Source organism: Halobacillus alkaliphilus, assembly GCF_900113125.1.
GTDB classification, from domain to species: domain Bacteria; phylum Bacillota; class Bacilli; order Bacillales; family Halobacillaceae; genus Halobacillus; species Halobacillus alkaliphilus.
On record NZ_FOOG01000008.1, the window covers coordinates 1 to 115,343 of the forward strand.

At 42.5% G+C, this 115,343-nt stretch carries 117 protein-coding genes and 1 pseudogene (1 of these 118 running past the window's edge); 98 read left to right on the forward strand and 20 right to left on the reverse strand.

Annotated features, from left to right (window positions below; genetic code table 11):
• Nucleotides 1-256, forward strand: a pseudogene (locus BMZ06_RS06530) (hypothetical protein); the annotation flags it as partial.
• Nucleotides 257-351: 95 nt separating this feature from the next.
• Here the strand turns inward: BMZ06_RS06530 and BMZ06_RS06535 are convergent.
• A complete protein-coding gene (locus BMZ06_RS06535) occupies nt 352-1,707 on the reverse strand; it encodes a YjiH family protein (RefSeq protein WP_089751256.1) in 1,356 nt (451 codons plus the stop codon).
• Nucleotides 1,708-2,054: 347 nt separating this feature from the next.
• Between BMZ06_RS06535 and BMZ06_RS06540 the strand changes: the two genes are divergently transcribed.
• A complete protein-coding gene (locus BMZ06_RS06540) occupies nt 2,055-2,570 on the forward strand; it encodes a DUF1722 domain-containing protein (protein WP_089751257.1) in 516 nt (171 codons plus the stop codon).
• 24 nt (nt 2,571-2,594) lie between these two features.
• Here the strand turns inward: BMZ06_RS06540 and BMZ06_RS06545 are convergent, their stop codons facing one another.
• Both BMZ06_RS06545 and BMZ06_RS06550 read right to left on the reverse strand, forming a co-directional pair.
• Nucleotides 2,595-3,461, reverse strand: coding sequence for a fructosamine kinase family protein (locus tag BMZ06_RS06545; protein ID WP_089751258.1), 867 nt, complete (start codon nt 3,459-3,461; stop codon nt 2,595-2,597).
• A gap of 35 nt (nt 3,462-3,496) precedes the next feature.
• The gene (locus BMZ06_RS06550) at nt 3,497-4,399 is read right to left on the reverse strand and encodes a GNAT family N-acetyltransferase (RefSeq protein ID WP_089751259.1); all 903 of its coding nucleotides are present in this window, start codon (nt 4,397-4,399) and stop codon (nt 3,497-3,499) included.
• A 177-nt stretch (nt 4,400-4,576) separates the two neighbouring features.
• On the opposite strand from BMZ06_RS06550, the gene BMZ06_RS06555 reads away from it, so the two are divergent.
• Together BMZ06_RS06555 and BMZ06_RS06560 are read left to right on the forward strand one after the other, a co-directional pair.
• Nucleotides 4,577-6,241 (forward strand): ABC1 kinase family protein, encoded by a 1,665-nt coding sequence (locus tag BMZ06_RS06555; protein WP_089751260.1) that lies wholly within the window; start codon nt 4,577-4,579, stop codon nt 6,239-6,241.
• On the forward strand, nt 6,238-6,537 hold the full coding sequence (locus tag BMZ06_RS06560; protein ID WP_014644890.1) for a phasin family protein: 300 nt from the start codon (nt 6,238-6,240) through the stop codon (nt 6,535-6,537). Before BMZ06_RS06555 ends, BMZ06_RS06560 begins: the two co-directional genes overlap by 4 nt.
• 876 nt (nt 6,538-7,413) lie before the next feature.
• On the opposite strand, the gene BMZ06_RS06565 is transcribed toward BMZ06_RS06560, so the two are convergent.
• Entirely contained in the window at nt 7,414-8,136 is a 723-nt protein-coding gene (locus tag BMZ06_RS06565) for a YwaF family protein (protein WP_089751261.1), read from the reverse strand.
• Nucleotides 8,137-8,217: 81 nt separating this feature from the next.
• Here BMZ06_RS06565 and BMZ06_RS06570 point away from each other — a divergent pair, with 81 nt between their 5' ends.
• From BMZ06_RS06570 to BMZ06_RS06585, 4 genes are all read left to right on the forward strand, one after another.
• Nucleotides 8,218-8,439, forward strand: coding sequence for a hypothetical protein (locus BMZ06_RS06570; protein WP_089751262.1), 222 nt, complete (start codon nt 8,218-8,220; stop codon nt 8,437-8,439).
• Nucleotides 8,440-8,580: 141 nt separating this feature from the next.
• On the forward strand, nt 8,581-9,921 hold the full coding sequence (locus tag BMZ06_RS06575; RefSeq protein ID WP_089751263.1) for a sodium-dependent transporter: 1,341 nt from the start codon (nt 8,581-8,583) through the stop codon (nt 9,919-9,921).
• 200 nt (nt 9,922-10,121) lie between these two features.
• Complete coding sequence (locus BMZ06_RS06580) at nt 10,122-10,433, forward strand: YwdI family protein (protein ID WP_089751264.1); 312 nt, start codon at nt 10,122-10,124, stop codon at nt 10,431-10,433.
• Nucleotides 10,434-10,446: 13 nt separating this feature from the next.
• Nucleotides 10,447-10,815 carry a DUF423 domain-containing protein gene (locus BMZ06_RS06585; protein ID WP_089751265.1) on the forward strand — a complete coding sequence of 123 codons (369 nt, stop codon included), beginning with the start codon at nt 10,447-10,449 and terminating at the stop codon, nt 10,813-10,815.
• Here BMZ06_RS06585 and BMZ06_RS06590 read toward each other — a convergent pair.
• The 4 genes from BMZ06_RS06590 to hemQ all read right to left on the reverse strand — a co-directional run bounded on the left by BMZ06_RS06590 (nt 10,812) and on the right by hemQ (nt 13,079).
• Nucleotides 10,812-11,060 (reverse strand): hypothetical protein, encoded by a 249-nt coding sequence (locus BMZ06_RS06590; RefSeq protein WP_089751266.1) that lies wholly within the window; start codon nt 11,058-11,060, stop codon nt 10,812-10,814. The two genes, BMZ06_RS06585 and BMZ06_RS06590, sit on opposite strands and share 4 nt — an antisense overlap.
• Before the next feature lie 76 nt (nt 11,061-11,136).
• Nucleotides 11,137-11,649: a spore coat protein GerQ gene (gerQ, locus tag BMZ06_RS06595; RefSeq protein WP_089751267.1), complete on the reverse strand. Its 513-nt coding sequence runs from the start codon at nt 11,647-11,649 to the stop codon at nt 11,137-11,139.
• 21 nt (nt 11,650-11,670) lie between these two features.
• The gene (locus BMZ06_RS06600; RefSeq protein WP_014644883.1) at nt 11,671-12,093 is read right to left on the reverse strand and encodes a cell wall hydrolase; all 423 of its coding nucleotides are present in this window, start codon (nt 12,091-12,093) and stop codon (nt 11,671-11,673) included.
• Nucleotides 12,094-12,341: 248 nt separating this feature from the next.
• On the reverse strand, nt 12,342-13,079 hold the full coding sequence (gene hemQ / locus BMZ06_RS06605) for a hydrogen peroxide-dependent heme synthase (RefSeq protein ID WP_089751268.1): 738 nt from the start codon (nt 13,077-13,079) through the stop codon (nt 12,342-12,344).
• A gap of 279 nt (nt 13,080-13,358) precedes the next feature.
• Between hemQ and pta the strand changes: the two genes are divergently transcribed.
• A complete protein-coding gene (pta, locus tag BMZ06_RS06610) occupies nt 13,359-14,330 on the forward strand; it encodes a phosphate acetyltransferase (RefSeq protein WP_089751269.1) in 972 nt (323 codons plus the stop codon).
• Nucleotides 14,331-14,628: 298 nt separating this feature from the next.
• Here pta and lipL read toward each other — a convergent pair whose 3' ends face one another.
• The gene (lipL, locus tag BMZ06_RS06615; RefSeq protein WP_089751270.1) at nt 14,629-15,471 is read right to left on the reverse strand and encodes an octanoyl-[GcvH]:protein N-octanoyltransferase; all 843 of its coding nucleotides are present in this window, start codon (nt 15,469-15,471) and stop codon (nt 14,629-14,631) included.
• 261 nt (nt 15,472-15,732) lie between these two features.
• On the opposite strand from lipL, the gene BMZ06_RS06620 reads away from it, so the two are divergent.
• From BMZ06_RS06620 to BMZ06_RS06645, 6 genes are all read left to right on the forward strand, one after another.
• Complete coding sequence (locus tag BMZ06_RS06620; RefSeq protein WP_089751271.1) at nt 15,733-17,028, forward strand: HD domain-containing protein; 1,296 nt, start codon at nt 15,733-15,735, stop codon at nt 17,026-17,028.
• A 13-nt stretch (nt 17,029-17,041) separates the two neighbouring features.
• Nucleotides 17,042-17,542, forward strand: coding sequence for a YwgA family protein (locus BMZ06_RS06625; RefSeq protein ID WP_089751272.1), 501 nt, complete (start codon nt 17,042-17,044; stop codon nt 17,540-17,542).
• Between the two features lie 112 nt (nt 17,543-17,654).
• Entirely contained in the window at nt 17,655-19,676 is a 2,022-nt protein-coding gene (locus BMZ06_RS06630; RefSeq protein ID WP_089751273.1) for an ABC transporter permease subunit, read from the forward strand.
• Between the two features lie 69 nt (nt 19,677-19,745).
• Nucleotides 19,746-20,231: an HIT family protein gene (locus tag BMZ06_RS06635; protein ID WP_089751274.1), complete on the forward strand. Its 486-nt coding sequence runs from the start codon at nt 19,746-19,748 to the stop codon at nt 20,229-20,231.
• A gap of 111 nt (nt 20,232-20,342) precedes the next feature.
• Entirely contained in the window at nt 20,343-20,885 is a 543-nt protein-coding gene (locus tag BMZ06_RS06640; RefSeq protein ID WP_089751275.1) for a YwhD family protein, read from the forward strand.
• A 648-nt stretch (nt 20,886-21,533) separates the two neighbouring features.
• A complete protein-coding gene (locus tag BMZ06_RS06645; RefSeq protein WP_089751276.1) occupies nt 21,534-21,875 on the forward strand; it encodes a YolD-like family protein in 342 nt (113 codons plus the stop codon).
• A 191-nt stretch (nt 21,876-22,066) separates the two neighbouring features.
• Here the strand turns inward: BMZ06_RS06645 and BMZ06_RS06650 are convergent, their stop codons facing one another.
• A complete protein-coding gene (locus BMZ06_RS06650; RefSeq protein WP_089751277.1) occupies nt 22,067-24,124 on the reverse strand; it encodes a transglycosylase domain-containing protein in 2,058 nt (685 codons plus the stop codon).
• 129 nt (nt 24,125-24,253) lie between these two features.
• Here BMZ06_RS06650 and speE point away from each other — a divergent pair, with 129 nt between their 5' ends.
• The 6 genes from speE (at nt 24,254) to BMZ06_RS06680 (ending at nt 29,048) form a co-directional block, all read left to right on the forward strand.
• Nucleotides 24,254-25,084 (forward strand): spermidine synthase, encoded by an 831-nt coding sequence (speE, locus tag BMZ06_RS06655; RefSeq protein WP_089751278.1) that lies wholly within the window; start codon nt 24,254-24,256, stop codon nt 25,082-25,084.
• Nucleotides 25,085-25,089: 5 nt separating this feature from the next.
• Nucleotides 25,090-25,962, forward strand: a complete 873-nt coding sequence (gene speB, locus BMZ06_RS06660; protein ID WP_089751279.1) for an agmatinase — start codon at nt 25,090-25,092, stop codon at nt 25,960-25,962.
• Nucleotides 25,963-26,036: 74 nt separating this feature from the next.
• Nucleotides 26,037-26,486 carry a hypothetical protein gene (locus BMZ06_RS06665; protein ID WP_089751280.1) on the forward strand — a complete coding sequence of 150 codons (450 nt, stop codon included), beginning with the start codon at nt 26,037-26,039 and terminating at the stop codon, nt 26,484-26,486.
• 93 nt (nt 26,487-26,579) lie between these two features.
• Nucleotides 26,580-27,020 (forward strand): YwiB family protein, encoded by a 441-nt coding sequence (locus BMZ06_RS06670; RefSeq protein WP_089751281.1) that lies wholly within the window; start codon nt 26,580-26,582, stop codon nt 27,018-27,020.
• On the forward strand, nt 27,017-28,684 hold the full coding sequence (gene argS / locus BMZ06_RS06675; protein ID WP_089751282.1) for an arginine--tRNA ligase: 1,668 nt from the start codon (nt 27,017-27,019) through the stop codon (nt 28,682-28,684). The genes BMZ06_RS06670 and argS overlap by 4 nt, the downstream gene beginning before the upstream one ends.
• A 184-nt stretch (nt 28,685-28,868) precedes the next feature.
• Complete coding sequence (locus tag BMZ06_RS06680) at nt 28,869-29,048, forward strand: XapX domain-containing protein (RefSeq protein WP_089751283.1); 180 nt, start codon at nt 28,869-28,871, stop codon at nt 29,046-29,048.
• Between the two features lie 681 nt (nt 29,049-29,729).
• Here the strand turns inward: BMZ06_RS06680 and cls are convergent.
• Nucleotides 29,730-30,917: a cardiolipin synthase gene (cls, locus tag BMZ06_RS06685; RefSeq protein ID WP_089751284.1), complete on the reverse strand. Its 1,188-nt coding sequence runs from the start codon at nt 30,915-30,917 to the stop codon at nt 29,730-29,732.
• A gap of 197 nt (nt 30,918-31,114) precedes the next feature.
• On the opposite strand from cls, the gene BMZ06_RS06690 reads away from it, so the two are divergent.
• The 8 genes from BMZ06_RS06690 to icmF all read left to right on the forward strand — a co-directional run bounded on the left by BMZ06_RS06690 (nt 31,115) and on the right by icmF (nt 42,644).
• Nucleotides 31,115-33,247, forward strand: coding sequence for a heterodisulfide reductase-related iron-sulfur binding cluster (locus BMZ06_RS06690; RefSeq protein ID WP_089751285.1), 2,133 nt, complete (start codon nt 31,115-31,117; stop codon nt 33,245-33,247).
• A 152-nt stretch (nt 33,248-33,399) separates the two neighbouring features.
• On the forward strand, nt 33,400-34,587 hold the full coding sequence (locus tag BMZ06_RS06695) for an acetyl-CoA C-acetyltransferase (RefSeq protein ID WP_089751286.1): 1,188 nt from the start codon (nt 33,400-33,402) through the stop codon (nt 34,585-34,587).
• A gap of 15 nt (nt 34,588-34,602) precedes the next feature.
• Nucleotides 34,603-35,454: a 3-hydroxybutyryl-CoA dehydrogenase gene (locus BMZ06_RS06700; protein ID WP_089751287.1), complete on the forward strand. Its 852-nt coding sequence runs from the start codon at nt 34,603-34,605 to the stop codon at nt 35,452-35,454.
• Between the two features lie 21 nt (nt 35,455-35,475).
• Entirely contained in the window at nt 35,476-36,621 is a 1,146-nt protein-coding gene (locus BMZ06_RS06705; RefSeq protein ID WP_089751288.1) for an acyl-CoA dehydrogenase, read from the forward strand.
• Nucleotides 36,622-36,634: 13 nt separating this feature from the next.
• Nucleotides 36,635-37,774: an acyl-CoA dehydrogenase gene (locus BMZ06_RS06710; protein ID WP_014644862.1), complete on the forward strand. Its 1,140-nt coding sequence runs from the start codon at nt 36,635-36,637 to the stop codon at nt 37,772-37,774.
• Nucleotides 37,775-37,808: 34 nt separating this feature from the next.
• Entirely contained in the window at nt 37,809-38,747 is a 939-nt protein-coding gene (gene meaB / locus BMZ06_RS06715; protein WP_089751289.1) for a methylmalonyl Co-A mutase-associated GTPase MeaB, read from the forward strand.
• A 2-nt stretch (nt 38,748-38,749) separates the two neighbouring features.
• On the forward strand, nt 38,750-39,379 hold the full coding sequence (locus BMZ06_RS06720; protein ID WP_089751290.1) for a TetR/AcrR family transcriptional regulator: 630 nt from the start codon (nt 38,750-38,752) through the stop codon (nt 39,377-39,379).
• Nucleotides 39,380-39,398: 19 nt separating this feature from the next.
• On the forward strand, nt 39,399-42,644 hold the full coding sequence (gene icmF / locus BMZ06_RS06725) for a fused isobutyryl-CoA mutase/GTPase IcmF (RefSeq protein WP_089751291.1): 3,246 nt from the start codon (nt 39,399-39,401) through the stop codon (nt 42,642-42,644).
• A gap of 48 nt (nt 42,645-42,692) precedes the next feature.
• On the opposite strand, the gene BMZ06_RS06730 is transcribed toward icmF, so the two are convergent.
• Nucleotides 42,693-43,010: a hypothetical protein gene (locus BMZ06_RS06730; RefSeq protein WP_089751292.1), complete on the reverse strand. Its 318-nt coding sequence runs from the start codon at nt 43,008-43,010 to the stop codon at nt 42,693-42,695.
• Between the two features lie 465 nt (nt 43,011-43,475).
• Between BMZ06_RS06730 and rpoE the strand changes: the two genes are divergently transcribed.
• From rpoE to BMZ06_RS06985, 51 genes are all read left to right on the forward strand, one after another.
• On the forward strand, nt 43,476-44,012 hold the full coding sequence (rpoE, locus tag BMZ06_RS06735) for a DNA-directed RNA polymerase subunit delta (RefSeq protein ID WP_089751293.1): 537 nt from the start codon (nt 43,476-43,478) through the stop codon (nt 44,010-44,012).
• Nucleotides 44,013-44,195: 183 nt separating this feature from the next.
• Nucleotides 44,196-45,830: a CTP synthase gene (locus BMZ06_RS06740; protein ID WP_089751294.1), complete on the forward strand. Its 1,635-nt coding sequence runs from the start codon at nt 44,196-44,198 to the stop codon at nt 45,828-45,830.
• 1,031 nt (nt 45,831-46,861) lie between these two features.
• Nucleotides 46,862-47,230 (forward strand): response regulator, encoded by a 369-nt coding sequence (locus BMZ06_RS06745; protein ID WP_089751295.1) that lies wholly within the window; start codon nt 46,862-46,864, stop codon nt 47,228-47,230.
• Nucleotides 47,231-47,389: 159 nt separating this feature from the next.
• Nucleotides 47,390-48,253, forward strand: coding sequence for a class II fructose-1,6-bisphosphate aldolase (gene fba, locus BMZ06_RS06750; protein ID WP_089751296.1), 864 nt, complete (start codon nt 47,390-47,392; stop codon nt 48,251-48,253).
• Nucleotides 48,254-48,367: 114 nt separating this feature from the next.
• Nucleotides 48,368-49,009, forward strand: a complete 642-nt coding sequence (gene fsa / locus BMZ06_RS06755; protein ID WP_089751297.1) for a fructose-6-phosphate aldolase — start codon at nt 48,368-48,370, stop codon at nt 49,007-49,009.
• A gap of 68 nt (nt 49,010-49,077) precedes the next feature.
• Nucleotides 49,078-50,364 carry a UDP-N-acetylglucosamine 1-carboxyvinyltransferase gene (locus tag BMZ06_RS06760; protein ID WP_089751298.1) on the forward strand — a complete coding sequence of 429 codons (1,287 nt, stop codon included), beginning with the start codon at nt 49,078-49,080 and terminating at the stop codon, nt 50,362-50,364.
• A 628-nt stretch (nt 50,365-50,992) separates the two neighbouring features.
• Nucleotides 50,993-52,282 carry a transcription termination factor Rho gene (gene rho / locus BMZ06_RS06770; RefSeq protein WP_089751300.1) on the forward strand — a complete coding sequence of 430 codons (1,290 nt, stop codon included), beginning with the start codon at nt 50,993-50,995 and terminating at the stop codon, nt 52,280-52,282.
• A gap of 174 nt (nt 52,283-52,456) precedes the next feature.
• Nucleotides 52,457-52,702, forward strand: a complete 246-nt coding sequence (locus BMZ06_RS06775) for a type B 50S ribosomal protein L31 (protein WP_089751301.1) — start codon at nt 52,457-52,459, stop codon at nt 52,700-52,702.
• Between the two features lie 371 nt (nt 52,703-53,073).
• On the forward strand, nt 53,074-53,694 hold the full coding sequence (locus BMZ06_RS06780; protein ID WP_089751365.1) for a thymidine kinase: 621 nt from the start codon (nt 53,074-53,076) through the stop codon (nt 53,692-53,694).
• Between the two features lie 413 nt (nt 53,695-54,107).
• Nucleotides 54,108-54,797: a Na-translocating system protein MpsC family protein gene (locus tag BMZ06_RS06785; RefSeq protein WP_089751302.1), complete on the forward strand. Its 690-nt coding sequence runs from the start codon at nt 54,108-54,110 to the stop codon at nt 54,795-54,797.
• A 64-nt stretch (nt 54,798-54,861) separates the two neighbouring features.
• On the forward strand, nt 54,862-55,155 hold the full coding sequence (locus BMZ06_RS06790) for a four-helix bundle copper-binding protein (RefSeq protein WP_089751303.1): 294 nt from the start codon (nt 54,862-54,864) through the stop codon (nt 55,153-55,155).
• A gap of 252 nt (nt 55,156-55,407) precedes the next feature.
• Nucleotides 55,408-55,575, forward strand: a complete 168-nt coding sequence (locus tag BMZ06_RS20605) for a hypothetical protein (RefSeq protein WP_175477817.1) — start codon at nt 55,408-55,410, stop codon at nt 55,573-55,575.
• Nucleotides 55,576-55,686: 111 nt separating this feature from the next.
• Nucleotides 55,687-56,088 carry a hypothetical protein gene (locus BMZ06_RS06795; RefSeq protein ID WP_089751304.1) on the forward strand — a complete coding sequence of 134 codons (402 nt, stop codon included), beginning with the start codon at nt 55,687-55,689 and terminating at the stop codon, nt 56,086-56,088.
• Nucleotides 56,089-56,238: 150 nt separating this feature from the next.
• Nucleotides 56,239-57,309, forward strand: a complete 1,071-nt coding sequence (gene prfA / locus BMZ06_RS06800) for a peptide chain release factor 1 (RefSeq protein WP_089751305.1) — start codon at nt 56,239-56,241, stop codon at nt 57,307-57,309.
• 1 nt (nt 57,310) lies between these two features.
• On the forward strand, nt 57,311-58,177 hold the full coding sequence (prmC, locus tag BMZ06_RS06805; protein WP_089751306.1) for a peptide chain release factor N(5)-glutamine methyltransferase: 867 nt from the start codon (nt 57,311-57,313) through the stop codon (nt 58,175-58,177).
• Between the two features lie 261 nt (nt 58,178-58,438).
• Nucleotides 58,439-59,047: a stage II sporulation protein R gene (gene spoIIR, locus BMZ06_RS06810; protein ID WP_089751307.1), complete on the forward strand. Its 609-nt coding sequence runs from the start codon at nt 58,439-58,441 to the stop codon at nt 59,045-59,047.
• Between the two features lie 54 nt (nt 59,048-59,101).
• On the forward strand, nt 59,102-59,413 hold the full coding sequence (locus BMZ06_RS06815) for a hypothetical protein (RefSeq protein WP_089751308.1): 312 nt from the start codon (nt 59,102-59,104) through the stop codon (nt 59,411-59,413).
• A gap of 226 nt (nt 59,414-59,639) precedes the next feature.
• Nucleotides 59,640-60,674, forward strand: a complete 1,035-nt coding sequence (locus tag BMZ06_RS06820; protein WP_425431753.1) for an L-threonylcarbamoyladenylate synthase — start codon at nt 59,640-59,642, stop codon at nt 60,672-60,674.
• A gap of 57 nt (nt 60,675-60,731) precedes the next feature.
• Nucleotides 60,732-61,268 carry a manganese efflux pump MntP gene (locus BMZ06_RS06825; RefSeq protein WP_089751310.1) on the forward strand — a complete coding sequence of 179 codons (537 nt, stop codon included), beginning with the start codon at nt 60,732-60,734 and terminating at the stop codon, nt 61,266-61,268.
• Between the two features lie 71 nt (nt 61,269-61,339).
• The gene (locus BMZ06_RS06830) at nt 61,340-61,948 is read left to right on the forward strand and encodes a low molecular weight protein arginine phosphatase (RefSeq protein WP_089751311.1); all 609 of its coding nucleotides are present in this window, start codon (nt 61,340-61,342) and stop codon (nt 61,946-61,948) included.
• A gap of 287 nt (nt 61,949-62,235) precedes the next feature.
• Nucleotides 62,236-62,676: a ribose 5-phosphate isomerase B gene (gene rpiB / locus BMZ06_RS06835; RefSeq protein ID WP_089751312.1), complete on the forward strand. Its 441-nt coding sequence runs from the start codon at nt 62,236-62,238 to the stop codon at nt 62,674-62,676.
• 109 nt (nt 62,677-62,785) lie between these two features.
• Nucleotides 62,786-63,358 (forward strand): TIGR01440 family protein, encoded by a 573-nt coding sequence (locus BMZ06_RS06840; RefSeq protein WP_089751313.1) that lies wholly within the window; start codon nt 62,786-62,788, stop codon nt 63,356-63,358.
• Between the two features lie 24 nt (nt 63,359-63,382).
• Nucleotides 63,383-64,639 carry a serine hydroxymethyltransferase gene (locus BMZ06_RS06845; protein WP_089751314.1) on the forward strand — a complete coding sequence of 419 codons (1,257 nt, stop codon included), beginning with the start codon at nt 63,383-63,385 and terminating at the stop codon, nt 64,637-64,639.
• A 166-nt stretch (nt 64,640-64,805) separates the two neighbouring features.
• Nucleotides 64,806-65,438 carry a uracil phosphoribosyltransferase gene (upp, locus tag BMZ06_RS06850; RefSeq protein WP_089751315.1) on the forward strand — a complete coding sequence of 211 codons (633 nt, stop codon included), beginning with the start codon at nt 64,806-64,808 and terminating at the stop codon, nt 65,436-65,438.
• Nucleotides 65,439-65,475: 37 nt separating this feature from the next.
• On the forward strand, nt 65,476-66,624 hold the full coding sequence (gene wecB / locus BMZ06_RS06855; RefSeq protein ID WP_089751316.1) for a non-hydrolyzing UDP-N-acetylglucosamine 2-epimerase: 1,149 nt from the start codon (nt 65,476-65,478) through the stop codon (nt 66,622-66,624).
• Between the two features lie 116 nt (nt 66,625-66,740).
• Entirely contained in the window at nt 66,741-68,885 is a 2,145-nt protein-coding gene (locus tag BMZ06_RS21110) for a S8 family serine peptidase (RefSeq protein WP_089751317.1), read from the forward strand.
• A gap of 306 nt (nt 68,886-69,191) precedes the next feature.
• Nucleotides 69,192-69,410 carry an AtpZ/AtpI family protein gene (locus tag BMZ06_RS06865; RefSeq protein ID WP_089751318.1) on the forward strand — a complete coding sequence of 73 codons (219 nt, stop codon included), beginning with the start codon at nt 69,192-69,194 and terminating at the stop codon, nt 69,408-69,410.
• A 1-nt stretch (nt 69,411) separates the two neighbouring features.
• Nucleotides 69,412-69,780 carry an ATP synthase subunit I gene (locus tag BMZ06_RS06870; protein WP_089751319.1) on the forward strand — a complete coding sequence of 123 codons (369 nt, stop codon included), beginning with the start codon at nt 69,412-69,414 and terminating at the stop codon, nt 69,778-69,780.
• A gap of 24 nt (nt 69,781-69,804) precedes the next feature.
• On the forward strand, nt 69,805-70,527 hold the full coding sequence (gene atpB, locus BMZ06_RS06875; RefSeq protein ID WP_089751320.1) for a F0F1 ATP synthase subunit A: 723 nt from the start codon (nt 69,805-69,807) through the stop codon (nt 70,525-70,527).
• 50 nt (nt 70,528-70,577) lie between these two features.
• The gene (gene atpE, locus BMZ06_RS06880) at nt 70,578-70,790 is read left to right on the forward strand and encodes a F0F1 ATP synthase subunit C (RefSeq protein WP_014644824.1); all 213 of its coding nucleotides are present in this window, start codon (nt 70,578-70,580) and stop codon (nt 70,788-70,790) included.
• Nucleotides 70,791-71,022: 232 nt separating this feature from the next.
• Nucleotides 71,023-71,544, forward strand: coding sequence for a F0F1 ATP synthase subunit B (gene atpF, locus BMZ06_RS06885; RefSeq protein WP_089751321.1), 522 nt, complete (start codon nt 71,023-71,025; stop codon nt 71,542-71,544).
• Nucleotides 71,541-72,089 (forward strand): F0F1 ATP synthase subunit delta, encoded by a 549-nt coding sequence (locus BMZ06_RS06890; protein ID WP_089751322.1) that lies wholly within the window; start codon nt 71,541-71,543, stop codon nt 72,087-72,089. The genes atpF and BMZ06_RS06890 overlap by 4 nt, the downstream gene beginning before the upstream one ends.
• Nucleotides 72,090-72,104: 15 nt before the next feature.
• Nucleotides 72,105-73,613, forward strand: coding sequence for a F0F1 ATP synthase subunit alpha (atpA, locus tag BMZ06_RS06895; protein WP_089751323.1), 1,509 nt, complete (start codon nt 72,105-72,107; stop codon nt 73,611-73,613).
• A 33-nt stretch (nt 73,614-73,646) separates the two neighbouring features.
• Nucleotides 73,647-74,510, forward strand: coding sequence for an ATP synthase F1 subunit gamma (gene atpG / locus BMZ06_RS06900; RefSeq protein ID WP_014644820.1), 864 nt, complete (start codon nt 73,647-73,649; stop codon nt 74,508-74,510).
• A 41-nt stretch (nt 74,511-74,551) separates the two neighbouring features.
• A complete protein-coding gene (gene atpD / locus BMZ06_RS06905) occupies nt 74,552-75,964 on the forward strand; it encodes a F0F1 ATP synthase subunit beta (RefSeq protein WP_089751324.1) in 1,413 nt (470 codons plus the stop codon).
• Nucleotides 75,965-76,041: 77 nt separating this feature from the next.
• Entirely contained in the window at nt 76,042-76,446 is a 405-nt protein-coding gene (locus tag BMZ06_RS06910; RefSeq protein ID WP_089751325.1) for a F0F1 ATP synthase subunit epsilon, read from the forward strand.
• 269 nt (nt 76,447-76,715) lie between these two features.
• The gene (locus BMZ06_RS06915) at nt 76,716-76,949 is read left to right on the forward strand and encodes a DUF1146 family protein (protein ID WP_089751326.1); all 234 of its coding nucleotides are present in this window, start codon (nt 76,716-76,718) and stop codon (nt 76,947-76,949) included.
• A 115-nt stretch (nt 76,950-77,064) separates the two neighbouring features.
• Entirely contained in the window at nt 77,065-77,769 is a 705-nt protein-coding gene (locus tag BMZ06_RS06920; protein ID WP_089751327.1) for a YwmB family TATA-box binding protein, read from the forward strand.
• A 34-nt stretch (nt 77,770-77,803) separates the two neighbouring features.
• Nucleotides 77,804-79,114 carry a UDP-N-acetylglucosamine 1-carboxyvinyltransferase gene (murA, locus tag BMZ06_RS06925; RefSeq protein ID WP_089751328.1) on the forward strand — a complete coding sequence of 437 codons (1,311 nt, stop codon included), beginning with the start codon at nt 77,804-77,806 and terminating at the stop codon, nt 79,112-79,114.
• Between the two features lie 127 nt (nt 79,115-79,241).
• Complete coding sequence (gene spoIID, locus BMZ06_RS06930; protein WP_089751329.1) at nt 79,242-80,276, forward strand: stage II sporulation protein D; 1,035 nt, start codon at nt 79,242-79,244, stop codon at nt 80,274-80,276.
• Between the two features lie 225 nt (nt 80,277-80,501).
• Entirely contained in the window at nt 80,502-81,374 is an 873-nt protein-coding gene (spoIIQ, locus tag BMZ06_RS06935; RefSeq protein ID WP_245755965.1) for a stage II sporulation protein SpoIIQ, read from the forward strand.
• Between the two features lie 269 nt (nt 81,375-81,643).
• On the forward strand, nt 81,644-81,925 hold the full coding sequence (spoIIID, locus tag BMZ06_RS06940) for a sporulation transcriptional regulator SpoIIID (protein ID WP_014644812.1): 282 nt from the start codon (nt 81,644-81,646) through the stop codon (nt 81,923-81,925).
• A 287-nt stretch (nt 81,926-82,212) separates the two neighbouring features.
• Entirely contained in the window at nt 82,213-83,211 is a 999-nt protein-coding gene (gene mreB, locus BMZ06_RS06945; protein WP_089751330.1) for a rod shape-determining protein, read from the forward strand.
• A gap of 33 nt (nt 83,212-83,244) precedes the next feature.
• On the forward strand, nt 83,245-84,072 hold the full coding sequence (locus tag BMZ06_RS06950) for a flagellar hook-basal body protein (protein WP_089751331.1): 828 nt from the start codon (nt 83,245-83,247) through the stop codon (nt 84,070-84,072).
• Nucleotides 84,073-84,086: 14 nt separating this feature from the next.
• The gene (locus BMZ06_RS06955; RefSeq protein WP_175477818.1) at nt 84,087-84,911 is read left to right on the forward strand and encodes a flagellar hook-basal body protein; all 825 of its coding nucleotides are present in this window, start codon (nt 84,087-84,089) and stop codon (nt 84,909-84,911) included.
• Nucleotides 84,912-84,931: 20 nt separating this feature from the next.
• On the forward strand, nt 84,932-85,273 hold the full coding sequence (locus BMZ06_RS06960) for a DNA-directed RNA polymerase subunit beta (RefSeq protein WP_089751332.1): 342 nt from the start codon (nt 84,932-84,934) through the stop codon (nt 85,271-85,273).
• Between the two features lie 151 nt (nt 85,274-85,424).
• Nucleotides 85,425-86,741 (forward strand): FAD-dependent oxidoreductase, encoded by a 1,317-nt coding sequence (locus BMZ06_RS06965; protein ID WP_089751333.1) that lies wholly within the window; start codon nt 85,425-85,427, stop codon nt 86,739-86,741.
• 15 nt (nt 86,742-86,756) lie between these two features.
• The gene (locus BMZ06_RS06970; RefSeq protein WP_089751334.1) at nt 86,757-87,851 is read left to right on the forward strand and encodes a class I SAM-dependent methyltransferase; all 1,095 of its coding nucleotides are present in this window, start codon (nt 86,757-86,759) and stop codon (nt 87,849-87,851) included.
• A gap of 953 nt (nt 87,852-88,804) precedes the next feature.
• Nucleotides 88,805-89,227 (forward strand): 3-hydroxyacyl-ACP dehydratase FabZ, encoded by a 423-nt coding sequence (gene fabZ / locus BMZ06_RS06975; RefSeq protein ID WP_089751335.1) that lies wholly within the window; start codon nt 88,805-88,807, stop codon nt 89,225-89,227.
• 167 nt (nt 89,228-89,394) lie between these two features.
• Nucleotides 89,395-90,828, forward strand: coding sequence for an S-layer homology domain-containing protein (locus BMZ06_RS06980; RefSeq protein ID WP_245755966.1), 1,434 nt, complete (start codon nt 89,395-89,397; stop codon nt 90,826-90,828).
• A gap of 112 nt (nt 90,829-90,940) precedes the next feature.
• On the forward strand, nt 90,941-91,240 hold the full coding sequence (locus BMZ06_RS06985) for a hypothetical protein (RefSeq protein ID WP_089751337.1): 300 nt from the start codon (nt 90,941-90,943) through the stop codon (nt 91,238-91,240).
• A 17-nt stretch (nt 91,241-91,257) separates the two neighbouring features.
• On the opposite strand, the gene BMZ06_RS20355 is transcribed toward BMZ06_RS06985, so the two are convergent.
• The gene (locus tag BMZ06_RS20355) at nt 91,258-91,443 is read right to left on the reverse strand and encodes a hypothetical protein (protein ID WP_139205805.1); all 186 of its coding nucleotides are present in this window, start codon (nt 91,441-91,443) and stop codon (nt 91,258-91,260) included.
• Nucleotides 91,444-91,765: 322 nt separating this feature from the next.
• Here BMZ06_RS20355 and BMZ06_RS06990 point away from each other — a divergent pair, with 322 nt between their 5' ends.
• From BMZ06_RS06990 to BMZ06_RS07010, 5 genes are all read left to right on the forward strand, one after another.
• Nucleotides 91,766-92,386 (forward strand): hypothetical protein, encoded by a 621-nt coding sequence (locus tag BMZ06_RS06990; RefSeq protein ID WP_089751338.1) that lies wholly within the window; start codon nt 91,766-91,768, stop codon nt 92,384-92,386.
• A 321-nt stretch (nt 92,387-92,707) separates the two neighbouring features.
• Entirely contained in the window at nt 92,708-94,051 is a 1,344-nt protein-coding gene (locus BMZ06_RS06995; RefSeq protein WP_089751339.1) for an efflux RND transporter periplasmic adaptor subunit, read from the forward strand.
• Nucleotides 94,038-97,124 carry an efflux RND transporter permease subunit gene (locus tag BMZ06_RS07000; RefSeq protein ID WP_089751340.1) on the forward strand — a complete coding sequence of 1,029 codons (3,087 nt, stop codon included), beginning with the start codon at nt 94,038-94,040 and terminating at the stop codon, nt 97,122-97,124. Before BMZ06_RS06995 ends, BMZ06_RS07000 begins: the two co-directional genes overlap by 14 nt.
• A gap of 187 nt (nt 97,125-97,311) precedes the next feature.
• On the forward strand, nt 97,312-98,655 hold the full coding sequence (locus BMZ06_RS07005) for a copper amine oxidase (RefSeq protein WP_089751341.1): 1,344 nt from the start codon (nt 97,312-97,314) through the stop codon (nt 98,653-98,655).
• A gap of 106 nt (nt 98,656-98,761) precedes the next feature.
• Nucleotides 98,762-99,748, forward strand: coding sequence for a class F sortase (locus BMZ06_RS07010; RefSeq protein WP_089751342.1), 987 nt, complete (start codon nt 98,762-98,764; stop codon nt 99,746-99,748).
• Nucleotides 99,749-99,871: 123 nt separating this feature from the next.
• Here the strand turns inward: BMZ06_RS07010 and BMZ06_RS07015 are convergent, their stop codons facing one another.
• The 3 genes from BMZ06_RS07015 to BMZ06_RS07025 all read right to left on the reverse strand — a co-directional run bounded on the left by BMZ06_RS07015 (nt 99,872) and on the right by BMZ06_RS07025 (nt 102,776).
• Nucleotides 99,872-100,228: a PilZ domain-containing protein gene (locus tag BMZ06_RS07015; RefSeq protein ID WP_089751343.1), complete on the reverse strand. Its 357-nt coding sequence runs from the start codon at nt 100,226-100,228 to the stop codon at nt 99,872-99,874.
• 111 nt (nt 100,229-100,339) lie between these two features.
• Nucleotides 100,340-102,064 (reverse strand): ABC transporter ATP-binding protein, encoded by a 1,725-nt coding sequence (locus BMZ06_RS07020; RefSeq protein WP_089751344.1) that lies wholly within the window; start codon nt 102,062-102,064, stop codon nt 100,340-100,342.
• A complete protein-coding gene (locus tag BMZ06_RS07025; RefSeq protein ID WP_089751345.1) occupies nt 102,057-102,776 on the reverse strand; it encodes a CBS domain-containing protein in 720 nt (239 codons plus the stop codon). Before BMZ06_RS07025 ends, BMZ06_RS07020 begins: the two co-directional genes overlap by 8 nt.
• A 289-nt stretch (nt 102,777-103,065) precedes the next feature.
• Here BMZ06_RS07025 and BMZ06_RS07030 point away from each other — a divergent pair, with 289 nt between their 5' ends.
• Nucleotides 103,066-103,395, forward strand: a complete 330-nt coding sequence (locus BMZ06_RS07030) for a helix-turn-helix domain-containing protein (protein ID WP_089751346.1) — start codon at nt 103,066-103,068, stop codon at nt 103,393-103,395.
• A gap of 84 nt (nt 103,396-103,479) precedes the next feature.
• Here BMZ06_RS07030 and BMZ06_RS07035 read toward each other — a convergent pair whose 3' ends face one another.
• The gene (locus BMZ06_RS07035) at nt 103,480-104,229 is read right to left on the reverse strand and encodes a sugar phosphate isomerase/epimerase family protein (protein WP_089751347.1); all 750 of its coding nucleotides are present in this window, start codon (nt 104,227-104,229) and stop codon (nt 103,480-103,482) included.
• Between the two features lie 291 nt (nt 104,230-104,520).
• Here BMZ06_RS07035 and BMZ06_RS07040 point away from each other — a divergent pair, with 291 nt between their 5' ends.
• The 3 genes from BMZ06_RS07040 to BMZ06_RS07050 are packed head-to-tail and all read left to right on the forward strand — an operon-like array spanning nt 104,521 to nt 105,300.
• Complete coding sequence (locus BMZ06_RS07040; RefSeq protein WP_089751348.1) at nt 104,521-104,733, forward strand: hypothetical protein; 213 nt, start codon at nt 104,521-104,523, stop codon at nt 104,731-104,733.
• 60 nt (nt 104,734-104,793) lie between these two features.
• A complete protein-coding gene (locus BMZ06_RS07045; protein ID WP_089751349.1) occupies nt 104,794-105,039 on the forward strand; it encodes a hypothetical protein in 246 nt (81 codons plus the stop codon).
• Nucleotides 105,040-105,051: 12 nt separating this feature from the next.
• Nucleotides 105,052-105,300 carry a hypothetical protein gene (locus tag BMZ06_RS07050; RefSeq protein WP_089751350.1) on the forward strand — a complete coding sequence of 83 codons (249 nt, stop codon included), beginning with the start codon at nt 105,052-105,054 and terminating at the stop codon, nt 105,298-105,300.
• Here BMZ06_RS07050 and BMZ06_RS07055 read toward each other — a convergent pair.
• Both BMZ06_RS07055 and BMZ06_RS07060 read right to left on the reverse strand, forming a co-directional pair.
• Nucleotides 105,285-105,581 (reverse strand): hypothetical protein, encoded by a 297-nt coding sequence (locus BMZ06_RS07055; RefSeq protein ID WP_089751351.1) that lies wholly within the window; start codon nt 105,579-105,581, stop codon nt 105,285-105,287. The genes BMZ06_RS07050 and BMZ06_RS07055 overlap by 16 nt on opposite strands.
• Nucleotide 105,582: 1 nt before the next feature.
• Nucleotides 105,583-105,903, reverse strand: a complete 321-nt coding sequence (locus BMZ06_RS07060) for a hypothetical protein (protein WP_089751368.1) — start codon at nt 105,901-105,903, stop codon at nt 105,583-105,585.
• A gap of 250 nt (nt 105,904-106,153) precedes the next feature.
• On the opposite strand from BMZ06_RS07060, the gene BMZ06_RS07070 reads away from it, so the two are divergent.
• Nucleotides 106,154-106,618, forward strand: a complete 465-nt coding sequence (locus BMZ06_RS07070) for a hypothetical protein (protein WP_089751352.1) — start codon at nt 106,154-106,156, stop codon at nt 106,616-106,618.
• Here BMZ06_RS07070 and BMZ06_RS07075 read toward each other — a convergent pair.
• Complete coding sequence (locus BMZ06_RS07075) at nt 106,615-107,040, reverse strand: Hsp20/alpha crystallin family protein (protein WP_089751353.1); 426 nt, start codon at nt 107,038-107,040, stop codon at nt 106,615-106,617. The genes BMZ06_RS07070 and BMZ06_RS07075 overlap by 4 nt on opposite strands.
• A gap of 560 nt (nt 107,041-107,600) precedes the next feature.
• Here BMZ06_RS07075 and BMZ06_RS07080 point away from each other — a divergent pair.
• The 8 genes from BMZ06_RS07080 to BMZ06_RS07115 all read left to right on the forward strand — a co-directional run.
• The gene (locus BMZ06_RS07080) at nt 107,601-108,914 is read left to right on the forward strand and encodes an ABC transporter substrate-binding protein (protein WP_089751354.1); all 1,314 of its coding nucleotides are present in this window, start codon (nt 107,601-107,603) and stop codon (nt 108,912-108,914) included.
• A gap of 203 nt (nt 108,915-109,117) precedes the next feature.
• The gene (locus BMZ06_RS07085) at nt 109,118-109,978 is read left to right on the forward strand and encodes a carbohydrate ABC transporter permease (RefSeq protein ID WP_014644783.1); all 861 of its coding nucleotides are present in this window, start codon (nt 109,118-109,120) and stop codon (nt 109,976-109,978) included.
• Entirely contained in the window at nt 109,978-110,802 is an 825-nt protein-coding gene (locus tag BMZ06_RS07090) for a carbohydrate ABC transporter permease (RefSeq protein WP_089751355.1), read from the forward strand. Before BMZ06_RS07085 ends, BMZ06_RS07090 begins: the two co-directional genes overlap by 1 nt.
• Nucleotides 110,803-110,822: 20 nt before the next feature.
• The gene (locus BMZ06_RS07095; RefSeq protein ID WP_089751356.1) at nt 110,823-111,884 is read left to right on the forward strand and encodes a LacI family DNA-binding transcriptional regulator; all 1,062 of its coding nucleotides are present in this window, start codon (nt 110,823-110,825) and stop codon (nt 111,882-111,884) included.
• A gap of 30 nt (nt 111,885-111,914) precedes the next feature.
• Nucleotides 111,915-112,634, forward strand: a complete 720-nt coding sequence (locus BMZ06_RS07100) for a ThuA domain-containing protein (RefSeq protein ID WP_089751357.1) — start codon at nt 111,915-111,917, stop codon at nt 112,632-112,634.
• Nucleotides 112,635-112,649: 15 nt separating this feature from the next.
• Nucleotides 112,650-113,690, forward strand: a complete 1,041-nt coding sequence (locus tag BMZ06_RS07105) for a Gfo/Idh/MocA family protein (protein ID WP_089751358.1) — start codon at nt 112,650-112,652, stop codon at nt 113,688-113,690.
• Complete coding sequence (locus BMZ06_RS07110) at nt 113,687-114,727, forward strand: Gfo/Idh/MocA family protein (RefSeq protein WP_175477819.1); 1,041 nt, start codon at nt 113,687-113,689, stop codon at nt 114,725-114,727. Before BMZ06_RS07105 ends, BMZ06_RS07110 begins: the two co-directional genes overlap by 4 nt.
• A 24-nt stretch (nt 114,728-114,751) precedes the next feature.
• Nucleotides 114,752-115,343 carry the 5' portion of a sugar phosphate isomerase/epimerase family protein gene (locus tag BMZ06_RS07115; RefSeq protein WP_089751359.1) on the forward strand. The gene runs 377 nt beyond the window's last position, so 592 of the gene's 969 nt are visible here — the first part of the coding sequence; the start codon lies at nt 114,752-114,754; its stop codon lies beyond the right edge, outside the window.

Below are 115,343 nucleotides of genomic sequence, written 5' to 3' on the forward strand. Positions count from 1 at the left end.
GGAAACGCCATCGATCTTCAAAAGAATGATGGAATGGTTGAGGAGAAGGCTCCGGATGATTCGATGGAAAGAATGGAAATTGCCTAAGACAAAAGTGAATAATTTAATAGCATTGGGAGTGACAAAGGCGAAAGCCTTCGAATGGGGAAATACAAGAAAAGGCTACTGGCGTATAGCCAGTAGCCCAATTCTCCATCGCACACTCAATGACCATTATTGGCAACGTATGGGTTTGAAATCATTGAATGCACGTTGAATTTTATGAAACCGCCGTATACGGAACCGTACGTACGGTGGTGTGAGAGGACGGAGGTTAGTCACCTCCTCCTACTCGATTGGGATGCCACTTAATTAAAAAAGAAGGTGAGCGACAAGTGTAATAATAGGAAGTGTAATAATTGTACGCTCTAGAAAAATGATGAACAGGTCTGTTAAGTTAACGGGCACTTTTGAACCTAACAACAGCCCGCCGACTTCTGACATATAAATTAACTGAGTGACCGATAGACAAGCAATAATAAATCGAGTCATCTCGCTTTCAATGGAAGCTCCAATAATTGCAGGTAAGAACATATCAGCAAAGCCTACAAGAATCGTTTCAGAAGCTGCTTGAGCTGATGGAATCTGCATAAGTTCCAATAACGGAATAAAAGGCATTCCAAGCCATGTGAAGAACGGAGTGAATTCTGCAATCACAAGAGCGATAGTTCCAAGCGCCATTACAATTGGAGCTACACCCATCCACATATCCAGAATGTTTTGCCCGCCCTGTTTAAAGAAGTCGGTTAATCCTTTAGCTTTACTTCCACGCTTAACAGCTTGAGTATATCCGTAGGTGAAAATGTTGTGCTCATCAGGAACTTCTTCGCTGATGTCACCCGCTTCCTCTGTCACATAGGTATTCATTTTGCGTGAAAGAGGCGGAATTCTCGGCATAATTAGAGCTGCAATGAAACCAGCTAAAGCAACGGTTAAATAAAAGGGAATGAACATATCAGCTAAACCGACTTGTTCGATGACTACCAGACTGAAGGTAATGGAAACAACAGAGAATGTGGTACCAATAACTGCTGCTTCCCTTTTCGTGTAATAGCCTTCTTCGTATTGTTTACTGGTAAGCAGAACTCCAATAGTTCCGTCACCAAGCCAGGAAGCAAGGGAATCTATGGAAGAACGACCAGGTAATCGGAATAAAGGACGCATGATTTTAGTTAATAATGTACCGAATAATTCCAATAGTCCATAATTTAATAAAAGGGGTAAAAATAAGCCCGCAAATAAGAAGACGGCGAATAATACATGCAATAATGAGTCCAGCAGCAGCCCGCCTGTATCTTCAGAAATGATTGCCTGCGGCCCGATTTGAAAGTAGACCATAATAGCAAATATCATTCCCAGCACTCTTGTTACTACCCAAACGGGAGGTACATGGAATAATGATTTGAAAAAAGGATATTTATCCAATGAATTTGGCCCTGCTATTTTTGCCAGTACGGTGGCAATAGCTGTAATTGAAATAATTATCATCATAATGAGGGATAAATAGCTTCCGAGGAGCTCCTGCAGCCATGTAGCCAAAACGGCAATCGGAATAGTAACGGCTCCATCCTCAATATCCACGATCGGGTACATGAATAGAAAAATACCGATCAGAGAAGGAATGATGAAAAGTAAATGTGATGATGGTTTGAAATTTCTTGCTTTCATCCAATGTCTCTCCTGTCGTTCATTAGTTTTAACTCTGAAAATGTGACGGTTTATTGCTGGCAGGAATTCACCGCTATTCCAACGAAAGTGGGGAGTACCCTGAATCTCTTTCTGATTCTGTAGGTGTTTAAATACAGGTGATTTCATCCTATGTAACCATTCTTAACTTAACAGAGCTTTATTTTATAACGGGTAATCAGAATAAATATACAGCATTTTATATTTTAATACGGATAGCGATAAAAACCAATAGGCAATCAGAGGGAGGATTAGTTCCTTATATATGTTAATTCGACAATTTAGAGGTGGAATCCTTGTGAGGGATAGAAAGATTTAGGAGGGATATTGTGATTGGGTCGGATCCATGTATTCAACTGGTGAGAGAGAGAAGTTCGGCTATTCACCGGGGCTATGATGAACGATTGTTTACTACAATCTTTATCTTAGATGATTACCAAAAAGTGAAAATGGGGAGATACTCGCTCCAGACTTTTCACGCACGTCAAAAATATGTATTGATGGCTTTTCAACCTGAGCTGTTAAAGGAATTGGGGAGAATAGCGGCCAATCATACGCATGAATCAAAAGCTCGATTGCTGGAAGACTATGAGTTTAATTTGAGAAAAATTCTGAATGATAAACCGAATCGTGGATCCCATGTCAATGTTTGTCAGCATATCGCCGGTTATTTCAAAAACGATTGGTCTTCATCAGAAAAAGAAATATTTAATAAGCAGCTTGTCCTTTACAAGGAAGGGAAAGTGGGGCTGTCAGTGTTGAAAAAACGACTGGCCTTTTGGGCCAGTCGTTTGGATAAGAAATATTTATTGCAACAAACGTATCTTTCATCTTTTTTAAGTTAGGCTAACGTGAAATCAAAGCTTGTTTTAGTCTGTATAACGGTTTAGGATTCGATCAACGCTGCTACCGTAACTTTCCCCGAACATATTAAGATGAACGAGCAAATAAAAGAGTTGATAAAGCGGTTTGACCTCTTCGTAGTTGGAAGGGAGCGGAAATGTCTGCTCGTAAGCCTTGTAAAAGGAGGAAGGAAAGCCTCCAAATAATTCTGTAAAGGCGAGTTCGAATGCATGATCTCCATACAGGGCGGAAGGATCAATAAGGTAAGGGCGGCCCTCTGCATCTGACATCCAGTTCCCGCCCCAAAGATCTCCGTGAAGGAGCGAGGACTCAGGTTTTTCTGGTATCCACTGATCGAGTTTCTCTAACAACGCTTCGAGTTTCGAACGTCGTTTTGCGGAAGCTCGTCCATTTTGGATGGCTAATTGAAGCTGAGGAGCCAGCCTGTAGTCCCTGTAATATTCAAGCCAGGACGTTTTCCAATCATTAGGCTGGTCCAGTTCCCCTACAAAAGTGGAATGCCCGAGTCCGTATTGCTCAGCCGTTTCTTTATGCATTAAGGCCAGGTTCCTGCCCAACTCTTCAGGGGATGCTTGACCGCCTTGCTGGATCCAATCCATAATGAGCACACCTTTTTCACCATTTTCCGGCTCATCATAGTAATGAACTTGCGGAACTTGGATGGTACGAGTTTTTTGGATTCGCTCGAGCCCATCAGCTTCTACTTTGAAAAAGTGAGAAGGAACCCCTTCGTTTCCTTTAATAAAGTAAGGTTGTTTGTTCGTCCTAATGTAATACGACTGATTGATATCGCCACCGCTCACTTGCTTCATGGATTCAATCGGAGTCTGATCTCCAATTGAATGTAAAGCGTTTCTAATGACTTTCTCCATGACAGTTTCCCCTCCTTAAAGAATATAGAAAATATTTAGTGGAAAATGTTAAGTACCGGCGGTTTTTGTTTTTCGATGGTCTTTTGATAGGCGTGAATGGTATTGATTTCTCTAAATCCAAAGCGTCTATAAAGGTTTTCCGCCTGTTCATTCTGTGTGCGAACGGAAAGGGTGACTACATCTAAATGGAGAGCGTGAAAAGCATATTGAAGTGCGTGTTCAATCAACTCTGTTCCGATTCCGCTGCCCTGTTCATGTTTATTGACGTTCACAAAACATATTTCGCCTTCATGACCATCAAGAATCGTTTCAAAATATAAGTAACCTGCTATTTCACCATCTAATTGGTAACCCCAAAGTTGGTTCCCCGAATGCCTGGATAACTGAATCATTTCTTCTGTCGTATAATACGATGCTTTGGGGTGCAGCTTATCAAGAGCCTCAAAATCATCTTGATGCATCTCTGTAATGGAACGACTTTCCTTATGTGAAGGGTCGAAGTTCGTTCGATGGACAGCCAGCGTCTTTTCAACATTGTATAATTCAAAAGCGTGACGTTTTGTAAAAGCCAGCAGATGATGATTAGCTTCAAAGCAGGCAACCTTCACCACATCGAAGTGTAGCTGCATAGTGACCGAAGCCTTCTCCCACATGCTTTCAATTACTGCCTGGTGTTCTTTTGTAGCGAATGGACCGAGCAAACGGCAAAGTTTTTGTTCAAAAAACGGCAGGATTCCTAGAAATCCAATGATTTCTTCCCCTTCCCATGCCACGTAAGCCAAAGGTTCCTTGAACTGAGTGAGCGTCCAGATTTGTTCGAAGATTTCGTTAGGATCCGATGCCAGCCAGGCGACATAGTGGTGGTCTATTTCGTTCATATGATAAAGCCAATTGGCAACTTTATGTAGATTCTTGACTTCAAGTTCGCTGATATTCATAGAATCACCTTTTCTTTTTAAACAAAGCATGACACAACCGTTAATCAAAATTCAAGCCTGAGGGAGGGGGGCAGTTAGAGTATGAAGAGTGGACAGATCTTCCTGTCATTTACATGATTGACATGGGTGAGACAGGGGAAATGGAAGATTAGGACTGTTGAAAAGGGAGACAGAAGGATGAAAAATCGTTTAAAATACATATCGATTTATAGAATTTCCATTATTGTTTGGATGTCTATAAAGTTCCTTGTTCAAATTTTCTGGTTTCAAAAGAAACACCGCATTTGGGATCAGGATACCAAAAGAAAATGGGAAGACATGCTGGAAAAGCAGGCAGGCGAATACCGTAAAAAGGCCATCGCGCTTGGCGGACTTCTTATTAAGTTTGGACAGTTTTTAAGTTCACGAGGTGACTTGCTTCCGCGGGCTTTTATTAAAGAATTAGAAGGGCTTGTGGACCGCGTAGAACCTATGCCTTTTTACAGATCAAAAGAAATTATGGAAGAAGACTGGAATGCGCCTCTGGAAGAGCATTTATCCAACATTCACGAAGATCCAGTGGCATCAGCTTCCATTGGTGAAGTCTATAAAGCTTCTTTAAAAGATGGAACTGCTGTCGCGGTTAAAGTTCAGCGATACCGTGTGAAGGATATTTTTAAAATGGATTTCAAAGCTTTGAAAATTGTTTTCTGGCTGGTCGACCGTTTTACATCTTATGGGAAGAAAGCTGATTTACCAGCCTTGTACCGTGAGGTCGTCAGGGTGATTAGCAATGAACTGGACTTTACGATGGAACTTGAGAACGGAAATCAATTCAAAAAGAAATTCAGCCATTTTCCTTCCGTTTATATTCCGGATTACTACACGGATTTGTCTACTAAACGTGTGCTTGTTATGGAGTGGATTGAAGGAACCAAAATTACAGATTTATCTTTTATAAAGAAACATCAAATCAGCCGGGAGCACATTGCAAAAACATTATTTGATTTAAGCGTTGAACAGTTCCTCGATGCGGGAATGTTCCATTCGGACCCTCATCCAGGAAATCTAATGCTTCAATCAGACGGGACAATTGTTGTGATTGATTTTGGGATGGTAGGGGAGATACGGCAGGAGGACACCAATTCCATCCGGGCTATGGTTCAAGGCTTTATTTTGGAAGACTACGATAGGGTAGTCGCCGCTTTACAGGACATGGATTTTTTATTGGAAAACGCAGATACGGAACGTGTGAAGAAACTGATCAAGCAAACGACCAATATGTATCTAGAAGGGAACTTTGACAAGCTGGATGCGAATATGATGAATGATGTGATGACAGATATTCAGCAATTTGTTAAAGACCAGCCTATCCAGCTTCCTGCTGATTATGCTTTTCTGGGCAGAGCTACCTCGATTATCGTCGGAGTTCTAAGCAGCGTGTACCCTCAAGTGGATCTGATTCAATGGGGGCGTCCGGTAATCAAGGAATGGGTGTCAGGAGAAGACTCGAATTACTCTATTTTTAAAGAAGTGGCTAAAGAAACCGCCCGTCCGCTTTTATCCTTACCAAGAGCGCTTGTCGAATATTTGGAAGATGGTGACAAGGAGCGAGAGTGGAAGAGTTATCACCAGAGAAACCATTTATTTCATCAATTTTACTTATTTTATGCCTGTTTATCACTCGTTTTCATCAGTTCTGGTGCTGCAGCATTGTATCTTACAGTAATCCAAACGGTGCTGCCATCCATTTGGGTAGGAGTTTCACTGCTTTGCTTAGGTCTTATAGGATTCATAAGCTGTGTCATGAGTCATTTCAAAATGATTAAACGAATACATCATAATAGGAGGAATGAAGTATGAGCGATTTACTGAAGAAAGGATTTCATTTAGGGCTGGGAGCGGCTATCAGCGGAAAAGAAAAATTCGAGAAAATGGTAAATGAAATGGTGAAACATGGGGATGTGAGTCCGGCGCAGGCGAAAACGATGATCAACTCCTGGATCAGTAAAGGCGAGAACGTGGATAAAGAATGGTCTGACCACTCAAAAGCGAAGTTTCAGGATCGTATGAAAGAACTTGGCTTTGTATCAAAAGAAGAATATGAACTTCTTGAAGCAAGAATTCAAAGACTTGAAAATTTATATAATCAACGGTAATAACCGGCGTCTCTTCTAATAGAAGGGACGCTGTTTTTTTATTTTAAATGTGGGAGCAAATTTGTCATATGAGAGGCGGAGGCACTCCAACCTTCTGAGAAAACGAAGTAAATATAAATTCGTCTTTCACTTTGTGGATGTCATTTGGGTAATGATTATCCTTATTGTTTATGCGCCTTAGTTGTTTTAATTAGGCTCGGTTAAACTCCGTTGTTGATTTCTCATAAAAGGTTTATTAAACAAACGGGCCGAATAGTTGAAGACTCAGTTTCGAGATATTGTGTGGAGAAAGGGGCGGAAGGGAACGACTCGCTTTCCGCGGGCATGTGGTGAGCTTCCTCAGGCTTCGCCTTCCGGGATCTCACCGATCATGTTCATCCCGCAGGAGTCTTCGCCGTTCCCTTCCGCCCCTTTGCGATCATGGAGAGCTCGAAATTCCCTGCATCAACGCCTTCGAATGAACCAGTCTCATCTATGATCCAAACTGGTTTTTACGTGTGTTTACGTGTAGGAACCCTGTACTATAAGCATATGAGGCAGATGCAGCATGGTTCCTTTTTGCTATAGCAGGGTCCGTTCGCAGCATTATAGTTGGGTTGGTGGGGAAATGGCGAGACTCCCATGGGAGAAGGGACTAGGTGAGATCCCGCAGGGAGTGAAACGAGCGAGGAAGCTCACCGTTCCCCCATAGGAAAGCGAGTTATTTCCCCACCAGCCCTTATCCATCTAACGTAACGGACCCAATTTATCTCGAAACTGAGTCTTCAAGTAATGGGAGCTTTTCTTTAAAATCAACACGGGTAGTTAACAGAGATTGAGCCATGCTGGTAGAAACTCATACCGGCTAGGAAGGTCTGCTGCAGAACACTATATTTTTTAGAGAAGTTTAATTCTTATTCCCAATTTATAAAATCCGTACATAAAAGCAAATGCAATGAACGCAGTTGCAGATAAATTAAGATAATAGATCATTCCTTCTCCCATAAGGCTGAGGGGAGTAAAGACAGTGGGGGGGTGTTCCAAATATAAATAATTTGCATCCATAAGAGGGTTAAGAAAGCTTATAATTAAGGCATAGCCCACTAATAGTAGATAACTAGTGGTCATATCCTTCCAAGTAATACGGACAGAAGAGGTCACCACAAGAAACAAGCTTGCCCAAGGAATAGCCATATGGTGCAGGAAGAACTTCCAGAAACGATAATGTTGAAAGTCAAAGGGTACATCAGGGGTGATCAGTGCAATAAGAGCAGGAAGAATGCCTATGAAAAAATTGATTTTGATTAGCGTCGGTTGATAGGTAATAAGAGTATAGATCCCTATCAAAGAAGCGATTCCGCATAAGTGCAGGGGCACATGACCACTCAGACTCCAGACCCCATTTACATAAGCCCATAACTGATAGCTGATCTCGGAAAGCAGGAGAAGAACCAGTAAAGAATACCTCATAACCTGACGAAACCGTTCATGTGTATGAAACCATTTAGAAGCCAGAGCAATACTGAAAAGAACAAACGTGAAGATAAAAAGCATGGTTATGTGACTGGCCCCCAGTATTTCAAAGGGATAACGGCTTCCTGTTCCGAACCAATCTTTCATTAGGTACACATCCTAGTGAAGCAGATTTCGCTGTGCTATGATGATTTTACCATACGTTTGCCGGGTGAAAGGAGGCAGGAGATGAAGAGACAGGTTAATTGCTTTCAGTGTAAACATTTTCACATTACTTGGAATCCAGCTTTTCCTAGAGCTTGCGATGCCTATGGTTTTAAAGCTAAGGAGATGCCTTCACAGCTGGTGTTTCATGTGACTGGAATTGAATGCATGGAATTTGAGCCGAAACAATCTGAGAAAAGGGAGAAAAAGCCATTTATCTCCTCAACCTTTGATGTACGACTGTAAATAATATGAAATTTTCAGAATTCATATGGAAATCCTTTTATTCTATGGTATGCTGATGGATATTTAGTATGGCCTCCAGGTCATCTGACAGCTTTACCCTACAAAAGTAGGGAGAAATGCAGGAAAGGAGTTGAGAGTTTTATGCACAGAGAGAAATGGGGAACAAAACTAGGTTTTATGCTGGCCGCTATGGGCTCAGCCGTAGGACTGGGTAATATATGGCGTTTCTCATTCGTAGCCGGTAATAACGGTGGAGGAGCTTTCTTGTTACTCTATCTGTTATTCGTGCTTATTATAGGAATTCCTCTATTACTTACAGAGGTAAGTATTGGACGGAAAGCAGAAAGCGATGTAGTAGGGTCTTTTCAAAAACTTGCTAAAGGAACGCCCTGGTATTTAACAGGCTTTTTCGGTATTATCAGTGCATTTCTTATCTTGAGTTTTTATGCCGTCGTTGCAGGCTGGGCTATCTTTTATTTCTGGAATTATATCAATGGATCATTTTTTACACAGCCGGCAGTCGGGTATGAAGGAGCTTTTGGCCAATTCATCAGCCATACATGGCATCCAATTGCCTGGACCGCACTTTTCATGATTTTAACGATTATTATTGTATTAAGTGGTGTTAAAAAAGGGATTGAAGCAGCGAATAAAATTTTCATGCCGCTGCTGGCATTAATTCTCATAGCCCTTGCGATATTCAGTTTATCGCTTGATGGTGCTTCAGAGGGAGTTAAGTTTTTATTCCAGCCGAATTGGTCGGCATTAAGTGAGCCTTCTATTTATATTGCTGCTCTCGGGCAGGCCTTCTTCTCGCTTAGTCTAGGAATGGGGGCGATGCTGACATATGGAAGTTACTTAAGGAAAGAGAATAAACTTCCAAGTGCGGCTTTAGGTATTGGATTAATGGATACGTTCTTCGCAGTGATTTCAGGGCTTGTAATCTTTCCGGCGGTTTTTGCCTTCGGTATAGATCCAAGTTCAGGCCCTCCGCTCGTGTTTATTACACTTCCAAGTATTTTTGAACAAATGCCGTTTGGAGGGATCGTTGGACTAGTGTTCTTCTTTGCCTTGATTCTGGCTTCTCTGTCTTCCTCCGTCTCCATCCTGGAAGTACCTACAGCTTATTTTATGCGAGTATTTGGATGGACGCGCTTTTCCACAAGTGTGCTTATGGGTTCTATTATGTTCGTCATGGGCATCGCTGTTTCTTTAGGATTCGGTATTTGGTCAGGCATTACGCCGATTGGAGAAAGAAATATCCTGGACTCCATGGATTATATCGCTTCCAATATTCTCTTGCCGCTAGGCGGTCTGTCCATGGCCCTTCTTGTTGGATGGTACTTTAAAAAGTCAGAAGCTCTTGAGTCTGCGGACTTGTCCTCTTCTTCAATTGGAGGCTTCTGGTATTTCATCGTGAAGTGGATGGCTCCCGTTCTTATAGTATTGATTTTCTTAAACAAAATCGGTATTATCTTTTAAATGCTTCCATCTAATAAATTGGAAAGAGATCCTGATGATTATCATCGGGATCTCTTTTATTCTTGGAGGAAGAAGCATTTTTCCTTAATTAATCATTATTTTGTGAACGATAAAAGGAACATAAGACAGAAGTACAGGCGGCGTGTTAAACTACGACAGAACACTATTTTCTTTAGTATGAGATAAAGGAGTCTGACCATATGGCGATACCAAATCAAAGCGTTCTCAAAAAAATGTCCAGTGAAATACAGGAAGCTATGCTTCAGCACAGTGACGAGCAAAAGGTTCGTGAACATATACGTTCTGTAAGGTTGTTAGCGGATCTATTTTTAGAACAGGGCCAGGAGGACACAACCCCTTCTAAACAAGGAAGTCAGAAGATGCATGAACCGACGGCGGATGAAATACGGCAGATGATGGGGGCAGATAAGACTCCAGATTCTAAACCAAAGAAAGAAGAAAATCGGCTGGAGGATGATGATGCTAACGGATCATCAATTTTCGATTTTTAGGAGGAGGTAAACGATGAAACTAATTTTAATTGTAGCGGTTATTAATGGCTTTCTTTCAGTTGCTCTTGGAGCTTTCGGGGCCCATGGACTAGAAGGGAAAGTGTCTGAAAAAGGCTTGGAGCAATGGGGGAAAGCAGTTAATTATCAAATGTTCCATACAATGGCTTTATTTGTGACCGCCTTATTAATGAGCAAAATCCAGACCGGATTGATGACGGGAGCAGGATGGTTTTTCGTAGCAGGCATCATTCTCTTTTCAGGAAGTCTGTATATCTATGCGCCTACAGGTATTAAAACGTTTGCTATGATTACCCCGCTCGGAGGACTATCCTTCCTAATCGGCTGGATCTTGCTTGGTTATGCGGTTATTAAACACCTTTAAAAATAAAGAATGGTAGTAAATAAGAAAATAATTAACACGCGGAGAAGTTGAATGATCGCGTTGAGCATATTCTGGGTTTTCAGTTCAATTAAAGCCTCAAATAAAAAGCTTGCGGCTAAGACATAAAACATGAGCAGGATAATCCACTGGTGTTCTAGCTTAAAGAGCCCGAGAACTGCTAATAGCACAGCGAATGCCAGTGTTCCTAATTGAGCTTTATAAAAATTTTCATAAGGATGTCTCATGGGTTCACCCTTTTCTATTGATAGGAGAAAAACTCGCTAACTGATTTTAGCGAGTTTTTTTATGAGTTCAGACTGATTATCGTGGCTGGTACTGAGCAAAGCCTGATCCTCCACCGTTGAACGGATAGCTATAATTAATTTCTTCATCAAATGTAATATAGTCAAGATAAATCATCAGCAATAAATAACGTTTTCCTGTTTCAGGATCACTTAAAATGATATGGTCCCTGCCGGCAGCCTCGATAATACCTTTGAAAACTTTAGCGTTCCATTGGGCATTATTCTCAAATGTCATGTACACTGTAGCTTGCTTTCCGGCGTTCAACCGTAAAATGTTTTCAATATATGATTGTTCTGTGGGGAGCATATTCGGTGGATTTATACCGCCAGACTGTCCCTGAGGCATTTGAGGCACCTGCCCACCACCGCTATATGCAGGTGGAAAACCTCCCTGTCCCTGATTGGAAGCTGGAGCGCTTGGATAATAATACATATATGGATTACTCGCGTAATAAGGGGAGGTGGGTTGATTATACATTTGCTGCTGCCCTTGCTGGGCGCCTCCCATAGATGGTTTTTTCTGAGCCAATTCACTCACTCCTTCAATAAATTAGTACACACTTGGACAAGCAGATCTAGTAGGAGAATAAAAACAGTGGGACTTAAACCTTCCTGTATTCCATTGACCAAACCACTGGGCCGGACAGCTGCCTCCAGGCATGAAGAACCAGAGAGAGTTGCTGGCCGGATGATACCTCTTTCCGTTAATAACTTTCCTTGCCAGCCTTCGGTCTTTTTCGCGGGAGCGCTGGTAAAAGTATCCTTTTTGTGTTGCTTCAAAACCTCCAGGACTTTGATAAACCATCTGCCTTATCGAATCAATATCTGTGAAATCAATACAGTCTCCCCGTACACGATTAACGCCCGTGTTTCCGACCATAAGCATACCCAGCTGCCCATCACCCTCTGCTTCTGCACGCATGAGTCTTCCAAGAAGCTTAACGTCCGCTTCGTTGTAAGGAATAACAGCCACGCTGTCACCTCGCTTTAATACAGACATGTTATTGCTCTTTAACACTATATGTAAGTCCACCATGATGATATGAATAAAATATCAAGCCTTCTACTGTATTGCGGGAAAACCTTCCACCTCAGGTCATCCAAATTATGGATGACCTGAGGTGGAAGGTTTTGGGTGAAGTATTTTTATTTAAGTTAAATTGATTTTCTAACTTAAATAAAAAAGGACTCCGCCTTAACAGGGCAGAGTCCTTTGTAGAGTTATACATGTAAGAATTGAGGAACAGCATCCGGTTTAAGCAGGTTTCCAATATAGAAGGAACCGAAATCGCCGTAGCGGGACGTAACCTCATCAAAACGCATTTCATACACAAGCTTTTTGAACTGAAGAACATCGTGAGCAAATAAGGTGACGCCCCATTCCCAGTCATCAAAGCCGATGGAACCCGTAATAATCTGACGGATCTTTCCGGCATACTGACGTCCAGTCATTCCGTGCGCGTACATGAGTTTAGCTCGTTCGTCTTTTTCAAGTACATACCAGTTATCGTTACCCTGGCGGCGCTTGTCCATTGGATAGAAGCAGATATGATTCCACTTCGGAAGGGTTGGTTTCAAACGCGCCTGAATTTCAGGATCGTCTTCGTTAGCATTTCCCATGTAGTTAGAGAGTTCCACAACTGATACATAAGAATAGGCAGGGGTGGTAAACTCGGCGAGCTTAGTTTTGTTGAAAGCTGTTTCGATTTCATTTAGTTCTTCCATTGTTGGGCGTAAGATCATCATCATGAAATCAGCTTTCTGTCCCATGATGGTGTAGAGAGCATGGCTGCCCTGTTTACTTTTTTCGGTATCTTCCCAATTGGAAATCATCTTTTGGAATTCGTGAATGGCCTGCTCGCGTTCTTCACTCGAGGCATATTTCCAAGAGGTCCAGTCAATTGAACGGAAATCGTGCAGGCAATACCATCCATCCATGGTTACTACTGCTTCTGGCATGGTATCGATCGCTCCTTTATGATTTGGTTTATTTATTGAAAACTTCCTTTCTCAATATAACACAGTTGCTTCGTTACATCATGGGAATGACTTTGAACATAAAGAGAAAGGATAAGGATAGGGAAAGAAGAAATAAGAAGCAACTGGAACGTATATACTCAGGCAAAAGAGGGTAATGATAATGAAATCGCTTCATTGTAAAAATCGATAGGAATGACTTTCATTTATACACAAAACCTTTTATCATGTATAACAGAAATGAAAATTGGAGGGTTCAACATGAGTAACCTATTTGATACATTGAGATCTAAGATAAACGGACAAGGCAAGAAGGTCGTGTTTCCGGAAGGGTTGGACGAACGTATTTTAACAGCTGTCAGTCAGCTTGGTACAGAAGATTTACTGACACCTGTACTAGTCGGAAATGAAGAAAAAGTAAAACAGAAAGCATCTGAGGTCGGGGTGGATATTTCTTCGGCTGAAATTCTGGATCCTGCAAATTATGATGCTTTTGACGAAATGGTGGCTAATTTCGTGGAGCGCCGTAAAGGAAAAGCCACTGAAGAGAAAGCACGAGAGATCCTGCAGGATGAGAATTACTTCGGTACAATGCTTGTTTACATGGGTAAAGCAGATGGTCTTGTAAGTGGTGCTGCTCATTCCACAGCAGATACCGTAAGACCTGCTCTTCAGATCATTAAAACAAAGCCTGGAATTAAGAAGACGTCAGGTGTATTTGTAATGGTACGCGATGAAGAAAAGTATGTTTTTGCTGACTGTGCGATCAACATTAACCCTGACAGTCAGGATCTGGCTGAAATAGCTTTGGCTAGTGCCGACACGGCAAAGCTGTTTGATATCGATCCGAGAGTTGCTATGCTAAGCTTCTCTACTAGAGGCTCAGCAAAATCTCCAGAAACAGAAAAAGTAACGGAAGCGCTTGGACTTGCGAAAGAGCAGAATTCTGATCTGGTTATTGATGGAGAATTTCAGTTCGATGCAGCCTTCGTTCCTTCAGTGGCTGAGAAAAAAGCACCGGACTCTCCACTTAAAGGAGAAGCGAACACGTTTATTTTCCCAAGTCTTGAAGCGGGGAACATTGGTTATAAAATCGCTCAGCGTCTTGGTAATTTCGATGCCGTAGGTCCTGTATTGCAAGGCTTGAACCAGCCAGTTAACGATCTTTCAAGAGGTTGTAATGCTGATGATGTGTACAAACTTGCGATCATTACCGCTGCCCAATCACTATAATGATCAGAAGAAGTCAGCGATTTAATCGCTGGCTTTTTTCTATGTATGGCTTTATTGAATTATATTGCTCTTACAGTAAACCTCCCAATACTTTAAGGCTCGATTTCAAGATATGGAGTTATTGGGAAGGTCCGGAGGGGGACGATTCCGCTTTCCGCGGGCATGTGGTGAGCTTCCCGGACACTTATGGATAAAAATAGGTTCATGTCATTATTATTAAGGTTCAATTCTTCAAAAAAAATACTTCTTTCGAATGGAGAGCGGGGGATTTCTGTGCATGAAGAAAGCGCCCGATCCTCTATGTAAGGTTTTCGAGCGCTTTTTCATTCCGTTGGATCATTTGTTCCAGACGTTTGTTAAACCATTCAACCTCTTGGCCTTCCAGGGGATCAACGGTGACTTCGCCAGATAGCTCGTAGATTTTCTTAAGTATCCGGTCGCGTACGTCAGATACACTGAGGCGGGTGCCTAATAGTTCATTGAGAGAAGCCATAACTTTCGGGTCAATGGAGGGATAGGTGAAGCGTGTTTCCTCTTCACGCTTCCCAAGTTCATAGAATTGCTTTAATAGCCGCGCTCGTTCAGCCCCGCTTCCGCTGACATCCAAATATATTTGGACGGCTGAGCCATTTTTTACCCTGCGTTGCGAAATTCCCGCAAACTTTTGCCCCCCTATACTTAAATCATAGGTGCCTGGACAATAGGAACGTGTAATTTCATAGGCTTTAATTTGATCGGTCAGGTCTTCAAACAGCAGTTGAGTAAACGAAACCATAGCTTCATAGCCCTCGTGAATGTTTACTTCTTTAGAGTCTGGAAAAATAAGTGATAAATTGAGGACACCATCGTCCAATACAACGGCAAGACCGCCGGAATTTCTTACGATGACCTGGTATCCTTCCGACTTCAGGTATTCTATTCCATCTTTAATGTAAGGCAGCCGGGCATCGGGAATTCCAAGAACTACTGTATTATGGTGAACCCAAAGCCTTGCCGCAGTCGGGCTCATTCCTTCTCCTACCGACATTGATAAGGCATCATCTATAGCGAAAGACTGGAGGGCGGAAAAAGATGGCCCTAAATTGCTCTGGTCCATGAAGCGATATTTTTGAGGTGTTAATAACGAATGTATGTTTTTCATAAAGCTGTACTCCTTTATCTGCAATCACCACTCTTCATTATAGCAGAAGAAACCTGTTGCATGAATGGCGCAACGGCTGTAAAATCTTCAAAGGATTAAGATGTAACTCGCTAATTAGATAATAAAAATGTTTGGATGTCTTGAAGCCTTCAAAGACAGGAGTGAAAGAGTGTTCCTGTCATTTTTTGTCTGTCAAGATGTTTTTTTGTCATAAAGAAAGGTATATAATAGTTAAAAATGTCGTGAAGAAAGGACAAACTGATGGGCTATCGTGATGAGAAATTAAGTGAAGAGAAGGTTTTTAAGGACCCCGTCCATCGCTATGTCCACGTGCGGGACCGGGTAATCTGGGATTTGATCGGAACATCGGAATTTCAGCGGTTAAGACGGATCAAGCAGCTGGGCACCTCGTATTTAACATTCCACGGGGCAGAGCATAGCCGTTTTAACCATTCATTAGGCGTTTACGAAATTGTGCGCCGGATTATTGAGAACTTTAAGGACCGGCCGAACTGGGACGATGATGAACGGCTGCTTTGTCTATGTGCGGCTTTGCTGCATGATTTGGGCCATGGGCCATTCTCCCATTCCTTCGAAAAGGTATTTAAGCTGGATCATGAAGATTATACTCAAAAAATTTTACTTGGGGACACGGAAGTGAACAAGATTCTGACCCAGGTAGAAGAAGGCTTTCCAAAAAAAGTAGCCGATGTCATCAATAAAACGTACGCGAATAAACTGGTGGTCAGTTTGATCTCCAGTCAAATCGACGCTGACCGGATGGATTATCTGCAACGGGACGCCTATTTCACCGGGGTCAGTTATGGCCACTTTGATATGGAGCGAATCCTAAGGGTGATGCGCCCTATGGAAGATCAGGTTGTTGTGAAAGAGAGTGGTATGCATGCGGTAGAAGACTATATCATGAGTCGTTACCAAATGTACTGGCAGGTCTACTTTCACCCTGTGACGCGGAGCGCTGAGGTTATTTTATCCAAGATTCTTCATCGAGCGAAAGAACTTTATGAGTCCGGTTATACGTTCAAGCTGAAACCGACCCATTTCTTTTCTTTCTTTGCGGGCCAGCCCACACTCAAGGAGTATTTAGCACTTGATGAAGCTGTAACGCTGTATTACTTCCAAACATGGATGGAGGAAGACGACCCCGTTCTGAGTGATTTATGTGACCGTTTTGTAAATCGAAAACTGTTTAAATATATTGAATTTAATCCCAATTCTCAGATGAACCAATGGATGGAATTGTATAAATTATTTTCTAAAGCAGGGCTGAATCCTGATTACTATCTGGTGGTCGATTCAAGTTCTGATCTCCCTTATGACTTCTACCGTCCGGGGGAAGAGGAAGAGCGTCTGCCAATTCATCTGCTGCAGCCGAGTCAGGAATTAAGAGAGTTGTCACGGCTCTCTGATATTGTTGAGGCTATTTCAGGTAAAAAACGGACAGACCATAAACTATATATTCCTCTGGACCGTCTGGAGGAAATGTCTAATCGTAGTAAGACGAAGAAGCGGATTATGGAAATATTGTATGGATAAGGAGTGAAGCTCCATGTTGGAAAATCATGCGAAGCTGATGCAATTCTTCTCAAGTACGGAAGAGATCGTAGGTCGTAAAAAACTGCAGAAAATGATTTACATACTTAAAAAGTGTGAAGTTCCATTTGAAGAACGTTATCAATTTCATTTTTACGGACCCTATTCAGAGGAGTTAACGCTTAGAGTTGAGGAAATGTGTAACCTTGGATTTATCAGTGAGGAAAGAGAAGAAAAGAAAAATTACTATCAGTATCGCTATCAGATTACGGAAAGCGGCCGTGAATTTCTGAATCATTATGAAATGGATTTGCCTCCGCTGCATGACCATATCCGCGAAATGAACGGCAGAAGTTCCAGGTTTCTAGAGTTGGTCTCTACCATGCTCTTCTTTGAGGGTCTGCCTCGTGAAGAAATCACTGAAAAAGTCTACGCCGTAAAGAGTACTCAGAATTACACAGAGGAAGACATCCAGGACGGATGGAAATTTATTGAAAAATTAAGAGGAATTCATTAGTATGGTTGATAAAAAGAGATGTACTGGGTGTCAGTATATCTTTTTTTATCAACCGTTTTTTGATTATTTTTAAAATTTACGGAAAAGAGAATAATTATGGGGAGAGAAGTGCATGAAAATCATTAAGTTCATGATCTATTACATAACGGGGCTGGCAGGTATTTTGTTTATTAGTGCGTCCCCGGCTTTGTTCAGAGAGGGAAGTTTTTTTGATATATTCAATTACTTTTCGGAACTTCAGCAACTGGTGGCTGCTATTTTCAATCCTTCTGAATGGGTATATGTGTATAAAGACCGCCCAGAGCCGCTGCTTGAGTTTCTGTGGGAACCTTATCAATACTCTATGATGGTGTTCGTGGGAGGTCTTCTGCTAGGGTTTGTACTGGCCTTTTTGCTAGCTCTTGGAACCATGTTTCTCCCTGGATGGATAAAATGGATCATCGGAAGAATCCTTAATATTTTAGAGGCGGTACCTGATTTATTACTGGCTTTTTGTTTACAACTCTTCATCGTATGGTTCTATAAACAAACAGATATTCAAATCGTCTCCTTTACGGCGCTAAGACAGGAGAAGGTATATATTCTGCCTATGATTGCGATTGCGGTGTTACCTTTAGTGACGATGTACAAAATCATTCTTATGCTGATGGATGAGGAGATGACAAAGTCTTATGTACAGATGGCTAAGAGTAAGGGGTTGGAGAAAGCTGTCATTCTTAACGTACATGTGATAAGGAATATTGTAAAAAGTATATTCTTTCATTCTAAGATTATCCTCTGGGGGTCTTTATCCAGTCTATTGATTATTGAATATATTTTTAATATGAATGGAATTACAAGCTTCTTTATTGAAGATTTTAGACCAATCGTCTCGGCAATGATTCTATTCATGATCTTCACCCCTTTTTTTATCATTTATCAGGGGACAGAGCTATTCATTTTCAAGGATCATAAAATCTCTAAAGAGACCAGCTTGAGCATGAATCGTTTCATAGGTGATTTCAACATTAATAATCCAGGTGGGAAGTGGCTGAAGCAGACTTTCGCAACAATAGGGGCACATTTCAAGAACCGGAAATTTTTGATTGGATTTATTGTCATTTCGGGGACGGTCTGTGTGAGTGTGGTTTATAGTATCACGGCGGATCCTTTAGTAGATAAGTTCTATCACATTACGAATGAGGAAGGACGGCTGGTAAGCGCTGCTCCTCATTCTCCTGAATATGTGTTTCTTGGGACGGATGCACTCGGATATAGTATTTTCGATCAGCTGCTGGCAGGAGCCAAATATACGATTCTATTTGCTCTAGTCATAGCCTTTTTAAGAATGAGTATTGGTTTTTTATTCGCGATTCCTTATACATTTTTCCTTCCTTCCCGCATTCAGCGCGGGGTAGAAAAACTGGTAGATGGTATGCACTTCCTGCCTATGACTATTATTGCATTTTTACTGTTGACCCCGGTTCTACGGATGCCACCGGGCGGTTTTACCACGACCCAGACGGAACGGATCATCTATCAAGGAGTGATTCTGGTATTACTTGCTGTACCTTTGATTGTTACGTTGCTTGGCAGTGAAATGAAGCTCCTGATGCAAGAGGAATATGCAGTAAGTGCGAAGGTGCTTGGAGGAAGTTCGCTTCATTTACTTAGGAAGCATCTGCTTCCGCATTTGAGTGCCCGGATGGGGATCGTGTTTGGACAGCAGTTTATTCAGACACTGCTGATTTTTATCCATCTAGGCGTGTTTAATATCTATTTTGGCGGAACAAATTTAGATTACTCCCCCATGCAGGCTGATCCACCGACGAGTACTACGTATGAATGGTCTGGACTGATTGGAGCAGCGAAAGACTCGATAATGACGGGGAGATGGTGGTTTATTATCCCGGCCCTTCTTTGCTTTATGGGGATTATCCTGTCTATGCAGCTCATTATTCAAGGAATCAAGGAAGTTCAGCATAAACGGGTAGGTGTTCCCGTTTCTAACCCAATGGGGTGGAAGAAGTTTTTCCGTAAAAGCAAACCTGCAAGTAGACAAGCGGGTGACCCCTCAGATGAAAGCTTTGTTTTTATAAATAGCGAACATCGTTCCTCGGAGAAGGCTATTAAAGGCGTTATAAAAGGAAAGTAAAGGTATTAAACAAGCGTTTGATTAAGGGTATAATATGGGGGATAAGCAACGGGCAAAAGGAGAGAGGCTTTGAGGACGATTAAGTTATCCAATGGAAAAAGCGTAGAAGTCGAGTGCTTAAGCTGTGCAATAACAAGTGGTTTAATCGAACCAGATGGGGGTGTCGTTTACGAGACGGAGCATTTCCACGCTCATCAGGACGTCGCCTATCCCATTAAAGGTTTAATTATTTTAGCGTCTAAACGTCATATCAAAAGCTTTGATGAACTAACAGAAGCGGAGCAGCTGGATTATATTCAAGTATTAACAAAAATTAGACGAGCGCAGCGGCAGACATTAGGTATTGAGTATGTTTATTATTTCTATAATGAGGATACCACCCACCACTTCCACACGTGGATGGTGCCGCGATATGAGTGGATGTATGATTTTGGACGTTCGGTTGAGTCCGTTCGGCCGGTGCTGCTTCATGCCCGCCGAGAAAGAAACGGGGAAGAGGATATTCAGGAGGTTATGAAAGCCCTGGATGCTTTGGAGATAGCTTTAAACACATGAATCGCTGTTTATATATGAATGGTTTACCCAATTCCTTATGCTAAAACAAAGTGTGGATTCTATGTTAAAATAGGAAAAAATCAGCCATGTCTAGAGGAGGTTCAGTTTGTCATGAAAGAATTTGATCAATTTAAAAATAATGATGATAAGAGCGATAAAAAGAAGAAGCAGTTCACGATTATTAAGGATGACTCGACGGATGGGCACGGTGGATATGGAGTAGGCTCCATTAGCCTTGAAAACATGACCCCGGTGATCGTGGATCCGAATGAAGAGAAGGCCTTTGTCGATATGGGTGCTCTGCATGCCCGCAGCGCGGTGGAGAAGCGGGTGAAATTTATTACGGACCGTGAAGTCGTGGCGAATGGTTTATTGTACTGGATTGTCTGGGTAACAGTGGATAATCAGGAAGGAAGGCCTTGCTACTACGGAGTAGCGGGAAGTGAAATTGTCGTTGATCGTTCGATTAAACGAGGATACAAGCTGATGCCGGAGCATGTGAACCATATGGATAAGTCCTTAAAAGGAAAATTCGTTGTCGACCATATGGATAAAAAATCAAGAACGATTCTCGGTGAGTATCTCCGCGAGTTCAAGCCGGAACTTTGGGAAAATACAAACCCAGAACTAAAAGATTCCCTTGGGGTCCAATAAATCATGAAAAAGCACTTTCCTCAGAGAAAGTGCTTTTTTACTGCCCGATATTATGGAATTCTCTTAAAATCAGGATCTGTCTTAGTATTAATTCTTCCAGATAAGCACCCGTTTGTTGAAGACTCAGTTTCGAGATAAATGGGGCCGTTACGTTAGATGGGTAAGGGCTGGGGGGGGGATAACTCGTCTTGTTCCATCACCCAGACACTCGAGACATAAGCCGTTCATCAACGGACGGAAAAACGACCCTCCTTTTGATGCTCGGCTTATGCTGGTCGTGTCTTTCGGGGTGATTCCACATTTGAACACTTTCCTATGGCAACGTCGAACGACCCTGCGTCGTGCAGGCCCGCGGAAAGCGAGTCGTTCCCTGGAGCCCCTTTTCCATACAATATCTCGAAACTGATTCTTACAGTAACCGGTCCTATTGTTGAAGATTTAAATTCGAGATGGTTTGGGGAGAGTGGAAAGTGGAAAGTGCTTGGTCACTCTTCCTAGTCACCAGGAAAACATAACGCACTCATTTTATGGTTAAGGAAGCTGGATGGGGACAGCCTGGAAAAGTGATTATCCTGTAAATTCCAGTTTACGAAAGGTGATTTTGTGCTACAATAAGAACAAACGTTCGTATTGAGGAGTTGATCAACTATGGATAGCCGTAATCGGGACCGGGGTACCATTAAGTGGACATCGCTGATGCTGCCGGAGCATGTAGAGATGATAAGGAAACTATGGAAGGAAGATGAGCGTGTAGAGAAAGGGATTATTGATGAGCAGAAGGCCATCGAGATTGACTTTTTACTGCAGCGGGCTTTGAACGACGATTTGACGGTGCGAGTCAAAATCCATAATGGTTTTGACTATGAAGAGATTCCAATGAAAATGGAGTACATTCATAAACTGAAACGCAAAGTTTATGGAGTGCACTGGGAAACGAAAGAAAAACTTCAAATTTCCCTGGATGATCTTACTGATATTTCAATTATTTAGGTGGAAAAATGTTCACAAAATGTTCACTTAAAAATGATCGAAAGGGTACTCGGAATCTTGACGTACTGGCAGAATGGGTAATATATTTAGTAACACATGGTTATACATGTATTACTAGGACAGAGAAAACGACCGGGTGCCGCCGGTCGTTTTCTTTGTCTTTTTTTAATTATTTCATGCAAGCCCGTCATTTAAAAGAACCAGTCTACTACATCTTTGAACCATGGATCATTTTTAAACTCATTTTCGATTTCTTTTTTGTCCTTATCCTCATCGCCGCCGCAAACTTCTTTTGGAATATCGCTTTTCTCCATATACATTAGGCGTTCTTTCGGACAATTAGGACCGGACCTGTGCCCGGTTTCAGGATCAATATAAACACCTTTTACATCAGGGGTTGGAATAAAGGCTGCAGATGGCAGTGGTTCATGAATCGACTCCATGGTATCTGCCCAAACAGCTTTGGCATATCTTCTTTCATTGAATGTTTCAAGTTTTCGGCCGCCTTCATCATGGCCCACCCAAACCCCTGATACAAATTGAGGACTAAAGCCAATCATCCAGCTGTCATAATCCGTCGTACCGGACTTTCCGCCATACATACGAGTTAGTTTTCCTTTAATAGGAGTGCCTGTAACAGAGGCATATCCATCAAGGGAAGAGTCAAACATCCCTGTCATCATGTGAGTAATAGTAAAGGCACGGTTCGGGTCAATTTCTTTCTCTTTATTAAAAACCGGCTGATATTCAAAAAGTATATTTTCGTGCCGATCTGTAATTTTCTCAATAGTATGTCCTTCAAGAGATTCAGAGCCTTTCACCATTTTTCCATAGGCACTCATCATTTCATAAAGAGAAATAGAGGTGGAACCAAGTGCAAGAGAAGGAACAGGTTTAGCGTGACTCGAAATTCCAAAGGTGTCCAGTGTTTTTACCAGCTTGTCGGGCCCAATATCCATGTTGGTGGCTACAGCATAAATATTGTCAGAAACCGCCAGTGCCTGAGCCATTGTAATCGGTTTGTCCGCATACTGGTCTCCAAAGTTGGTTGGACTGTAGACTTTTTCGTTATCTCCTATTTGAAAATCTGTCGGTTTACTATCGATCATAGTAACCGGCGAATAGCCTTCAGCAAGCGCAGCGTAATATAGAAATGGTTTAATGGTCGATCCCACCTGACGCTTAGCCTGTGTAGCTCGATTATAAGCACTGGTTTCATAATCACGGCCACCGATCAGAGCGGTAATGGCGCCGTTATGACTGTTCATAATAGCAGCAGCGATTTGGATATCTTCCTCTGCTGAAATATGGCGGTCAATTTGTTTTTCTAGAATGTTCTGATGATCTTCTATGAGCGTGGTATAAATGTGATAACCACCTGTTTTAACTTCCTCTGCCGTAATACCTAGTACTCTGGCAGCCTCTGCAACGACTTGGTCCTGAAAGTATGGAGCAGCTTCCTTGTCTGAGCTGTCAGAGTGCTCCGAGTAGACAAGGCTGGCTTCTACTGCTTCATTTTTTTCAGAAGAAGTAATAAATCCGCTTTTCTCCATCTCTCCCAAGATCAATTGTTGACGTGAGGCCGCGTTCTCTGCATTGTTCAGAGGAGAATAATAGCTAGGACCTTTCGGGACCCCTGCAAGCATAGAAGCTTCGGTCAACGTTAATTCTTCTGCATTTTTATTAAAATAATAACGGCTAGCTGCTTCAATTCCATAGGCTCCATGGCCATAATAGATGGTGTTTAAGTAACCTTCCAGAATTTCATCTTTATTATAAAAGATCTCCAGTCTGAGGGCATAGAGAGCTTCCTGGATTTTTCGTTTCCACGTTTTATCATGAGATAAAAAAAGATTACGAGCGTATTGCTGAGTAATCGTACTTGCTCCTTCCACCATTCTCATCTGTTTAAGGTCGGTTAAAGCAGCACCAGCAATCCGCTTTAGATCGAAGCCAAAATGATCGTAAAATCGACGGTCCTCAATAGCGATCGTCGCTTCCTTAATGGCATCAGGCATTTCGTCTACGGTAATCCAGTATCGTTCTTCTGCTCCATGATCTTCTCCAATAATATTCTCGCCTTGACTATAATAAACCGTATTCTGCTCGGTCATTAGAGAAGGAGGACCCTGGGTAATTGCGAATCCTAAGACAAACAAAATTCCGACTCCTGTTAACACAAGGCCGATCAATGTCCATTTGAACGCTCGCTTTGACCAGCGGTAGGTGGTTCGGATAAAAAGGATCATTCTTCTAGACTCCCAACTGTTAAGAATGAATAAAGACTGCTATTATTATGGGAGAATACGTAGTAAAATAAACCTCTCATGACGAATTATGTAATAGAGAATTATGGATATACAAAGGAGAATGTATAGATGAGCACGTGGTTTACTGAGAAGCAAACAGAAAATTTCGGAATTACGGCTAAAGTTAAACAGTCCCTTCATAATGAAAAAACAGATTTTCAAGAGTTAGAAATGCTTGAGACAGAAGAGTGGGGAAACATGCTGGTGCTCGACGACATGGTTATGACCACGGAAAAAGATGAGTTTGTTTACCATGAGATGCTTGCCCATGTGCCGCTCCACACCCATCCGAGTCCGAAACAGGTTCTGGTAGTAGGCGGCGGAGATGGCGGTGTGATTCGTGAAGTACTGAAGCATGAAAGTGTTGAAAAAGCCACACTTGTAGAAATTGACGGCAAAGTTATTGAATACTCCAAACAATATCTGCCTTCTATTGCTGGTGCTCTGGAAGATGAGCGGGTAGAGGTTAAGGTTGCAGATGGCTTCATGCACATTGCAGAAAGCGAACGTACTTATGACGTCATTATGGTAGATTCTACGGAGCCGGTGGGTCCTGCTGTTAATCTATTTTCAAAAGGCTTCTATGAAGGAATTGCGAAAGCATTAAAAGAAGACGGGATTTTCGTTGCTCAGACCGATAATCCCTGGTTCAAGGCTGATTTAATTCGCCAGGTTTATGGAGATGTGAAAGAAACATTCCCGATCACTAAAGTTTACACGGCCAATATTCCAACGTACCCAAGTGGTCTCTGGACGTTTACTATGGGGAGTAAAATCTATGATCCTCTTCAGGTTCCTGCTCATCGGTTTGCAGAGATGGAAACGAAGTATTATACAGAAGAGCTTCACCAGGCCTGCTTTGCTTTGCCAAAATTCGTTAAAAACTTGACGAAAGGGTGAGTTCGATGAGATTTGATGAAGCCTATTCCGGAAAAGTGTTTATCATGAGCCGGGCTTCCGAACAGGAGGCGGATGCCGTAATTTACGGGATGCCCATGGACTGGACGGTCAGCTTCCGACCGGGCTCCCGGTTTGGCCCGAGCCGCATCCGTGAAGCCTCAATTGGCCTTGAAGAATACAGTCCTTACTTGGATAGACATTTAGAGGAAATCAAATACCACGACGCTGGCGATTTGCTGCTTCCTTTTGGGAATCCTCAGAAAAGTATCGATATAATTGAAGACTATATGGATGAGCTTTTAGACAAGGGGAAAATACCTTTCGGACTAGGCGGCGAGCATCTGGTCACATGGCCAGTCTTAAAAGCAATGTATAGGAAATATCCAGAGCTTGCTGTACTTCATATTGATGCTCATGCTGACCTCAGGGAGGAATATGAAGGCGAGGCGCTCTCCCATTCCACTCCTGTTAGGAAAGCGTGCGAGCTGATGGGAGCTGAAAATGTGTATTCATTTGGCATCCGCTCAGGGATGAGAGAAGAGTTTCAATATGCTGAAGAAAACGGCATGTTCATGGCGAGATATGAAGTGCTTGAGCCTCTGAAACAAATTCTACCGAAACTGTCTGGGCGTCCCGTTTATGTCACCATTGATATTGATGTGCTTGATCCTGCTTATGCCCCGGGAACAGGGACAGCAGAAGCAGGGGGAATTTCATCTAAGGAGCTTCTTGCTTCCATTCATGAAATTGCAGGCAGCGATTTAGACGTGGTAGGGGCCGACCTTGTTGAAGTAGCTCCCGCTTATGACCCGACAGAAAAGACTCCGATTGCAGCCAGTAAATTCTTACGCGAAATGCTTTTGGGGTTTGTAAAATAAATGATAGAATGAAACAGCCGCTATGATTTTTCATAGGGGCTTTTCTATATGAGATGAATAAAGGAGCGCTACTTTTGGATAAAAAGATTATAGGCATTACGCTTACGTATGCCATTATCATGATGAGTCTAATTCTTATAACGTTTATAGGGGAATGGAACCCTTCAGGATATAGTTATTCGCTTAGTAATGAGAAACTAACAATTGAAAAAGGACTATATTCTGAAGAAACCACTGAAATTGCTATCGAAGATCGAATAGATCAAGCAATCAGCTTTTCGTTATCCATCTCCGAGGAAAATCAGCAGTGGAGAATGGATGTCATTGTTATTGGACTGTTGCTGCCATTTCTATTGTTATTGTTTGTTCCGGACCGCCGTCCTTTTAAGAAACAACTATCCTACCCCTGGTTTGCGCTGATTGTCGCAGCACTTGTCGTATTATACGCAAGTTACAGTGTACCGGCCCATATCACGGAGATTAGTGATATCCAAAATCAGGTGGACACGTTGGTTCAAGAGTAACGAAGCCAGGGGATGCTCTTGCGTTTTTGTGAATGAATTCTTATAATAAACAAGTTATAGTGTACGTAAACCCTTTGGAGGGAGGACGAAGAAATGACAAGTAATGCTAAGGACATCCAAGTGCAGCTCGTTACGGAAATCAGAGACACGGATCGCAAAGAGAAGATGGAAGTAAACGAAGCTGGTCAGTTTTTTGCGCGTGGCCAGACTCAGGTGATTACTTTTACAGAACATCCTGATGAAGGAGATCCTGTAAATACGATGATCACTGTTAAGCCAGGGCACGTCAGCATAAAACGCAGCGGCGGTATAGATATGCGCCAGGTTTTCCAGCCTGAAGTAGAAACAGAGAATTTATATCATCATACTTATGGTGATTTCCATATGAAAACTTATACAGAAGAAATGGAGTTCAGTTCCCTTGATGAAGCCATGGGCGGCCGATTATTTCTTCATTATCAGATGACGTTGAATCATGAAGTAACACAGGATCATCGCTTAACATTGACGTTTGAGGAGGAGAGTGAATCATGAATATCGTTGAACAAATGGAAGATAATCTGAAGAAAGAAATCGTCCGCGCCGTGCTTTCAGCTGAGCTTGCGGGGGAAGAGGAAGTGCCGGAGGTTGTATTAGAGCAGCCAAAGGATAAAGCTCACGGCGATTATGCAACAAACATGGCGATGCAGCTCGCCAGAATAGCAAAGAAGAATCCGCGTGCGATTGCTTCAGAACTTGTTGAACAATTTGATCGATCACAAGCCTCAATAGAAAAAATAGAAATTGCAGGTCCAGGCTTCATTAATTTCTATATGAACAATCAGTACTTGACTGAACTGGTTCCTTCCATCCTGGAAGCGGGCAGTCAGTATGGCCGCAGCGAGAGTGGGAAAGGTCATAGGATTCAAGTGGAATTCGTATCCGCTAACCCGACTGGAACCTTGCACCTTGGTCACGCAAGGGGAGCAGCAGTAGGGGACTCGTTATGCAACGTGCTGGATGCTGCAGGCTACGATGTTTCAAGAGAATACTATATTAATGATGCCGGGAACCAAATGGCTAATCTCGCTCTTTCTGTAGAAGCACGCTACATGCAGGCTTTAGGGAAAGAATGGGAGATGCCGGAAGATGGATACCAAGGTCGTGATATCGTAGAACTAGGAAGGAAGCTTGCTTCGGAAGAGGGAGAGAAATGGGCAGAAGAATCTGAACAAGATCGCTTGAAGTTTTTCCGTGAGTACGGTTTGCAATATGAACTGAATAAGATAAAAACGGATCTAGAAGAATTCAGGGTTCCTTTTGATGAATGGTTCTCAGAAACTTCGCTATATGAAAGCGACCGGATTGAAAATGCACTGCAGGTTCTGAAAGAAAAAGACTTTGTCTATGAAAAGGACGGAGCTACCTGGTTTGAGACAACGAAATTCAGCGATGATAAAGATCGTGTGCTCATTAAAAATGATGGCACTTACACTTATTTGACGCCGGATATCGCTTATCACAAAAATAAATTGGACCGCGGGTTTGATACCCTTATCAATATTTGGGGTGCCGATCACCATGGATATATTCCACGTATGAAAGCAGCAATTCAAGCCCTGGGCTATGATGAAGATACGCTTGAGGTGGAGATTATCCAAATGGTCAACCTCTTCCAGAATGGCGAAAAAGTGAAGATGAGCAAGCGTACTGGAAAAGCTGTTACCCTTCGTGAATTGATGGAGGAAGTTGGTATTGACGCGATGCGTTATTTCTTCTCCATGCGTTCCAGTGATTCACACCTGGATTTTGATATGGACTTGGCTCGATCAGAATCTAATGAAAATCCTGTTTATTATGTGCAGTACGCTCATGCCCGCATATGTACGATGCTGAAACAGGCAGAGGAAAAGGGATTGAGAGATGATACGTTTAACGGAAGTCTTTTAACAGCTGAAAAAGAAGAAGATCTACTAAAAAGGCTTGGTGAATTTCCGCAGCTGGTCGCAGATGCTGCAGAAAAAAGAACACCTCACCGTGTGACTCAGTATGCATTTGATCTGGCATCTAATCTTCACAGTTTTTACAATGCGGAGAAAGTTCTCGATCAGGAAAATCCAGAACTTACAGCTTCACGACTTTCCCTAATGAAAGCTGTTCGAATTACTCTAAGCAATGCGCTGAAAATTATCGGCGTTTCAGCACCAGAACAGATGTAAGTTCATAAAATGGCTAAAGGGCGTCTTCGCATAAAAAAAGAGCAGGACGCTCTTTTTTTGTGACATTCTTTGCCCCGGTATTTATGTATGGATGAAGCCGTCTGTTGATTGATAAAATAGGAACAATAAAGGTTGGTAATGAAAGAAAGCATAAAATTTAGATGCTGAGAAGGAGGACGAGCATGTGAAAGAAATCATTTTAGCGTTAGTCACTGGTTTAGTCGTTGGCATTGTATTTGCAGCTTTAAAACTTCCGATTCCAGCCCCGCCTGCACTAGCCGGAGTAGCTGGAATCGTTGGTATTTACTTAGGTTTTAAAGTTATGATGTGGGTGGGGCCCGTGTTCACGGAAATTTTTAAATAAATTAAGGCTTTGTTAAAGTTTATGGTTGATTATTCATAAGAGGCTTATTACGCAATAGGGCCGGATTGTATAAGACTCGATTTCGAGATATTGGATCGAGAAAGGGGATCCAGGGAACGGCTCGCTTTCCGCGGGCATGTGGTGAGCTTCCTCGGGCTTAACAGCCCTGCGGGATCTCACCGATCATGTTCACCCCGCAGGAGTCTTCGCCGTTCCCTTCCGCCCCTTTATGATCATTGAGAGCTCGAAATTCTCTGCATCAACGCCTTCCAATGAACGAGGATCATTTATGATCACACTGGTTTTAACGTGTGTTTAAGTGTAGAAACCCTGTACTATAAGTATTCGAGGCAGATGCAGCATGGATCCTTTCTCCTATAGCAGGGCCCGTTCACAAGAAATCGCTGGGCTGGTTGGGAAATAAGGAGACTCCCGCGGGAGAAGGAGCTTGGCGAGGAGTGAATGACTGAGGAGGCTCCTGGTAAAAGGAGGATCGACTAAGGTCGCCACGTCCTGTGGCAACGTCGATCGACCCTATGTCGTTTAGGCCGCAGAAAAGCGACTTATTTCCAACCAGCCATCCTCCGTTTAAACGTAACGGACCCATTTATCTCGAAACTGAGTCTTACACAAACTGGAGCTTTGTCTTAAAATCAACACGGAAGTTTAACAAAGCTTAAATTAAAGTAAGGGTCGCAGCATGGCTGCGATTTTTTCATTGATTCTAGTACTTAGGGAGCGGTTATTAAGCCAGCTTTCATCGAATGACACGGCATCTTTCATATCTTGAAAATAATCTTTACGAACGGCAGCGATAAACGTTTTGTCATAAACGTAGGTATTCACTTCTTTATTTAAAAAAAAGCTTCTTCTGTCGAAATTAGCAGTACCGATATCCGCAAATTCCCCATCCACTATGAATACTTTTGAATGATAAAATCCTGCATCAAAAAATTTAATATGGGCTCCTCTTTGATAAAGTTCGTTTAAAAAAAAGATACCGGCTTCCTTAACAAATGGGTGATCCGATTTCATAGGGACCATGATGTATAACTCAATTCCATTTTTGAGAGAAGTTTTAAATGATTGAAGCAGTTCAGGTGTCGGAATGAAGTAAGGGGTTCCCACAATAATTTCTTTGGCAGCCGATTGAATTAACCGGTTGAATTCTTCCGCTACACCGATCCCATCCGAGTCGATCACGCATACTTTCTTACCTTCAGCATGTTTTGTATTTATGGGTGTTAACTTCTTCCCGGTGGAAGCATACCAGTCTTTTATGAAGACAGCATGCAATTTTCCAACAACTGCGCCCGTATAGCGCATATGGTAATCACGCCAGTCTCCAAATTTAGGATTATGGCCAATATAGTTACTTCCCACATTGAACCCTCCAATATAGGCAGCTTTTCCATCAATCACTGCAATTTTTCGATGATTTCTCCGATTTAAATGATAAAAGAAATAAGGGAATCGAGGTTTTTCAGCGAATGCAAAGTGAACGCCAGCCTCTTTAAGTTCATTCCTTGTCTTTTTATTAATCAGGTAGCACCCCAGACGATCACCAAGCAGATGGACGGGTACTCCTTCCTGTGCCTTTTTCTTTAAAATATCTAAAAATTTCCTGCTGATTTCATCCTGATCGATGAGAAAAAAACTGATGTCGACTCTTACTTTAGCTTCGGCAATATCCTGAAAGAATGCTTCAAAAAGCGTTAATCCATTAGAAAAAAGTTCGTATTGACCGTGTGTCTTCACAATATTTATCGGATTTCCTGTTTTTTTGTGGGATATTTGTCCCATTTTAAAATCTGTAATTAACAGTAAAATAAAGGTAGTGATACTAATCAGTATGATTACGACTATCAATGTTTCCGCCTCCCATTGCCAACTGTTCACTTAGTCTTCCCATATGATTTCTTTTAAATAGGAAAAAAATGAAAACATGTTGACTGAATGCTCATTCATAATTTATAGTAAAGCTATAAGATTCAGAAATTTTTAAGTTTCTGGGCCGATAAAAATGAAAATCGCATCTGCGATAACAACCAAGAGGGGGAGAACAAATGAATCCGTTGTTACTTGCAAACTGGATTTTGTTCCTTGGCGTTACGATTTATGGATTATACTTATTTGTAAGCGTTGTCCGTACACGTATCGCTTATATTAAGATGGGGAAAAAATTTGAGTTTGATGGAAAGATTAAAAGACGCATGCAGAAGATTGGGATTTATGTATTTGGTCAAAAGAAGCTATTGAAAGACAAGAAATCCGGAGCAATCCACGTTATGATGTTTTACGGTTTTATTCTTGTTCAATTTGGGGCCATTGATTTTATTTGGAAGGGACTAGCTCCTGACTCGCATTTGCCGCTTGGTCCGTTTTATCCAGGGTTTACATTCTTCCAGGAAATTGTAACGCTGACGATTATTGTAGCTGTGATTTGGGCGTTTTACCGCCGATATATTGAAAACCTCGTTCGTTTAAAGAGAAGTTTCAAAGCAGGACTTGTACTTATCTTTATTGGAACACTGATGGTTACCGTTCTTGTAGGTAATGGGATGGGAATAATCTGGCACGGCCATGAAGGGGCCTGGACAGAACCTGTTGCGACGTTAATTGCAAGCGCTTTCGCATGGCTTCCTCCTGCAGCTGCTGCTACTGTATTCTTTATTATGTGGTGGATTCACCTGCTTATCCTGCTTACGTTCCTAGTGTATGTGCCGCAATCCAAGCATGCGCACTTGCTGGCAGCACCGGTCAACGTTTTCTTAAGCCGTGAGGATCCTCCGGGCAAGCTGAAGCCGATTAATTTCGATATAGATGAGGAAGCGGATGAAGAAGACGTTTCCTTTGGTGTCGGAAAGATAGAAGAACTGAACCAACTGCAGATGATTGACCTGTATGCCTGTGTGGAATGTGGACGCTGTACCAATGTCTGTCCTGCTTCAGGATCAGGTAAAATGCTGTCGCCAATGGATTTACTTATTAAAATGAGAGATCATTTGACGGAAAAAGGGGCCGCTGTCACAGGCCAGTCACCCTGGGTTCCTGCTTACGCCTTCTCAGGCACAGAGGGGAATACATTAGCTCAAATGGCACGCAGTAAAGGTACGGATGAAGCGGCAGCAACCATGGAAGCTGTCAACAACAAAAACTTAATTGGCGATGTCATTACTGAGGAAGAATTATGGGCTTGTACAACATGCCGTAACTGTGAAGATGCCTGCCCGGTTATGAATGAACACGTCGATAAAATCATCGACCTGCGTCGTTATCTTGTTCTTACAGAAGGCAAAATGGATCCGGACGGTCAAAGAGCGATGATGAACATTGAACGCCAGGGTAACCCATGGGGACTTTCCAAGAAGGAAAGAGAAGACTGGAGGAGCCTTGATGAAGAAGCTCATATCCCTACTGTAAAAGAACTGAAGAAATCAGGAGAAGAATTCGAATATCTTTTCTGGGTTAGTTCAATGGGATCTTACGATAATCGCAGTCAGAAAATCGCAGTCGCATTTGCTAAGCTGATGAATAAAGCTGGCATTAAATTTGCGATCCTCGGTAACAAAGAGCAAAACTCCGGAGATACAGCACGCCGGATGGGCAACGAGTTCTTGTTCCAGGAACTGGCTGAGAAGAATATGAAAGAATTCGAAAAGAATGATGTGAAAAAAATCATCACGATTGATCCGCATGCTTATAACATTTTTAAAAATGAATACCCCGATTTCGGGCTTGAAGCGGAAGTTTATCACCATACGGAAATGCTTTCTGAATGGCTGAAAGAAGGGCGCCTGAAGCCGGAAGGTGTAGTGAATGAGAAGATTACCTACCACGACAGCTGTTACTTGGGCCGTTATAACGAAGTGTACCAGCCGCCTCGCGAAGTGCTTGAAATGATTCCAGGCGTAGAGGTTGTCGAAATGAAACGTAATCGATCCAATGGAATGTGCTGTGGAGCTGGCGGAGGCATGATGTGGATGGAAGAAAAATCAGGGAACCGTGTTAACGTAGCTCGTACAGAACAGGCTCTTGAAGTAGAACCAACGATGATTTCAAGTGGATGTCCATTCTGTCTCACGATGTTATCGGATGGCACTAAAGCTAAAGAAGTGGAAGAAGAAGTGAGCACAATGGATATAGCAGAGATTCTAGCAAAATCCATTTTTGAATCAAAAGAAGAAAAGACAGCTTAAGTACTTTGAATGTATCGTCGTTTCTTAGAAAAATATTATGAAAATTGTGGAAAGTGTACACTATTTTAGGTACACTTTCCTTATGAAGACAGATTGAGCGAGCGTTCAATCGCCAATTTTGAAAGCGTTATCACAAGAGGAGGAAATTAAAAATGCGTAAAACAGTAATCGTCTCAGGGGCCCGTACGCCATTTGGAAAATTCGGGGGCGCTCTTGCTCCGTTAACAGCTTCCCAGCTTGGAGGCATCGTGATTAAAGAGGCTTTAGAGCGTGCTGGATACAATAGTGAAGAAGTAGATGAAGTAATCATGGGAAGCGTTTTACAGGGGGGACAGGGACAGCTACCATCCCGGCAGGCAGCGCGGGAAGCTGGAATTCCATGGCATGTGAAAACAGAGACAGTGAACAAGGTATGCGCTTCTGGAATGCGGAGTGTAACGATGGCTGATCAGTTCATACGTTTAGGCGAAGAGGATGTCATCGTAGCAGGCGGAATGGAAAGCATGAGCAATGCTCCTTATTTCATGCCTAAAGCACGCTGGGGATTACGAATGGGGGACGCTTCTGTTAAAGATATGATGGTACACGATGGTCTCACCTGTTCATTTGAAAATGTTCACATGGGTAACTACGGAAACCGTACAGCTGAAGAATTCGAGTTAACACGTGAAGCGCAGGATGAGTGGTCGTATAACAGCCATCAGCGCGCAGCTCAGGCTATTGAAAACGGAACGATGAGTGAAGAAATCGTGTCTGTAGAAGTGCCGCAGCGAAAAGGAGATCCGGTGGTGGTCGACACAGATGAAGCACCAAGGAAGAATACAACCGTAGAAGCTCTTTCCAAATTGCGTCCGGTTTTCGATCAAAATGGAACAATTACGGCTGGAAATGCTCCAGGTGTCAACGACGGGGCGTGTGCGATGCTGCTCATGTCTGATGAAAAAGCAAACGAACTGGGGCTGGAATCCCTGGCAACTGTTATTGCTCATGAGGAAATTGCGGTAGAGGCTCAAGATTTCCCACAAACGCCAGGACTAGTTATTAATAAATTGTTGAAAAAAGCAGGAAAATCCATAGAAGAAATTGATTTATTTGAAGTGAATGAAGCATTTGCAGCCGTCTCCTTAGCCAGTGGCAAGATTGCCGGGCTTGATCCTGAGAAGGTGAACGTAAATGGAGGAGCTGTAGCCCTTGGGCATCCGATCGGGGCAAGCGGAGCGAGAATCTTACTGACTCTTGCTTATGAATTAAAGCGCCGTGGAGGCGGCCTTGGAATTGCGGCTATTTGTTCCGGCGGCGGCCAGGGTGATGCCGTATTAATCGAAGTGCCAAAGGCCTAAAGGAGGGACTACTGAATGTCAATTAACAAAGTCATGGTCATCGGTGCAGGGCAAATGGGGGCAGGAATCGCTCAAGTATTTGCCCAGGCAGGCCTAAGCGTAATAATAAACGATTTGGACCAGGGAGCTTTAGACAAAGGAATCGCTGGTATTAAGAAAAGACTCGAGCGAGCAGTAGGAAAAGACAAAATTTCTGAAACAGAAAAAAATGAAACGTTGGATCGGCTGGCCGGTACAACAGATATGAATGACGCCTCCGACTGTGACCTTGTGGTGGAAGCTGTTGTTGAAAATATGGACGTAAAGACAAAAGTGTTCAAGCGTCTGGATGAAATTATGCCTGAGCACGCCATCTTAGCCTCGAATACATCATCTCTGCCTATTACTGAAATTGCAGCAGCAACGAATCGTCCATCACAGGTTATCGGCATGCATTTTATGAACCCTGTACCGGTTATGAAACTGGTCGAGATTATCCGTGCCATTCAAACAAGTGACGACACCTATCAAGCGATTGAAGATTTAACGAAAAAAATAAATAAATCGCCCGTGGAAGTAGAAGACTTTCCTGGTTTTGTCTCGAACCGCATCTTGATGCCTATGATTAATGAGGCCATTTATACTGTTCACGAAGGCGTAGCATCTCCGGAAGATGTAGACACCGTGATGAAACTTGGTATGAACCATCCAATGGGGCCTCTGACTTTGGCTGATTTTATCGGTCTCGATACGTGTCTGTATATTATGGAAGTCCTGCACGAAGGGTTCGGGGACAGCAAGTACCGGCCATGCCCGCTGCTGCGTAAGTATGTGAAAGCAGGATGGCTTGGCAAGAAATCGGGTCGAGGTTTTTACAGCTACGAATAACAGGTGAAGGAGACGGTGACGATGAATTTAACGTTTACAGATGAACAAGAGATGATGCGGAAGATGGTCCGTGATTTTGCTGAAAGAGAAGTAGCTCCCGCGGTTGAACGTATGGAGAAAGAGGATCGATTTCCTGCCGAGCTGATTCCGAAGATGGGGGAGCTTGGCTTAATGGGAATTCCTATTCCGGAGAAGTACGGCGGAGCGGAAATGGATTATATATCTTACATTATAGCTATCCATGAGATCTCTAAGGTAAGTGCAACTCTTGGTGTCATTTTATCTGTTCATACGTCTGTAGGAACAAATCCGATTCTATATTTCGGTACGGAAGAACAGAAGGATAAATACATTCCGAAGCTTGCAAGCGGAGAGTATTTAGGAGCCTTTGCCCTAACGGAGCCAAGCGCAGGGTCTGATGCAGGCAGTCTTAGAACGCGTGCTGTAAACAAAGGAGACCATTACGTTTTAAATGGCTCGAAGGTATTTATTACCAATGGCGGCCATGCGGATACCTTTATTGTGTTTGCACGTACAAACCCTGATATACCGAGCGGGAAAGGATTAAGTGCTTTTATTATTGAGCGGGATACGCCAGGGTTTTCGATTGGAAGAGCAGAGAAGAAAATGGGGATGCACGGTTCTAGCACGGTGGAATTAAATTTTGATCAATGCAAAGTTCCTGTTTCACAACTTCTTGGTGAAGAGGGCGAAGGTTATAAAATCGCCTTATCCAATTTAAATATGGGGAGAATCGGCATTGCTGCCCAGGCGCTCGGTATTGCGGAAGCGGCTTATGAGCACGCTGTGGCTTATGCGAAGGAACGCGAGCAGTTTGGGCGCCCCATTGCCAAGCACCAGGGAGTTTCTTTTAAGCTCGCTGATATGGCTACAGAAGTGGAGGCTTCTAAACTTCTTGTCTATCATGCGGCCTCTTTACAAGCAGCAGGAGTAAAATGCGGAAAAGAAGTATCAATGGCTAAATTGATGTCTTCCAAGACGGCAGTCAAGACGGCAATTGAAGCTGTCCAGGTTCACGGAGGATATGGATATACAGAAGATTACGCTGTAGAGCGCTTTTTCAGAGATGCTAAAGTTTGCGAAATTTATGAAGGAACAAGCGAAATCCAGCGGATCGTAATAAGCAATCACTTGATTAGAGACTGAGGGGGAAACGAGAATGAATTTTACGCTGACAGAAGAACAGGAAATGCTGAGGAAAATGGTAAGAGACTTTGCCAAAAATGAGGTAGAACCTACGGCAGCAGAACGTGATGAAGAAGAACGGTTTGATCGTGAAATTTTCGATAAAATGGCGGAGCTTGGATTAACAGGAATTCCGTGGCCGGAAGAGTATGGGGGGATCGGCTCTGACTTCGTAAGCTACGCGATCGCTGTTGAGGAATTGTCGCGTATTTGCGCTTCTACAGGGGTCACATTATCTGCTCATATCTCATTAGCCAGCTGGCCGATTTATAAGTTTGGGAATGAAGAGCAGAAGAAAACATACCTTTCCCAGCTCGCAACTGGAGAAAAACTGGGCGCTTATGCACTATCTGAACCTGGGGCCGGCAGTGATGTTTCCTCCATGAAAACTCAAGCGAAATTAGACGGGGACCACTATGTGCTGAATGGCAATAAAGTGTGGATCACAAACGGTGGAGTAGCAGATATTTATATCGTATTTGCAAAAACCGATCCAGAAGCAGGAGGACGCGGGGTCAGCGGTTTTATCGTTGAAAAAGGAACGCCAGGATTTTCGTTTGGCAAGAAAGAGAAAAAGCTTGGTATCCGTTCTTCGCCTACGACCGAACTTATCTTTGAAGATTGTAAAATTCCCAAAGAAAACCTACTTGGAAAAGAAGGAGAAGGTTTTAAAATTGCGATGATGACGTTAGACGGCGGACGAAACGGAATAGCTGCTCAGGCAGTAGGGATCGCACAGGGAGCATTGGATGAAGCGGTAGCTTACGCAAAGGATCGAGAGCAATTCGGCAAGCCAATTGCGAAGCTTCAGGGCATTTCTTTTAAATTAGCTGATATGGCAACAGAAATTGAAGCGGCCCGGCTGCTTACCTACCAAGCCGCTTACTTTGAGTCAGAAGGACTCCCTTATTCGAAAGCTTCTGCCATGGCAAAATTGTATGCAGGCGATGCAGCGATGAGAATTACAACAGAAGCCGTACAAGTACATGGCGGCTATGGATATACCAAGGATTACCCTGTGGAACGTTATATGCGTGATGCGAAAATTACGCAGATTTATGAAGGAACTCAGGAGATCCAGCGTCTTGTAATCGGCCGAATGGTCAGCAGTTAATGAAAAAAGCTTCAAGCGGAAAGGGGCTGTCCCTATGCATCCACTTGCAGAACGAATACAAAAACAGGATATGCGAGCCCTTGCCCGCGCTATCACTCTTGTAGAAAACGATGATGACCAGAAATTAACATTAATGAGCGATATCTTTTCCATTAAAAAATCTGCTCATTACATCGGAATTACCGGGTCTCCAGGGGCAGGCAAAAGTTCGTTAATTAACAGACTACTAACCTATTTGCGCAGTCTGGATCTGAGTGTCGCGGTTATAGCGGTGGACCCCACTAGTCCATTCAGTGGCGGTTCGCTGCTAGGGGACCGGACCAGAATGAACCAGCATTTCATGGATCCCGGGATTTTCATTCGGAGTATGGCGACAAGAGGGAGCCTGGGAGGGCTTGCGCGCGCCACCAAGGACGCCATCCGTATCTGTGACGCTTACGGGTTTGATATAGTTCTCGTTGAAACGGTGGGAGTCGGTCAGTCTGAACTTGATATTATGAAAGTTGTGGATACGACAGGACTCGTTTTAACTCCCAACAGCGGGGATGTGCTCCAAATCTTTAAAGCAGGCATTATGGAAATAGCTGACCTGTTTGTTATTAATAAAGCCGATCTGCCAGGAGTAGAAAAGCTGAAGACGACACTTGAGGAGTATATGATGATTGCTCAGCCTAAAGGCTGGATTCCTCCTATTGTCCAGACGATTTCCACAGAGAACCATGGAATGGCTGAGTTATTTAAACGCATGAAAGAGCATCAGGATTATCTTTATGAAACAAGCCAAGGGTTCAAACGGAGAAAGCAGCAACTGACGCTTGAAGTCTATGAATTGATTCGTGAGGAAGTGTGGCGCGAGGTGAGAGATGCCATCGAAAAGGATTCTGCTAAGCTCAAGTCATTGAATGACGTGGAGGCAGATCCATACCAGCTGGCACACTCCTGGTTTCAAGAATGGATGAGTAAAGGAGAATGACGATGGCTGAAAACCAAGTTCCCTCTTCTATAAAAGATGAAGTCCTGGTATTAAAACGAAGAAATCAAATGATTAAAGGAGCGGTTACGCTATTTATTGAAAAAGGGTTCCATAAAACAACTACTCGCGAAATCGCGAAAGCATCTGGCTTTAGTATCGGTACCCTTTATGAATATATCCGTAAAAAGGAAGACGTACTCTTTCTCGTCTGTGATTCTATTTACCAGCGTGTAAAGGAACGTATGGAAGCTTCTATTGATCCCACCCAGACGAGTATAAAGAGTCTAATTCATGCAATACAATCCTATTTTCAGCTTATGGACGATATGCAGGACGAAGTTCTTGTGATGTATCAGGAAGTTAAATCATTGTCACGCGAGGCGCAGGACTATGTTCTTCAAAAAGAACGAGATATGGTAGCCATGCTTGAGCAGGTGATTTTGAACAGCTTACCTGAACATCACTCTAAAGAAGAAGTTAAGCTGATTGCCAATAATATATTTGTTCAAGGACAGATGTGGGGATTCAGGCGTTGGATTCTGCAGCGTTCTTTTACGCTGGAATCTTATACTGAAGGACAAATACAATTGCTTCTTCAAGGTCTGAACACCCAGGAAAAAGAAAGATCCTAACTAAAGGAGGAACTCGGACATGGAACAACCAACGGTTTATCAACCGAAAAACCCCGTCCGTTTTGTGACAGCATCGAGCTTGTTTGATGGACACGATGCTTCCATCAATATTATGAGGCGTATTCTGCAATCTACGGGAGCAGAAGTGATTCACCTCGGCCATAACCGCTCTGTCGAAGATGTGGTAAATGCGGCTGTGCAGGAAGATGTGCAGGGAATTGCTATTTCTTCTTATCAAGGCGGACATGTGGAATACTTTAAATATATGGTAGATCTGCTAAACCAAAAAGGAGCTGGACACATACGTGTTTACGGCGGAGGCGGAGGCGTAATCATTCCGAGGGAAATTAAAGAGCTGCATGACTATGGCGTCGCTCGAGTATTCTCACCGGAAGATGGGCGCACGTTAGGTCTACAGGGAATGATTAATCAGATGATCGAAGAATGTGATTTTATTCCACCGCTTAACGTGGAAAAAGGAATTGAAGAACTGACAGAGGGAAATCACCAGGCGATAGCCCGGTTTATTACTTATGTAGAAAATACCCCGAAAGAAGAGCGGGAAGCAGTAGCCGCTTTTGAAACCGCCGTTGAAAATACCCAGGAGAAGACGATCCCTGTCCTTGGAATTACAGGTACAGGAGGAGCGGGAAAAAGCTCCCTTACCGATGAATTAATTCGTCGGTTTATAAACGAAATTCCTGATAAAAAGATAGCTATCCTTTCTGTGGACCCGACGAAAAAGAAAACAGGCGGCGCCCTGCTTGGAGACCGTATTCGTATGAATGCAATTTTCAACCAAAGGGTTTATATGAGATCACTTGCTACGAGGGAAGCTCGTTCGGAGCTTTCTACAGCCGTTGAAGAGTCGATTCACGTTCTGAAGGCTGCCGGCATGGACATGATCATTGTAGAGACGAGCGGTATCGGGCAGGGGGATGCGGCGATTACCGACATTACCGATTTATCGATGTATGTGATGACTTCCGAATTTGGGGCGCCATCTCAATTGGAGAAAATTGATATGATTGATTTTGCCGATTTTATTGTCATCAATAAGTTTGAGCAAAAAGGTTCTGAAGATGCTATGAATCAGGTTAAAAAACAATATCAGAGGAGCCACATGCTGTTTCATGAAGACAATGCACAGTTTCCTGTTTACGGAACGATTGCGAGCCAATTTAATGATCCTGGTACCAATACACTTTTTGCAGCCATTGTCGATCAGTTGAACGAAAAATTCTCCTGGCAGGACGACACCTCTTTTGAGCGCGTAAGCAAAGTAGAGAAGCAGAATGTAATTATTCCTAATGATCGTAAACAATACTTACGAGATCTTTCACTCGCTGTCCGCGACTATCACGAAAACGCAAAAACACAGGCTGAAAAAGCCCGCAAACTTTATCAATTGAAGGGAACGCTTGAACAGCTTGAGGACGAAGCCGCAAAAGCGAGTATTGAGCAGCTTATTGAAGATTATGAACGAACAATAGACCGTGAGGCAAAAGAAAAATTGGACGACTGGGATGATTTGCATAAACGCTACAGTGGGGATACCTACACCTTCAAAGTGAGAGAAAAGGAAATTACAATGGATCTTACAACCGAAAGCTTGACCGGTTTGAAAGTTCCTAAAGTCGCTCTGCCTAAGTATTCAGATTGGGGTGACCGCGTCAGCTGGCTGCTCAGGGAAAATGTGCCTGGCGCTTTTCCATTTACCGCAGGAGTGTTCCCGTTTAAACGTAAAGGAGAAGATCCTAAACGCCAGTTTGCCGGAGAAGGTACACCGGAACGTACCAACCGTCGTTTCCATTATTTATCTGAGGGAGACGAAGCTAAGCGTTTGAGTACAGCTTTTGATTCGGTCACACTGTACGGTGAAGACCCAGATGAGCGGCCGGATATTTACGGTAAAGTCGGGGAGAGCGGTGTGAATATTTGTACGCTGGAAGATATGAAAAAGCTGTATGATGGCTTTGATTTAATCGACCCGACAACTTCGGTTTCCATGACCATTAACGGTCCTGCTCCGATCATTTTAGCAATGTTTTTCAATACAGCGATTGATCAGCAGCTTGATAAATTCCGGGAAGAGCAAGGACGTGAACCTAATCGTGAAGAAGCGGAAGAGGTGAAAGCCCGAACGATTAACGTGGTTCGAGGCACCGTTCAGGCCGATATCCTGAAAGAAGATCAGGGTCAGAATACATGTATTTTCTCTACAGAATTTGCCCTCCGTATGATGGGAGACATTCAGCAGTATTTTATTGATCATCAAGTGCGGAACTATTATTCCGTCTCCATATCCGGGTATCATATTGCAGAAGCAGGAGCGAACCCGATTACGCAGCTTGCGTTCACGCTCGCAAATGGTTTTACGTATGTCGAATATTATTTGAGCCGCGGGATGGACATCAACAAATTCGCGCCTAATCTGTCCTTCTTTTTCTCAAATGGACTGGACCCTGAATATACCGTTCTCGGACGGGTCGCACGCAGAATATGGGCAATCGTTATGCGCGACAAGTACGGAGCCAACGAGCGCAGTCAAAAGCTGAAATATCATATTCAAACGTCTGGGCGATCCTTGCACGCACAGGAAATTGATTTTAATGATATTCGGACTACGCTGCAAGCTTTAATTGCCATCCAGGACAATTGTAACTCGCTTCATACTAATTCATACGATGAAGCCATCACAACGCCTACAGAGGAATCCGTCCGACGGGCTATGGCGATCCAAATGATTATCAGTAAAGAATTCGGTCTAACCAAAAATGAGAATTCATTGCAAGGTTCATATATTATCCGTGAACTTACAGATTTGGTAGAAGAAGCAGTGCTGCAGGAATTCGAACGGATTAATGACCGCGGGGGAGTACTTGGAGCGATGGAGCGTCAGTACCAGCGAGGTAAGATTCAGGAAGAGTCCCTTTATTATGAGGGCAAAAAACATTCAGGTGAGCTGCCAATTGTTGGAGTGAATACGTATCTAAACCCTACCCCTCCTTCTGAAGATGAAATTGACTCCATGGAGTTAGCCCGCGCTTCTAAAGAAGAAAAGGAGCATCAGATCCGGGAACTTCGTAGATTTCAGGAAGCCAATCAAAGCGAAACGGAAGAAGCACTCAACCGTTTGAAAGACACAGCGAGCGGCGGAGGAAACATCTTTGAAGAACTGATGGAAACCGTCCGTGTGGCGAGTCTTGGTCAGATAACTCACGCACTTTACGAAGTAGGCGGACAGTACAGAAGAAATATGTAAATGAATAACGCCCTGCCTCTTAAATAGAGGCAGGGCGTTTGAGTGGGGCTAGTGGCCGCCACCGATTTGATCCTCATCATGCGCCTGATTAATCTCTTTAACGTATGGCTTATTGATACCGTACCATTCATAGGTGAGTTCATAATTCTCACCAGCTTCAAGGACCATCCATGTGCTGGAGTCCTTCACTTTGATTTTCTTTCCATCGACTTTAATGTAGTATTCGTCCTCTTCATGGGTCTTCTCTGAAATCGTAGCTTCTGTTAAGTGTTTAGAATGAATTTTACCATAGCTGGTAAACAGCCAGATCGAAACAGCTATGACGGCTATGATGGTGGCAAACCAGTTAAAAGGATGGGCTTTCACGTTAATCTCTCCTTTAATAGTTCTATGTCTACAATATTTTAGGACCTGCTAAATCTCCGTGTTGATTTTTCATGTAAGCTCCTGATTCTTGAACAGCGGTTTCAGCTAGATAGAAAGTTCCTGACTAACGCTCTCCAACTAAAAGGTACGGAAGAGAGACTTCCAGATAACGATGCCATAATTGAATAACTCTCTTATGAAAAATCAACAATATACATTTTAACATAGCTTTATTTTAAAATATTTTGAGGCAAACACCAAATATCCTGTCTAAATAGTTTTTGGTAGATGTTTATATTCATACATGCTTGGTTAGAAAGGAATACAAAAGGGTAGGAGAACCCTTGCGATAATCTATTTGATTTTTAAAAGACCTAATCATATAATGGGTGGTATGATTAAATGTGATTCGTATGCCTATGAGGTCACTTATCCTATTTTGTGAATATAAAGGAGTGCTGGATCGTGAGCGTAAAAGAACTGAGCAAAGATCAGATTAATGAAACATCAATGATTGAACTTGCAACGATCATTTTGGAAGAGGAAAGAGAAGCGATCGACTTTAATGAAATCTTCCACCGTATTGCCAAATTGAAAGGTTTTACAGAAGCTGAGAAAGAACAGTATATTGCGCAGTTTTATACTGACATGAATATCGATGGCGGATTTATGACCATTGGTACAAATAGATGGGGACTGAAAAAATGGTATCCAGTAGAGCAAATGGAAGAAGAAATTGCTAATCTTCCTCAGAAACGTAAGAAGAAAAAGAAAAAGCCTTCCAAGCTTCTGGAAGATGAACTGGGTGTATCTGAGTATGATAGCAACGAAGAAGATGACCTGGAAGAAGATGTAGAACTTACCGATGAAGATCTCGATCTCGATGATGACGATGATTATGATGGAGATTATGAAGATGATGACTTGGATGAAGAGGAAGAAGAGATCGTAGAAGACGACGTGAGCTTCGTAGGCGATGAAGATGAGGACGACAATAAATAAAAACGGCGGTTGACTTTCAAAACCGATATAAGTACAATCTTATTTGGGCTCTTTAATTTCTGACACGAAATAATCGAACGCTCCCCAAGTGTGGGGAGCGTTTTTTGTTTTTTATGTGCGAGTAGCGATGAATGGGTAATTGAATCCATTCATCAAATGTTTATTTATAGTGAATAACTAATAATGACTAATAGAGAAAGAGGGATCGTAGTGGCGAAAGAGACGAAGTATATATTTGTAACTGGCGGTGTGGTATCTTCCTTAGGAAAAGGAATTACAGCTGCGTCATTAGGGAGATTATTAAAAAATCGAGGGCTTAAAGTAACAATTCAGAAGTTCGATCCCTACATTAACGTGGATCCGGGGACTATGAGTCCTTATCAGCACGGAGAAGTATTCGTAACGGATGATGGAGCAGAAACGGACTTGGATTTAGGTCACTATGAACGCTTCATCGATATTAATTTGAATAAATTTAGTAACGTAACCACAGGTAAAGTGTATTCAAACGTAATTAAGAAAGAACGCCGAGGAGATTACCTGGGAGGGACTGTCCAGGTTATCCCGCATATAACCAATGAAATAAAAGATCGCGTCTTTCGTGCTGCTCATGAAACGAATGCAGACGTTGTCATTACAGAAATTGGAGGTACCGTTGGCGATATTGAATCACTGCCATTCCTGGAAGCCATTCGTCAAATTAAGAGTGATATTGGCCGTGATCACGTTATGTATATCCATTGCACCCTGGTTCCTTATTTGAAAGCTGCTGGTGAAATGAAGACAAAACCAACCCAGCACAGTGTTAAAGAATTACGTTCTCTCGGTATACAGCCGGACGTCATCGTATTGCGTACAGAAATGGAAATCTCTGAGGATATGAAAGAAAAAATTGCGCTTTTCTGCGATATCAACAAAAACGCTGTAATCGAAGCGGGAGATGCAGATACTTTGTACAACGTACCTATTACCCTTCAAGAGCAGAATTTAGATCAGCTTACTTGTGATCACTTTGGTCTGGAGTGCCCGCCAGCTGATATGACAGAATGGAATCAGCTTATTAATCAGGTGAAGAACCTTGAAGAGAAAGCGACCATTGCCCTTGTAGGGAAGTACGTAGAGCTTCCGGATGCTTATATTTCAGTGGTAGAGGCTCTGAAACACGCAGGCTATAGCTTTAATGCGGATGTTGAAGTGAAGTGGGTCAATTCAGAATTTATCACAAGCTCAAATGTGCAAGAGCAATTACAGGATGCTGATGGTATTCTCGTTCCTGGTGGATTTGGAGATCGTGGAATTGAAGGGAAAATCGAAGCTATTCGCTATGCGCGTGAGCATCGTGTACCTTTCCTTGGTATCTGTCTGGGCATGCAGCTGGCAACCGTGGAATTCGCTCGCAATGTACTGGGACTGAAAGGGGCACACTCGGCTGAAATTAATCCATCTACTCCGCACCCGATCATCGATCTTCTTCCTGAGCAGAAAGAGGTTTCGGATCTTGGTGGCACACTTCGACTGGGCATCTATCCATCCCGTCTGAAGGAAGGTTCCAGGGCTTTGGAAGCTTATGGGGAAGAAGTTATATATGAACGCCACCGTCACCGTTTTGAGTTCAATAATCATTATCGTGATCAGATGGAAGCAGCTGGTTTCAACTTCTCTGGAACTAGCCCTGATGGAAGATTAATCGAAATTATTGAAGTAGAGGACCACCCTTGGTTTGTGGCCAGCCAATTCCATCCGGAGTTTAAATCTCGTCCTACTCGCCCTCAAGAGCTTTTCTATGGCTTTGTAGGCGCAGCTATGAATCAGAAGTAGTAAATATGTAATAAAAAAGATGTTACGACAATTTTGTTGTAACATCTTTTTTTGCAGGCTATCTAAACATAATGGGAAGTGTTAACTTTCCTTGTTGCAGATAAGCTCCCGTTTGTTGAAGACTCAGTTTCCAGATAAATGGGTCCGTTACTAAAATGGGGATGAGGGTTGGTGGGGAAATAACTCGTCTTGTTCCATCACCCAGACACTCGAGACATAAGCCGTTCATCAACGGACGGAAAGACCACCGTCCTTTTGATGGTCGGCTTATGCTGATCGTGTCTTTCGGGGTGATTCCACATTTGAACACTTTCCTATGGGGGAACGGTGAGCTTCCTCGCTCGTTTCACTCTCTGCGGGATCTCACCTAGTCCCTTCTCCCATGGGAGTCTCGCCATTTCCCCACCAACCCAACTATAACGCTGCGAACGGACCCTGCTATAGCAGAAAGGAACCATGCTGCATCTGCCTCAAATGCTTATAGTACAGGGTTCCTACACGTAAACACACGTAAAAACCACTATGGATCATAGATGATCCTGGTTCATTGGAACGCGATTATGCAGACATTTTGAGCTCTCCATGATCGCAAAGGGGCGGAAGGGAACGGCGAAGACTCCTGCGGGATGAACATGATCGGTGAGATCCCGCAGGGCTGTTAAGCCCGAGGAAGCTCACCACATGCCCGCGGAAAGCGAGTCGTTCCCTGGAGCCCCTTTTCCACACAATATCTCGAAACTGAGTCTTACAGTAACCGGCCCGATTGTTCAAAAAGCTCTAATGAAAAATTACCTTTATGCATGATAGGGTCATGTGTACATAAACAATTTAAGGTTTAATAGGCTTTTATATCCTGCCGTGTTAAATTACAAAAATCGACTATCTTCATCTCAAAACAAGAGAAATTCAGGGTTCGAACATGTGTGCGCAGGAGAACTGCTTCTAATCATCGAACTAAACATGCAGAGAGAAACAAGAGGACTAGGAGATAAGGTGTATATTTACTAATATTCGAAAGGCAGGGATAAACCATGTCGAACAAAATACTAATCGTAGATGATCAGGCTGGTATTAGGCTGTTACTTGAAGAAATTTTAAAAAGCGAGGGATATGAAACGATAAGCGCTAAAACAGGAAAACAAGCTTGTGAACTAGCTGAACAACAAAGCATCGACCTTGTGATTATGGATTACAATCTGCCGATCATGAATGGAAGTGAAGTGTTGGCTCATCTGGATGGAATTGGTTTTACAGCACCGGTTCTTATTATTACAGGCCGGTCCAGAGAATCCATTGAAAATGCTATGGAATATTCTTTCGTACAGGAAATTATATTAAAGCCTTTTGATATCCATAAATTGAAAGAAATGGTATCTGGAACCTTAACACATAGTAGATAAACTAATATTTTTAAAATGTAAGCGTTATACCGGTTTTAGAGTGTTGCACCTGGGATAGGGTATTGGTATTCTATTACTGTGAGTAAACTTGCATGGTATAATTTCATATGGAAATATACGTGTAGAGTATAGATCGTATTTATAAAAGGAGGATCTTTCATGCCACTGGTATCAATGAAAGAAATGCTAGAAACAGCTAAGGAAGAACGTTACGGAGTAGGACAGTTTAACCTTAACAATCTTGAATATGCACAAGCAATCCTGCAGGCTGCTGAAGAAGAGCAATCTCCAGTAATCCTAGGAGTGTCCGAGGGTGCTGGTCGATATATGGGCGGCTTTAACGTCGTGGTTGACATGGTTAAAGCGCTTATGAAATCTTATGGTACAACTGTACCGGTAGCGATTCACCTTGATCATGGTTCAAGCTTTGAAAAATGTGCAGAGGCAATCCACGCAGGATTTACTTCTGTTATGATTGATGCTTCCCATGATCCGCTTGAAGAAAACATCGCACTAACTAAAAAAGTAGTGGAATTAGCACACATCCATGGTGTTTCTGTAGAAGCAGAACTTGGCCGTGTAGGTGGTCAAGAAGATGATATTATCGTAGATGATGCTGAAGCAGCTTACGCAATTCCATCTGAGTGTAAGAAACTAGTGGACGAAACAAATGTTGATGTATTTGCTCCGGCTCTTGGTTCCGTGCACGGTCCTTATAAAGGTGAACCAAACCTAGGTTTTGACCGCATGGAAGAAATCATGGGTCTTGTAGACAAACCGCTTGTTCTTCACGGTGGTACTGGAATTCCAACAGCCGATGTGAAAAAAGCGATCTCGTTCGGAACAGCAAAAATCAACGTAAATACTGAAAGCCAAATGGCTCAAGGAAAAGCTGTGCGTCAAGTATTAGCTGAACAGCCTGAGCAGTATGATCCTCGTAAATATCTTGGACCAGGACGTGACGCGATTAAAGAAACAGTAATCGGAAAAATGCGTGAATTTGGTTCCTCTCAAAAAGCATAATCACTCAAGAACAGGAAGCCGTTACATCGTAGCGGTTTCCTTTTCCACATGAATGAAAACGCAATCATTCGACAATTTTCACTAAATCAAATATTTGGAAGGTGGATTTAAAATATGAAGTTCTTTATTGATACAGCGAACATTGATCATATCCGTGAGGCTAAATCACTAGGTTTACTATCTGGAGTAACAACAAATCCGAGTCTCGTAGCGAAAGAAGGAGTTTCCTTCCACGAACGCTTGAAGGAAATCACAGGTGAAATAGACGGTTCTGTCAGTGCGGAAGTCGTTTCAGAAGATGCTGAGTCTATGGTTGAAGAAGGTAAAGAGCTTGCAGCTATTGCTCCTAATATTACGGTGAAAGTTCCTATGACGCTTGAAGGTCTAAAGGCTGTTAAAATCTTAAGTGGATTGAATATCCAAACAAACGTCACTCTCATTTTTTCTGCCAACCAAGCATTAATGGCTGCCCGTGCTGGAGCTTCTTACGTTTCTCCGTTCCTTGGCCGATTGGATGATATTGGTCAAAACGGGATGGAGCTGGTGGCACAGCTCTCCGAAATATTCGACCGTCATGCAATTGATACAGAAATCATTGCAGCTTCGGTGCGTCATCCAATACATGTAACAGAAGCCGCTATTCACGGAGCTCATATTGCGACCGTTCCTTACAAAATTTTCGAGCAGATTGTTCAGCATCCACTTACGGAACAAGGGATTGAAAAATTTCTTAATGATTGGAACAATCAAAAATAACGTGTTAAATGGTAAAAATTGCACATAATAAGGTCATCAACTTTTACCTTTAAAGCGAGGAGTATCTCATGCATAAATTATTAGTAGAAGGTGGATCGCGTTTGCGTGGACAAGTCCGCGTAAGCGGTGCGAAAAACAGTGCCGTTGCTTTGCTTCCGGCAGCTATTCTAGCTGATTCTCCAGTCACAATTGAAGGACTTCCTGATATTTCGGACGTTGGGATTTTGTCCGATCTTTTAGAAGAAATCGGAGGCACGGTGAAAAAAGATGGACGAACCATCCACATCGACCCTTCCCAAATGGTTTCCATGCCACTTCCAAATGGAAAAGTGAAAAGGATGAGGGCCTCTTATTATTTCATGGGAGCGATGCTTGGACGGTTTAATAAGGCGGTTATCGGCCTGCCGGGAGGTTGTCATTTAGGACCAAGGCCGATTGACCAGCATATTAAAGGCTTCGAGGCATTAGGGGCTGAAGTGACAAACGAGCAAGGGGCAATTTATCTTCGGGCTGAAGAGTTGCGTGGTGCGCGAATATACTTAGATGTTGTAAGTGTAGGAGCTACTATCAATATTATGCTTGCTGCTGTGAGAGCCAAAGGAAAGACGGTAATTGAAAATGCAGCAAAAGAGCCTGAAATCATTGATGTAGCTACACTACTCACAAGTATGGGGGCCAAAATTAAAGGAGCGGGAACGGATGTTATCCGGATTGAGGGAGTGCAGGAACTAAAAGGTTGCTTGCATACGATTATTCCTGACCGAATTGAAGCCGGAACCTATACGATTATGGCTGCGGCTCAAGGGGATGAAATGATCATTGATAATGTTATTCCTCAGCACCTTGAATCCTTACTTGCTAAGTTGCGTGAAATGGGCGTAACGATCGAGGAAAATGACGAACAATTATATGTACGTCCTGGGAAGCATCTGCGAAGTGTAGATATTAAGACGCTTGTATATCCAGGGTTCCCTACCGATTTACAACAGCCGCTCACTTCTCTGCTTACAAAAGCAGAAGGGACAGGAATTGTAACGGATACCATTTACCAGGCCCGTTTTAAACACGTGGATGAACTACGACGTATGAATGCTGCTATAAAAGTCGAAGGCGGCTCAGCTATCGTCGCTGGTCCTTCCAAATTACAAGGAGCAAAGGTAAAGGCTTCAGACCTTCGTGCTGGTGCTGCTCTTGTAATTGCAGGGTTGATGGCAGAAGGAATCACGGAAATCACAGGTGTCGATCACATTGAGCGAGGATATGAAAACATTACGAATAAGTTGATTGAACTCGGTGCTAACGTCTGGTATGAGGAAATGTCAGAGAGAGAAATTGAACAATTTCAGAATTCCTAGATATTCGGTGAACCTGAGCAAAAGTTAAATGATCCTGCACGGTGCTGACGCCGTGGTAATTCCTATGGCTTTTGACCAAACGAGGCAGAACTCCTCTGATTGGTTCAGATTGGCCATTGGAAGCTGCCTGTTTGCTGCTTTCAAATGTTTAGGTGGAGACAATCAAGGGAAGCTACTACCATCTAAAGAGGAAGACCTTGAGAGAGCTAAAAGCATAAAGGTAGTAACGGCGTCCATCAAGTGAAAGTAACGATAGCGTTTTTATTGACTAAAGAATTGTGACAGGTAAACCATCTGTAACTGAGCCAAACCTTTAAAATCTGGAAGCCGGGTTCCCGGCTTCCTCCTATTCTACGAAAAGATTCCGCACGTCATCTCAGCACGTTCCCAAACTTTACGATTGAATCCTCAGGAGGACAAGAGTACAATATAGGTTGTTCGATAGAGATAGAAGAGAATGGACTGTTTATCCCTCCGTAAGCTTCAGAAACTAACTTCACTTAACTTCTCCTTTTACTTTCATTCCGACATTACAGAGAAGTCAATTTTCTTTCCACATTAATAAGCTTACATTGGAAAAAATTCCCGTTCAGACTCGAATAGAAATAAAAATAAAAGTGGTGATTTTGTGGCAGATTTAACCATCTCCAATTTAGAGACGATGACGTTAAAGGGACTTTATGCGAAGGCACGACAGTACAAAGTCTCCTATTATGCAAAACTGACAAAAAGAGAATTAATCTTCGCTATATTGAAAGCGCAGGCCGAAAAAGATGGCTTTTTATTTATGGATGGAATTTTAGAGATCATTCCATCAGAAGGGTTTGGTTTTCTCCGCCCGATTAACTATTCTCCAAGTGCTGAGGATATCTATATCTCCGCTTCCCAAATTCGACGATTTGACTTAAGGAATGGAGACAAAGTATCTGGTAAGGTACGTCCACCAAAAGAAAATGAACGTTACTATGGATTGCTGCACGTAGATGCCGTTAACGGAGAAGATCCTGATTCAGCAAAAGAGAGGGTGCATTTCCCTGCTCTTACACCTCTGTATCCGGATCGTCATATGAAATTAGAGACAGAGTCTAAAAAACTTTCTACACGTGTGATGGATGTTATTTCCCCGGTGGGTTATGGCCAGCGCGGACTCATTGTAGCACCTCCAAAAGCTGGTAAGACGATGCTGCTTAAGCAAATGGCGAACAGTATAACCACTAACCATCCTGACGCAAAGCTCATCATTTTACTTGTCGATGAGCGTCCGGAAGAGGTTACGGATATTGAACGCTCCGTCCATTCCGATGTAGATGTAGTCAGCTCTACCTTTGATGAAGTTCCAGAGAACCATATTAAAGTATCAGAGCTTGTTTTAGAACGTGCCATGCGCTTAGTAGAGCATAAGCGTGATGTTATTATCCTGATGGATAGTATCACCAGACTCGCTAGAGCCTACAACTTAGTCATTCCTCCAAGTGGACGAACGCTTTCCGGGGGAATTGATCCCGCTGCCTTTCACCGTCCCAAACGCTTTTTTGGAGCGGCCAGAAATATCGAAGAAGGCGGGAGCATGACTATATTGGCTACTGCGTTAGTGGATACAGGCTCTCGTATGGATGATGTCATCTATGAGGAATTTAAAGGAACAGGCAATATGGAGCTTCACCTGGATCGAAGTCTGGCTGAGCGCCGTATCTTTCCAGCAATTGATTTACTTCGGTCAGGGACCCGTAAAGAAGAACTGCTTCTTAAAAAAGATCATTTAGAAAAAATATGGGCCATACGTAAAATGATGTCTGACGCGCCTGATTTCTCAGAACGATTTATGAAACGACTCAGAAATTCTCAAAACAATGAAGAATTTTTTGAAATGATGAATAAGGATATGCAGGGCAAATCAGCTCAAGGAAGACGTTCCTAGGAATCGGAAACTATTTTAACCTCAGACCATGCAGGATCTAATCTTGCAATGGGGGGTGTACCCTGTTATAATCTTTCTATGTGAGTTTCAGTAAAAGGTGTTTAAACTAACCTTCGACGGCTCTTACAATAACTCTGTTTCTAAAGGAATCAGGGCAAAAAGGAGTGGAAGAACATGAAATCAGGAATTCATCCAGAATACCGTAAAGTTGTATTCCTAGACACAAGTTCTAATTTCAAGTTTCTAACCGGATCTACTCAAGCATCCGAAGAAACGATCGAGTGGGAAGATGGAAACACTTATCCATTGATCCGTGTCGAGATTAGTTCTGCGTCTCATCCGTTCTACACTGGCAAACAGAAAGCTGACAAAGCTGGTGGCCGTGTGGATCGCTTCAAGAAAAAATATAACCTTTCATAATAATGAGCGCCTATCCTTATGGATGGATGCTGCATCATTTTGAACAAAAACAGGCAAATTGTCTTTATGGTTTGCCTGTTTTTTTGTCAAAAATGACTGAAAATAGGGGGAGAAAACCTTTTTTCAGAAATGAACCGAAAACAAGAGGGTTAACATAAGTGAAACTATATTGTGGAACTGAAAAGTGGCTACTTTATAGTTTTGTGTATGTTTGGATTGGTTACTCGAGTCTCTATAATTTTTATACAAAGAGCTGTCCTTGATGGTCCATGAGCGATTGGTCAGTCGTTCAGAAGCGGAAATCAGGAGGGCTCTTTTTTAATGAAACCTTGGTGACATGTTGATTGTGTAAGAAGGGAGCGACAGTGGACGTGTATGTAATGAAGCAAAGCGGATGGGTAGAAGTCATTTGTGGAAGTATGTTCAGTGGAAAATCGGAGGAATTAATTCGCCGGGTACGCCGTGCAACGTTTGGCAACTTAACGGTTCGTGTATATAAACCGGCCGTTGATAATCGTTATAAAGAAGATGCAGTCGTGTCTCACAACGGCACTTCGGTTATGGCGCGCCCTATGAAAGAATCGCTGGATATCCTGAGCGATGTGGGTGATGAAGTTGATATCGTTGGGATTGATGAAGTACAGTTTTTTGACGAACACATTGTAGAAGTAGCAGAATGTCTGGCTGATCGGGGGATTCGTGTCATTACTGCAGGACTGGATACAGATTTCCGTGGAGAACCTTTTGGTAAGATGCCGGAGATGATGGCTCTTAGTGAGAGTATCACTAAATTAAATGCAATTTGTCCTATATGTGGTTCGCCGGCAAGCAGAACACAGCGTTTAATTGATGGAAAACCAGCTTCTTATCACGATCCCATTATTTTGGTTGGGGCATCTGAATCTTACGAACCGCGCTGCCGCCATCACCATGAAGTTCCTCATAAACCCAGGCAGCAGCAAGTAAAAGCGGCCTATGCTGAAAGAAAATAAATAGAAACAGGAAAACCGGATGTGTAGAATGTACACACCCGGTTTTTTAATTATTGGCTGTCCTGTAATTAAACGAAGTATGATGATTTTGCCTGGCGTTAGAGATGCAAGCATAAGTAGCTCTGTGAAAGGGTGCTCTGATTAATATCTCTATAGCCGCTTAGGAAATACACAATTTGTAGAAGTACGCCCTGTAAAAGACGCTTGATTCCTCATAAGAATCTTCTTGCCTGCGAGATCTATCCATCTGTTTTGTTTTTTTAGAAAAGTAACTCATTTAACAATTAGAATTTCTATATTCTTAAATTTAGTCTTATTTATAATTTTGGATGTATTGGGGAACGTTTAATATAACAATGCTAGTGGAAAGTTGTTTAAAGACTATAAAAATGCTTTTTAAAAGGATGACATGTATGGAGGAACGTTCACTGCAATCTGAAATATCCAGCTATATTGGTAAGCTTTTGCGTGATAACTTCGGAAAAGGACCGGCTTCCGTTTACGTTACCATTCAAAAACCGTATGTAACTATTTACTTGAAGGATTTTCTGGCTCCCATGGAAAAGCTCCTGGTAGGTCAGAATAATAAAGATAAAGTAGAGGAAACCCGTGATTTACTTATGCAGGAATTAATCCCTGATATTAAAGCGACATTCCGTGCCACAGCGGGAATAGAATTGAACTCCCTTTATTACGACTGGTCGCTGACAAATCGTACAGGGATGATAATTGGAGTTATTCAATCAGATGAAGAGTTAGATCCGTCCGTGAAGGATTATCAGCACAAAGCGGCTCTTCAAGAAGAAATAAAAAAAGTCTCCAAGCAAGCGGAAAAAGTACCGGAATCGGTTAACTCTTTTAAAATCAACGACCGGACAATAGTAGTAGAACGTAATGGTATACTTGTGGCTATTGAAAAAGAAATGATTCGTTCAGGATTTGGTGAACAACTAAGAATGGCCAAGCGCCATCTTGAGAAAAGACTGCTTCATCAACTGTCTTTAGAAAAAGTGTTACAGCGTAAAGTTGAAGACATCTTTGTGGATTGGGATTTTGATTCGGATTTTAGTCATATTATTATTATCGTGAAGCCTGAAAGCTAAGAGTCGAAAAGAAAGCTTTTTTTCAAAATGTGTGACATTCCCGTGTAGGAAAGGTGGAATAACGATGCCTGTGACTGGTTCCAGCCCATTACTAAAAAAAGCTGATTTGTTAAAAAATTGCTGTCAAGCTTATGCTTATGCTGTAGAGGTTCATCAGAATAACAGCCGAATGGCGGAAGATATGTGCAAGTCCTGTGCGGAAGTCTGCCGGACATGTGCGGAAGAATGTCTTAAACTTGAACAAGATTCTCTCAGTGAAGATACGTATCAAATGTGTTTAAAGTATGCAGAGATGTGTGAAAAAATTATGGGTTTTCAAACCCGCTCTACAAAAAAAGAGTGGAAAGAATCCATATAGCCTGACTTTAGTCCCCTTTTATTCAAGTAGATTCTATACTATAATAGTAATTAGAGATAGTTCAAATAAGTGCTGTCTATTATATGAATTTAAATTACAATTTCAAATTATACCTCCGGTAAAGTTTGACTAGAGAATAGAGCTAGGCAAAAGCCGAAAAGACCACTATAAGTGGCCTTTTCGGCTTTTGTCTTTTTGAATTGTAAAATAATGTGAGCGTCTTGTTTATGGACAAGAGAAAGGGGTCTTGAAATGACTTATCGCATTGTTGGTGTAGATGATTATCATACAGTTATCGAATTTAGAAAAGATAACAAAGAAATCACGTTCAAAAGTTACGGTGAAGCAGAGAAATATAAACAGCTTATTACTAAAGAAGCGATTATACCAAGTAAGTATAAACTGACTATAAAAGAATAAAAGCAGGAAGGTGCATTCCCAAAAAGGGAGGCACCTTTTTTACTTTGTAAACCATACATAAACACATTGGTCTGAGAGAACAATAACGGTAAAAGAGAAGAGGTGATTGTCATGGTTCGGTACACGATAGTCGTTCTTGCGGCCGTAGTGTTTCTCTCAGGGTGCGGACTTCAAGTGGATAAATATCAAGGGCAGACAAGCAGAGACGACGTGGAAAATATGGGTATGAATGAGAAGATAACGACGGATACACAAAACCCTCGTTTAATTAAATATGTTGGTGACTCATGGGGGCTGAAACAAGACCGAAAGCTTATTAAAGAAGCTGCCGCTGAAGTGCCAGGTGTGGAAGTGAAACGAGTCATTCTGGAAGCGAGTCAAGTCTGGGTTTCGGTTGATATGAAAAATGAAGATAAAATGTCGGATGAAGAAATTGAAGAGTGGAAATCTGAAATCAAGCAAGCCGTATATAAAGCTGTTCCACGCTACAATATTCATGTGAAGATTAAATAAGGAATGTGCCTGGTCGTCTTCTTTTTTGAAAGACCCAGGCCTTTTTCGCAGCTAGCATCCAGGTTCTTCAGATTAGTGAAGGAGCTCAGGTTGTATCCGCGAGTTCTCTATAATATAATTATACTGTTATGGAGAAAGAGGTGCATACCATTGATCGAACGCTTACAAACATTGGAAGATCGTTATGAAAAATTAAACGAGCTATTAAGTGATCCTGAAGTCATTTCTGACACGAATAAACTTCGCGAATACTCTAAAGAGCAGTCCGGTCTGCAGGAGACCGTAGAGGCTTACAGAGAATATAAAGAGGTTACCGAGCAAAGGAACGATGCCAGAGCGATGCTTGATGATAACCTTGACGATGATATGGAAGAAATGGTAAAGGAAGAACTTAATGAACTCTCTCAGAAGAAACAGGAATTAGAAGAACGTCTGAAAGTCCTCATGCTTCCGAGTGATCCTAATGATGATAAAAACGTTATTATGGAAATACGCGGTGCGGCCGGAGGCGATGAAGCTGCTTTATTTGCTGGCGACCTTTACCGCATGTATGCCCGCTACGCTGAAATGCAAGGCTGGAAAACCGAAGTTATTGAAGCTCATCCCAACGATGTAGGTGGATATAAAGAGATTATCTTTATCGTGAACGGTGAACGTGCTTATTCTAAAATGAAATTTGAAAACGGAGCTCACCGTGTCCAGCGTGTACCTGAGACAGAGTCAGGAGGACGAATTCATACATCTACGGCTACTGTTGTGGTTATGCCAGAAGCGGAAGAAGTAGAAGTGGAAGTACATGATAAAGATATCAGGGTCGATACGTTTGCTTCAAGTGGACCAGGGGGACAGAGTGTCAATACGACCATGTCAGCTGTCCGTTTGACTCATGAGCCGACCGGTATCGTTGTTTCCTGTCAGGATGAAAAATCTCAGATCAAGAACAAAGAGAAAGCGATGAAGGTTCTTCGTGCTCGTATTTATGATAAATTCCAGCAGGAAGCTCAAGCGGAATACGATGAAAGTCGTAAATCTGCAGTCGGTACTGGTGACCGCTCAGAGCGTATTCGTACGTATAATTTCCCGCAGACGCGTGTTACAGACCATAGAATTGGTTTAACCTTACAAAAGCTGGATCAAGTTCTTCAAGGGAATATGGACGAAATTCTTGAGGCTCTTCTTATTGAGGAGCAGACGAAGAAGCTTGAGCAGCTTGGTGAATAACATGAATTCAAATTTTACTACGATTCAGGAAGCCCGTCACTGGGCTTCCGTTTTTTTGGGTAATCATACGCGGGAAGTAAGAGTAGCGGATTTATTGCTGGAGCATTTCTTAAACATGTCTTTTGCACAACTATTAGCTTATGAAAAAGACCCTTTTCCGGAAAGTAAGCGTGAGATCTTTGTGGATAGTGTACGGATTCATGCTGAAACCGGCATGCCTGTCCAGCATATAATAGGAGAGGCTGACTTTTATGGCAGAAGCTTTTCAGTGGACTCAAATGTTTTAGTTCCACGCTCTGAAACGGAAGAACTGGTAGAAGGTATCTTGAAATGGGTGGAAAGCTCTAAGAAGGACAAGCCTCAAATAGCGGATATAGGTACAGGAAGCGGTATTATTGCTATAACACTGGCGCTCGAACTGAACCAAGCAGATGTATATGCAAGCGATATTTCTGAGGAAGCACTGCAAACCGCATCCGGCAATGCTCAAAAGCTTGGAGCGGATATTCAGTTTATTCAAGGTGATTTTTATGCACCGTTCAAGGAGATACCGGTCGATATTGTGGTTTCCAATCCGCCATACATTTCACATGTAGATAAGGATTTGATGGATGACACAGTGGTGAATTTTGACCCGGCTCTTGCCTTATTTGCGGATAGGGAAGGACTGGCAGCTTACGATACGATTATGAAACAGATGAAGGAGTCGGACCATCGTCCTTCTTTAATCGCTTTTGAAATTGGACATCTCCAAGGGAATGCGGTAAAAGAAATAATTCAAAGTAGCCTTCCTGAGTACACGGTAGAGATTCGTAAAGACATTAATAAAAAAGACAGAATGGTGTTTGCGAGCCGTGTTTCCAGCTAACCTTTACAAGAATCTGAATGACTGAACGGGGGAAAAGTTTGCTTTTGTTAGAAATGCCTCGTTCAGATCTTATAAATCGAATGGCTTCCTACCTATCCATTCGATCCAAATAATAGGATTGTGTTCAGCTTCCAGTTCAAAGTGTACGTTAAGAGTGCCCTTATGATTTTACAGGGAATAGGTTCATAGATTGATAGGTTTAAATTCTTCCACCTCTGCCTATACTAGCAACTAACAGAGGGACAGGGAGGACTTACCAAAATGAAAAACACCGTACGCTTATTACTGGCATTATTAATTATAATTGTCGTATTACCTTGGGGGCAAAGCACAGGAGCTGAGTGGAAACAATATCAAGTTATTCCTGATGAGGCTATTCGTCTTCGCATACTAGCTGACAGCAATGATCAAAAGGATCAGCAGATTAAACGACTTGTACGGGATGAAGTAAATCATGAAATTAACAGGTGGGTAAAAGATATAACTTCCATTGAAGAAGCTAGAGATATGATTCAAAATCGTCTTCCTGAGATTGAAAAAGTAGTAGCAGCAACCCTCGAGAAAGAAGGTATAAACTACTCTTTTGAAGTAGATTATAATGATTCCGTTACGTTTCCTGCTAAATTGTATGGTACATATATGTACCCGGCCGGTGAATATGAAGCCATTTTAATCACTCTGGGGCAAGGGACAGGAGATAATTGGTGGTGTGTATTATTTCCGCCTCTATGTTTTCTTGACTTCTCCAACGGCACAAGCGTAGCACAAGCCGAGGAAAAAAATTCAGATAAAATAGAAGCTGAACCTGCAGAGGATGAAAAAGAAGTGAAATTCTTTGTGATCAAACTTTGGGATAAACTATTTTCCTAGCATATCATCCACACCCTTTTTCATAATGTAGAAGAAAAGGGGTGTGGATGATTCGTGTATATTGAAAAAATGGACGAGAAACTCTACTATTTAAAAGAAGGAAAGCGTAAGATTGGATATTTTCATCTGAGTGCTCAAGGGAATGGGATATTCAAATTAGAGCAGCTGCATGTAGTTTCCCAGGTTTCACCCAGTCAGATTCTGGGTGTTTTTGAATTGATTCAGTATTATGCGCAGTCACAGAAGATGGATGAAATTCATGTGGACAGCCATTCGGGAGCCCTTGATCATATCCTGCAGCATCAGCGTTTTGAACGGCAAGATGTCGAAAAATGCTTGTGGGTATATAAGGTTATTCACAACTAACTGTGTACAAACAGGTTACTTATGCACAATTTCGGCCGTTTCAGTGGATAACCTGTGGATTGTGTTTTTAGTATTGTAAAAATTACTAACGGTTTCTTTGGATATGTGGGTATCTTTGTGGATAACTTGAGGACAACCTGTGTATAATGTCTGAATTTGTGGAAACTTGTAGAATAGTTACTATAACAAGTGAATTGTCGAAGAAAAAGGAGTAATAGAAATGGATATGATAACGAAGTTGTGGAAACCCTCTGCACAACCAAAGGAATCAGATGTTTCCATACAAGAAGCTGCGAACTTATTGAGAGAACAACAAGTGGTTGCTTTTCCTACAGAGACAGTCTACGGGCTTGGGGCAGATGCTACCAATGAAAGTGCCGTTAAAAGGATCTTTGAAGCTAAGGGGCGTCCATCTGATAACCCTTTAATCGTGCATGTAGCAAGCATAAGAGAAGTAGAGGATCTCGTTACTCATATTCCTCAGGTAGCTCGTAAACTTATGGAAAGATTCTGGCCAGGACCGCTTACTTTAATTTTAGAAAGCAACGGAACAGCCTCGAAGAATGTAACAGCAGGCTTAAAAACGGTTGCTATTCGCATGCCGGATCATGCATTAGCTTTAGCTTTGCTTAAGGCAGCAGAGCTGCCTTTGGCTGCACCGAGTGCAAATCGTTCAGGGCGTCCGAGTCCTACAAAGGCAGAGCATGTGCGTCAGGATTTAGAAGGACGTATTGCAGGTATTCTGGACGGAGGACCGACGGGTGTAGGAGTAGAATCAACTGTACTGGATTGTACATCTGAAATTCCTGCTATCCTTCGCCCGGGAGGTATAACTAAAGAGGATCTTGAAGAGGTATTGCCTGAAGTAAAAATTGACCCCGCCTTAACTGGGAAAGACACTCCTCCGGTTTCTCCAGGGATGAAGTACACACATTATGCCCCAGAGTCTCCATTGTGGTTAATAAAGGGGGAGGATGAGTTCTTTAGGAACCAACTGCATGAATTACAAGAAGAGGGTTACCGGATTGGGGTAATTGCAAGCAATGAACTAGCTGAAAAACTTCATCATGACTTCGTTCTCCCGTGCGGATCCAGAGAGAATCTTACGGAAGTAGCTAACCGGCTTTACGAGGTGCTGCGCGAATATAAAAAATCAGATATTGATCTTATTCTATGTGAATCTTTTCCAAATTATGGCGTAGGGGCAGCAGTTATGAATCGATTAACGAAAGCCTCTGTTAAGATCATCGAACAGCCCTGACATATAGAATCTGCTTCCCGCATACGATGAAATAGTATGTCCGGGGAGGGCTCATATTTGGAACATGTTACGGGGTTGGTTTTGCTTTCGTTAGCCTTAGGTTTGGATGCTTTCTCGGTTTCACTCGGAATGGGACTTCAAGCGGTCCGTTTAAAACACGCATTCTTTGCAGGGATTGTTGTGGGTATTTTCCACATGTTTATGCCTGGGCTTGGCATGGCCCTTGGACAATGGCTTTCAAGCAGTGCAAGTGAGTGGGCAGCTGTCGGAGGAGGTTTATTGCTTTTCTGTCTGGGAAGCTATACCGTTTTTGCATCATTCACGGACAAGCATAATGCGGCTTATACCCTGGCGGGAGCGGGGATGTGGCTTTTTGCTCTTAGTGTGAGTATTGATAGTTTTCCAGTTGGCTTCAGCTTAGGACTTCGTGAATCGGAGGTTTTTGTATCAATTTTTTCCTTCGGTCTGTTTAGTATGCTGCTGACTTGGGCGGGTTTTGTTATTGGACGGCGGGCCAGCGGTCTTCTTGGGGTGTATAGTGAATTACTAGGTGGAAGTATTCTCTGTGCGCTAGGGTTGCATGCCATTTTCTGACAAACATTTTAACTACCCCCTGTACGTATGATATTATGGAGTAAAGTGATAAACGGTTAGGAGAATTGGCTATGAATATATTATTTGTTTGTACTGGAAATACTTGCAGAAGTCCTATGGCCGAAGCTCTCTTAAAAGCAAAGCTCTCAACTATTGAGGCGCGTTCAGCCGGTATATTTGCTGGTGAAGGAGAGCCGATGTCCAAAAATACAGAGCTTGTTCTTAGAGAATGGAAGTTTGACATAGCTCACAAAACAAGTTCAGTAACGGCAGAATTGTTAGAGTGGGCTGACCTTGTATTGACTATGACTGATCGTCACAAACAAACCCTGGCCATTCAATATCCGGATTATCAGGATAAATACTTTACTCTAAAAGAATATGTACTCATTGATGAAAATAAATGGCAGAAGCTGAAAGAGCTGTACGCTAAATTTGAAGAGAAACGTTCCTCCATATTGAGTCACACGGCAAATTTAAGTGATGAAGAGATGGAAGAAAAGCTGCTGACTGACTTAAAATCCGAGATTAAACAGATTGAAGAAATAGAAAACAGCATCCCTGATATCAACATTATTGATCCTTTTGGCGGGAATTTGGATGCCTATAGAACGACACGGGACGAATTAGATAAGTATATTGAACTTCTCGTTAAAAGATTGAACGGTACCTCTTCCTAAAGATTTAGGTATATCCGTGATTTAGGTTTGAAATGGTGCCGAATTACATAGGATAGATAGTTTTCAGCTGCTTTTTAAAAAAATGTATGGTTCGAGCTGAGTTGTAACTTGTAACGACTTTTAGTCAACAATAAATCTCCCTATTATAAACGCATTCTGATTTTAAGAATAGAGCCGGAAAAACGGCTCTATTTTTTTATGTTACATAATCCTATTGTTCAATTGACAGCAGCTCAGTAAACTGGCACGATAGGATTGATAATTAAGAAGACGGGAGTGTAGGAGCTATGAAAGTAATTCTTGCTTCAGACCATGGCGGTGTGAATCTGCGACAGGAAGTAGCAGATGTTTTGACTGAACTTCAAATTGACTTTGAAGATATTGGCTGTGACTGTGAAGGATCTGTAGATTATCCAGATTATGGTATTCCAGCAGCTGAACGAGTAGCTGATGGAGAGTTTGATAAAGCTATTCTTATTTGCGGAACTGGAATCGGAATGTCCATTTCTGCAAATAAAGTAAAAGGAGTACGTGCTGCTCTTGTTCATGATCTTTTTACAGCAAAAGTTACAAGGGAACATAACGATTCCAATGTTCTTTGCATGGGCGAACGCGTCATCGGCCCTGGACTTGCGAAAGAAATTGCAAAAACGTGGGTTACGACAGATTTTGAAGGCGGCCGTCACAAAAAACGGGTAACTAAGATTGCCGAATATGAGAATAAATAATACAATGAAAGCAGATAAGCGGAAGCTAAATAATGCGGAAGCTGATAATTAAAGGAGGAGCATACAGGCTTCTCCTTTTTTAGAAATAAAACGACAAGGAGGGGCAGGCGTGATAGATGTCCAAACCATCCAGGATGATACCAGGACTGTAGTGGAACAACTTTTGCAAACGGGATCCATTAAAGATGGTATATTTGTGGTAGGATGTTCGACCAGCGAGGTAGCTGGCGAGCGGATTGGCACTTCCGGAAACGAGTCTCTGGCAGAGGTTATGTTCCGTGAACTTAAAAAGATGGAAGATCAGGCGAATATTCATGTAGCTTTCCAGTGCTGCGAGCATTTAAATCGGTCGATCGTTGTGGATCGCTCTGTTTTTGAGAAAGAGAGGTTGACAGAGGTCTCGGCCATTCCGGTACCTAAAGCCGGTGGTTCTATGGCTTCTTATGCCTTTAAACATATGGATGACCCAGTCCTGGTAGAAACCATCCAGGCCGATGGCGGACTTGATATAGGGGATACTTTAATTGGTATGCATTTGAAGCGGGTGGCTGTCCCGTTGCGTATTGAACAGAAAACGATTGGAGCCGCCCACATTACGGCTGCCAAAACGCGGCCTCCTTTAATAGGAGGAGTCCGGGCTGTTTATGAAATAATGGAAGAAGAAGGTTCTTGTGACGAATAGGAATGGAAAGGGGAACGGTTTATTATGAATCAAGTGAAATCAACAGACGCAGAGGTATTTGCAGCTATTCAGGATGAAAGAGATCGTCAACAGAATAATATTGAGTTAATAGCTTCTGAAAACTTTGTTTCCGAGGCTGTGATGGAAGCGATGGGTTCCGTTATGACTAATAAATATGCGGAAGGATATCCTGGCCGTCGTTACTATGGAGGCTGTGAGCATGTAGACGTAGTAGAAAATCTGGCTCGTGATCGTGCGAAAGAGCTCTTTGGAGCGGATCATGCCAACGTCCAGCCTCATTCCGGTGCCCAAGCCAACATGGCCGTTTATTTTACCGTTCTTGATCACGGAGATACCGTACTTGGAATGAATCTAAATCACGGAGGACATCTCACACACGGAAGTTCTGTAAACTTTAGTGGCAAGCTGTACAACTTTGAAGAATATGGCGTTGAGGAAAATGATGAGCGAATTAACTATGAAGCCGTATTGAAAAAAGCGAAAGAAGTTCAGCCTAAGCTGATTGTGGCCGGTGCGAGCGCTTATCCACGTGAAATTGATTTTGCTAAATTCCGTGAAATTGCGGATGAAGTGGGAGCTTATCTTCTTGTAGATATGGCGCATATTGCCGGTTTGATTGCCTCTGGTCTCCATCCTAACCCAGTACCGCATGCGCATTTCGTTACAACTACGACTCATAAAACCCTTCGCGGTCCACGTGGCGGTATGATTCTTTGTCAAAAAGAGTTCGCGAAAAAAATCGATAAGAATGTGTTTCCTGGTATGCAGGGTGGTCCGTTGATGCATATAATTGCTGCCAAAGCTGTTTCCTTCAAAGAAGCGCTCCAGCCTGAGTTTAAAGATTATTCAAAGCAGATCATTGCAAACGCTAAGCGACTTGGGGAATCCCTTGTAGATAAAGGGGTCGACATTGTATCGGGCGGCACGGATAATCATCTGCTGTTATTGAATCTGCAAAAGAAAGGTCTTACAGGAAAAGTGATAGAAAAGGCTTTGGATGATATTGGTATTACAACCAATAAAAATACGATTCCTTTTGACACAGAAAGCCCATTTGTAACGAGTGGTATCCGGATTGGAACCGCTGCTGTCACATCTCGCGGTTTCAAAGAAAACGAGATGGATGAAATAGCAGATTTAATTGCTTTCACTCTTGACCATCACGAGAATGAAGAAAAAATGAAAGAAGCGGCAGAGCGTGTGCGTGAGCTGACTTCCCGTTTCCCTCTTTATCAAACTTTAAATTATTCTTCTATTTAATAGAAAAAAGCCGTCAGCCTAGTACTGGCGGCTATTATTATGTCTTAGTATGTACCCGTAGGAAAGAATGGAGTGGCCGGGGCAAATTCATATTTATCGGGTTGCAGTTCATCTTGTTTTTCAGTACAATTTAAAGGATGCAAACTATGAGAAGGAGTGATCGGCAATGGGAAAGGTATATGTACTGGATCATCCGTTAATTCAGCACAAACTGACGTACATACGTAAAAAGGAAACAGGGACGAAAGATTTTCGTGAACTAGTTGATGAAGTCGCCGCATTGATGGCTTTTGAAATTACTCGTGATCTGCCTCTCGAAGAGGTTGAAATCGACACCCCTGTCACATCAGACGCAAAAGCTAAAGTACTGACGGGTAAGAAAATTGGACTTGTACCCATCCTTCGTGCCGGTCTAGGTATGGTAGATGGAATTGTGCAATTGATTCCTGCCGCTAAAATAGGACATGTCGGACTTTATCGCGACCCTGAAACACTGCAGCCGGTAGAGTATTATGTCAAACTTCCTAGTGATATTGAAGAACGTGAACTTATCGTCATTGACCCAATGCTTGCTACAGGCGGCTCTGCCAACGAAGCTATCCATTCATTGAAGAAAAGGGGAGCCCGCCAAATTCGCTTAATGTGTCTCGTTGCAGCGCCTGAAGGTGTAGATGCTGTTCGTGAAGAGCACCCGGATGTCGATATCTATCTCGCGGCTCTTGATGAGAAGTTGAATGAAAAAGGCTACATTGTTCCAGGTCTGGGAGATGCCGGTGACCGATTGTATGGTACAAAATAAATAGAATTATTCAAGCTCCAATAAAGGAGGTACATTCATGGCAGAACGCATAAAAGTAATGACCATTTTTGGGACAAGACCGGAAGCTATTAAAATGGCTCCGCTTGTTCTGGAGTTAAAAAAACGTTCCGACCAGTTCGAACCAATTGTCACGGTAACAGCGCAGCATAGAGAAATGCTGGATCAAGTGATGTCGATTTTTGGTATTGAGCCTGATTTTGATTTAAATATTATGAAGGCGCGTCAAACCCTGGCGCAAGTGACGACCCGTGCTCTTGAAGGGCTTGATGAAGTTATGAAAGAAACAAGACCTGATGTGGTTCTTGTACATGGGGATACAACTACAACTTTTGCGGCTTCACTTGCGGCTTATTATAACCAGATTCCTGTTGGACACGTAGAAGCAGGACTTCGAACATGGAATAAGTACTCTCCTTACCCTGAGGAAATGAATCGTCAGCTTACTGGGGTTATGGCGGATTTACACTTTGCTCCGACAAATAAATCCATGGATAATCTGCTTGCAGAAAACAAGCCGACCAACCAGATTTTTGTCACAGGAAATACAGCCATTGATGCGCTGCAAACTACCGTTAAAGACGATTATGCTTCAGAAGTGCTTGATGAGATTGGAGATAAACGGTTAGTTCTAATGACCGCTCATAGACGTGAAAATCTTGGGAATAATATGAAACAGATGTTTCGAGCTATTAAGCGCCTTGTGGAAGAACATGATGACATTCAAGTGATCTATCCTGTGCATCTGAATCCGGCCGTTAAAGAAACGGCTGATGAGATTCTGGGAAATGATGAGCGCATTAAATTAATTGATCCGCTTGACGTGATTGATTTCCATAACTTTGCTTCCAGAGCTCATTTAATCCTTACTGACTCAGGTGGCGTCCAAGAAGAAGCACCTTCACTTGGCGTGCCTGTATTGGTTCTTCGCGACACTACTGAGCGTCCGGAAGGAATTGAAGCAGGAACGCTTAAGCTCGCCGGTACAGAAGAGGATCATATTTTCCATTTAGCCAATGAATTATTGTCTGATGAAGAAAAACATAAAGAAATGTCGCATGCTTCCAACCCATATGGGGATGGAAAAGCATCTGCCAGAATTGCTGAAGCGATCCGGTATTTCTTTAATCAGCGGGAAGATAAACCAGCGCCGTTTGAAATTGAATAATGATTAAAAGATCAAATCCATAAGGGTTTGGTCTTTTTTTATACATAAATTGCCTGAACACGTTCGTGCATAGCTGTCCTTATCCATCACAAACTAACTAAAAAGGAGACGGGCCTATGCGTTTGCTGCACTTGTTCATTCTTTTATTACTTCTTACAGGCTTTCAGTCCCCGGATGAAAAAGATGAAGTAACCATTATTATTGAAACGGAAGAGTCCTCATCCCTTCTTAAAGAACAAATTGAGTCAAGAATTCCGCGGCTGGAGATTGTTGCACAGTATGACACGATCTTTAACGGTCTGGCTGTTAAAGGGAGAGCTCAAGAACTTGAAAAGCTTGTTCGTATGGATATGGTAGTGAATCAGTACCCAGTCGTAAATTATAAAAGTCTGCAGCAGGAAATGGGCCCCTTTTCTACTCAAGTAATCCGTGATCAATATAACCTTTCCTATACGGGTAAAGGGATAAAAGTAGGTGTCATTGATACAGGAATGGACTACTCTCATCCGGACCTCCAGAAGAACTATAAAGGTGGTTTTGATACCGTAGACTTTGATAATGATCCTATGGAAACCAGAGGGGAAGGCGCTACCATGCATGGATCTCATGTAGCGGGAGTCATTGCAGCTGATGGGAAAATGAAAGGGATAGCTCCGGATGCTGAGCTGTACGCTTATCGGGCATTAGGTCCAGGGGGAATCGGATCCTCCGTGCAGGTTATCGCTGCACTGGAAGAAGCGGTTAAGGAGAGAGTGGATGTAATCAATCTGTCTCTTGGTAATGATGTGAACGGTCCGGACTGGCCCACTACGCATGCTGTTAATAGAGCGGTAGAGCTTGGAGTGACCGTTATAGTGGCAGCTGGGAACTCGGGGCCGGACACTTGGACTGTAGGATCTCCTGCCACTTCATCAAAAGCCATAACCGTAGGAGCTTCGGCACTTCCTTCAAAAGCTCCGGTATTTGAAATTCCGGGAGAGGATCGACATATTCCTGTTCAAGTACTGCACGGATCAGTACCATGGGAACTTTCCAGAAAATATCCTTTATTGGACGCTGGCAGAGGGGAAGAAGAACTGAATGATGCTTCCGGAAAAATCGTCTTGTTTGAACGTGGGGAAATCCCTTTTCAGGAAAAAGCCTTTAAAGCTTATCAAGCTGGGGCTGCTGGTGTGGTTATATACAATAATGAACCCGGATTATTTCAGGGTTCATTAGAGAACCTATCCATTCCAATTCCAGTCGCTGCTGTATCAAAAAAAGATGGGGAGTGGCTGATTCAACAGGGAGTTCAGCAGAATCAATGGCTGGAGACCACCGAAACTTCACTTGATCATAGAATGGCTCCTTTCAGCTCTCGTGGTCCCGTAACGACCACATGGGGATTAAAACCAGATGTGGTAGCGCCGGGGGTGAATATTTTAAGCACGGTCCCCGGCGGATATGCTTCACTTCAAGGAACGAGTATGGCCGCTCCGCATGTTGCCGGACTTGCGGCTTTATTAAAAGAAGCTCATCCAGATTGGGCACCTCAGCAAATAAAAAGGACGATCATGAGTTCGGCAGATATTCTTGAAAAAGATAAACTTCCTTATTTGCCTACTGAACAAGGTGCAGGCTTTATTGATACAGAAGAATCATTCAACCCAACTCTGCTAATCGAACCTGGATCGCTTGCTTTCGGGCGCGTGAATCAGCCATTGTTAAATAAAAAAGCAGAATTGAAGCTTACCAATCCGACGAATGAGAGTCAGACAGTACACCTTGAAGCCCCAGTTCATGAAAAGGGGAGCAGATGGGACATCCCGACCACTGTCCATTTGGAACCGAATGAAACTAAGGAAGTGGAAATTGGACTCCATCTTACGAAATCCTTTTTAAAACCTGGGATTCATCAGGGCTTTATCAAACTGAGAAATCAGGAGCACGACTTCCACGTTCCTTATCTATACATGATCGGAACGTCTGATTATGAAAAGGTCTCCGGTTTGGAATTATCATCTAAGTGGGCGGATTCAAGGCGATACACTTATCGCTTCAATCTTACGGAATCCGTAGATAAAATAACTGTCGATCTATACAGAGCTGGTACCATGCTCTTTCATGGGAGGTTATTTGAACTTGAAGACCCTCAGCCGGGTATGGTGCAAGGGGAATTTAAAGTGAATGATCTTGAAGGGGCTTATATAGCTGTCTTTACTCTCGAGCATGGAGACCAAAAAGAAAGCTATCCATTCCCAGTAAAATTCACACCTTCATAATAACCAATACATTCCACCTCAGGTCATCCATAAAATGGATGACCTGAGGTGGAAGTTTTTTGTAAAAATGGCTCAAAAAGTCTATATATTTTTGGTTTAGAATTGGTAAAATGGTACATGTGAGTTTTGTCATAAATGTGACGAAAATGTGATCGAAAAGTGTCATACATTTGTATTTTTAATCACAAACTCATTGACATCATATAACCCCTAATGTATTCTTACATAGTGTGGGATGATAAGGTTTTCATAACGAATTGCAAAGGTTCTGACACCTTTTTTATTCAAGTGAAAAGAGGCTTGTAAATGAAAGATTCCAAACCCCCTTTTCAGGCCATGGCATTAACTAGTGCTATCGTTTCTCAGCTTGCCGGCGGACCACTTGCCGGAGTATATCTTGGGAAATGGATAGATGGTCAATTTTCCACAGAGCCCACATTCTTAATCATAGGGATTTTTCTAGGATTAGGAGCAGGTACATATGGGACCATTCATTTAGTACGGACTTACACGGGAGACGATTAGCATGAAGCACTACCAACAGATGATGGCCCGTCAACGAAAATGGATGTTCTACCTTCTGGCGTTACTCGTTCTTGGCTGGGGCCTTACCCCATGGCAGCCGATTTTTCTGGGTCTCCTCCTGGGAAGCGCTTTGAGTTTTTATAACCTCTGGCTTATGCAGCGTAAAATCCGCAAGCTTGGCGAAGCCTCCGCAGAGAACAAATCTGTTAGAGGAATCGGTACGTTTACCCGTTTGGCTTCAGGTGCACTTGCTGTAGTCATTGCCCTCCAGTTTGAAGAACACATTCATTTAATTTCCGTAGTATTGGGCTTAATGGCAGCCTACATTGTCATTTTTATAGATTACCTGTTCAATAAATCAACAGTTTAGCACGATGGAAGGTAGGTGAACAGATTGAATCACGAAGCACCGATGTGGAATGATGCATTTGGGATTAGTTGGCTTGATTTCAACCTTTCCAACGTTTTAATGATGTTTGTGGCCTCATTAATCGTTTTCATTCTAGGGGTAGCAGCCACACGCAACATGAAGCGGTTTCCAACCGGCTTTCAAAACTTCATGGAATGGCTGATTGATTTCATTAAAGGCATTATCGGTTCAAATATGGATTGGCGAACAGGAAGGCTCTTTCTTCCACTTGGTTTAACCTTATTTGCCTATATATTTGTAGCTAATATGCTTGGAGTCGTCACCAATGGAGTTGTTGGACATGAACTGTGGTGGAAATCTCCAACCGCAGATCCCGGCATAACCTTAACCCTGGCAACACTTGTTGTCGTCTTATCTCACTACTATGGGGTTAAGCTGAAAGGCGGTAAAGAATACAGTAAAGGTTTCATAAGACCTCTGCCGTTTTTACTACCTTTCAAAATTATTGAAGAGTTCTCCAATACTCTTACACTTGGTTTGCGTCTATATGGGAACATTTACGCAGGCGAGATTTTACTGAGTTTGCTTGTCACTATGGCAGCAGGCGGCGTTGGTGGATTTTTAGGAGCTTCACTTCCAATGATAGCTTGGATGGGCTTCAGTACATTTATCGGTTTTATCCAGGCATTCATTTTTGTAATGTTAACGATGGTTTATATGTCTCACAAGGTGAGCGATGACCATTAAAATAAAAGAATAAAAATTATTTTTTTAAAAATATGAGGAGGATTTTCATTATGGGTCTTTTAGCAGCTGCAATTGCAGTAGGATTAGCGGCACTAGGTGCTGGTATTGGTAACGGTCTGATTGTAAGTCGTACGGTAGAAGGAATTGCGCGTCAACCAGAATTGCGCAGTGCTCTTCAAACAACTATGTTCATCGGTGTTGCTCTAGTAGAGGCGATTCCGATCATCGGCGTTGTTATCGCATTTATCGTAATGGGTCAGTAAAGCAGGACGAGCGAATACGCTTATGGCGAAGTTCAACTCAATCGATCTTCGCCTTTCCTTTATACCTTTACGAAAACTTGATACCCAAATGGATTTGAAAGAAAACTTCGACTGAAGCTTTTATAAGCTAAAGCCGGGTTTTTCTCTTGTCTAGCTGAGTTCTTATACTTAAGGCTTTTGCTTGCTTGAGGGTTAACCCTGTTACGATATGGTGTGGAGAGGAGTGAAAACTGTGCAAGGATTCACAGAGAGTCTTGTCCTCGGAGCTGGAGGACTTAACATAGGTGATATGATCATTCAACTTGTGTTCTTCCTTATCTTGCTGGCTCTTTTAGGCAAGTTTGCTTGGGGACCATTAATGAATATGATGAAAGAGCGTGAAGATTACGTAGCTAACGAAATCAATACCGCAGAAAAAAGTCGTGAAGAAGCACAGCTTATGCAGCGTGAAGCTTCTGAAGAACTTAAGAAAACCCGTCAGGATGCACAGAAGATAATCGAAGATGCACGCAAAACGGCCGGTCAACAGGAACGCGATATTATTGAGTCTGCTCGCGCTGAATCTGAAAGAATGAAAGAGTCAGCCCGTCAGGAAATTGAACAAGAAAAAGAAAAAGCCGTACAGGTCCTTAAAGATCAAGTGGCTTCTATGTCTGTCATGATTGCATCCAAAGTGATTGAAAAAGAACTTTCGGAGAAGGATCAGGAGAAATTGATTCACCAATACATTGACGAGGCAGGAGAAGAGCGATGAGTCAAACAATCATTGCGAGACGCTATGCTGACGCACTTTTTCAACTTGGACAAGAACATTTAAAATTAGAACAATTAGAAACAGAGTTACGAGAATTGCAAGAAGTATTCCGTAATAATGAGCAGCTTTATACATTCCTTAAGCATCCACGTATTTCCGTCGACCAAAAGAAACAACTCATTCATAAATCGTTTCTGTCGTATTCAGCAGAAGTTGTGAACACCCTTAAGTTGTTGGTAGACAGGCATAGAGAAGACATTATCTCTGAAATGATCACTCATTTCTTAACGATGATGAGCGATGCAAAAGGAGTAGCAGAAGCGGATGTTTACTCCGTACGTGAACTTTCGAAATCTGAAAAAAAACGGATTTCAGAAACATTTGCACCAAAAGTAGGCAAACGTTCATTGAACCTGAACAATATTGTTGATCCAAGCATTCTCGGAGGAATTCGTGTGCGAATTGGAAATCGGATATTTGATGGTTCCGTCAGTGGAAAGCTTAGCCGCATGGAGCGCAAGCTAGTTTCTGCTAACAAAAGATGATAGGGGTGAAATGGCATGAGCATTAAAGCTGAGGAAATCAGTGCGCTGATTAAACAGCAAATTGAAAGCTATGAATCAGATATAGAAGTCAATGATGTGGGTACAGTTATCGAAGTTGGTGACGGTATTGCACGTGCTCATGGTCTTGACAACGTCATGGCCGGAGAACTCGTTGAATTCTCAAATGGTGTCATGGGATTGGCACAAAACTTAGAAGAAAGTAACGTTGGTCTAGTTATTCTTGGGCCGTATACAGATATTAAAGAAGGCGATGAAGTACGCCGTACAGGCCGTATCATGCAAGTACCTGTAGGGGAAGAAATGCTTGGACGTGTCGTTAATCCACTTGGTCAGCCTGTAGATGGAAGAGGACCAATTGAAACAACGAAAACACGCCCGATTGAAGCACCGGCTCCAGGGGTTATGGATCGTAAATCCGTAGATGAACCTCTTCAAACAGGTATCAAAGCAATTGATGCCCTTGTACCTATCGGCCGTGGTCAGCGTGAACTTATTATCGGTGACCGTCAGACTGGTAAAACATCTGTAGCAATCGACGCAATTTTGAACCAGCATGATCAGGATATGGTTTGTATCTATGTAGCGATCGGTCAGAAAGAATCAACTGTCCGCGGTACAGTGGAAACTCTGCGCCGTCACGGTGCATTGGATTACACCATTGTCGTAACGGCAAGTGCTTCTCAGCCAGCTCCGCTTTTATACCTTGCTCCATATGCAGGTGTAACACTAGGGGAAGAATTTATGTACAATGGCAAGCATGTGCTGGTTGTATATGATGATCTTTCCAAGCAGGCAGCCGCTTACCGTGAACTGTCCTTGCTGCTTCGTCGTCCACCAGGCCGTGAAGCGTTCCCAGGGGATGTATTCTATCTGCACTCTCGTCTATTGGAACGTGCAGCTAAATTAAGTGATGCGAAAGGCGGAGGTTCATTAACAGCGCTTCCTTTCGTTGAAACGCAAGCAGGTGACATTTCCGCTTATATTCCAACAAACGTTATTTCCATCACAGACGGTCAGATCTTCTTACAATCCGACTTATTCTTCTCTGGTGTACGTCCAGCGATTAACGCCGGATTATCCGTATCTCGTGTTGGAGGATCGGCTCAGATCAAAGCGATGAAGAAAGTTGCCGGTACATTACGTCTCGACTTAGCTTCTTATCGTGAACTGGAAGCTTTCGCACAGTTCGGTTCTGACCTTGATAAATCTACACAGGCTAAACTGAACCGCGGAGCTCGTACAGTTGAAGTTCTTAAGCAAGGTTTACACCAGCCGCTGGCTGTAGAGAAACAAGTTATGATTATCTTTGCCCTTACTAAAGGATTTCTGGATGATATTCCAGTGGATGATGTTACTCGCTTTGAGTCAGAATTCCACACATGGCTTGACAACAATCGCAAAGAGTTGATTGGGCAAATCCGAAAAACTGGAAAACTGGCAGAGGAAGAAGATATGAAAGAAGCTGTGAAAGAATTCAAGAAAACATTTGTGATTTCTGAATAAATAAAACACAGCTGGAAAGGGTGGTGAAACAGCGTGGCATCCCTTAGAGATATCAAAGGCCGGATTACCTCTACCAAGAAGACGAAACAGATTACAAAAGCAATGGAAATGGTATCTGCTTCTAAATTGAATCGTGCCGAACAGAATGCAAGGTATTTTGTTCCATACAGCGAAAAAATTCAAGAAGTCGTAGCGAGTATTTCTCAAGGCGGAGGTGATGCAAGTCACCCGATGCTTGAATCGAGGGAAGTGAAGTGTACAGGTTACCTGGTGATCACTTCTGACCGCGGTCTTGCAGGAGCATTCAACAGCAGTGTCTTGAGAAGAGTCTATCAGCAGATTCGCCAGCATCATACTTCTGCTGAAGAATACAAGCTGATCACCATTGGCCGTATTGGACGGGACTTCTTCCGTAAACGTAATATACCGGTAGATATGGATATTACTGGCCTGGCAGACCAGCCGGACTTTGCTGATATTAAAGATATCGCATCGGATACGATCCAACTCTTTACAGACGAAGAGATCGATCAATTATATATTTATTACAACCATTACGTTAGTGCTATCACACAGGAAGTAACCGAGAAAAAAGTCTTGCCGTTAACGGACTTTGGTGGCGAAAGTGTAGGATCCACAAGTTCTTATGAGTATGAGCCGAACCAAGAAGAGATTTTGGAAGTCTTGCTTCCGCAGTATGCTGAGAGCTTGATTTACGGAGCCTTACTTGATAGTAAAGCTAGTGAGCATGCAGCACGTATGACGGCTATGAAGAGTGCAACTGATAATGCTGATGATCTTATTGGTGATTTGACACTATCTTATAACCGTGCACGTCAAGCTGCTATTACCCAAGAGATTACTGAAATTGTCGGCGGTGCAGCTGCCCTCGAATAGGGATTCTTGGATTTTTGAACAGTAAGTTAGGAGGGAAATCGATGAGTAATGGACGCGTGACCCAAATCATGGGACCAGTTGTCGACGTAACATTTGATGACGGACAGCTCCCAGATATCAATAACGCACTACACGTACGTTATGATGCGCAATCCGAAGATGAAAAAAACGTCGACCTTACGTTAGAAGTTGCCCTTCACCTGGGTGACAATACCGTTCGTACTGTCGCCATGTCTTCCACAGAAGGTGTAATGCGTGGCACACCTGTTATCGATAAAGGCAGCCCGATTTCAGTTCCAGTAGGAGAAGTGACATTGGGCAGAGTATTCAACGTTCTTGGTAACAATATTGATTTAGATGAACCTTTAAGTGATGATGTACGTCGTGATCCAATCCACCGCGAAGCACCAGTTTTTGAAAACTTAGCTACAGAAACTGAAATTCTGGAAACTGGAATTAAAGTTGTAGACCTTTTAGCTCCATATGTAAAAGGTGGTAAAATTGGACTGTTTGGTGGCGCCGGAGTAGGTAAGACCGTACTTATCCAGGAATTAATTAACAACATCGCCCAAGAACACGGAGGTATCTCTGTATTTGCCGGTGTTGGTGAGCGTACGCGTGAAGGTAACGACCTTTATTGGGAAATGACCGATTCAGGTGTTATTAAGAAAACAGCTATGGTGTTCGGACAAATGAACGAACCGCCTGGTGCTCGTATGCGTGTAGCTCTGTCTGGTTTAACAATGGCAGAATATTTCCGTGATGAACAAGGCCAGGACGTATTGTTCTTCATAGACAACATCTTCCGTTTCACCCAGGGCGGTCTTGAAGTATCTGCACTTCTTGGACGTATGCCATCAGCCGTTGGTTACCAGCCAACTCTAGCGACTGAAATGGGACAGCTGCAAGAGCGAATCACATCTACTGACAAAGGTTCAGTTACATCTATTCAGGCTATTTATGTACCTGCCGATGACTATACCGACCCCGCGCCAGCAACAACGTTCGCTCACTTGGATGCAACGACTAACCTTGAGCGTAAGCTTTCTGAACAGGGTATTTATCCTGCCGTTGATCCACTTGCTTCTACCTCCCGTGCTCTGGACCCGGATGTAGTAGGGGACGAACACTATCAAATAGCTCGCGAAGTCCAGCGTACACTGCAGCGTTACAAAGAGCTGCAGGATATCATTGCTATTCTTGGTATGGATGAGCTTTCTGATGAAGATAAATTGACCGTATCCCGAGCACGTCGGGTGCAGTTCTTCTTATCTCAGAACTTCCACGTGGCTGAACAGTTTACAGGACAGCCAGGATCTTACGTACCTGTTGCAGAAACAGTCAAAGGCTTTAAAGAGATCCTTGACGGCAAACACGATGACATTCCAGAGGATGCGTTCCGACTAGTCGGCCGTATTGAGGATGTTGTTGAAAAATCAAAACAAATGCAGTAAACCTGTCAACACAAGTGATAAAGGGGCGTTCCTAGGAGCGCCCGGTTTATTCACTTAACAGCCAAGGAGGAATGTATATGAGCACACTAACGGTGAGTGTCGTCACTCCTGATGGCCCGGTATTGGAAGAAGCATTTGAAATGGTTAGTTGTAAGGCGGAAAGTGGAGAGTTGGGAATATTACCCGGTCACATTCCTATGGTGGCACCACTTACAATCAGCGCCATACGCCTGAAAGGTGAGGGGAAATCGGATCGTATCGCAGTCAGCGGTGGCTTTTTAGAGGTGAGACCTGATAAAGTGACTATACTCGCTCAATCAGCTGAAAAGCCAACTGATATTGATATAGACCGTGCCCGAATGGCTAAAGAGCGTGCTGAAAGACGTCTCCAGGACAAACAAGCCGACATTGATTTCAAACGGGCTGAATTGGCCCTTAAGCGAGCCATTAATCGCTTAGATGTTTATGAGAATAACTTCTAAACTGCTTTCATATTGAGAGCAGTTTTTTTATTAAAGAAACCTGATAATAATCCTGGTGCTTATTTTCCAGCCATTATCAAAGGAGCAGCAAGGCGACTCGTATAATAATTAACCCGGCAGAAATATTTGTCATTATTGCCCGGGAAATGAGAGAGAAATATTTTCTTTGTCACCTTCTGTTTTATTTGGGTTTAACCAATTGGATGAAAAGGTATTTTTGTGTAGATGAATGATGTTCCTAAGAGTAGTGACGAAAGAGAGGGGATAGTATGGATCAATATTTTGCTGAAGAAGCCATTCTTAGTATGACCTCGCACATTATCTTCATTATCATAACGTGGAGAGTCCTTCAGTCGGTCAATTTCGATGCGTTTTTCAAGAAACATCGTGTCTTTGAAGCAAGAGTTTTAATCATATTTATTACCATTGCTATCGGAACAACGGTCAGCCGATTTTTTCTTGATTTTATTGCATGGTCTAATAGTCTGGTCTACTTATTTTAACGGAAATCAATGAAACTATTATTAACTGAATAGTTTGTCTGAAAATGTCCAGTATGATTGTTGTCTTCTCCGGTCAGACTTATAGTAAGTCTATGCTCGGGGAGGCATCATAAAAATGAAAAGTTTACTAGCAGGGATTACGGTATTGATTATGGTATGTACAGGTGCTTATTCACAGGAACTGACTGCGGAGACACCTATTGAAAATTTTGCAGCATTTGCTGAGAATGAGCAGCTGGATGTCAAAGAATGGTCGATCACCCTCAAAGAGACGATATCGAGAACAGATTCATTATTATTGAAAGAAAAGATTTCCGAATTCTATCAAACTGCTGAAGTATCTTATGAGGATCAAGAGAACTCAAATAAAATCATTCTGAAAGACGGTCTTATTAATAGAGAATTTGACGAAAGTTATAATATTATTCTGCCAAAAAATAAAGATGAAAATGTGGAATTGGTTTACTATATAGCTGGTAAGGGTACAATTTCCTTGACACCAGAAGTAAAAGATCGGATACGAGAAACTAAGAAACGTTATTTCACGAAAAACGTACTAATTTTCTCTTGTCTTAAAGCGGAAACTAGTGGTATTATAGATGATGTTTTAGTGTATAAAAAATTCAAACAAAGATTCGACATTAAACCATTAGATCAAGTTGCAGAAAAAGATTGGACTAGCAGCTCCGGATATACGGAAAAATGGGGACAAGCAATCCCGACAGCCAGTGGAAAGATGAATGTTCAGTTCGCTACAAGAACTTTGGGCGGGCGGACAAACATCACTATTGGCACACCCATTATTACTGCTGAATATTAATAATAATGAATATGGACGCGGAGGAGAATGAAATTTGGAAAAAATCATCGTCCGTGGTGGGAGGCAGCTGAATGGCACTGTAAAAGCAGAAGGCGCCAAGAATGCCGTACTGCCTGTCATCGCAGCAAGTATAATTGCCAGTGAAGGAAAAAGTGTTTTACACGAAGTCCCTGCTTTAGCAGATGTTACGACTATCAATGAAGTGATTCGACATATGAATGCGGATGTTAAAGTAGATGGGAACACAGTTACCGTAGATGCTTCTGGAGATCTTGAAACAGAAGCACCAATTGAATACGTGAGGAAAATGCGAGCTTCTGTCCTCGTGTTGGGACCACTTTTGGCCCGGTATGGCCATGCTAAGGTTGCCCTGCCTGGTGGTTGTGCGATTGGATCACGTCCTATTGACCAGCACTTAAAAGGCTTTGAAGCTATGGGTGCCGAAGTTACTGTAGGAAATGGCTACATTGAGGCAGAAGTCAAAGGTCGTTTGCAGGGGGCCAAGGTTTACTTTGATGTTCCAAGTGTAGGAGCTACAGAAAACGTTATGATGGCTGCTGCTCTAGCTGAAGGAACAACCATCCTTGAAAACTGTGCGAAAGAACCGGAAATTGTAGATTTAGCCAATTATCTCAATAAAATGGGCGGCAAGGTTATTGGAGCTGGTACTGAGACCATTCGTATCGAAGGAGTCGACAAGCTTATAGGAGCGACTCATACCATTATCCCTGACCGCGTAGAAGCTGGAACATTTATGGTTGCAGCTGCTATTACTGGAGGTAATGTATTAGTTAAAGGTGCCATGCGTGAACACCTTCGTTCTGTTATTTCAAAAATGGAAGAAATGGGCGTTACCATTAAAGAGGAAGATGATGGACTTCGAGTTATTGGTCCTGAACAACTGAAGGCCACAGACATTAAAACAATGCCGCATCCAGGTTTTCCTACTGATATGCAGTCTCAAATGATGGCCTTAATGTTAAACGCCAAAGGCACAAGCGTGATTACGGAAACCGTATTCGAAAATCGTTTCATGCATGTGGAAGAATTCCGTCGGATGAATGCTCATCTCAAGATTGAAGGCCGCAACGTTATTGTAGAGGGTCCTTCATCTTTACAAGGAGCAGAAGTAGCCGCGACTGATTTACGAGCGGGAGCAGCTCTTATTCTGGCTGGTCTTGTTGCCGATGGTTATACTCGCGTAACAGAACTTAAGCATCTGGACCGTGGATATGTTGATTTCTCTGACAAACTTGCGGGACTCGGCGCTGATATAGAAAGAGTTAACGAACAAGAATCTTATTCTGAAGAACAAGAAGCTAACGAATCTTTATCGACCTTATAATGTATATATCCTTATAGCTTGGCTGTTTCATTATTTTTTGAAACAGCCAAGCTTTTTTTGTTCTATCATCCTTGATTCAGGGATACATTTTAGTAGAGAGATCTACAATGTAATCAGGAGGGTGAGAATGAAAAGAAAAAATTGGATGGCATTCTTCATAACAGGTGGCCTGTTCGGGGCTATACTTATACTACCTACTCTAATTGTGGTTCCTTTTACAGGTTCCAGCGCTTCACATGAAGTCCAGGAGACTCCAAATCCTATTGAAAAAGCCGCTGATTCATCAAAAGACCTCTCTCCGATAGCGGTTAGAGTCGAACGAAGCCAATCAGGGAAGATAGAAGAAGTTCCACTGGAAACATATGTCGCAAGGGTGGTTGCATCTGAGATGCCTGCTGAGTTTGAACTGGAAGCATTAAAAGCGCAGGCGTTAGCAGCACGAACTTATATAACTAGACACTTGCTTGAAGATGAGGCTGTATCGCAGGAAGCTGATGTGACGGACACCGTTAATCATCAGGTGTATAAGAACGATGAAGAACTGAGAGCTCAGTGGCATGATCAATATACGAGCAATATGGAGAAAATTAACACAGCTGTGAACGAGACAGCAGGAGAAATAATCACTTATAATCAGGAGCCGATTACGGCCGCTTTCTTTTCAACGAGCAATGGATACACTGAAAATGCTGAAGACTACTGGGAGAATGAGATTCCTTATTTAAAAAGTGTGGAAAGCCCCTGGGATCAACAATCACCTAAATTCGCAGATCAGAAAATTATTCCGATTTCTCAAGTACAAACAGCCCTTGGCATAAATTTTAAAGGGAATGTACAGAACATGACCATGACAAAGACAGAGGGAAATCGTGTGGATAAGGTACAGGTTGGGGACCAGACCTTCTCAGGGCGACAGATAAGGGAAACCTTCGAGCTGCCTTCAAGTGATTTTTCTATGCAGCAAAAAGGGGACCACGTCATTTTTACGACGAAGGGGTACGGCCATGGTGTAGGAATGAGCCAATATGGAGCAAATGGAATGGCTAAGAGCGGCAGCAGTTATAAAGACATAGTGACTCATTATTATCACGATACAGAAGTATCTTCTATCAATAAACAGACGGCATTGTTAACCTCTAAAAATGATAAACCAGTCAACTGATGGAATATGATAAAGACAGGACCTGAAGCTAAGGGTCCTGCTTTTATTTCGTAAGATCGGCGGTTTACAATTTGGACAAACAAGTTCGTTCAATATGATCTTTGTTTATATCTTGAAAGAGTAAATACTTTTAAGAAAAAATTTCCTCTTCATGTATATAATTCCTCAGAAGTGTTCAGAATGATTTTTGAGGTGATGAACATGAGAGAGGAAGGAAAGAAAAGCGTGACTAAATTAAAGTTTAAACGCTTAATGCGCAAGAAATGGTTGTATCCAGCACTGTATTTGTCAGTAGCAGCATTAGTTCTAGTAGGGGTTTTCTGGTATCAGCAAAGTGGTAAGGAAGTAGAAAACCAGTTAGCTAATCAATCAGAAACGGAAGTCCAGGATGAATTTAATACTCAGGATTCCGGAGAGGCTTCAGTTCCAGTCATGGAGCAAAACGAAAACTTACAAATGCCAGTCGTTGATGAAGAAGCCGCGTCTATCGTTACGAAGTTCTATGATTACAATGCGTCTCAGGAAGATCAAGAAAGTGCACTGGTCCTATACAACAATAAGTACTATCAGAGTGAAGGCGTCGATATAACAAGAGAAGATGGAGAAGCTTTTGAAGTAACAGCAGCTCTATCAGGAACAGTCACAGAAGTAAAAGAAGATCCGCTTTATGGCAATGTCATTGAAATTACACATGATGAAGACGTATCAACTGTCTATGCTAGTCTAGCTGACATTAAAGTCCAAGCTGGTTCTGAAGTTACTCAAGGTGATGTGCTTGGTTCTGCTGGACAGAACTCCTTCGGCCAGGCAAGTGGCGTGCACGTTCATTTCGAATTGCGAAATGAAGGACAGCCTGTTAACCCGGAAAGCTTTTTCGGACAACCTTCCAGTAAGATCAGCGAAGAAGTGAAAGAAGAAGCAGAGACTGAGAAAGAAGCAGAAGTACCTTCTGCCGAAGACTCCACAGAAGAACCAGAAGTATCTGATGAGCCAAACGATGAGGAACTAAATACGGATGAGGATCCTGCAGATAACACAGAAGGGGAACAAACTCCTGATGAGGATAGTGCATCATCCATTTCTACAACTCAAACCTAAATGAGGGGCCAGCCCCCTCATTTTTTTTATGCTTCATCATAAACTAGCAGAAAGCATTTTCATAAAAAACTCCTGTAAAGCAAGCTCCATCCTTATCCCTGTGGCATAACTCACCTTTTTTAATAATACAATGAGGATAACCGAGCACTCGGTAACGTCCAGGGTGGAACACCATGACTTACACCTAGAGTACCCCCCTCATACTAACAGCATAAGCGCTTTCCTTTGAAACCACCCCCTTGGATAGACAATCACAGGAGGCGAGTGGAGTGCATGATTACATCAAAGAAAGGACCATCAGGATTGGAGAGCACCTCATTGAAACTAAAAAAACGGTCAGAGTGATCGCCAAGGAATTTGGCGTTTCTAAAAGTACGGTCCATAAAGATCTTACAGAAAGACTCCCGGAAGTGAATCCGGAGCTTGCGAAAGAAGTAAAAAAAATACTAGATTATCATAAGGAGATCAGACATCTCCGTGGAGGAGAAGCAACTCGAAGAAAGTATAAAGCTCAACTGCTTGAAGAAGGACCTGTGCAGCCTCTTGCCTGACTTCCCTTGTCATCCTCCCTATAGAAAAATCCCCTGTGTATAAGGTGATTTTTTCATCCCTAATGCGACGATTGTCATAATTTTATGATAGAATATAGAATTAGATGTGTACTACTGTACACAGGCAATGAACGCTATTTTTTAAGAGATGTAAAATTTCAAAGCGCAGGTTGAATGCCCAAAAACATGGTTGAATACTATGGACCTCTCACTTAACCGGAAGGGTTATGGCAATTTTTTGTGTGTTTACGGGCATGGATGCTTTCAATAGGGAGGATCTACAGGACATGTTTGCAAGAGATATCGGGATAGACCTTGGTACAGCTAACGTGCTCATTCATGTTAAGGGTAAAGGGATCGTATTAAATCAACCAACCGTAGTTGCGATGGACCGGAATACTGGAAAAGTACTGGAAGTAGGAGAAGATGCTCAGCGGATGGTGGGACGCACGCCTGAGAATATTGAAGCTATCCGTCCATTGAAGGATGGCGTTATTGCAGACTTCGATGTAACAGAAGCTATGCTCAAGTACTTTATCCAAAAAACAAATGTTCGAAGCTTTCTATCCAGACCACGGATGCTGATCTGCTGTCCAACGAATATAACCAAAGTGGAACAGCAGGCAATAAAGCAAGCAGCTGAAAAAGCAGGCGGTAAGAAAGTTTTATTAGAAGAAGAACCCAAAGTGGCTGCGATAGGTGCAGGCATGGATATCTACCAGCCATATGGAAATATGATTGTAGATATTGGGGGAGGAACGACTGATATAGCGGTTCTTTCGATGGGGGAAATTGTTACAGCTTCGTCGATCAAAATAGCAGGAAATCGATTGGACCAGGAAATACTACAATATATTAAGAAAGAATACCAATTATTAATTGGTGAACGGACCGCTGAGAATATAAAAATTAATGTGGGTACTGTATTTCCAGCGACTCGGACAGAAGTAGTTGATATTCGGGGCCGTGATATGATTACTGGTCTCCCCCGCACGATTTCGGTTAACTCTGAAGAAATAGAGAAGGCACTTCGCGAACCTGTTCAGGTTATCGTTAAAACGGCTAGGGAAGTATTGGAGCGGACGCCTCCAGAGCTCTCTGCTGATCTTATTGACCGCGGGGTTATCCTGACGGGTGGAGGTGCTCTTCTTCACGGTGTGGATCAGCTTCTGTCAGAAGAATTGAAAGTCCCTGTGCTGATTGCGGACTCTCCGATGGATTGTGTAGCAGCTGGAACAGGAATCCTACTGGAAAACATGGATAAACACAGCAAAGTAGTCTTATAGCTTTCGTTAATTTTTAATAAAGGAGCGATCACCTTGTTAAGAGGATTCTACACAGCCGCCTCAGGAATGCTTGCTAATCAACGTATGCAGGAAACATTATCGAATAATATGTCCAACGTGAATACACCAGGATATAAAGCTGATCAGGGTACGATGCGTGCTTTTCCAGAATTGCTGATTGAACAAATGGGAAGCCGCAAATCGCCTGGTTTTACAAGTAGCAGAAATATTCCTGTTCAGCACCCTGTCGGATCCCTTAACACAGGTGTTTATATGCAGGAGGCTGTGCCAGCTTTCACTCAAGGTGATTTGAGAGAAACGGGGGTTGGTACGGATTTAGCTCTCCTTCAAAGAAACGTGCCCGACGAGTCGGGCTCTGTTTTTTTTGATGTTCAAAACGAGGCAGGAGAACCGCGCTACACGAGAAATGGTAATTTCACCGTAGACGGAGAAGGGTTCTTAACTACTAATCAAGGGAACTATGTATTGGATCAGTCCGGAAATCCGATCGAAACGAACGGGATGGAATTTGACGTCTCTGAGGAAGGTATAATCACTGTAGATGGACAAGCTATCCCTTTAGGTCTATCTTATAGTCCGGCAGCGGAAGAGATGGTGAAAGAAGGCGAAGGTTTATACAGGCTAGGAGAAGACGGTACTCAGCTCATAGATGTGCGGGAAGATGAGACACTCGAAGTTGATGTAAAGCAGAACTTTCTTGAAAGCTCCAACGTAAACAGTGCCCTTACAATGACGGAAATGATGAATACATACCGATCTTTTGAAATGAATCAAAGAGTACTTAAAGCTTACGACCAAAGTATGCAGAAAACAGTCACTGAGATTGCCAGGCTGCGATAAGGAGTTGGGGACTATTGATTAACCGTTCGATGATTCAAGCCTCTGTTACAATGGGGCAGCTGCAGAGTAAGCTTGATTTAATAGGGAATAATCTAGCTAATGTGAATACGACTGGCTACAAAAGTCGTCAGGCCGACTTTTCTTCATTGTTATATCAGCAAATCGACAATTTATCCTCCGAACCAGCTCCCAGAAGCCGTCAGACACCTGATGGAGTAAGAATAGGGTCAGGGGCAAGTCTTGGTCATACAAATGTTGACCTTAGCCAGGGAAGCCTTCAGAATACAGGTAGAGAACTGGACATTGCCTTGTTGGAGAAGAGCCATTTATTTCAATTACAAATTCCTACAGAAGCGGGCTTAGAGACACAGTACTCCCGAGCAGGGAATTTTTATTTAAATCCGGTAAACGACAATGAAGTAATGCTTACAGACGCGGAAGGTTATCCTGTACTAGGAGAAGCGGCAGATCCTATTGTTCTTGAAAATGGATTTACGGAATTGAAAATCAATGAAGAAGGTTCAGTGGTGGTAACACGCGACGGTCAGTCATCCTTTGAAGGGCAGCTTGAGGTAGTGGAAGCAGTAAGACCAAGAATGCTTGAGGCGGTAGGCGGCAACCGTTTTAAAGTTCCTAGTGGTATGGAAGGAACAGGAATAACCTCAGAAGTTCCTCAAAATGAAACACGAATACAGAACCAGACACTTGAATCTTCCAACGTTGATACTTCCAAGCAAATGACGGATATGCTTAATGCTCAGCGATCTTACCAATTTAATGCAAAATCGATTTCCACGGGTGATCAGATGATGGGTCTGATCAATCAGCTCAGATCATAAACGTAAGGAGTTTAACGACCATGGCAACAGATCCTAATACAAATGACAAAAAACATAAACGCGAGCAGGATAGACAGAAGAAACGAAAAGCTTTAGACGAAGCGACTAAACAAGATCATACAAAAAAACAAGGGTATTGGCAGAAGCTTAAAAAGACTTTCAATGAAAAGACGGGACATAAAAGCCGTATCCGTGTTCTTCCTATTTGGTTGCGTATTATCATTGTTCTGGTCTTAAGCATCGTGGCTTTGTTTATTGGGTTAATGGTCGGGTACGGAGTGATCGGAGACGGAAAACCTATGGATGCTCTCAGCTGGGACACTTGGCAGCACATATGGGATATTGTTACAAAAACTGAATAGCATGAACAATTTTACGCGGGTCTTAAAGACTCGCGTTTTTTTATGTCCAAGGTAGGAAGGAAATGTCTGGCACATCCACTTGTTTCTGAAACCGTTTTTTAGGGAATAAATCTTAAATCTAATCATTTACTTAGTGGGGAGGACGCAAGCTTTGAGAACCGACGTGTTTATCGCTGGTGGAGGTGTTGGAGGTTTAACACTGGCAGCTAAACTGGCCAGTCGCGGCGTTCATGTCACGATTGCTGAACAGCTGACGAAGGAGTCACCTGTATATAAAGGAGAACTGCTGCAGCCTAAAACCATTGCGATATTGGAAAGACTTGGAGTTATTGATGAAATTGAAGGATGCGGTCACGTGATTGACCAACTTAGATTTCAGGAAATTCACCGCCATGAAGGGAAATCCCCTGAAGAGATTAATTTAACGGAACTGAATTATAGCCGAGTGGCCAGTAAATATGACCACGCTTTAATGGTGCCTCACGAGAGAACGAAGTCCATAATACGGGAAAAGGGACAAACCTTCGGAGAACATTTTCACTATTTAGGCGGCGCTCGGTTTTTAGGGTTTGAAAAAGGAATGGCAAAGGTGAAGCAGAAAAAGGAGACTTTCTATGTAGAAGCCAAGGTATATATCGGCGCAGAAGGGCGCAGTTCCCCTACTCGAAAAGCTATGAATGCTGATGTAAAGCGTAAAGACTACAACCACCATTTTCTAACAGTTACAATGCCTAGACCAGCATCTTACACCAAAGGAAAAATTATAACCACAGCCGACCGCTTTCTAGGCTTGTTTCCTCTCCCTGACAATGAAGTGAGAACCGTTTATCTGATAAAGGCTGGAGAATACAAGAGCATTAAAGAAAAGGGGCTAGAGTACCTCTACCAAGCCTACAGCGAACTTGAACCAGAGTTGTCAGAAGGAGTGCGTACCATTGACGATTGGAAAAAAGTTCAGCTCATGATTCCCTATACCTATCACGTGGATAAGTATTATTCTGGAAACCTTGCCATTATAGGTGACGCTGCTCATACCGTCCATCCTATGGCTGGAGAGGGGATGAACCTGGCTGTACAGGATGCAGATGTCCTTGGAGAACTGCTGGCATGGTGTAAAGAAAATAATAAAAATTATCATGAGTATTTACATTACTATGAAGATGTAAGGAAACCTCGTGTTTCTTCCCTTCTTCATTTAAGTCACCTGTCAGCACTCGTCTATTCTTTCCGTTTCGAATGGTGGAGAAAAATTCGTATGAGGGCTGTCCAGCGTATTTACGATGATGACCAGCTTCACGTGAAACAAATGCTCAATATATCCGGATTGGGAGCGTGGAATTTCAACTTACTGGATCGGGCCATCCAGGGAAGTGTTCTTCCGGCACGCAGTAAAAAGATCAAAGATAAGACGCAGTGGAAATACTTATTTTCAGAATCAGAAGACTATCCATGGGAAAAAGAGAACTAGGAAAGGATGAATCATATGAATGAATGGGTAACGGCTATGCAGGCTAGAAAGTGGATGAAAAAGAATGAATCGTTTCTGCCAAGCTGGCATGCTTATGTGGGATCTGAGTTAGGACTGTTTGATGAATTCAAATCAGCGAGGACAGTAGAAGCGGTAAGTGAAAAAACAGGGTACTCTTATGATTTATTATCTTCCTGGGTTAAAGTAGGAGTCGCAGTTAAGCATTTGAAGAAGCGTCCAAATGAACGTTACCGTACGTCAAAAAGAAGATGCTCTACTCTTATGGGGCAGGAGCAGTCTCCAGGTGTAAAAGCATTGCTGAAAGAGATGATGGAGCTTCATATTCCTACAATGCTGAAATACCCCACTATACTAAAGTCTCATGAACGCGCCCTTTTTGACCATGAGCGGCATGGGGAAGTTGTGGCCGAAACTTCAGCCCTGCTTGAACACTTTGCGATTAAAAAGATTAAGAAGATGATACGTGCAAGAAATGTGGACACCATTGTGGACCTTGGCTGCGGGCACGGCGGTTACTTACGAAAGTTAGCCGAAGAATTCCCTGATGTCCGGATGGTTGGGGTAGATTTGAATCAAAAGGTCATCGATCGTGCACGCGTACTATCTGACGATTTCTCTAATATAAAATTTGAAGTAGGAGATATAAATGAATGGGAGCCGGAAGATGGAACGAAAGTGGACGTTGTACTGCTTCACAATATCTTTCATTATGTTCACCCGGATTCGCGCCCTGATCTTCTAGAGCAAATGTATAGTTATGTGGAACCTCAAGGAGTCGTTTCTGTTATCACTCCTATTAACGAAACCGAGCATGGGGAAGCTTTTTCTTCTGCTTTTAACAGCTTCTTTGTAGCTCACTCGAATCTTTTTGCACTGCCTGATAAGAAAGAGTTAAAAGAGGTTACAGCTCATTCTAATTTTGATATGTACGATTTAGATCCGATTGTTAAAGAGGGTTCCTGGTACACTTTCTGGATGAGTCCATCTTCTCCAGTGAAAGAATGGAAACAAACTCAGGAGATGAACGACCAAGAACGTTCGTTTTCTTCCAAGCAGGAAGATAACAAGGAATTAACTCGCTCGTCATAAAAATAAACCGCTGTGACCACTTCAGTCACAGCGGTTTATTTTATGACATGTTTTAGTGCAATCTAATAAACAATGGTGAATTATAAGAGAAGCGTTCTTGCACAAACAGGCCGGTTACTGTAAGACTCAGTTTCGAGATATCTTGGGTCCTTTGCTAAAAGTTTGATGAGGGGGCTACGGAAACAACTCGTCTTGTTCCATCACCCAGACACTCGAGCCATAAGCCGCTCATCAACGGATTGAAAAACCGCCATCCTTGTGATGGTCGGCTTATGCTGGTCGTGTCTATCGGGGTGATTACACATTTGAACACTTTCCTACGGGGGAACTGGCAAGTCTCCTCAGTCGCTTCACTCCCTGTGGGGTCTCGCCTAGCTCCTTCTCTCGTGGGAGTCTCGTCGTTTCCTTCGCCACCCAGCCAATATCGGATAATACGGCCCCTTTTATAAGAGAAGTAAGTGTCCTGAATCATCTTTAAATACTTATATAGCAGGTTTTATCTATTTGAATATGTTAGAAATTTAACTTCGCTCCCTGGTTAATGATCTTCATTTAGCAGGCATCTTCGAAGAGGATTTCGAGTTCCCTATTTCGCAAGGTCCGGAGGGGGACGATGAAGACTCCTGTGGGATGAACATGATCGGTGAGATCCCGCAGGGCTGTTAAGTCCGAGGATAGCTCACCTCAGAAGAGGTTCGACTAAGAACGCCACGTCCTGTGGCAACGTCGAACGACCCTGCGTCGTGCAGGGCCGGAAAGCGAAATTGTCCCCCGGAGGACCATCCACTCAACTAATGTCTCGAAACTGAGTCTTCAAGTAACGGGAGCTTATATGCAACAATCATTATTAAGAATGTATAGAACCTGTTTTGACGGGATGTATTAATTATCTTTTGTCGAGAGGGCGATCCATCTATATAATAAGGGTAGAATGAACAAAAGGAGCTGCATGTATGTTAGATATCCAAGATATTAAAGAAATTATTCCACACAGGTATCCGTTTCTCCTAATTGATCAAGTTGAAGAAATCGTAGAAGGGGAACGTGCTGTTGGGTACAAAAATGTAACGATGAACGAACCGTTTTTTCAAGGGCACTTTCCAGATTACCCGGTGATGCCAGGGGTGTTAATTACAGAAGCCTTAGCTCAAATGGGTGCGGTAGCTATGCTTAAAAAGGAAGAAAACCAGGGAAAACTGGCTTTTTTTACAGGAATTGATAAGTGCCGCTTTAAGCGCCAGGTAAAACCAGGCGATCGACTAAAACTTGAAGTGGACATTGTAAGATTGAAAGGACCAATGGGGAAAGGAAAAGCAAAAGCAACTGTAGATGGTGAAGTAGCTTGTGAGGCTGAAATTATGTTTGCTTTGAAATAATTTAAATGACTCGGATCTTAAGGTCCGGGTCATTTTTTGTGGGGTTTAAAGGTAAAAAATGGTATAATTCTAGCATTGAAAGAATAAATCTATGAATCTAGCAGAAGGAGTGGCTCCGCATTAGAAATTATCTTAAAGCCTTTGTAGTCTTGGTTTTCCTGGTCGCTGTGAACATTTTTCTCATTCCAAGTGTACACGCAGAAGCGCAAATTGCAGATAAATGCAGCTTCGATCAGTCAGAGGGCGTGAACCCTGAACAGCAAACCATCAATTGCCTTTTAACAGAGGCGGCAGTTAAGTATGATGTACCTCCTGAAATTGTTAAAGCTGTTGCTGAAAAAGAAAGCGCCTGGAAACAGTATGAAGACAACAAGCCGCTTATTTCCGAAGATGGCGGAATTGGGATCATGCAGGTGACGCAGAAAAGTAACTATGATGATTCACGCTTAAAGCAGGATATCGTTTATAATATTGAAGCTGGTGTCGAGATCTTAAACCAAATGTATGATCGAAACGATCTGCCATCCATCAATAAAAGTGAAGGATCTGTTAACGCATACCAAAGAAATTATATAGAAAACTGGTATTTCGCTGTAATGGCCTATAATGGTATTAAACCAGTGAATAGTCCTGTACTCCAGGAGAATGGTGACGAGAATAAAGAAGCTTATCAAGAAGAAGTGTTTGAGATCATCGAAAGAAACATGGACCGCGAACTTGGGAAATTAGATTTTTCAAGGGATGATTTTGATTATGATCCTTCAAAAAAAGATAACATAAGGTTTGTAACTTTGGATTATCGTTTCCTGGAGCCATTTACTTCTTCCAACTACTTTTATAAAAAGGGGCAGACCGTTGGAGCCGTTCAAGAGGTTAACTTGCGCTCGCAACCTACTACTTCCAACGTGAACGTAATAGGGAAAGTGAAAGAGGGAGAACACCTGACGATTGAAAGCTCCTACACGTATGAAAAAAGTCCAGACAGTTTAAATCCATTTGTCTGGTATAAAGTCGAAAAAGAGAACGGAACCAAGGGCTATGTAGCATCAAATTATTTAAGAAACAAATTTAAAGATGTTCCTGCTGGTCATTATGCTGAGGAAAATATCGATCAATTATACGATATGAATATACTCAGAGGTCACAGTGAAGATAAATTCGGGATGAAAGAGAATTTAATTCGTATTCATGCTGCTATGCTTTTTGTACGTGCTGAGAATCTTTCATTGACCGATCGTCCGGACCCTGGTTTTGTGGATGTATCACCTGAGAACCGTTATTTTGATACTGTATCTGCGGTAGCTGATGAAGGTATTTTTAACGGAGACGAGAAAGGATACTTTCATATAGAAGATGATTTGAAGCGGAGTGAAATGGCTGTCCTGTTGCAGAATGTCTATAATTTTGAGGAATCGTCGAAAGAGCATCCGTTTGTGGATGTAAAAGATAACATATGGTATGACGAATCAGTAAATCGTCTGTATCATGCAGGGATAACTTCTGGAGTAAGTGCCGACCAGTACGGCCCATCAGAAACGGTGACAAGAGAGCAATTTGCTGCCTTTTTGATTCGATCCATTGAATATCAGAAGAAGAATTAAAGCTTCAACTATTAACTCCGGCTTCGGCCGGAATTTTTTTTGGTAAAAATGGATGAGTTTTACCATTGCGGACATACTAGTGGTCGTAATCATTAAAAAAGGAGGAATACAAATGAAGTCTCTATCAATTAAGTTACTAATTGCTATGCTGATGGTTTCCCTTCTAGGTGCCTGTGGTACGGATGAAGAACCAATGGGTAAAGAAGAGAATGACACAGAACAGAACATGAATCAGGAAGAGAACAAAGAAGAAGATCAAATGAATGAAGACGGTATGAATGAGGACGACAAAGAAAATATGGATCAAGAAGATATGACGGATGGGGAAAATGATGCTACGGAAGAAGATATGACCAACGAAGATACCATGGAGAATGACATGACAGAAAACGAAAATGAAGAGAATCAATAATGAAAAAGCCGCTAATTTTAGCGGCTTTTATGATGGCTGTTAGAGGATAAGAAAACGGAAATAATAACCATACATATGCCGCCCACGGTTAGAAAGGGAACAAAAAAATGAAAAGCCGACAGAAAGTCTAGTAAAAACAATCCAATACCAATTAGAAAAGAAATAAAGCCGCTGACCGCCAGCGTTTTTGCCGTCTTATTCAATAGATCCCCTGCTTTCTAAAAGAAATACATGCAGATGTCTTTTTGTATATCATGATGTGGGTGGTCTATTGGTGTACCATAAGTGAGCTTGTCTAAGTCTTTATCTACATATTGAACGGACGCTTACATGTTATATCGGTGAAGAAAATGAAATATAAACAATTTTCCGGACTCTTTAAAACTAAGTCCGACTATTTGAAATTGATTGGAAAATCCGTTTCGCTTATGTAGAATAGAGGTAAGATACACATTAATAAATACTTTATAATTTTACGTTTCTTGGTTTTATTGGTGTGGAATAAGCGAATAGAGGTGATTATTAATGAAATACAGAACGGTAAGCGATTTAAAGGACTTACTTTTAGAAGACTTTGAAAGTGTAGTCAACAAAATTCCACAAGAAAAACTGGACGTTTACCTCTATCTTCATAGAGAGTTCCAGAATACTTACGTACCGGAGGATAGTTTATATCAATTTATCTTTCGTTATTTTTTCCGATTAGACAATCCCAGCTTAACGAATGAGTTCGAAACATCCTACTTTAAGTTGATGGAAGAACAGAGAAACGAGGAAAGACCAAACATTGTACAAATTACAAAGAGCTTGTACGAGATTAAGAACCACAAAGGCAACCCGACCATGCAGTTCCCATTAGCGGCTTCCATGCTGCATGCGATCAATCCTCAATTCCCAACATACGATAGTGATATAGTGAAAGCATTCGACTTTTCTTCAACTTATCACTTGTCCGGTTTTGAGAAGAAGATGAAGCGTTACATGAAACAATATCAACATGCTTACAAAACTTATAATGAATTAATTGATGATGAAGCTATGGAGCCCATGTTCAGGCACTTTGATGAACGTTTTCGCGATTATAATCTTCCAAAGGTCAAAAAGTTGGACTTAATGACAGCACAACTCGGAAATATTATTCAATAAAAATAACCGGATCCGGCCCAGGGTCCGGCTTTTTTTATGAGTACTTTTTTAAATTCTCAATTTAATCTATTTTCCAGAAAAAGTGACACAATATTGTCATTTTAGAGTGTTTTATACAAGTTGCATTACAATCCGTACTTTAGTAACATTATTCATAATTATGACTACTTGGTCAGAATGAAATTGAACGTGAGTGAAGGAATGGAAGTTGTTCTCGAGGAGACACTACGGAAATGAAAAGGTTACATAATCGCCCTCGTACACTATTTTTTTTGGATTGTTAAATGAGCTGCTTAGATATAGAAGGAGAGGAAGTCTTACATGAAAAGAATAGCCGTGCTGATATTTCTATTAATTTTTCTGGCCGCCTGTTCAAACGACAACACGGAAGAAGAAACAGAGGAAAGAGTAACACCGGTAGAAGTTGAACAAGTCCAGACAGAGGATTTTGTCATAAATCGCGAAATAATTGGACGAACTACAACTTCTGATACGACCCCCGTTATTTCTGAAACCCCAGGAGAGCTGGTTACGCTGAACGTTTCCAAGGGAGATCGGATTGAAGAAGGACAGCAAATCGGTGTGGTGGATCCTGGTGATGGTGAAAGTCAGGTTGAACTGCAGCAAATCGCAGTGCGCCAAGCAGAAAAACAGCTCGAAAATGCTCAGATTTCTAAAGAGCAGGCGGAAAGCGGCCTTGAAAATGCGCAAGATCAGCTAGAATTAGCTGAAGAGGCGGAAGATGCTCAAGAAAGTCAAAATGAGCAGTCCCAAGAGATGGCTAAGCAGCAATACGAGCAAGCCCAGGGACTTGCAGATCAAACGAAATCACTTTTTGAAGAAGGAATCATTCCTGAGGTTCTATATCAGCAGGCTCAAAGCAGGGCTGATCAGGCCCAGGCTCAGCTTAAGCAGCTGCAGGGAGGAGCGCAGCAATCTTCAGGTGTAGCTCAAGCTGAGGCGCAGGTAGATCAGGCTCGTCAGCAGCTGGAACAAGCGAGGATTGCTGTCGATCAGGCTGAACTGCAGGTAGAGCAGGCGAATGTACAGCTGAACCAAACGCAGGATCAAACCTCAAACAAAATTATTAAAGCCCCGGCTACTGGTGAGATTGCTTCCCTTGAAGCAACGGAAGGCGCACTCGTAACGAATCAGCAGCCCTTTGCTACCATTGTAGGGTTGAACCCTATGACAGTAACAGCTTCGATTACAGCTGAGCAGCTTTCTCTATTCAACAATGGAGATGAACTGGAAGTGGAAATTAGTACGTTGGATGAGAAGGTAACTTCTACTGTAGAATCCGTGTCTTCTATTCCTGACGATACGGGTCTTTATCCTGTTGAAGCAGCGGTTGAAAATGGCGAAGAGAATATCAAACCAGGCATGATGGCTACTTTTTTACTGCCTGAAACGGTAGTGGAAAACAGTTTGGTTGTACCAACGGATGCCGTAATGGAAGAAGGTAATCAATCTTACATTTACCACGTAGAAGATGAGAAAGCTGTACGTGTAGATGTGGAAGTAGTAGAAGCTCAAACCGAACGCACAGCCATTAATGCTGAACTTCCTGAAGATGCTCAAGTTATCACCACAGGGCAGCTGACCCTGACCGATGGTGGAAAAGTGACAATCATGGAGGAGGACGAACAGAGTGAAGCTAGTTAATCTGTCTGTCAAGCGACCTGTCGGGGTTATCATGATTGTCGCAGCTATTCTTGCTTTAGGATTTGTTTCTTTACGAAGCCTGACGATTGATCTCTATCCGGAAATTGACCTGCCCATTGCTGTAGTTTCTACTTCCTATGAAGGAGCAGCACCGCAAGAGGTAGAAGAACTGGTCAGCCGGCCCGTCGAATCATCCGTAAGTTCGATTGAAGGTCTTGAAGTGCTCCAGTCCCAATCGCAGGCTGGGGCTTCACTCGTTCTTTTGCAATTTAATACGGGAGTAGATTTGGATAGTACCTTGCTTGAGGTGAGGGAAAACGTAGACCAGGCGCGGGCTGCCCTTCCAGATGGAGCGGGAGAACCTAGTGTTCTGCGCTTTGATCCACAGCAGCTCCCGATCATGACGGTTGGATTATCAGGTGATGATCCTGAAGAATTACAGCAAGTGGCTGAGAACAGGCTTGTTCCTTTCCTGGAAAGGCAGGAAGGTGTGGCATCTGTAAGTATTGAAGGCGGCAAGGTACGAGAAGCACAAGTATTGGTGGATCGTGCTCAGATGGCTCATTACGGGCTTGATTCCCAAACCATTGTCCAAACATTGAATGCGTCCAACCAGTCAGCCTCTGCAGGGGCTGTAGATAAAGGACAAAAAGACCTGCAGATCAGAATCGATGGGGAATTCGAGTCGATTGAAGATGTCCGCAGTACGATTCTACAATCTCCATCCGGCGCGCAGGTAACGCTGGATCAAATAGCAGAAGTGGAAGAAAAACTCACCAATTCCAATACAGTCGCGAAAGTAAATGGTTCTTCTTCGGTTGTACTCTCGGTTCTTAAGAAAACCGATGCGAATACCGTAGAAGCAGCTGATAACGTTCGAGAGGCACTTGAGGAAGGAAGTGTAGATCTTCCGGAAAATGTAAGTTCGGAAATTGTGCTGGATACCTCTGAATTTATAAAGATTTCAATTAACAGTGTCGTGCTTAACATTATTCTCGGCGGCATTTTCTCTATTCTTGTTTTACTATTGTTCCTGAAAAGTATCAGGGCCACTCTTGTAATTGGTATCTCCATACCAATTGCGATTATTTCAACGTTTACCCTTATGTATTTTACAGGGGAAACATTAAATGTGTTAACGATGGGTGGACTTGCTTTAGGCATAGGGATGATGGTGGATAGTTCCATCGTCATACTAGAAAATATCGTCAGCTACCGGCAGCGGGGTTACTCGATGGTGGAAGCAGCTAAAGAGGGAGCTTCTGAACTGGCTCCAGCAGTAGTGGCTTCAGCTACTACAACGCTTGTCGTATTTTTACCAATTATATTTGTTGAAGGGATTGCTTCCGAGCTATTTACACCTTTAGCGTTGACTATTATGTTTGCTTTAATTGCATCGCTGGCTGTATCGGTAACCTTAATCCCTATGCTTTCCTCAAAATTGTTAACGAAATCATTGAAAGATAGCGGACGGCGTTACTGGTTTGATCGATTCCTTGATAAAGTAAATGATAAATATCGCTCTTTACTGCGAAGGGTATTAAAATTTAGAAAGACAACTATAGCCATTACTGTGGCTTTAATAGCAGGAAGTGCGGCTTTAGTACCTCTAATTGGAACAGAATTCATACCTCCTTCTGATCAGGGTCAAATTGAAGTGAGTGTGGAAATGCCGGCCGGCACGTCTATTGAAGATACAGAAGAGTTTACAAACCAAATTGATTCACGAATTGAAGAATTCGGAGACGTTATTGATGTCAGCTACTTATCTGTTGGTGGAGGCGGCATGGGGAGCGTTGGGAATGGCTCCTCTGATCAGGCTTCTTACACTATACAACTGGTGGATCCAGATCAACGGGAAAGGACCACACAGCGAGTAATGGAACAGCTGGATGAATCTCTGAGCGGCCTGGCTGGTGCTGAAGTTCAAGTTAGTGAATTGAATGCAGGACTGGGCACAGGAGCCCCGCTTCAAGTACAGCTGAATGGTGATGACTTTGAAGTCCTTTCCCAGTTAGCCAATCAGGTTTCTTATGTTATGAATCAAGTCGAGGGCGTGAGCAATGCTACTTCTTCTACGGAGGAAGGGCGTCCGGAAATGCGAATTAATGTAAACCGGGAAAAAGCGGCGCAGTATGGTCTTTCATACCAGCAGGTGATTGGACAGACTCAGCTTGCGTTTAATGGTCAAATTGCTACCCGATATCGCCAGGGCGGCGACGAACTTGATGTCCGGTTGATTTTACCGGAAGATGAGAGACAGACGATTTCTGACTTGGAAGGAATGACGGTACAAACGCCTAATGGAGGACTTGTTCCGCTGGCATCTATTGCTGAACTTGAACAAGTCCAAGGTCCTGTTACGCTGCTTCGCCAGGACCAGCAGCCGCAAGTCAATGTGGAATCGGAAGTCGCGGGACGGGACCTGGGAAGCGTGACAGAGGATGTTCGAGAAGAATTGGAGAGCCTGAACATGCCTGATGGCTATTCCTTTGAAATTGGAGGACAGGCACAGGACATGCAGGAAGCCTTTGGGGATCTTTCCTTAGCGTTAATCTTCTCGCTCTTCCTGGTCTACGCCGTAATGGCCATTCAATTTGAAAACTTCCTGTTTCCGTTCATCATTATGTTCTCCTTGCCTGCAACTCTAATCGGTATAACCGGCGGTCTGTTTATTACGAATTTACCGTTCAGTCTGCCAGCGTTTGTAGGAATTATTATGCTCGCAGGTATTGTGGTCAACAACGCCATTGTCCTTGTGGACTATATTAATATTCTGCGAAGGAAATCTTACGATCGTTATGAAGCTATTCTTGAAGCTGGACCGAGCCGCCTGCGTCCTATCCTTATGACGACGCTGACAACGGTCCTTGGAATGGTGCCCCTGGCCATAGGGATCGGCCGCGGTGCGGAAGCTCAGCAGCCGCTAGCCGTTACAATTATCTTTGGTTTAACGGTGTCCAGTTTCTTTACACTTATCTTAATACCGGTGGTTTATACGTACCTTGACGATTTATCCAATAAGATCACCGGAAAGTTTCGTAAAAACAAAACAGAAGAAACAACAGAATAAGACTTCTATTTATTGCCACCTCAGGTCATCCATAATTTGGATGACCTGAGGTGTTTTTTATTTAAAAGAAATTAATAAAAGAAATTAATAAAAAAAGTGATCCAATTGATTTTAGTAGACGATAGCTATGTGAAAAGCAAATCACTCAACGGAAAAAAATAAAAAAATCAAAAGGAGAGATGAGAGCATGAAATCATTAAAGAAGATTTTGATCATTATGATGGCGATACTGCTATTAGCACCATCCGCAGCATTGGCTGATAACCACGGGGACACGAAGGCGACAGTTAAAACCCCTGCCGCGGATCTAAGAGCGGATTTGGACAAGCTGTTATCTGAACACTTTGTACTGGCTACTACGTTTATGATGAAATCCTATGAGGACGCTGAAGATGCCGAGCAGGTTTGGAATAAGCTCGATCAAAATGCGCAGGATATGACACCGGCGATCGCTTCTGTGTACGGGGAAGAAGCAGCGGCACAGTTCGAGGATATTTTCAGAGGACATAATGATTACTCAGATGATTTTGTGAAAGCGGCAAAGAATGATGACCCGGAAGCTCGTAAAGCGGCTGAACAGGAAGTAGAAGAATTTGTGAATGAATTTGGAGCATTTTTATCAAAAGCAACAGAAGGAAACCTGTCTGAAGAAGCAGCCCAAAAAGTACTTGCTGCACATGAAGAGGACGTAATTAACGTTTTTGACCACTATGTAAATGAAGAATATCAAAAGGCTTACCAATCATTCCGCGAAGGATTCCATCGCATGTTTGATATTAGTAAAGCCCTGTCCACAGCTATTACGACCCAAATGCCGGACAAATTCGAACATACAAAAGCCGATGCTAAGGCAGCAGATCTTCGTTCGAACTTGAACGCACTGGCATCTGAGCACTTTGCATTGGCCACCCTTGAAATGCAAAAAGGATTCAATCAATCTCCTGATTATGATTTTGTAACCTGGGCAGAAAATGAACATACGAAAGACTTTACAGCAACAATTGAGTCTCTTTATGGAGAAGAAGGGGCAGAGCAATTTGAGAAAGTTTGGCAGCAGGATCATATTACAGCTCAGTCTGATATAGTAACAGCAACTTTGGAAAGCAATGAAGAAGCACGTATGGATGCAGAAGAAAGCTTGAAAATGTTTGCAGAAGATTTCGGGACTTTCTTAGCTGCCGCAACGGAAGGCAATCTTCCTCAACAAGCCGCAACTGAAGCGGTATGGACCCATGAAGAAGATGTTCTTGAAACGTTTGATCACTATGCAGCGGAGGATTATGAAGCTGCTTACAACAGCTTCCGCGAGGGATATGGTTTTATGTTTGGTATCGGTGAAACTCTTGGAGATGCGATAGCTAAACAAATGCCAGATCAGTTCGCTAACGATCAAATGCCCGAAGAAATGCCTGATACAGGAATGGGCGGTATGAGTGGAGCAGGTTCACTATCTGCATGGGCCTGGGCAGCATTTGGAATTCTTGCTCTTCTCTCAGGAGGAGTGCTTTATAGAAAGAAATCTAATCAATAAATTCGCTTCACAAGATCCGGTTCGTTAGACTTAAGAAGAGAGGAAGCACCTCTCTTCTTAATTGTTTTAAAGAATAATAACCAATAAACGAAAAAGGTGATGGGTTATGGAGATGAAGTGGAAGATTTACTTTACAGTCGTGGGAATAGTAGCCCTCCTCATGGTGGGGTATGAAACGAATGTATGGGCGAATCTGACCAGTTCGGAGTCGGAAACTCAAGTAAAGAGAATAGAAAATCCAGAGGTCGACGCTTCAGATATTACGCCTCCCGAGGAAAAGCTGAAGGAACAGGTAGCTGGCGGAGAATTCACCGTAATTAATAAAAATAAAGATATGAATTCATCTGAAGTGGTGAAAGAAGAAAAACAGAAAGAAACCGGAATTGTTCCTGCCAATATTCAAATCCCTGCTATTGATGTTAATTCTGACATTGAATCGGTTGGCGTACTTGATAATGGACAAATGGGCGTGCCCGAAGATCCAGATAAAGCGGGGTGGTTTGAACCTGGTACGGAGCCTGGGAATACAGGAAATTCAGTTATTGCCGGGCACGTGGACAGTCGTACAGGTCCTGCGGTTTTCTATGACTTGGATAAGCTTGAAAAAGGGGATGAAATTACAGTCACGGATCAAAACGGCGAAAAGAAAACATACGTCGTTCAGAAATTGGAAAGTTATCCAGAGAAAGAGTCCCCAATCGGCCGGATTTTTGGTCCCACTGATGAAAAAAGGCTGAACCTTATCACTTGTACGGGGGAGTTCGTTAGGTATCAAGGAGGCCACCAGGATCGTCTGGTCGTGTATTCGACCCTGAAAGAGGCTGAAAAGGAAAAGTCGGATATTAAAGCTCCTACGAATATCGAAGTTAACGGAAGCCTTGTTACATGGTACGCCGTTCGTAAAGATTATGTAGCGGGCTATAGAGTATATAGAAGTAAGGATGGAGAGGAATTTGAGAAAGTTGCCAGCATCTCGAATCATGAAAGAAAAGCGTATTCAGATCCCGAAGCTGCTCAATATAAGTATTATGTAACAACGGTCGCTTTAGAAGGAAATGAATCAGAACCATCCAAAACAGTTTCCTTCAAGTAAAAGGCCATCCCATCACCTAATACCCATACACCAAAAATTACCACCTCGGGTCATCCAATATTTGGATGACCTGAGGTGGCGTGTTTATATTCAAAAAAGCCTCCCAATGTGGGAGGCTTTACATTATATAGAGTTTTTACTTTTGTTCAGGGAGTCACCTAAGCGGTAAATTTCATTGCGGAGAGTTTCAGGGAACATAAACACGTTAACCCCGCAAGTCATTGTACCATTGTCTGAACTGATCCAGATGATTCGTCCTTCTGCTGAGTACGTTTCTTTATGATAAATAAACGAAAGAAGAACCTCATCTTTCATAGATAGATCCGGGTTCTCATCACAAGAGAAGCGCAGGCCGTTCAAGCTGATGTCCTTCACTTGCAGTGGGCCGGAAATATTCGGGCTTAATTTTTTATTATAAAACCCTGGCAGTGGTTCATTAAATGAGTAGCGGAATGGTTCAATTCTACGTTCATCTGCCATAACCAACCCCCTTTACATAAGTGTAGTTAATCTAATGATATACTTCCTGAAGGAGCGGTACAACATTAAACTCTCTACAGATAAGAAAATTCAATAAATATTTAAATTTTCTTAAGAAATGATTTGTTGATCCACAAGCTGCCGGTAGAGAACATTTTGTTCATAAAGCTCTTTGTGGGTCCCTTGACCAGTCACCTGTCCTTTTTCAAATACAAGCATGTGATCCGCTTCAACCACTGTAGACAACCGGTGCGCAATGATAAATGTAGTGCGGCCATGCATAAGGGCCCTGAGAGCTGTCTGCACAGCAGCTTCTGATTCTGAGTCAAGGTTCGAGGTCGCTTCATCTAATAGCAGGATGGCAGGATTGCGCAGTAAAGCTCGAGCAATGGCTATACGCTGCCTCTGGCCTCCAGAGAGTTTAATTCCACGTTCACCCACCCTAGTTTCTAATTGTTCCGGTAATACTTGGACAAATTCATAAGCATTAGCCTGGTGCAGGGCATATTCAATTTCTGAATGTGTTACGCTCCGGTCAAGACCATAGCACACATTGTCACGGATAGACCCTGCCATAATTGGACTTTCCTGTGAAACGTAACCAATGGACTGCCGCCACTCAGCAAGATTAATCGATTGGATGGGCGTTTCCCCCATTCTGATTTCACCTGAGACGGGGGTATAGAAACGTTCGATTAAAGAAAATACAGTAGTCTTTCCGGCCCCGCTCGGACCAACAAGTGCAACCGTTTCTCCAGGCTGAACCGTAAAATTCAAATCATGTAAAACCATCTGGTTTTCATCATAGCAAAAGGAAACTTGGTGGAACTGTAGCGGTTTCATCGCAAACTTGCCGGGCTGGGTATTGAATTCTGCCGGCGTTTTTAAAAGAGCCTGAATTCGCTCAGTAGCTCCCATAGCCTTTTGAAAAGCGGTCATGAACGTAGCCATCTGGCTGAAGGGAACAATAATTTGAAACATATAGATGATAATGGCTACAAGAGAGCCCGCACTCAAATCACCAGAAGCGACACGGACACCTCCATATCCTATAAGTATGACGAGGACGACCATAATAATTGTCGTCATAAATGGAGAAATGACGGACTGAATTCGGGCTTCTTTTAAGCCGTAAGTAAAAAGACGGTGAATTCCTCCCCGTCCCTTAGCCTTTTCTGCGTTTTCAGCATTAGATGATTTTACGAGTCTGATTTCACTTAGAACTCGACCCAGGTTTGCACTGAAGTCGGCCATTTCATCCTGCATTTTTTTAGATACACGGTACATCATGCGTCCTAGTGGTAGGATGATAAGAAAAGAAAGGGGAACAGCGGCAAGCATGATGACCGTCATTCTCCAATCAATGGTTAACAGAATAACCACAGCTCCAATAATGGAGATGATTCCTGTAAAAAAAGTAACCAGATGATTGGTAATTAAATTTTTAACAGTATTGGTATCCTGCGTGATCCGGCTCATCGTTTCACCGGATTCGTGCTCATCAAAATAAGCTACCGGCAGATGGAGAACTCTTTCCCACAACTGTCTTCTTATGTATGAAACAATATGTTCACCAATATAGGCAAGCAAGTAATATGAAAAGCCGCTGGAAACTGTTTGAATCACAAAGGTTATGACAAGAAAGGTAATAAGTCCGGTGCTCAAAGAACCTGTAGACAACCCGTCTACTAAATTCCTGGTGAATAATGGAACCACCAGGCTCGCTGCTGTTTCAAAAAGGCTGAGGACAATGGCCAGGGTAAGAATCCATTTAGAAGGAATCCCACCCTTAATAAACCTGAAGAACTCCCGAACAGTCGTTTTTTCTTCACTCATCCTCATTCCTCCGATCCACCTTTATTAAGTCCCAGGTGGTGACGATTCCTAAAGGAGCGTCATTGGCTTTCCCGGATTCAGTGAGAATCACAGCTTTTAATTTACGTTCCTCTTCCAGACTTCTTTCAAATCGTTCCTCTAATTCATACACCGTTCCGTGAGAGGATAAAAATTCTATACTTGGGTTTAACCCATCTTGAAGGACATCTCTGGCTGTAATGTCCGTCAAATTCACAAGGTTATGGTCCACTGTACGGGCAATCCAGCGAACGATTCCATCATTCGTTAGCAAACCAAGGAACTCATTGTCCGTGCTATAGATAGGAAATTGCGAAACCCCCTGCTGATCAAAAGCGGTCATAATTTCGGTCAATAAGCTTGTGTCTTTAAAGAAAATGACCGGATGCGTTGCAAATTCAAGCGCTTCAGGAGGTTGATCAAGCGTTTGTTTAATATGCTCCAAGCTCTCGACTACTTCCAAATGAGGGGTGGCAATATAATAATCATCACGTATTCTCTCATGGACAAGTGCATTTCGAAGTTTTGCATATTGTTTTAAAAGATCAAAGTGGACACGGATCACACTGTGCTTCAACTTGCTTCGCTGTAATAATTCAACGAAGTTATCATTTTTCGGGTACCCATTAAACTCCTTAAGGTGCTGGTGGATTTGATTAAAGGCTACCTCGAAACGTTCAACGAGATCGTTCATAGCAATCACCTGTTATTTTTTATTTATCTTTATTATATCTGATTGAACAAAGTCTCACACATCAAAACAAGGATCTTTCGATATAAAAAACTAAAATAAATGACTTCCCAGCCGATGAATATAATAGGAATGGATTACATAAGTATTTTGGATAACTATTGTGTTATAAGATACAAAAGAATGAGTTATAATGTTCAAGAATAGGTCTACTTACTGATTTTTGTGCTTTAAATAGAACGAACTCACAAAATATGCTATACTCATACTATGTAAGAAAGTAGGTGAAAATATGATCGGTGAACGTATCAAACAAATTCGCAAAGCCCGTCATATGTCGCTGTCTGAATTAGCTGAGAGGGCTGGAGTTGCTAAGTCATACTTAAGCTCCATTGAACGTAATATCCAGACCAACCCATCCGTTCAATTCTTAGAAAAAATATCAAAAGAATTGGATGTCTCTATTAATTTTCTTCTTCACGGAGAGTCAGATGCAAAGGATGAAACGCTGGATGATGACTGGTTGGAACTCGTTCAGGAAGCAATGAACTCGGGAGTGTCTAAAGACCAATTTCGCGAATATCTGGAATTTAATAAATGGAAGATCCATCAAAGTAAATAATTAGGCCTGGTTCAACCAATGAATTCAGGCTTTTTTACATACTGAAAAAAGGCGCAGACTTTTTTAAAAGCCTGCGCCTTTTTCTTATTTAAATTTTTGTTTAATATAATCCATACTTATCGCGAGGCTCTCTAACGGAGAACGACGGGTCTCATCCTGCTCAATAATCCACCACTGTACTCCTGCTTCCTCACCTGCCTGGAATACAGCATCCAGATCTACGCCCCCCGTACCGAGCTCTGCAAAAAATGATTCGCCATCCATCGTCATGTCCTTCAAGTGCAAAAGAGGGCTTCTTCCCTGATATCGTTTAAGCCATTGATCCGGCTGTTCCCCTGCTTTTTTTAGCCAGTAGATATCAAATTCTGTTTTTAAGTTTTCAGCTTGAGTATCATCGAAGATGGTCTCAAGGGCTGTACGGCCATCCGAAAGCTTCTCAAGCTCAAAATCATGGTTGTGGTAACATAACGTGATACCTTCCTGACGGCACTGTTCACCCAGACGATCTAAAAGAGGAATTAACTGCTGATAGTCTTCTTCCTCACGTTCCTCTATGTAAGGGCAGACGATATAAGAGCTTCCAATCGTTTTTTGATCGTTAATGACTTGTTCTAGATTATTTTTTAAATCCTCCAGCGGGACATGGCAGGAAGCCGCTTGTAAGCCCGTTTCTTCAAGTAAACTTTTAATTTCCCTGGCTGATAATCCACCGAACCCGGCAAACTCTACAGCATCAAATCCTAAATCGGCTACTTTTCTTACTGTACCTGCAAAATCTTTTTGAGATTCTTCTCTTAGTGTGTACATTTGTGCGGCAACTGGTATGGTTTGCATTTGAAAATCCCCATTTCTAAAAATAATTACCTTTATACAACATTAGATATTTAAGAGAAAAACCCCTTTAAAAATCCAGTATTTATTTATAAGAAATTGAATAATTAGTGTTCAATCCCTTTAAAGGTGATAACTTACTCATTAGTAGAAGAGTAAGCAGTATCTTATACTTTGATTATTGAGATCAACCCACACTATACTCCGGAGTCGAGATTCGACTATACGGCGAAAATACCTGTAGTAAAAATAACAACACTTAACATATCCAAATAATGAAAAGGGGAGAAACACATGGGAAGGTTCGACAAGTTCCTCCGCGACATAAATCGAAGAAATAAAATCTGCTGGAATTGTCAAAGGGAAGTAAGTGAGGATGACCTGGTCATACCGGAAGACGAATGGAAAGTCCATATCCAATTGTGTATAGATTGCTATGATCTTATGGAAGAAGAAAGATGGAAGGAAGAGAAAGGAGCCGCTGGAAATAATCAAACACCTGGGTGACTGACACGTTACCCTGCGGCCTGGAATAGGATATTTTAACAATGAGGTGAGGTGAAATAAATGCCTGTTTCCGTAGTATTTAACCAGATAGCAGTTAATGCACTTAATGATAACTCGACCATTTCCACTGGGCAGAACAATCAGCCTGACTGGACCTGGCAGGGAAAAAACAATAATGCTGCCGGCACCCCGGTAGGGTTTATGATCGCGACAAACAACGTGAATACAGTATTCGATAATGATTTTGTAGATTTGCCGCTTAACAACCCGACTGTTAACAACCCGCAGCCTAACGTTCAATACTAAGGGGCTGGTTCGATGGAGATACAATTCGATTGCATTAACGTTAATCAGATTACAATGAGTTCCGGAATTTTCGTGGGTCCTAATAGTCAAAACAACTGGTCTACTCATCAAAAAGAAAATTCGGCTTTAGGTACCATTGTTGGAAATGGGAACATCGTTCACCAGAATGTAAATGTGATCCACGATGAAGATATGGTGGATATGCCTATTAAAGAAGAAACCATTAAAAAATCCAATGGAAAAGGCTATGGGGACGCATGAATCTCCTTTTCCATTTCATTCTTTATCATCGTTTGAATCCATTCCGGTACTTCTTGATCTTTGCTGTTCACCATCATATCCAGGATCGCTGAATCACTTAAGATGGAACGCAAACCTTTGAGAGAATTGCCGTCACCATAAACATTGCCAAATCCCTGGTTATGTTTTTTGTGGCTTTCAAACCCGCTGGGTGCATTATTTCCCAGATTGACACATGAAGCGCCCTCTACAGTTCCAATATGAATATTGCGTATGAAGAAATTAGGAGAAAGAAAGTTCAAGTTACTCCTCCTTTTCTTTGAATGTAAATTTTAAACCATCTTTTGTTTTTTCCAATTTAGGTTTCTCTTTATAAGATGGTTTCACGTGAACACCAAAGTTATTTCCCAGATTCAGAGCCCCGCTTAAATCTTCAATATCTAAGTGATCCAGTTGGAAACTTAACTGCTCCAGTTTAGGGTCGTGGATGTCAACTTTGTCAAAATGAAAATGATATTCTACGGTTTTACCCTGATTTTCCAACATGGCTTTCTGGAGTTTTAAGATTTCTTTGTAGAGATGTTCGATATCATGAGATCGTTTGTTTCGTCTGCCAAAGAACATCACAGCTACTCTCCCTGAGGATTTGGCTTTTTAATGATCAGTTGTCTATTCTGCTGCAGGACATTTTTGTTTCCTATAATCATTCCGTTGCCTTCATTTTTCTGATGGTGAGCAGTGAACCGGGACTGAACATTCGTGCCAGAGTATATTCCTGAAGAGTTGGAGACTTGATCAACGGTGAGGTAATGAAAAGATATACGAGTTATAGAATTCACCTCCTCTCAGTAAGGTATGAAAGGATTTTGTAAGCATGAAAGAGTTTATGAAGTGGTTCAATCCATCCGACCATGATCAACACCACGGCAAGCCGGGACTCCCGTTTTCAAATTCAATGTTTGATATGGCGAACATCAATAAATACGTGCAGCAATCGATTGAAGATGCCCTTAAACCAACCCAGCATATGTTTGATTCACCCCATTCCACCTCTAATTCCAAGGAACACACAGGTTTTGATTATGAAGTGGTTGAGTTAATGCTTTATTATATTGTTCAAATTCGACTGCCTAAAGAAACAGATATGGATGCACTGCGTCTTACTCTAGGTAACTGTAAATTATATGTGGAAGGTATAGGGGAGGGTAAAAAGACGATTCCGTTGCCCGGACAGCCCAGCCGGCGAAATATATCCGCTCAATACAGCGATGGGACGATTGAAGTACGTCTCCACAAAAAGAGAGAGGATTATGAAAAAGAAATCCACGTTTTTTATTAAAACTGGATTTCTATTTCATTTGCCGAGGAGTTCTTTGTAATTTTGATTAGCACGACCCCGTCTTTGTAAGACGTTTGTACGTCTTCGTATGTGAAATGAAAGGGTACGGGAATGATCCGCTTGAATTCACCCTTTAATCTTTCACTATGAAGTAATTTTTCTTCAGGAACAGGATAGGGATAGGAGATTTGTCCTTTAATAATTAATTGAGTACCCTGCTGGGATAAATGAAGTGGGTCGTTGGAATGGTAACCGGGGAGGTCTATAATTATCACGCCTTCTTTGTCTGTCTCATAATAGTCATAAGAAGGTCCTCTTTTTGGAATAACATGATGCATATCGTTCCAAAAGTCTTCGCCCAGAACTTTCTCAACATTCTCAGAAAAAGCATTCCAGTTCAATTTACCGTTCTTATTATTCATAAGTAAGTTCACCTCGCTGTTTTAGTTTATGAGAAGCCAACTAAATTGATGATGCTTGATTCAATTGCGTGGGGTGTTTAAAATTAAAAGGCCGCAGAAAAGCGTTTTAAGAAAGAGAGGATCTATCTTAGACATTTTCAAACTGAGTTCGATATTCAGTCTGTCCTTAAGATTTTTTTAGAAACTGACTCTAGGTAGGCAGAATGCAAGTTTACTCAACTTTTTCTATTAAAACGTATAAGAGATTGTTTGATCCGATCATGGTACCGCTTCCAATTTCGAGAATTTTTTAAAAATTACTTGTTGTTTTTATAAAAGGAGCGTGTTACTATTTACTTAACTTAAGAGTTATTGAATTTTGTGCAAACGTATTCACGACTTTGCTCATTGGTAGGAAAACTCATTTGATTAAGAAGTTTTAATCTAGTGAATGAGTTTTTTTACATAACAATCGTGCAAACGTATGCGCGCTCGTCGTAGTTAGGGTGTGGCAAGGTCAATTATTTTTTTGTCACGTATTGAAAGCGGATTCAATAATTCGGAAAAATAGGGGTGGAAAAATGAAAGGTAAAAAATTTTACTCGGGTATTGCTACTGCACTTCTAGCTTCTAGTATCGCATTAACAGGCTGCTCCTTCTCTTCAGGCGACAGCGGTGGAGATTCAGGAGGAGAGGAAGCATCTGGAGACGCCGTAACGGTAGATGTTTTCCAATTTAAAGTTGAATTTAAAGAGCAGTTTGAAGAACTGGTTTCCATGTATGAAGAAGAAAATCCTGACGTCAATATTAATGTTAAAACGGTTGGTGGCGGAAATGATTATGGTGCGTCACTGAAAACTTCTTTCTCTTCAGGGGAGGAACCAGATATCTTTAACGTTGGCGGTCCGACAGATGTAGATGAATATGAGAAATACTTAGCTGATTTATCGGATACAGAAGCAGCGGGCGCCGCACTTGATGGTACCTTGTCCAGTGTTCAGCGCAACGACCAGGTACTCGGGCTTCCATTTAACCAGGAAGGTTATGGACTACTCTATAATAAACAAATCTTTGAAGAAGCAGGATTAAATCCTGATGATATTAAAACGATGGAAGATTTAGAATCAGCGGTTCAAACACTTAACAGTAAAAAGGACGAGCTGGGTATTGAAGCGCCATTTGCATTCCCTGCTAAAGAGAAATGGGTAATGGGTAACCACTTGGCGAATGCTTATCTTGCGGATGAATTTAACCATGATGTGATGGAAGCTTATGAAGCTGACACAGTTGAATTTGCGATGGGTGATCAGATGAAGCAATTCACTGATCTGCAAAATGATAACTCTATTCAACCAACATTGAGCCTTGACTATTCTCAGCAGGTTGAAGAACATTTCTCTCTTGGGAATGTAGCAATGATTCAGCAGGGGAACTGGGTGTATAACACCATTGCTTCTATGGATGAAGAGTTCGCTCAAAATAACGTTGGACTTCTTCCGATTCCTGTAGAAGGATATGAAGGAAGCATTCCAGTTGGCGTTCCTAACTACTGGGTAGTTAATAAAGAATCTGAGGATGAAGTCGTGCAGGCAAGTAAAGATTTCTTAGACTGGATGTACACTTCTGATACTGGTAAGAAATTCGTAACGGAAGAATTCAAGTTCATTCCGGCATATGAAGGTTACGAAGATCAGAAAATTGCGGACCCGATCTCTCAGGAAATCTATAACTATGCCAAAGAAGGCAATACACTTGGCTGGGTTTTCCTTGGTGCTCCAACAGCCTGGACAGAAGATGCTCTAGGTGTAGCTATGCAGGAATACATCGCAGGGGACATTACCTGGGAAGAAGTTGAACAGAAGGCAACGAAAGCCTGGGAAGATTCTCGTCAATAGTCTTTAACTAAACAGCCGGCAGGATTGCTTCTATATGATCCTGCCGGTACATATAAATATCTCCTCTATTAGGATATTTAGACGTATAGGTAGTCTAATAGGAGAGATGTTTATTTTAATAATAATATGAAATCGATATCATATTGATAAACCACGGACTTTTTACATAAAAGTGCACGTGTAAAGTATTGGAGGAGGTTCACATGAAAAACCGCAGTCTTGCCTTTTGGCTATTCTTAACTCCCGTGATCCTCGGGCTGGGAATTGTTGTTGTTATCCCGTTCATCTATGGTTTTATTTATTCCTTCACAAACTGGAATGGACTTACTGCTACGGAATTCTTAGGGTTCCAAAACTACATTAATTTGTTCCAGGAAGACGAGTTCATGCAATCGATTTGGTTTACAATCAAATTTGCAGTCGTCACGGTTATTCTCCTAAATGTATTTGGAATGGCACTGGCTTTGATTGTGACACGTAACATTAAGTCCAATAACTTATTGCGTACCGTGTTCTTTATGCCGAACCTGATTGGTGGATTGATTCTAGGCTTTATCTGGCAGTTTATCTTCATTAGTGTGTTTGGCGACATAGCGAACCTAACCGGTATTGAAGGGTTGAATGGCTGGTTATCCACCACAAACACAGGTTTCTGGGGTCTAGTCATTTTAACAGCATGGCAGATGGCAGGTTATATCATGATCATCTACATTGCTTATCTTGAGAACATTCCTAAGGACTTAATAGAAGCGGCAAAAATTGATGGCGCGAGCAGTTTCCAGCGTTTCAAAAACATCACGTTCCCGCTTGTTGCTCCAGCTTTCACGATCAGCATGTTCTTAACGCTGTCTATGTCCTTTAAGATTTATGACCAGAACTTGTCACTCACGAACGGAGGACCTTTTAACTCGACACAAATGGTGTCCATGGAAATTGTCCGCACGGCGTTCTCTGACAATCAAATGGCCTATGCGCAGGCAAAGGCGGTTATTTTCTTCTTAATTGTGGCAGTAGTTGCATTAACCCAAGTGTATTACAACAAGAAACGGGAGGTTGAGATGTAATGAAAAAGAATCACGAAAAACGTAATTTATTTTCCATTGAAATTCTCGGCCTTCTGCTTGGTTTATTGTGGATCGCTCCTTTCTACTTAATGGTCGTAAATGCATTTAAGACGAAACGTGATATTTTCGGCGGGGTATTAGGTTTTCCATCGGAACTAGCTTTTGATAACTTTGTACAGGCTTTTGTCGATTTAGCTTTTCTTAAATCATTGTTTAATTCGGTTCTTGTCACCGGGTGCAGTATAGCCATCATCATTTTGTTTTCTTCCATGGCCGGCTATGCTCTTGCTCGTAACAAAAGTAAATTAAGTGGGTTCATTTTCTTCATTTTCGTTGCTGCAATGCTTATTCCATTCCAGTCTGTGATGATCCCGCTCGTTTCCATATTTGGACAAGCGGACATGCTAAATGCAGGCGGATTAATCTTCATGTATCTTGGTTTCGGGTGCAGCTTGTCGATCTTCCTTTACCACGGGGCGATGACGGGTGTTTCTAAATCTATGGATGAAGCCGCAATCATTGATGGGGCAAACCGCTTCCAGCTGTTCTGGTATATTATTTTCCCGCTGTTAAAACCTATATCCGTGACTGTAGGGATTCTGAACACAATCTGGATCTGGAATGACTACTTGCTGCCTTCTTTAGTATTAAGTGAAGCGAATGCAACCATTCCATTGAAAATGTTCTATTTCTTCGGGCAGTACACGAAACAATGGCACTTAGCTCTGGCAGGGCTGACGATTGCAATTCTTCCGGTTATTATCGGATATTTCTTCGCACAGAAACAAATCATCAATGGTGTTTCTGAGGGTGCTGTGAAATAGAGTCAGAGGAGTAGATGAACGTGTCTGTCACTATTAAAGATGTAGCAAAAAAAGCAAATGTTGCCCCGTCCACTGTATCCCGCGTCATCTCTGACAGCCCTCGGATCAGTGAAAAAACGAAGCGCCGGGTTCGGAAGGTTATGGATGAACTCGGCTATCATCTGAATTACAATGGCCGGGTCCTTGTCAGCCAGTCCACTCAAACGATTGGGATTGTGACAAAGGTGGCTTCTGTCCATTCTTTCGATAACCCGTTCTTCTCGGAATTGCTCAGAGGAATTAGTGATGCCTGCCATGAGAAGGATTACAGCATCTACTTAACCACTGGTAATACAGAAGAATCGATTTACCGGGAAGTGGTGAAGATGGTTCAGGGTAAACGAGTGGATGGAGTTATTGTTTTGTACTCACGAGAAGATGATAATGTTGTTCCTTACTTAAGGGAATGCAACTTTCCATTCGTTATGATTGGCAAACCAGTCTCTCATACGAGTGATACCATGTTTGTGGATAATGATAATGTCCAGGCAAGTAAAGAGGTTACCGATTATCTCATTAGTCTGGGGCATCAAAAAATCGGTTTTATCGGCGGAGATTCCCATTATGAGGTAGCACGTGACCGTCTGTCAGGATTTAAATTATCCTTGAGTGAGCAAGGGCTGGAACTGCCACGGGGCTACTTGAAGAATATCCAATCCGGGAAAGCGGATGCTGAGACCGTGGTGGAAGAGTTATTAAACTTAAATGAACCCCCGACCGGGCTTGTGATTACGGATGATTACAACTCGATGAAGGTCATGAGGGCTCTTGAGGACAAAGGAATTCGTTTACCGGATGAAATGAGCGTTGTCGGGTTTAACAATACGATGATTGCCAGGTTGTCCAAGCCTCCGCTTACAACAGTGGACACCCAGTCTTTCCAGCTCGGTCACGAATCAGCGAGGAGTTTAATCGAATTACTGAATCATCCAGACATGATGAAAAAGAGTATTATCATCCCGACCATTATTGTGGAAAGAGAATCCTGCATAAGACTTGAGGTTGAAAATAAAGACCCAGAACAAGGCCGGGCACCTTATTAAAAAAAGAGATAAAGAAAGGGAGAGGAAATAATGAACGTATTAGTTTGGAATGAAAATCGCCATGAAAAAGAAAACAAGGTAGTCAGTGACATTTATCCTGAAGGAATTCATGGAGCTATTGCCGGTTTTCTTGGAGAAGATCACGAAAATGTGAAAACCGCAACGCTGGATGAGGAAGAACATGGCCTGACCGATGATGTTTTAGCGGAAACCGACGTACTTGTCTGGTGGGGACATAAAGCGCACGAAGACGTAAAAGATGAAATTGCTGAAAAGGTAAAGCAGCGCGTTTTGGAAGGCATGGGACTTGTCGTTTTACATTCAGCTCACTTTTCTAAAGTGTTTAAGAAACTCATGGGCACGACCTGCGATTTGAAATGGAGAGAAGCTGACGAAAAAGAACGTTTGTGGGTCGTGGATCCAACTCACCCGATTACAGAAGGCGTGGGAGAGTATATTGAGCTTGAAAAAGAGGAAATGTACGGTGAACATTTTGATATTCCGGCACCGGAAGAACTGATTTTCCTAAGCTGGTTTGAAGGTGGAGAAGTGTTCCGAAGCGGAGCAACTTTCCGACGCGGAAGAGGGAAAGTCTTCTATTTCCGCCCCGGCCATGAAACCTATCCAACTTACCACAATAAAGAAATACAAAATGTAATCAAAAATGGTGTGAAATGGGTGAACAACGCGAATACTCCGAAACACGTTTATGGGAACGCCCAGCCTTTAGAAGAAATTTCTACTAAATAACAGGAGGTTTTCACTATGTCTAAACTGAAGATTGCTGTCCTTGGGTGTGGAAGTATTGCTCAAAATCGGCATTTATTGGAATATGATGCGAATGAAAATGTAGAGATCACAGCTGTATGCGACATTGTTGAAGCAAGAGTGAAAGAAGTAGCTGATGAGTATGGAGCCAACGCTTACACGAGTTATGAAGACCTTTTGGCTAAAGAGAATATTGATGCCGTCAGTGTATGTCTTCCGAACTATCTTCACGCACCTGTATCGATTGCAGCTTTAAAAGCCGGCTGTCACGTGTTGTGTGAAAAACCAATGGCGACCTCCAGAGAAGAAGCGGAAGAAATGATTCAAACGGCTGAGAAAAATAACAAAAAACTGATGATTGCTCACAATCAGCGTTTTGTTCCATCTCATGTAAAGGCGAAAGAATTAATCGCTTCTGGAGCTCTTGGAAAAGTGTACAGTTTCCGTACGACATTTGGGCACGGCGGCCCGGAAGGCTGGAGTGCAGAAGGAAAAGACAGCTGGTTCTTCAAGAAAGATCAAGCCTTTATAGGTGCAATGGGAGACCTTGGCGTACATAAGGCAGATTTACTTCGTTACATCCTTGGACAAGAGTTCATCGATGTAGCAGGGTTTATCGAGAACAATGCCAAAGAAAATATCACCGTTGATGATAATGCCGTTTGCATACTGCGCAGCGAAGAAGGCGTGGTAGGCACGATGACAGCAAGCTGGGCGTACCAGCCGGGAGAAGATAATTCAACTGTTATCTATGGTGAAAAAGGAACCTTGCGTCTAGAGGAGGATCCAGTTTACTCATTAGTAGCGCAGTACACTAATGGAGATATTGTAAATTATCAGCTTGGCAAAATACAGTCCAATGACGAAGGCGGACAGAGCAATTCTCATGTGGTTGATCATTTTGTAGAAAGTATTCAAAATGGTACAGAGCCGTTGATCACAGGGGAAGAAGGAATGAAATCCCTGGACGTCATCCTGGGAGCCCTTCGCTCTGGAGAAACAAGACAAATCAGCAGTTTAGAAAGGGTCAAAAAGTGACACGTTTGAAGATGGGGATCATCGGAGCAGGGGGGATTGCCCAGGGGAGGCATATCCCCTCTTTTCAACAATTAGAGGATTCCGTAGTACTGACGGCTGTACAGGATCTAAATAAAGACAGGGCGGAAGAAGCTGCCCGCCTGTTCGATATCCCTCATGTTTTTGAGAATTATGAAGACCTTTTCCAGAAGGTAGATGCAGTCACGATCTGTACCCCTAATAAGTTCCATGCGGAAATCGCGATTGCTGCGCTTAACGCGGGGGTTCATGTGCTCTGCGAGAAGCCAATGGCGATAACGACGGAAGAATGTACCCGTATGATTGCTGCAGCTCAAAAAAATGATCGCCTGCTTTCTATTGGCTATCACTACCGCTTCACCCCTGAAGCTCAGCTTGCCAAAAAAGCAATGGATAACCACGAGATTGGCGATCCTTTAGTTACACGTGTACAGGCGATGAGAAGACGTAAAGTTCCTGGATGGGGCGTGTTTACCAATAAAGACTTGCAGGGTGGAGGAAGTCTGATTGATTTTGGCTGCCACCTTCTCGATTTAGCCCTGTGGCTCCTTGATGACCCTAAGCCCGTGGAGGTTATGGGAAGAACTTATGATCGTTTGAGCAAGACTCCTGGCCAGGTGAACGACTGGGGAGCTTTCGATCATGAAACGTTTGATGTGGATGATCATGTAACCAGCTATATCACGTTTGATAATGGACTTTCGCTACAATTTGAATGTTCCTGGGCCGCGAATATTAAAGATGATGATACCAAATTAAGCATCTCTGGAGTAGATGGCGGCTTAAGCGTGTATCCTTTTGAATTGTATCAGGCTAAATATGGAGCTCTTTGGGACAGTTCAGCCAAGATACGTGAAGGAGAACCTAAGCCAGGATTGTACCAGGCCAAAAACTTTGTCGACAGCTGTCTCGGGCAGGATGAATTAATCGTCAAACCCGAGCAGGCTCTCCAGGTGACGAAATTAATGGAAGCCATTTATTTAAGCAGTGAAACCGGAACAAGTGTAAAGCTCGACTAAACGAATGAATGGAGGAGTCATGACATGAAACTAGGTGTATTTACAGTATTATTTTCCGATAAATCTTTTGAAGACATGCTTGATCACGCGAAAGCTTCTGGACTTAAGGCTGTTGAGATTGGAACAGGCGGCTACCCGGGAAACGCTCACTGTAATGTAGATGAGCTGCTCGAAAGTGAAGACAAGCGTAACGAATACTTAGAAAAAGTACATTCTCGCGGATTGACGATCAGTGCCTTCAGCTGTCACGGAAATCCAATTTCTCCTGATCAGACATTTGCCGAAGAATCTCACGAAGCTTTTGTAAAATCGGTTAAACTGGCAAGCTTAATGGATGTTCCAGTTGTAAATACTTTTTCTGGTACGCCGGGCGGTCATGAAAATGATACAGCTCCCAACTGGCCGGTTACCCCATGGCCTGCAGAGTACTCAGATGTGTTAGAATGGCAGTGGAACGAAAAGCTGATTCCTTATTGGAAAGAGCAAGGAGAATTCGCAAAAGAACACGGGGTTAAAGTCGGACTTGAGCTTCACGCAGGCTTTCTTGTTCATACACCCTATACCATGCTTAAGCTCCGCGACGCTACTAATGATGCCATTGGTGCGAATCTTGATC

What these genes read in the sequence shown, in the direction of transcription:
- BMZ06_RS06535 (WP_089751256.1), bottom strand. Translation starts at nt 1,707, where the DNA reads ATGAAAGCAAGAAATTTCAAACCATCATCACATTTACTTTTCATCATT.
- BMZ06_RS06545 (WP_089751258.1), bottom strand. Translation starts at nt 3,461, where the DNA reads ATGGAGAAAGTCATTAGAAACGCTTTACATTCAATTGGAGATCAGACT.
- BMZ06_RS06550 (WP_089751259.1), bottom strand. Translation starts at nt 4,399, where the DNA reads ATGAATATCAGCGAACTTGAAGTCAAGAATCTACATAAAGTTGCCAAT.
- BMZ06_RS06555 (WP_089751260.1), top strand. Translation starts at nt 4,577, where the DNA reads ATGAAAAATCGTTTAAAATACATATCGATTTATAGAATTTCCATTATT.
- BMZ06_RS06560 (WP_014644890.1), top strand. Translation starts at nt 6,238, where the DNA reads ATGAGCGATTTACTGAAGAAAGGATTTCATTTAGGGCTGGGAGCGGCT.
- BMZ06_RS06565 (WP_089751261.1), bottom strand. Translation starts at nt 8,136, where the DNA reads ATGAAAGATTGGTTCGGAACAGGAAGCCGTTATCCCTTTGAAATACTG.
- BMZ06_RS06570 (WP_089751262.1), top strand. Translation starts at nt 8,218, where the DNA reads ATGAAGAGACAGGTTAATTGCTTTCAGTGTAAACATTTTCACATTACT.
- BMZ06_RS06575 (WP_089751263.1), top strand. Translation starts at nt 8,581, where the DNA reads ATGCACAGAGAGAAATGGGGAACAAAACTAGGTTTTATGCTGGCCGCT.
- BMZ06_RS06580 (WP_089751264.1), top strand. Translation starts at nt 10,122, where the DNA reads ATGGCGATACCAAATCAAAGCGTTCTCAAAAAAATGTCCAGTGAAATA.
- BMZ06_RS06585 (WP_089751265.1), top strand. Translation starts at nt 10,447, where the DNA reads ATGAAACTAATTTTAATTGTAGCGGTTATTAATGGCTTTCTTTCAGTT.
- BMZ06_RS06590 (WP_089751266.1), bottom strand. Translation starts at nt 11,060, where the DNA reads ATGAGACATCCTTATGAAAATTTTTATAAAGCTCAATTAGGAACACTG.
- hemQ (WP_089751268.1), bottom strand. Translation starts at nt 13,079, where the DNA reads ATGCCAGAAGCAGTAGTAACCATGGATGGATGGTATTGCCTGCACGAT.
- pta (WP_089751269.1), top strand. Translation starts at nt 13,359, where the DNA reads ATGAGTAACCTATTTGATACATTGAGATCTAAGATAAACGGACAAGGC.
- lipL (WP_089751270.1), bottom strand. Translation starts at nt 15,471, where the DNA reads ATGAAAAACATACATTCGTTATTAACACCTCAAAAATATCGCTTCATG.
- BMZ06_RS06620 (WP_089751271.1), top strand. Translation starts at nt 15,733, where the DNA reads ATGGGCTATCGTGATGAGAAATTAAGTGAAGAGAAGGTTTTTAAGGAC.
- BMZ06_RS06625 (WP_089751272.1), top strand. Translation starts at nt 17,042, where the DNA reads ATGTTGGAAAATCATGCGAAGCTGATGCAATTCTTCTCAAGTACGGAA.
- BMZ06_RS06630 (WP_089751273.1), top strand. Translation starts at nt 17,655, where the DNA reads ATGAAAATCATTAAGTTCATGATCTATTACATAACGGGGCTGGCAGGT.
- BMZ06_RS06640 (WP_089751275.1), top strand. Translation starts at nt 20,343, where the DNA reads ATGAAAGAATTTGATCAATTTAAAAATAATGATGATAAGAGCGATAAA.
- BMZ06_RS06645 (WP_089751276.1), top strand. Translation starts at nt 21,534, where the DNA reads ATGGATAGCCGTAATCGGGACCGGGGTACCATTAAGTGGACATCGCTG.
- BMZ06_RS06650 (WP_089751277.1), bottom strand. Translation starts at nt 24,124, where the DNA reads ATGATCCTTTTTATCCGAACCACCTACCGCTGGTCAAAGCGAGCGTTC.
- speE (WP_089751278.1), top strand. Translation starts at nt 24,254, where the DNA reads ATGAGCACGTGGTTTACTGAGAAGCAAACAGAAAATTTCGGAATTACG.
- speB (WP_089751279.1), top strand. Translation starts at nt 25,090, where the DNA reads ATGAGATTTGATGAAGCCTATTCCGGAAAAGTGTTTATCATGAGCCGG.
- BMZ06_RS06670 (WP_089751281.1), top strand. Translation starts at nt 26,580, where the DNA reads ATGACAAGTAATGCTAAGGACATCCAAGTGCAGCTCGTTACGGAAATC.
- argS (WP_089751282.1), top strand. Translation starts at nt 27,017, where the DNA reads ATGAATATCGTTGAACAAATGGAAGATAATCTGAAGAAAGAAATCGTC.
- BMZ06_RS06690 (WP_089751285.1), top strand. Translation starts at nt 31,115, where the DNA reads ATGAATCCGTTGTTACTTGCAAACTGGATTTTGTTCCTTGGCGTTACG.
- BMZ06_RS06695 (WP_089751286.1), top strand. Translation starts at nt 33,400, where the DNA reads ATGCGTAAAACAGTAATCGTCTCAGGGGCCCGTACGCCATTTGGAAAA.
- BMZ06_RS06700 (WP_089751287.1), top strand. Translation starts at nt 34,603, where the DNA reads ATGTCAATTAACAAAGTCATGGTCATCGGTGCAGGGCAAATGGGGGCA.
- BMZ06_RS06705 (WP_089751288.1), top strand. Translation starts at nt 35,476, where the DNA reads ATGAATTTAACGTTTACAGATGAACAAGAGATGATGCGGAAGATGGTC.
- BMZ06_RS06710 (WP_014644862.1), top strand. Translation starts at nt 36,635, where the DNA reads ATGAATTTTACGCTGACAGAAGAACAGGAAATGCTGAGGAAAATGGTA.
- meaB (WP_089751289.1), top strand. Translation starts at nt 37,809, where the DNA reads ATGCATCCACTTGCAGAACGAATACAAAAACAGGATATGCGAGCCCTT.
- BMZ06_RS06720 (WP_089751290.1), top strand. Translation starts at nt 38,750, where the DNA reads ATGGCTGAAAACCAAGTTCCCTCTTCTATAAAAGATGAAGTCCTGGTA.
- icmF (WP_089751291.1), top strand. Translation starts at nt 39,399, where the DNA reads ATGGAACAACCAACGGTTTATCAACCGAAAAACCCCGTCCGTTTTGTG.
- BMZ06_RS06740 (WP_089751294.1), top strand. Translation starts at nt 44,196, where the DNA reads ATGACTAATAGAGAAAGAGGGATCGTAGTGGCGAAAGAGACGAAGTAT.
- BMZ06_RS06745 (WP_089751295.1), top strand. Translation starts at nt 46,862, where the DNA reads ATGTCGAACAAAATACTAATCGTAGATGATCAGGCTGGTATTAGGCTG.
- fba (WP_089751296.1), top strand. Translation starts at nt 47,390, where the DNA reads ATGCCACTGGTATCAATGAAAGAAATGCTAGAAACAGCTAAGGAAGAA.
- fsa (WP_089751297.1), top strand. Translation starts at nt 48,368, where the DNA reads ATGAAGTTCTTTATTGATACAGCGAACATTGATCATATCCGTGAGGCT.
- BMZ06_RS06760 (WP_089751298.1), top strand. Translation starts at nt 49,078, where the DNA reads ATGCATAAATTATTAGTAGAAGGTGGATCGCGTTTGCGTGGACAAGTC.
- BMZ06_RS06775 (WP_089751301.1), top strand. Translation starts at nt 52,457, where the DNA reads ATGAAATCAGGAATTCATCCAGAATACCGTAAAGTTGTATTCCTAGAC.
- BMZ06_RS06785 (WP_089751302.1), top strand. Translation starts at nt 54,108, where the DNA reads ATGGAGGAACGTTCACTGCAATCTGAAATATCCAGCTATATTGGTAAG.
- BMZ06_RS06790 (WP_089751303.1), top strand. Translation starts at nt 54,862, where the DNA reads ATGCCTGTGACTGGTTCCAGCCCATTACTAAAAAAAGCTGATTTGTTA.
- BMZ06_RS20605 (WP_175477817.1), top strand. Translation starts at nt 55,408, where the DNA reads ATGACTTATCGCATTGTTGGTGTAGATGATTATCATACAGTTATCGAA.
- BMZ06_RS06795 (WP_089751304.1), top strand. Translation starts at nt 55,687, where the DNA reads ATGGTTCGGTACACGATAGTCGTTCTTGCGGCCGTAGTGTTTCTCTCA.
- prmC (WP_089751306.1), top strand. Translation starts at nt 57,311, where the DNA reads ATGAATTCAAATTTTACTACGATTCAGGAAGCCCGTCACTGGGCTTCC.
- spoIIR (WP_089751307.1), top strand. Translation starts at nt 58,439, where the DNA reads ATGAAAAACACCGTACGCTTATTACTGGCATTATTAATTATAATTGTC.
- BMZ06_RS06820 (WP_425431753.1), top strand. Translation starts at nt 59,640, where the DNA reads ATGATAACGAAGTTGTGGAAACCCTCTGCACAACCAAAGGAATCAGAT.
- BMZ06_RS06830 (WP_089751311.1), top strand. Translation starts at nt 61,340, where the DNA reads ATGAATATATTATTTGTTTGTACTGGAAATACTTGCAGAAGTCCTATG.
- rpiB (WP_089751312.1), top strand. Translation starts at nt 62,236, where the DNA reads ATGAAAGTAATTCTTGCTTCAGACCATGGCGGTGTGAATCTGCGACAG.
- BMZ06_RS06845 (WP_089751314.1), top strand. Translation starts at nt 63,383, where the DNA reads ATGAATCAAGTGAAATCAACAGACGCAGAGGTATTTGCAGCTATTCAG.
- upp (WP_089751315.1), top strand. Translation starts at nt 64,806, where the DNA reads ATGGGAAAGGTATATGTACTGGATCATCCGTTAATTCAGCACAAACTG.
- wecB (WP_089751316.1), top strand. Translation starts at nt 65,476, where the DNA reads ATGGCAGAACGCATAAAAGTAATGACCATTTTTGGGACAAGACCGGAA.
- BMZ06_RS21110 (WP_089751317.1), top strand. Translation starts at nt 66,741, where the DNA reads ATGCGTTTGCTGCACTTGTTCATTCTTTTATTACTTCTTACAGGCTTT.
- BMZ06_RS06865 (WP_089751318.1), top strand. Translation starts at nt 69,192, where the DNA reads ATGAAAGATTCCAAACCCCCTTTTCAGGCCATGGCATTAACTAGTGCT.
- BMZ06_RS06870 (WP_089751319.1), top strand. Translation starts at nt 69,412, where the DNA reads ATGAAGCACTACCAACAGATGATGGCCCGTCAACGAAAATGGATGTTC.
- atpE (WP_014644824.1), top strand. Translation starts at nt 70,578, where the DNA reads ATGGGTCTTTTAGCAGCTGCAATTGCAGTAGGATTAGCGGCACTAGGT.
- BMZ06_RS06890 (WP_089751322.1), top strand. Translation starts at nt 71,541, where the DNA reads ATGAGTCAAACAATCATTGCGAGACGCTATGCTGACGCACTTTTTCAA.
- atpA (WP_089751323.1), top strand. Translation starts at nt 72,105, where the DNA reads ATGAGCATTAAAGCTGAGGAAATCAGTGCGCTGATTAAACAGCAAATT.
- atpD (WP_089751324.1), top strand. Translation starts at nt 74,552, where the DNA reads ATGAGTAATGGACGCGTGACCCAAATCATGGGACCAGTTGTCGACGTA.
- BMZ06_RS06910 (WP_089751325.1), top strand. Translation starts at nt 76,042, where the DNA reads ATGAGCACACTAACGGTGAGTGTCGTCACTCCTGATGGCCCGGTATTG.
- BMZ06_RS06915 (WP_089751326.1), top strand. Translation starts at nt 76,716, where the DNA reads ATGGATCAATATTTTGCTGAAGAAGCCATTCTTAGTATGACCTCGCAC.
- BMZ06_RS06920 (WP_089751327.1), top strand. Translation starts at nt 77,065, where the DNA reads ATGAAAAGTTTACTAGCAGGGATTACGGTATTGATTATGGTATGTACA.
- spoIID (WP_089751329.1), top strand. Translation starts at nt 79,242, where the DNA reads ATGAAAAGAAAAAATTGGATGGCATTCTTCATAACAGGTGGCCTGTTC.
- mreB (WP_089751330.1), top strand. Translation starts at nt 82,213, where the DNA reads ATGTTTGCAAGAGATATCGGGATAGACCTTGGTACAGCTAACGTGCTC.
- BMZ06_RS06960 (WP_089751332.1), top strand. Translation starts at nt 84,932, where the DNA reads ATGGCAACAGATCCTAATACAAATGACAAAAAACATAAACGCGAGCAG.
- BMZ06_RS06970 (WP_089751334.1), top strand. Translation starts at nt 86,757, where the DNA reads ATGAATGAATGGGTAACGGCTATGCAGGCTAGAAAGTGGATGAAAAAG.
- fabZ (WP_089751335.1), top strand. Translation starts at nt 88,805, where the DNA reads ATGTTAGATATCCAAGATATTAAAGAAATTATTCCACACAGGTATCCG.
- BMZ06_RS06985 (WP_089751337.1), top strand. Translation starts at nt 90,941, where the DNA reads ATGAAGTCTCTATCAATTAAGTTACTAATTGCTATGCTGATGGTTTCC.
- BMZ06_RS06990 (WP_089751338.1), top strand. Translation starts at nt 91,766, where the DNA reads ATGAAATACAGAACGGTAAGCGATTTAAAGGACTTACTTTTAGAAGAC.
- BMZ06_RS06995 (WP_089751339.1), top strand. Translation starts at nt 92,708, where the DNA reads ATGAAAAGAATAGCCGTGCTGATATTTCTATTAATTTTTCTGGCCGCC.
- BMZ06_RS07005 (WP_089751341.1), top strand. Translation starts at nt 97,312, where the DNA reads ATGAAATCATTAAAGAAGATTTTGATCATTATGATGGCGATACTGCTA.
- BMZ06_RS07010 (WP_089751342.1), top strand. Translation starts at nt 98,762, where the DNA reads ATGGAGATGAAGTGGAAGATTTACTTTACAGTCGTGGGAATAGTAGCC.
- BMZ06_RS07015 (WP_089751343.1), bottom strand. Translation starts at nt 100,228, where the DNA reads ATGGCAGATGAACGTAGAATTGAACCATTCCGCTACTCATTTAATGAA.
- BMZ06_RS07020 (WP_089751344.1), bottom strand. Translation starts at nt 102,064, where the DNA reads ATGAGTGAAGAAAAAACGACTGTTCGGGAGTTCTTCAGGTTTATTAAG.
- BMZ06_RS07025 (WP_089751345.1), bottom strand. Translation starts at nt 102,776, where the DNA reads ATGAACGATCTCGTTGAACGTTTCGAGGTAGCCTTTAATCAAATCCAC.
- BMZ06_RS07030 (WP_089751346.1), top strand. Translation starts at nt 103,066, where the DNA reads ATGATCGGTGAACGTATCAAACAAATTCGCAAAGCCCGTCATATGTCG.
- BMZ06_RS07035 (WP_089751347.1), bottom strand. Translation starts at nt 104,229, where the DNA reads ATGCAAACCATACCAGTTGCCGCACAAATGTACACACTAAGAGAAGAA.
- BMZ06_RS07040 (WP_089751348.1), top strand. Translation starts at nt 104,521, where the DNA reads ATGGGAAGGTTCGACAAGTTCCTCCGCGACATAAATCGAAGAAATAAA.
- BMZ06_RS07045 (WP_089751349.1), top strand. Translation starts at nt 104,794, where the DNA reads ATGCCTGTTTCCGTAGTATTTAACCAGATAGCAGTTAATGCACTTAAT.
- BMZ06_RS07050 (WP_089751350.1), top strand. Translation starts at nt 105,052, where the DNA reads ATGGAGATACAATTCGATTGCATTAACGTTAATCAGATTACAATGAGT.
- BMZ06_RS07060 (WP_089751368.1), bottom strand. Translation starts at nt 105,903, where the DNA reads ATGTTCTTTGGCAGACGAAACAAACGATCTCATGATATCGAACATCTC.
- BMZ06_RS07070 (WP_089751352.1), top strand. Translation starts at nt 106,154, where the DNA reads ATGAAAGAGTTTATGAAGTGGTTCAATCCATCCGACCATGATCAACAC.
- BMZ06_RS07075 (WP_089751353.1), bottom strand. Translation starts at nt 107,040, where the DNA reads ATGAATAATAAGAACGGTAAATTGAACTGGAATGCTTTTTCTGAGAAT.
- BMZ06_RS07080 (WP_089751354.1), top strand. Translation starts at nt 107,601, where the DNA reads ATGAAAGGTAAAAAATTTTACTCGGGTATTGCTACTGCACTTCTAGCT.
- BMZ06_RS07085 (WP_014644783.1), top strand. Translation starts at nt 109,118, where the DNA reads ATGAAAAACCGCAGTCTTGCCTTTTGGCTATTCTTAACTCCCGTGATC.
- BMZ06_RS07090 (WP_089751355.1), top strand. Translation starts at nt 109,978, where the DNA reads ATGAAAAAGAATCACGAAAAACGTAATTTATTTTCCATTGAAATTCTC.
- BMZ06_RS07100 (WP_089751357.1), top strand. Translation starts at nt 111,915, where the DNA reads ATGAACGTATTAGTTTGGAATGAAAATCGCCATGAAAAAGAAAACAAG.
- BMZ06_RS07105 (WP_089751358.1), top strand. Translation starts at nt 112,650, where the DNA reads ATGTCTAAACTGAAGATTGCTGTCCTTGGGTGTGGAAGTATTGCTCAA.